Below are 113,794 nucleotides of genomic sequence, written 5' to 3'. Positions count from 1 at the left end.
GAAGGACCGCCGCTAGAGCTTGCGAAGTCCACTGAGCACCCTTTCGAGCAGTGTCACGTCTGGCTGGCCGCCGGCGCTCTCGTCGCCGCCGGGCTGATGGATGGCGACCAGTCCCGCCTCCGCCAAGTCGGCGACGAGGATCCTGGCCACGCCGAGAGGGATCGTCAGGAGGGCCGAGATCTCGGCCACCGACTTGATCTCCCGGCAGAGGTTGCAGATCCGCTGATGCTCGGGCAGCTGGCCCTGCATCTGGTGCGGCTGCGCGGTGGTGTGCACCAGCGCCTCGATGGCGAGCTGGTACCGGGGCCTGGTGCGGCCGCCCGTCATGGCGTACGGGCGCACCAGGGGGTTGTTCGACGCCCCGGCGGGCGCCGGCTCAGGGGTGCGGCGCTGCGGCTGCACGGGCTGGATGCGCGGAGCATGCGGCTGGTCGTACGGCGAAGGGCCGGGGCCCTGCGGCGCGTACGGCTGCCGGTGGTTCGGCACGGAGGGGTAGCCGTACCCGTTCGCCGAGCCGTCGCCTTGGCCCTGACCAGGGCCGTACGACCAGTTGCCCGATGACGGACCGCCTGGGGGTGTTCCCACTTTTTCCTCCTCCGACTGTGCCTGGCACCCATCGCTGTGGAGCCGCGTCCCGAAACTTTACGGCCACGGGACGCCAAAACGCACCGTCTGTCCTTTAGTTGAGAAGGCTCCCTTGGAGCTCCGCCCGCAGATCGGGGGTCAGAACCGTGCCGGCACGGTCCACCAGAAGGGCCATCTCGTACCCAATGAGACCGATGTCCGCCTCGGGGTGTGCGAGAACCGCGAGGGACGAGCCGTCGGAGATGGACATGATGAAGAGGAATCCGCGCTCCATCTCCACAACCGTCTGGTTCACGCTGCCGCCCTCGAAGATGCGCGAGGCACCGGCGGTCAGCGAGGTCAGGCCGGAGGCGACGGCCGCGAGCTGATCGGCTCGGTCGCGAGGGAACCCTTCGGACATCGCCAGAAGGAGTCCGTCGGCGGAGACCACCACCGTGTGGGACACCCCCGGGGTGTTGTCCACGAAGTTGGTGATCAACCAGTTCAGGTTCTGCGCCGCCTGGCTCATCGGGCTCACACTAACGCTCCTGGTTGTAGGTGCTGTCAGGACCACGGTGTTCATTCCTCGTGTCCTGGCCGTTCGTTTCACTGCCTGCGTTGCGGCCTCGCTCGACGCCGCGCCGCAGGTTGCTCAGCCTGCCCCGGACGTCCTCCGGAGCGCGGGAGACCTGGGGGCCTCCCTGTGGAGTGGTCTCGGCCGCGCCCTCGACCAGGTTGGCCTTGGGCACCCGGCGCGGGAGGCCCGAAGAGGTCACCCCGCCCGCCTTGGGCTTGCGCAGCGAGGAGGCCTGCTGCCAGCGGTCGTCGTTGGCCGACCGCCAGGTGTCCTCGCCGCCCGCCCCCGGTGCGGCGGCCGGCGTCTCCTGGCCCACGTGCCCCGCATCGCCCGCGCCGCTCGCGGTGGATCCGCGGCGGGGAAGACCGGCGTCGGTCAGCTCGTGGGCGGCGGAGGGGGCCGGCCCCGGACGGTCGAAGCCTACGCGGTCCGCCTCGCTCACGTCAGCGGCCTCGGCGGATTGCGACTGAGGGGCACCGGTCGGGTACTGGTCCGGATATCCGTTCTGGTATCCGTCCTGCTGCGGCCAGTCGTCCTGGTGGCGCCGCTGCTCGACGGGCGAGTAGTTCCCGGCCTCCGGCAGACCGCCGTTCGGCGCGTAGTACTGCTCGTCGTACGACGCCTGCCGCGGTTCCTGGTACGCCTGCTGCGGGTCGGCGTACGCCGACTGCTGGTCGTACGCTGCGTTCGGCGACTCCTGGTACGCGCCGTTCGGCTGCTGCTGGTAGCCGTCGGGGGACTGGTCGTAGCCCGGCTGCTGACCGTCGTAGCCCGGCTGCTGTCCGGCGAACTGGTCCTGGAAGCCGGTGGCGCCGTCGTTCCCGGCGCCGCCCCGGTCCGCGGGACCGGGCAGCTCGGGGTGCGACTGGGCCTCCAGGGCCGCGCGGCGCTCCTCGCGCATCAGGGAGCGGCCCACCGGGTCCAGCTCGCGTATGTCGTCGGGGATCTCGGCGTACCGGCTGTCGTCGAAGCCCAGCTCCGCGGCGGTCCGCATGGGCTGGCCGACCTGGCCGAAGCTCTCGCCGCCGCCCTGGAAGTTCTGCTCCGGGATGATCTGCGACACGGTGAAGTCGTCGCGCTGCTGCTGATGCTCGCCACCGCCACCGTGGGTGATGGCGTCCGGGAGCATGACCAGCGAGGTGGTGCCCGCCTGCTCCCCGGAGGGGCGCAGCTGCACGCGGATGCCGTGCCGGTCGGACAGCCGGCCGACCACGAACAGGCCCATGCGCTGCGAGATCGCGGCGTCCACGGTCGGCGGGTTGGCCAGCTTGTGGTTGATGTCCGCGAAGTCCTCGGCGGTCAGGCCGATGCCCTTGTCGTGGATCTCGACCATCACGCGGCCGTCGGGCAGCCGGGTCGCGGTGACGCGGACCTTGGTCTGCGGCGAGGAGAACGTCGTGGCGTTCTCCAGCAGCTCGGCGAGCAGGTGCACGAGGTCGGTCACGGCGCGGCCGTGGATTTCGGCCTCGGGGACACCCGACAGCTCGATGCGCTCGTACTGCTCCACCTCGGAGGAGGCGGCGCGCAGCACGTCGACCAGCGGGACCGGCTGGTCCCAGCGGCGGCCGGGTTCCTCGCCGGCGAGGACCAGGAGGTTCTCGCCGTTGCGGCGCATACGGGTGGCCAGGTGGTCCAGGCGGAAGAGGTTCTCCAGCTGGTCCGGGTCGGCCTCGTTGTTCTCCAGGTCGGTGATCAGGCTCAGCTGGCCCTCGATCAGCGACTGGTTGCGGCGCGACAGGTTGGTGAAGATCGCGTTGATGTTGCCCCGCAGCAGAGCCTGCTCGGCGGCGAGCCGGACCGCCTCGCGGTGCACCTGGTCGAAGGCGCGGGCGACCTCGCCGATCTCGTCGGTGGAGGTGATCGGGATCGGCTGCACCCGGGTGTCGACCCGGCCGGGGTCGGTGCGGGAGAGCTGGTCGACCAGCATCGGCAGGCGCTGCTCGGCGATGCCGAAGGCGGCGTTGCGCAGCCGGCGCATGGAGCGGCTCATCCCGCGGGCCACCATGCCGGCCAGGACGAACGCGGCGAGCAGTGCGATCACGACCGCGGCGCCCGTGATGTAGGCGTCCCGCTCGGCGTCGTCGGCGATCGTGGACGCCTCGGACACCGCCTTGTCGGCGAGGTCCGACTCGATCTTCTGGTACGCGTCGAACTTGAGGGTGTTGACCGCCCACCAGTTTTCCGGCGTGATGCCCTGCTGGGCCAGCTCCGCGCGATCGCTGGTGTCGGTGGACTCGAGTCCGGCCAGCTCCGAGATCATCGTCGTCGGGTTGGACGGCGGCGGAACGTAGTCCGGGTCCTTGGCCTTGGCCTCCTTGGCCATGGCCGCGCCGTCCTCCTTGAGCTTGGCCTGGGCGTCCTCGAGCTTCTGCGCGTCCGCCTCGGTGCCGCCGCCGATGTACTCCTCGATCGCGATGCGCTCCAGGTAGGCGTACGAGGAGAGCGCGACGCGCTGGCTGGCGAGGTGGCCGGGCTCCGGACCCGGCTTGACCAGCATGTGCATGCCGATGGAGCGCTCCAGGGAGAGCGCGGCCTTGGTCAGGGAGATCGCGTAGACGGTACGGCCGTAGGAGGTGATGTTGCCGGTGCCCAGGCCCAGCTCGTTGGCGAACTCCATGAGGGGGTGGGCGACGCCGGTGTAGCCCTCCTCGGTCTCCACGCCCTTGAGCTTGGAGGTGTACGCGGCCGCCCGCAGCGTCTGGAGCTTGGGTTCCTGTTCTCGGAACACCTTCAGCCGGCGCTCCAGGCCGGCCTTGCCGGGCATGCCCTGGGCCGCCGCGTCGAAGGTGTCGGCCGCCTCGTCGGTGGCCCGGCGGGCCGCGGCGACGGTGGTGTCCTTCTCCCCCTTGCCCTGCAGCAGGGGGGCCGCGGTGATGTCGCGCTCGTTGTAGAGGGCGTTGGCGTATCCGAGGGAGGCGCGCACGAGACGCGCGGTGCTCTCGGCGTCCTCGGCGTCCTGCCAGGTGTCGATCGAGCCCTTCACCTGGAAGCCGCCCATGACGAGGCCGACCAGCACGGGTATGAGCAGGATCGCGTTCAGCCGGGTGGTCACCCGCCAGTTGCGCGGCGTGAAACGGCCACCGCTCGGCGCGGGCGGCTCGGCCTGGGGTTCCGCGGCGGGGGCGGGGGCGGGCGCCGCTGTGCGCGGCGGCGGGGTGAAGTTGCCCCGGGCCGATGGCTCGGGACTGTTCTTGCTTCGCCTCACTCGACCAACAACCTCTCGGCGGTCGGCACCTGTGTCGTGCCGCTGTGTCTCAGAACCCACTCCGTCAGTCATCGAGTACGCGCTACTGCTGAGTACGTCTTAGACCATGGGGCAGTTCTGGCATTCCAGCACGGCGACCAGCGCTCTTCCAAACAGTGGAACGCGGGGGTTACACGTGATGTAAGCCCCACGTAAAACGGTCATAAAGAGCGAGGTCCGTCAAAAGACGGGGCGTTCGTGCGCGCAGCGAGACCAGTTGACCGCGTCGCGTGTCGGTACCACCCGATTCCTCTGCCGAAACGTTATGAACAGCGGAGCCGACCGTGTCAAAGGACACAGTCGGCTCCGAACCGTCTACGACAAGTGCCGTAGAACCCTGCCGACTTGGCTGCGGTGGCCGGTGGACCTACCGCAGACGGGCCATCAGCGCGTGCTCGACCAGCGTGATCAGAGCCGACTTCGCGTCGGCGCGGTGCCGGGCGTCGGTCGTGATGATCGGGGTGTCCGGACCGATCTGCAGCGCCTCGCGCACCTCGTCCGGCGAGTAGGGCTGCTGGCCGTCGAAGCCGTTGAGCGCGACGACGAACGGCAGACCGCTGTTCTCGAAGTAGTCGACGGCCGGGAAGCAGTCGGCCAGCCGGCGGGTGTCGCACAGCACGACCGCGCCGATGGCGCCGCGCACCAGGTCGTCCCACATGAACCAGAACCGGTCCTGGCCGGGCGTGCCGAACAGGTACAGGATCAGGTCCTGGTCGAGCGTGATGCGGCCGAAGTCCATGGCGACCGTCGTGGTCGTCTTGTCCCCGGCGTGCGTGAGGTCGTCGATCCCCGCGCTGGCCGAGGTCATCACGGCCTCGGTGCGCAGAGGGTTGATCTCGGAGACGGCGCCCACGAACGTGGTCTTGCCGACGCCGAAGCCGCCGGCCACCACGATCTTCGCGGAGGTGGTCGCCCGCCCTCCGTCAGAGCTTTCGAAGTCCACTGAGCACCCTTTCGAGCAGTGTCACGTCAGGCGCACCGCCGTTGTTCTCGTCTCCGCCAGGCTGGTGAATGGCGACGAGCCCCGCCTCCGCGAGGTCCGCGACCAGGATTCGCGCCACCCCGAGCGGCATCGCCAGCAGGGCCGACACCTCGGCCACCGATTTCACCTCGCGGCACAGGTGGCAGATCCGCTGGTGCTCGGGAAGGAGCCCCATGAGCGCTGCCGGGTCGGCCGTCGTACTGATCAGCGCCTCGATGGCGAGCTGGTAGCGCGGCCTGGTCCGGCCGCCGGTCATCGCGTAGGGACGGACCAGCGGCTGGTCGCCCTCGTCCTCGTACGGCTCCGCGTACGGATCATGAGAGGCGGTGGGCGGGGTCATGAATCCTCCGGGCGGGACAGCAAGTCGGTCAGTCAAGCCGTCTGACGAGGCCGGTGGGGGGATTGTGGCGGCCGGACGGTGATTTGGTAACACGGGTGGTGCCGGGGCCGATCAGTGGAGCAGACTGCCTTGTAGTTCGGCGCGCAGGTCGGGTGTGAGGACCGCACCCGCGCGGTCGACCAGGAGCGCCATCTCGTAGCCGACGAGGCCGATGTCGCACTCCGGGTGCGCGAGGACGGCCAGGGACGAGCCGTCCGAGACGGACATGAGGAAGAGGAACCCCCGCTCCATCTCCACGACCGTCTGCGCCACGTTGCCGCCCTCGAAGATCCGGGACGCCCCGGCGGTCAGTGAGGTCAGCCCCGAGGCGACGGCCGCGAGCTGGTCGGCGCGGTCGCGAGGGAAGCCCTCGGACATCGCCAGGAGGAGTCCGTCGGCGGACACGACGACGGTGTGGGACACCCCCGGGGTGTTGTCCACGAAATTCGTGATCAACCAGTTGAGGTTCTGTGCCGCCTGGCTCATCGGGCTCAACTAACGCTCCTGCTGGTGAGTGGGCCGCGGGTAGCTGCCGGTCTGGTTGGTACCGGCCTGACGGCCCTGTGCGATTCCCCGACGGAGATTGGTCAGCCGGCCGCGCACGTCGTCGGGCGCACGCGAAACCGCCGGACCGCTCTGGTGCGACTGCTGCTGAGCCGTCCCCGGGACGAGGTTGGCCCGGGGTACCCGGCGCGGAAGGCCGGAGGTGGTGACCCCGCCCGCGGCCGGCTGCCTGACGCGCTCCGCCTGCCGGACGAGATCGTCGTTCGGCGAGCTGCGCCAGGCCGAGGTGGCCGGCCGCTGGGGGGCCGCCGGGGTCTGGGGCTGGGCGGCCTGCGGCTCCGGGGACGCGGCCGGGGCGGCCTGCGGCGCCCTCGACTCGCGGTCACCGTGGAACCAGTTGGTCTCCAGCGTGTCGTACAGCGGCGTACGCCCGTCACCGGGACCGGAGGCCGGGGGCAGGGCCCAGCCGTCTCCGGGGCGCTGTGCGGGAGTTCCGTTGGTGTTCTGACCCGCGGGCTCCTGCGGAACCGGTCGCTGCGGGGCCGGCGGACGCGGGGCGCCGAAGTCGTTCCCGCCCTGCGTGCCACCCGCCTGCGGACGCTCGAACTGGCCGGTGACGGCCGGGTCCTGACGGCCCGGCAGGCCGTGCTGACCGGTCGAGCCGTTGTCGTAGCCCTGGGAGGCGGCGAACCGGTCGGCCGGGGCCTGGCCGTTCGGGGCCGGCTGACCACCGAAGACGTCCGAGCGGACGAAGGCTCCGCCGTCCTGCTGCGGGGCGGCCGGCTCGGGCCGCGCGAACTGGTCGTTCTGCGGGGCGTCCTGGCCGAACCGGGGCCGGTCGTACTGGTCCTGGCCGGGACCGGCCTGACCGTACTGGCCGGGTGCGTACTGGTCCTGCCCGTACTGGTCCTGCCCGTACTGGCTCTGCTGCCCGTACTGGTCCTCGTACTCGTTCCGCGCGTCGTACTGGTTCTGGCCGGGCTGGGCGTACTGGCCCGTGTCCTGCGACTCGTCCCGACGGGGCGCCGGGGCGTCGAAGTCGGGGCGGGCGAACTCGGCCGTGGCGGCGGGGGACTGGGGCTCGCCGAACCGGGGCACGGCCGGCATCTCGGCGGTCGAGCCCGGGCCCTGACGCTCGTCGAGGCGCGGCGTCCGGTCGGTGCGGGAGCTGTCCGGCTCGTCGTGGCCGCGCGGGGCGTCCAGCGAGGCCCGCGGCACCGGCGGCTGCGCGTTCTCGTCGCTCCAGCTGGGCACCCGCGGCTGCGGGTTGCCGCCGGGCAGCTCGGCCCGCGGACCGCCGCGCGGCGGCAGCTGCGGACGGCGGCCCTGCTCGGCGTCGCCGTTGCCGCCCCGCTTGCGCTGCGGGGGCGCGCCCGGCGCGCGGTTGCCGCCGAACATGTCCTGACCCTGCGAGGCGTTGTTCGCCGGCGCGTTGCCCTGCGGCGCGTTCATGCCCGCGGCCTGCAGACCCTGCGGAGCACCGGGCGCCTGCTGACCGGCACCGGCACCCGCGCCGGCCGGAGCCGGACGGTTCTGCTGGCCCGGGACCGCGGGGGACTGGGGCCCGCGCGCGCCACCCGGTGCCCCCGGGCGGCCGCCCGCGTCGCGCCCGGGCAGTGCGGCCCGCGGCCCCTGGCCGGCACCGAGCCGACCGCCCGGCGCACCCGCGCCGAGGGCGCCGCCGCCACTTCCACCGCCGAAGGCACCGCCGCCCGCGAGGGCACCGCCGCCCTGTCCGCCACGGCGGGCCGCGGCGACACCGGCGGCCGCCTGCGCGGCGGCCGGACCGCCGTTGCCCGCGCCGGGCTGGCCCGGCTTCGGCTGCGGCTTGCGGCCGCCCTGGGCGACGTCGACGGGCAGCATGACCAGCGCGGTCGTACCGCCGGAGTCGGAGGGGCGCAGCTGGATCCGGATGCCGTGGCGCTGCGAGAGGCGGCCGACCACGAACAGACCCATGCGGCGGGAGACGGAGACGTCCACGGTGGGCGGCGAGGCGAGCCGCTCGTTGATCGCGGCCAGGTCCTCCGGCGAGAGGCCGATACCGGTGTCGTGGATCTCGATCAGCACCCGGCCGTCGGGCAGTGCGTGACCGGTGACCTTGACCTTGGTCTGCGGCGAGGAGAACGAGGTCGCGTTCTCCAGCAGCTCGGCGAGCAGGTGCACGAGGTCGTTGACCACGCGGCCGGCGACCTCGGTGCTCGGCACGGAGGCCAGCTCGATGCGCTCGTACTGCTCCACCTCGGAGGCGGCGGCGCGGAGCACGTCGACCAGCGGCACCGGACGGGTCCAGCGGCGGCCGGGCTCCTCACCCGCGAGGACGAGGAGGTTCTCACCGTTACGGCGCATACGCGTGGCGAGGTGGTCGAGCTTGAACAGCGAGGAGAGCTGGTCCGGGTCGGCCTCGCGGGACTCCAGTTCGGAGATGAGCGAGAGCTGACGCTGGATGAGGCCCTGGGAGCGGCGCGAGAGGTTGGTGAACATCGCGTTGACGTTGCCCCGCAGCAGGGCCTGCTCGGCGGCGAGGCGGACCGCCTCGCGGTGCACGTCGTCGAAGGCCGCGGCCACTCGGCCGATCTCGTCCCGGGAGTGCACACCGACGGACTCCACCGAGGTGTCGACGTCCTGCGGGTCGGTCTCGGAGAGCTGCTTGACCAGCTCGGGCAGGCGGTCCTGGGCGACCTTGGTCGCGGTGTCCTCCAGGCGGCGAAGCGAGCGGATCATGGACCGGGCCACGACGAACGCGCCGACCAGGGAGACGCCGAGCACGAGCAGGATGAGGACACCGGAGATGATGGCCTCTTGCTCGGACTCGTTGCGCAGCTCGCGAGCCTGCTGCTCCATGTCCTCCAGCAGCTTCAGCTCGATGTTCTTCATCTGCTGGATCTTGGTGGAGCTGTCGTCCAGCCAGTCCTGGTAGGACCGGGCCTTGAGGCTGGCCAGACCGTCCTTCTTGCCGACGGCGCGGCCGGCGTACTGGTCGGACGCCTCGATCACCGGGTTGCCCTCGGAGATCGGCTTGAGCAGGTCCTCCGCGCCGTCGCCGTAGATGCTGGTGAAGCTGCGGATCTCGGAGGTCTGGCTCTGCAGCGCGGACTGGGCGTACAGCCGGTCGTTCTCGGCGAGATCGCCCTTGTCGGTGTTGTTCGCGGGGAGGGCCGCGGCGAGGACCGCGCGCTGGATGGACGCGTACTCCTTGGCCGAGGAGAAGGCCGACAGGGCGCGCGTGCGCTGGATCATGTCGGGGTTGCTGGTCGCCTCCGCCATGTCCTGCGAGAGGTCGAGCAGGTGGGTGATCAGGCGGTGGTAGGCCTCGACCGTCTGGGTCGAGTTGTCCGTCGCCGTGTACGCCGTGCTGCGGATCTTGGTCAGGTCGTTCAGGTCGCTGGCGATGCCGACGAGGCTGTCGCGGACGCCGACGAGCTTGCCGTCCTTGCTCGCCGCGTCGATCTGCTCGGACTTGTCGAGGAAGTTCTTCAGGGCCCGGTCGGTCTGCTCGCGGTCGCCCTTGACGGCGATCGCGCTGGACTTCGAGCCGTGGGCCAGCGGGCCGGCGGACTGGTCGCGCTCCTCCTGGAGCGCGGCGGCCAGCTCCGTGGCCTGCTTGGTCATCTCGGTCAGCAGCTTCATGTTCTCGAGCTGCTGGATGTCGTCCATCGACTGGTTGATGCGCAGCGCGCCCAGCGAGGTCGCCGCGACCACCGGAAGCGCCAGCAGCGACACCAGACGGGTGGAGATCCGCCAGTTGCGCAGGGCTATTCGCGGGCCGGGGCCGGTCGAGCCCTTGGCCGGCTTGGCGGGCGACTGCTGGCCGGGAGCGGACGGGCCCGCCGCCTGACCGGCGCGCTCCCCGCTGTCGCCGGGCTGGGTCTGGCCCGGGTTCTGGGCGTGCTGGGGCGAGGAGCTGACGGCCTTGGGGCCAGTCCCGCCCTGCGGCTCCGGCTCCGCCGAAGCGCTGCCATCCCTCTTGAAACGTCCCTGCACTAGCGTCGCAACCTCTGGACCAGGCGCCCCTCCGCGTGAACGGCTGGGCACGGTGTCGGCGTCAAAGGGGCGCCCTGAATACGCCCCTGTGTTGGTCGTGAGTGACCGGCGCTGGTTCCCCCTTCTCGCCGCCGCTCGGCGCTGGTGTGCGCCCCCTGTGCGCCGGCTCGATCCCGCGGCGGTCCGTGGAATTCCAGCACAGTGCAGGATCTCCAACAAGGCCCGTGGGGCAGGCCGTGAGATACGTGACAGCACGTGAGGGCCGGATCACCGGACGTAGAAGGTGATCACCCGCAAACCGGGCGTATGCCCGCGAGTCGTCTGGGCGCGGAGGGTGTCCCAGTCGACATGATCAGCAGCGGAATGATGCCTTCAGGTGTGCAATGTCGCTTTAGTCGGAGTGCTCTCGGCGTCGCAATTGACCGGTTTGACCCTTGATAAGTGAGCAAACTCACATCCGGATCATGGACTCCTCCGCGGTTCACGGGGAATCGCGTGTTTAGCCTGACGCTTTACAGAGAAGGCAAAACCGACAACCCGCGCCCTCGCAGGGGCTTTGACCGCCCCTCGGGCGCCCGGACACGACAGGGCCACGTACAACCGTGAAGACGACGATGATGTTCCACAAGATCGCCAACCCGCGGCGCACGACGCTGGCGCACCTCCAGGACGCCGACGAACTGCGGACGCCGGAGCAGCCGGAGCACGCCGTCGAGCTGCCCGCCCAGACCGCCAACCCCCGCCGCACGATCCTCATGGAGGCCCCGGTCACGGCGTCGGTCGCAGAGTAGTACGGCAGCGGGTCGCCGCGCGTTCAGCGGTGCCCCGGCCCCTGAGGCCTGCCCGGCGGTTCAGGCCCACCGCGATAGCCTGGAGCGTCAGACTTCAGCCAGCTCAGTCAAGGGGCCAAGCAACCCGTGCGCATCGCCAGGTTCTCCATCGACGGGAACGTCGCCTTCGGCGCGGTCGAGGGCGACCAGCCGGACCAGCTCGTCCTCGACATCATCAAGGGCATCCCGTTCGCGGACTACGAGCTCTCCGGCACCAAGGTGCCCCTGAGCAAGGTGCGGCTCCTGCCGCCGGTACTCCCCAGCAAGGTCGTCGCCTTCGGCCGCAACTACGCCGAGCACGCCCGCGAACTCGGCAACGAGGTGCCCGACGCGCCGTTCGCCTTCTTCAAGCCGTCCACCTCCGTGATCGGCCCCGGCGACGCCGTCCAGTACCCCTCCTTCACCGAGGAACTGCACCACGAGGCCGAACTGGCCGTCGTCATCGGCCGCATGTGCCGCGAGGTCCCGCGCGAGCGCGTCCAGGACGTGATCTTCGGCTACACCTGCGCCAACGACATCACCGCCCGCGACGTGCAGCGCCGCGAGAAGCAGTGGGCCAGGGCCAAGGGCTTCGACTCCTCCTGCCCGCTCGGCCCCTGGGTGGAGACGGACCTCGACCTCGCGGCCGCGGGCGACCTCACCGTGCAGCTCACGGTCAACGGCGCCCAGCGCCAGCTCGGCCGCACCAGCGAGATGATCCACTCCATCGAGGACCTGATCGTCAACATCTCCGAGGCGATGACGCTGCTCCCCGGTGACGTGATCCTCACGGGCACTCCGGCCGGCGTCGGCCCCCTCAACGTCGGCGACGAGGTCGCCGTCACCATCGAAGGCATCGGCACTCTCACCAACAAGGTTGTCAAGCGTGGCTAGCGCATCCGGCTCCCCCGTACGCGTCCGTTTCTGTCCGTCCCCCACCGGCAACCCCCACGTGGGCCTGGTCCGCACCGCCCTGTTCAACTGGGCCTTCGCGCGCCACCACCAGGGCACCCTGGTCTTCCGCATCGAGGACACCGACGCCGCCCGCGACTCCGAGGAGTCGTACGACCAGCTGCTCGACTCGATGCGCTGGCTGGGCTTCGACTGGGACGAGGGTCCCGAGGTCGGCGGCCCGCACGCGCCGTACCGCCAGTCGCAGCGCATGGACATCTACCAGGACGTCGCCCAGAAGCTCCTGGACGCCGGCCACGCCTACCGCTGCTACTGCTCCCAGGAGGAGCTGGACACCCGCCGCGAGGCCGCCCGCGCCGCCGGGAAGCCCTCCGGCTACGACGGCCACTGCCGCGAGCTGACCGACGCACAGGTCGAGGAGTACACGTCCCAGGGCCGCGAGCCCATCGTCCGCTTCCGGATGCCCGACGAGGCGATCACCTTCACGGACCTGGTCCGCGGCGAGATCACCTACCTGCCGGAGAACGTCCCGGACTACGGCATCGTCCGCGCCAACGGGGCGCCCCTCTACACGCTGGTCAACCCCGTCGACGACGCGCTGATGGAGATCACCCACGTCCTGCGCGGCGAGGACCTGCTCTCCTCCACCCCGCGCCAGATCGCCCTGTACAAGGCGCTGATCGAGCTGGGCGTCGCCAAGGAGATCCCCGCCTTCGGCCACCTGCCGTACGTCATGGGCGAGGGCAACAAGAAGCTCTCCAAGCGCGACCCGCAGTCGAGCCTCAACCTCTACCGCGAGCGCGGCTTCCTCCCCGAGGGCCTGCTCAACTACCTCTCCCTCCTCGGCTGGTCGCTCTCGGCCGACCAGGACATCTTCACGATCGAGGAGATGGTCGCGGCCTTCGACGTCTCCGACGTCCAGCCCAACCCGGCCCGCTTCGACCTCAAGAAGTGCGAGGCGATCAACGGCGACCACATCCGCCTGCTGGAGGTCAAGGACTTCACCGAGCGCTGCCGCCCCTGGCTGAAGGCCCCCGTCGCGCCCTGGGCGCCGGAGGACTTCGACGAGGCCAAGTGGCAGGCGATCGCGCCGCACGCGCAGACCCGCCTGAAGGTCCTCTCCGAGATCACCGACAACGTCGACTTCCTGTTCCTGCCGGAGCCGGTCTTCGACGAGGCGAGCTGGACCAAGGCCATGAAGGAGGGCTCGGACGCGCTCCTGACCACGGCCCGCGAGAAGCTGGACGCCGCCGACTGGACTGCCCCGGAGGCCCTCAAGGAGGCCGTCCTGGCCGCCGGCGAGGCCCACGGTCTCAAGCTCGGCAAGGCCCAGGCCCCCGTCCGCGTCGCCGTCACCGGCCGCACGGTCGGCCTGCCCCTCTTCGAGTCCCTGGAGGTCCTGGGCAAGGAGAAGGCGCTGGCGCGCATCGACGCGGCGCTGGCGCGACTGGCGGCGTAAACGGCAGCACGGGTGAAGGGCGGCGTCCGCACGGGCGCCGCCCTTCCCGTACCCCGACCGGTCCCCTCCGAGCGGCGCCGCCGCCCCCGGCCCCCGCAGACTGACCGCATGCGCCGCGAGGACATCGACCCACGCTTCTTCGGGGACCGGCTGGCCTACAACCGGGCCGTACTGGTCGAACAGCCCCGGCGCTGGCTCGTGGTCGCCGGTCACGAGGCCCGGGACGACGAGGGCGGCATCGCCGCCGTGGGCGACGTCCGAGGCCAGCTCCGGCTGACCTTCCGGCGCCTGGCCGAGACGCTGGACAAGGCCGGATTCGCCCTGAGCGACCTCGTCCAGATCCGGATCTTCACCGTCGACATCGAGGCGGTCACGGCCCACTACGACGCCGTACTGGACGAACTGGCCGCCGCCGACTGCCGCCCCGCCAGCCTGCTGGCCGAGGTCCGGGCGCTGTCCGACCCGCGGATGCTGGTCGAGATCGAGGGCCTGGCCGCGCAGTAGGCACCGACCCCCGGGGGCCCTCCCGGCCGTCCGCTCCCACGCGACGCCGACGCGGCCTAGGCTGGGCCCCATGCCGATCAAAGCCGTGGTCTGGGACGTCGACGACACACTCTTCGACTACACCACCGCCGACCGCGAGGGCATGCGTGCCCATCTGGTCGCCGAAGGGCTCCTCGCCGGGTACGGGTCGGCCGAGGAGGCCCTCGTGCGCTGGCGCGAGATCACCGAGCAGCAGTGGGCGCGCTTCTCGGCGGGCGAGGTGGACTTCGTCACACAGCGGCGCGACCGCACCCGGGTCTTCCTGGGCCGGCCGGAGCTGACGGACGCCGAGGCCGACGACTGGTTCCAGCGGTACGTCACGCACTACGAGGCCGCCTGGTCCCTCTTCCCGGACGTGATGCCCGTCCTGGACGCGCTCGCCGGCAGCCACCGGCACGCCGTGCTCTCCAACTCCAGCCTCACCGTCCAGGACCGCAAGCTGCGCGTCCTCGGCGTGCACGACCGCTTCGAGGCCATCCTGTGCGCCGCCGAGCTGGGCGTCTCCAAGCCGGAGGCCGGGGCCTTCCTCGCGGCCTGCGACGCCCTCGCCCTCGGTCCGGCCGAGGTCGCCTACGTCGGCGACCACCCGGAGATCGACGGACGGGGCGCCGCCGACGCCGGGCTGCTCTCGGTCTGGATCGACCGCGGAGGCGCGTACGCGACGGTCGACCCGCCGGCCGGGCCGCGCCGGATCGCCTCGCTCTCCGAACTTCCCGCGCTCCTCGGCGCCGATACCCGTTTTGGAGCCCCGTCGACCTTCGGGTAATGTTCTTCCTGCGCCGCCGGAGAGCGGGCCGAACGGCCGGGAACCGGAAGCGCAACGCTAGAACAAGAACCCCTACGGGGCTTGCGTTCCAGTGGCCTATGGTGTAATTGGCAGCACGACTGATTCTGGTTCAGTTAGTCTAGGTTCGAGTCCTGGTAGGCCAGCTCGCAGAGCTTATCTGCGCCGCGGAGCACATCCGCAAGGCCCCCGTTGTGTAGCGGCCTAGCACGCCGCCCTCTCAAGGCGGTAGCGCCGGTTCGAATCCGGTCGGGGGTACAGATCCTTCCCGCGAGGACAGCTCGGGTCGCTCCCGCTGTCTTCGATGCAGGATCGCTAGGGCCCCCGTTGTGTAGCGGCCTAGCACGCCGCCCTCTCAAGGCGGTAGCGCCGGTTCGAATCCGGTCGGGGGTACGAACTGGTCTAAACCACATTGGTCTATGGTGTAATTGGCAGCACGACTGATTCTGGTTCAGTTAGTCTAGGTTCGAGTCCTGGTAGACCAGCTCGGATCTGCGGCGGAGCAGTAATGAACGCCCGCAAGATCCACGCCCCCGTTGTGTAGCGGCCTAGCACGCCGCCCTCTCAAGGCGGTAGCGCCGGTTCGAATCCGGTCGGGGGTACTCGAAGTCCAAGGGGGCTTCCGCCGAGGCGGGAGCCCCCTTCGGCGTTCCCCCGACGCCTACTCGATGCCGTACCGCCGCGCCGACTCCTCCTCCTGCGCCAGCCGGTGCAGAGCCCGTAGCACCGGCTGGAAGAGCACCGCCGCCGCGACCGCCATCTCGACCTTCTCCGCCTCCGAGGCGTGGGTCTCCATGAAGTCGAGGTCCCGCCGGGCCACTTCCATCATCAACTCGCCGTAAGGCGCCATCAGTTCCGCGTCCCACGGATAGTCGAGGCGGCGCAGCGCGGCCACCGCCACCACCAGGGAGCGGTGCACGGGGGAGAGCGGTGCCAACTCCCGGGAGGTCTCCCAGCCCAGCAGTTCGAGGAGCCGGTTCACCTCGACGCGCGCGGCGGCCACCGCCGGGTCCGCCTCGTCCGGCTCGGCGTCCTGCGGCAGCGCCCACAGGGCCGCCCCCAGCCGGACGGTGCGGCCCAGCGAGTCGTCGTCGACGTGCCCCAGCACCTCCCGGGCCGTCGCCACCGGCACCTTCCCGACCTGGATCAGCGCCCGCACCAGCCGCAGCCGGCGCAGATGGTCCTCGTCGTACTCGGCGGTGGTCGCGTTGACCTGCCGGCCCGGCGGCAACAGCCCTTCCCGCAGGTAGTACTTGATCGTCGCGGTGGACACCCCGCTGCGCTTGCTCAGGTCGGCCAGTCGCATCCCTTGCGCCCTTCCTCGGATAGCGCCACTATCTAAGCAGTATCACTTGGACAGTGCAGCTCGCCAACAGGGGGAGGCGTCATGCCGGGCACGAACGCGACCGCGACCCGTACCACCGCCGCCGCCGAGGGGGACGTGACCGTCCTGCTCATCGGCATGCGGATCAATCACTTCTGGGCCGTGCACCACTGGCTGCCGGTCTTCCTCGCCATGCCGCGCATGCTCCGCGAACTGGCGAAGGACCCGGAACGCGGACTCCTGAACCACGTCCTGCTCACGGCCTCGCCGCGGACGTACTACGTCGTCCAGTACTGGGAGTCCAAGGAGAAGCTCTACGAGTACGCCCACTCGCCCGACATGTTCCACCACCGGGCCTGGGCGGTCATCAACCGCAAGGAGCGCAAGGGGCAGGTGCGCGGGCACGTGGGGCTGTGGCACGAGGCGTACGTCGTGCCCGAGGGGTCGTACGAGTCGATCTACGCCGACATGCCGCCCTTCGGGCTCGCGGCGGCGCACGGACAGGTGCCGCTGGAGCGACGGGGGAAGCGCGCGCGGGACCGCTTCGCGTACCGGACGCGGAAGGCGGCGGGCGCGGCGGAGGCGAGGACGGAGAAGAGCGTCGTCGCCCCGGGGAACGCCCCGGACGAGGGCTGAGAACGGCGAAGGGCCCGCCGCGGCGTTGAGGCGGGCCCGTTGCCGGTCGGAGTGTCCTGGGACGGTCAACCGTTGCGGCGCAGCGCCTCGGACAGGCGGCCCGCGGCGTCGATGATGGCCTGCGCGTGCATGCGGCCGGGGTGGCGGCTGAGGCGCTCGATGGGGCCGGAGACGGACACGGCGGCCACCACGCGGTTGGAGGGGCCGCGCACCGGCGCGGAGACGGACGCGACGCCGGGCTCCCGCTCGCCGATGGACTGCGCCCAGCCGCGGCGGCGCACACCGGACAGCGCCGTCGCCGTGAAGCGGGCGCCCTGGAGGCCGCGGTGCAGGCGCTCCGGCTCCTCCCAGGCCATCAGGATCTGGGCCGAGGAGCCGGCCTTCATGGTGAGCGTGGAGCCGACCGGGACCGTGTCCCTGAGGCCCGACAGGCGCTCGGCCGCGGCCACGCAGATGCGCATGTCGCCCTGGCGGCGGTAGAGCTGGGCGCTCTCGCCCGTCACGTCGCGCAGGTGGGTGAGGACCGGGCCCGCCGTGGCGAGCAGGCGGTCCTCGCCGGCCGCCGCGGCCAGTTCGGCCAGGCGCGGGCCGAGGATGAAGCGGCCCTGCATGTCGCGCGCCACCATACGGTGGTGTTCCAGCGCCACGGCCAGGCGGTGGGCCGTGGGTCGTGCCAGTCCGGTCGCACCGACCAACCCCGCGAGGGTGGCCGGGCCGGACTCCAGAGCGCTCAGGACGAGGGCCGCCTTGTCCAGAACGCCGACGCCGCTACTGTTGTCCATGACACGATACTCCCGTCTCACTCTGTGAAACGCAAGTTCAATTTTCCATGGAACGCGCCACCCTGGACGGCAGGAAGTCACAACGGCCCGTGACGAGAGGGCCTGGTGGCGGTTGCCCGGAAACACAGGGGTGCGGGCACCGCTTCCCCAAGATCTCTAGTTGGGTCGGCGCCTCGTCGCCGACCGAAGGGAAAGCGATGGGTAGGACACTCGCGGAGAAGGTCTGGGACGACCACGTCGTCCGGCGCGCCGAGGGCGAGCCCGACCTCCTCTTCATCGATCTGCACCTGCTGCACGAGGTGACCAGCCCGCAGGCCTTCGACGGCCTCCGCAAGAGCGGCCGCCCGGTGCGGCGGCTCGACCTGACCATCGCCACCGAGGACCACAACACCCCCACGCTCGACATCGACAAGCCCATCGCGGACCCGGTCTCCCGGGCCCAGCTGGAGACGCTGCGCAAGAACTGCGCGGACTTCGGCGTCCGGCTGCACCCGCTGGGCGACGTCGAGCAGGGCGTCGTGCACGTCGTCGGCCCGCAGCTCGGTCTGACCCAGCCCGGCACCACCGTGGTCTGCGGCGACTCGCACACCTCGACGCACGGCGCCTTCGGCGCGCTGGCGTTCGGCATCGGCACCTCCCAGGTCGAGCACGTGCTGGCCACCCAGACGCTGCCCCTGGCCCGCCCGAAGACCATGGCGATCACGGTCGACGGCGAGCTGCCCGAGGGCGTCACCGCCAAGGACCTGATCCTGGCGATCATCGCGCGGATCGGCACCGGCGGCGGCCAGGGCTACATCCTGGAGTACCGCGGCGAGGCCATCGAGAAGCTCTCGATGGAGGCCCGCATGACCATCTGCAACATGTCGATCGAGGCCGGCGCCCGCGCGGGCATGATCGCCCCCGACGAGACCACCTTCGCCTATCTCCAGGGCCGCCCGCACGCCCCCGAGGGCGCCGACTGGGACGCGGCGGTGGAGTACTGGAAGACGCTGCGTACGGACGACGACGCCGAGTTCGACGCCGAGGTGGTCATCGAGGCCGCCGAGCTGGCGCCGTTCGTCACCTGGGGCACCAACCCCGGCCAGGGCGCACCGCTTTCCGCGGCCGTCCCCGACCCGGCTTCGTACGAGGACGCCTCGGAGCGCTTCGCCGCCGAAAAGGCCCTGGAGTACATGGGCTTGGAGGCCGGGCAGCCGCTGCGCTCCATCCAGGTGGACACCGTCTTCGTGGGCTCCTGCACCAACGGCCGCATCGAGGACCTGCGCGCCGCCGCCGAGATCGTCCGGGACCGCAAAGTCGCCGACGGCGTACGCATGCTGGTCGTCCCCGGCTCCGCGCGGGTCGGTCTGCAGGCCGTCTCCGAGGGCCTGGACGTGGTCTTCAAGGAGGCCGGCGCCGAATGGCGGCACGCGGGCTGCTCGATGTGCCTGGGCATGAACCCGGACCAGCTGGCCCCGGGTGAGCGCTCCGCGTCCACCTCCAACCGCAACTTCGAGGGGCGCCAGGGCAAGGGCGGCCGCACCCACCTGGTGTCGCCGCAGGTCGCGGCCGCGACGGCGGTCCTGGGCCACCTGGCCTCCCCGGCCGACCTGTCCGCCGCCGACGTCCCCACGCCCGCTGGAGTCTGAGAGTCATGGAAGCGTTCACCAAGCACACCGGCCGGGCCGTCCCGCTGCGCCGCAGCAACGTCGACACCGACCAGATCATCCCCGCCCACTGGCTCAAGAAGGTGACCCGGGACGGGTTCGAGGACGGGCTCTTCGAGGCCTGGCGCAAGAACCCGGAGTTCGTGCTCAACCGGCCCGAGCGCGAGGGCGCCACCGTCCTGGTCGCGGGTCCCGACTTCGGCACCGGCTCCTCCCGCGAGCACGCCGTCTGGGCCCTGCAGAACTACGGCTTCAAGACCGTGGTCTCCTCCCGCTTCGCCGACATCTTCCGCGGCAACTCGCTGAAGAACGGCCTGCTCACGGTGGTCCTCGACCAGAAGACCGTGGACGCGCTGTGGGAACTGGTGGAGCGGGACCCGCAGGCCGAGATCACCGTCGACCTGGAGGCCCGCGAGGTCCGTGCCGAGGGCGTCACCGCCTCCTTCGAGCTGGACGAGAACTCCCGCTGGCGCCTGCTGAACGGGCTGGACGACATCTCGATCACCCTCCAGAACGAGGCGGACATCGCCGCGTACGAGGCGAAGCGCCCGTCGTTCAAGCCGCAGACCGTCCAGGTCTGAGCACCCGGAGCCGCCACGAGCCCCCGAGGGCTCCACAAGGTCGAGTTTCGGCCACCCAACACACCCGCCGTACCCCCGATCGGCCCGATCGGGGGTACGGCCGTTTCCGGATCCGTCCGCGGCCGCCCGTGACGGACGTGACGCACAACTTCCCACGTTAGAGGCGTGGTTGCCGGGGTACTCAAGGCCCTGAGGACTGGCTCCCGATGGTGTCAGGAAGGCCGTTCGAGGCGGCAGTTGCCCCCTGCGCAGGCGACAACTCGCCCCAGATGGCACAATCTGTGCATGGAACACGACGGCCAACTCGAGCTCTATACGGCGGTCGCGTCCCGGCTCAAGGAAGCGCACACAAGAGTGCGCGCACTGCAAGTCCCGGAGGGCGTACGGATGGCGCTGACCCGGAAGCTGCTGGTCATTACGGCCGCGGCCAAACACGATCTCGCCGGTGCGGCAAGGCGCCTGGATCGGTTCACCGACGACCTCGACGCGGGTCGAATCCCCGAAGAGGAAGGCTGAACCGGCCGGGACAGCCCGAGTCCGTTGCGGCACAAGGGTGATTAGCCCGTTTCGTGTTTGATTTGCGGTATATATCTGCCTAACGTGCGAAAAAGCTTGAACACATTCGTTCTGGCGATGTCTCCGAAGGGGAAGACGTGAACAAGGCGCAGCTCGTAGAAGCGATTGCCGACAAGCTCGGCGGCCGGCAGCAGGCCGCCGACGCTGTCGACGCGGTCCTGGACGCCCTCGTCCGTGCGGTCGTCGCGGGCGACCGGGTCTCGGTCACCGGCTTCGGTTCCTTCGAGAAGGTCGACCGCCCGGCCCGTTACGCCCGCAACCCGCAGACGGGCGAGCGGGTTCGGGTCAAGAAGACCTCCGTGCCGCGCTTCCGCGCGGGCCAGGGCTTCAAGGACCTGGTGAGCGGCTCGAAGAAGCTTCCGAAGAACGACATCGCGGTCAAGAAGGCCCCCAAGGGCAGCCTGTCCGGCCCGCCGCCCACCATCTCCAAGGCCGCGGGCAAGAAGGCCGCCGCCAAGAAGGCCACGGGCGCCGCGAAGAAGACCACGGGCGCGGCCAAGAAGACGTCGGCGGCGGCGAAGAAGACGACCGCGAAGAAGACCACCGGAGCGGCGAAGACGACGGCGAAGAAGACCACCGCCAAGAAGTCCGCGGCCAAGACCACCACGGCGGCGGCCAAGAAGACCGCCGCCAAGAAGGCTCCCGCGAAGAAGGCGACCGCCAAGAAGGCCCCGGCCAAGAAGTCGACGGCCCGCAAGACCACCGCCAAGAAGGCCACCGCCCGCAAGAAGTAGCAGGCGGCACCCGCGGCAGCGGGCGAACGGGCACAGGGCATTCACGCGCCGGGCCGGACTCCCTCTCGGAGTCCGGCCCGCGGCGTGTCCGGGACCCGTCGGACGGGCCCCCGGTCAGAACGTGTGCAGGGTCACCAGCGTGATCCGGCGCCCCGCGCCCGAGTCCCCGCCCGCACCCGTCTCCTCGGTCTCGATGCGCACCCGCTGCCCGGGGCGCAGCAGCCTGAGGCCCCCCGCGTCGAACGCCGCCGCGTCGAAGGGCACGGGCGTCCCGTCGTCGAGCAGCACCTGCCCGCTGCGGCTTTCGGGGTCGTACGTGTACGCGGTCGCCTGCATGCCGGCAGCCTACTGCCCGGCGATCAGCAACCGCGCCGCCACCGCGGCCGTACGGGGACCCACCCCGAGCGCCAGCGCGGAGCGGAGATCACCGCCGGTGTCGACGTCCTGCCGTACGGAATCCACCGCGTCGAGACGCAGTTCCACCGCGCCGGACGCCCGGTGGCGGGCCCGTGAATCCGCACCGAATGCGGGCGCCAATTCTTGGCCCGGCGCCACGGTCAGCAAGGTGGTGCCGATTCCGGCCGCGTCCGGGAGAAAGGCGCGCGGGAATTGCGTGGCCGCGGCCAGTACCCGCGCCAATTCGGCCGGTCGCAGCGCGGGAAGATCGGCGTTGAGCGCGGCCACCGGGCTTTCCGGCCGGGCCGCCCTTACCACGGCCGCCCCGTGCGCCAGCGCGGCGTTCAGGCCGCCGCCGGGCTCGTCCGCGACGACACCCGCGCCGAGCGCCGCCAGCTCCCGTCCGGCCCGCGCGTCGTCCGTGACGACTGCCACATCCGCGACCGCCGGGCAGGCCAGCGCGGCTGCCACGGTGTCCTGTGCGAACGCCAGCGCGAGCCCCGGCCGCAGCCCGTCGTCCGCGGTGTCCGACAGCCTGCTCTTGGCCCGGGCAAGGGCCTTCACGGGTACGACCAAGGTCCACTGCACGAGCGTTCCGTCCTTCTCTCGTCGCCGTCATTGTCACCTGCGAGACCTGGCGGTTCACTCTTCGGGGCGTACGGTGTTCTCGACAGACGGGCGGCCCGGGGCGACACTTGTCCGGCCCCAGGCCCTGGAGGAAAGGTGTCAGCGTGCCCCGCCGCAGAATCGGCTTCTGGTACCGCTTGGCCGCGGTGATCTGCAAACCGCCGCTGGTGGTTCTGATCAAGCGGGACTGGCGGGGAATGGAGAACATTCCGGCCGAGGGTGGATTTATCACCGCCGTGAACCACAATTCGCACGTGGACCCCTTCGCGTACGCGCACTACCAGTACAACACCGGACGCGTCCCGCGATTCCTGGCGAAGAGCGGCCTTTTCAAGAAGGGCTTCGTCGGCGCCGCGATGCGGGGCACCGGACAGATCCCCGTCTACCGCGAGAGCACGGACGCGCTGAGCGCCTTCCGGGCCGCGATCGACGCCGTGGAGCGCGGCGAGTGCGTCGCGTTCTACCCCGAGGGCACCCTCACCCGCGACCCGGACGGCTGGCCGATGACCGCCAAGACCGGTGCCGCGCGCGTCGCCCTGCAGACCAAGTGCCCGGTGATCCCGGTCGCCCAGTGGGGCTGCAACGAACTGCTGCCGCCGTACGCCAAGAAGCCCAGCGTCCTGCCGCGCAAGACCCACCAGGTGCTGGCCGGCCCGCCGGTCGACCTGTCGCGGTTCTACGACAGGGAGATGACCACGGAGGTGCTGAAGGAGGCCACCGAGGTCATCATGGCCGCCGTCACCCGCCAGCTGGAGGAGATCCGCGGCGAGAAGGCACCCGAGACCCCCTACGACCCGCGCCGCGAGCGGATCGAGCAGCGGCGCCGCACCCAGCAGGCGAAGTCGCAGGTGGCGCCCCCGCGCACCCACGGACCACAGGCAGAAGGGCAGAGCACGTGAGCAAGCCGGTCAAGGCGGCGGTCTTCGGCACCGGATCCTGGGGCACCGCCTTCGGCACGGTCCTCGCCGACGCGGGCTGCGAGGTCACCCTCTGGGGGCGCCGCGCCGCACTGGCCGACGCCGTCAACTCCACCCGCACCAACCCGGACTACCTGCCCGGCGTGGAACTCCCCGAGAACCTGCGGGCCACCACCGACGCCGCCGAGGCCGCGCGGGACGCCGACTTCACCGTCCTCGCCGTCCCCTCCCAGACGCTGCGCGCGGGCCTCGCCGACTGGACGCCCCTGCTGGCGCCCGGCACCGTCCTGGTGTCGCTCATGAAGGGCGTCGAACTCGGCTCCGCGATGCGGATGAGCGAGGTGATCGGGGACGTCGCCAAGGTGGGCGCCGAGCGCATCGCCGTGGTCACCGGACCCAACCTGGCCCGCGAGATCGCCGCCCGCATGCCGGCCGCCGCCGTCGTCGCCTGCCCCGACGAGACCGTCGCCCAGCGCCTCCAGGCCGCCTGCCACACGCCGTACTTCCGCCCCTACACCAACACCGACGTCGTCGGCTGCGAACTGGGCGGCGCCGTGAAGAACGTGATCGGTCTCGCCGTCGGCATCGCGGACGGCATGGGCCTCGGCGACAACGCCAAGGGCTCCCTCATCACCCGGGGCCTCGCCGAGACCACCCGCCTCGGAGTCGCCCTCGGGGCCGACCCGCTGACCTTCTCCGGCCTGGCCGGACTCGGCGACCTGGTGGCGACCTGCTCCTCGCCGCTGTCCCGCAACCACACCTTCGGCACCAACCTCGGCAAGGGCATGACCCTGGAGGAGACCATCGCGGTCACCAAGCAGACCGCCGAGGGCGTCAAGTCCTGCGAGTCGGTGCTGGACCTGGCCCGCAGGCACGGCGTCGACATGCCGATCACGGAGACGGTCGTCGCCATCGTGCACGAGGGCAAGTCCCCGGTGGTCGCCGTGAAGGAACTGATGTCGCGCAGCGCGAAGCCCGAACGACGCTGAGCGACCCCCCGCGCAACCCGCTGGAACCCGGGCGCCACGCGGCCCGCCGACGCTGTCTCGAGGCACCGCAGGCGGGTACTCTCAACGCGATATGAGCACCGAGAACCTCCCCCAGAACCCTGAGCAGAGCCCTCGGCGGCCTCCCCGCAAGCCGCGTGTGGCCGTCGTGTTCGGCGGTCGCAGCTCCGAACACGGGATCTCCGTGGTCACCGCCGGCGCCGTCCTCGCGGCCATCGACCGGACGCGCTACGACGTCCTGCCGATCGGCATCACCAGGGACGGCCGCTGGGCCCTCACCGCCGACGAACCGGAACGCATGGCGATCACCGAACGCCGTACGCCCGACGTCGAGGAACTGGCCGAGTCGACCGAGGGCGGAGTGCTGCTCCCCGTCGACCCCGCCAACCGCGAAGTCGTCTACAGCGAACCGGGCTCGGTGCCCAAGGCGCTCGGCGAGGTCGACGTCGTCTTCCCCGTGCTGCACGGCCCCTACGGCGAGGACGGCACCCTCCAGGGCCTGCTGGAGCTGTCCGGTGTGCCCTACGTCGGCGCGGGCGTGCTCGCCTCCGCCGTCGGCCAGGACAAGGAATACATGAAGGCGGTCTTCACCTCCTACGGGCTGAAGGTCGGCCCGTACGCGGTGATCCGGCCCCGCGAGTGGGAGCAGGACCGTTCCGGGGCCCGCAAGAAGATCGTCGACTTCGCCGGGGAGCACGGCTGGCCGCTGTTCGTGAAGCCCGCGCGCGCGGGTTCCTCGATCGGCATCACCAAGGTCGACGACCTCGCCGGCCTCGACGAGGCGATCGAGGAGGCCCGCCGCCACGACCCGAAGATCCTGGTCGAGGCCGCGCTGCGGGGCCGGGAGATCGAGTGCGGGGTGCTGGAGTTCGAGGACGGCCCCCGGGCGTCCGTCCCGGCCGAGATCCCGCCGCCCTCGGAGCACGCGTACTACGACTTCGAGGCCAAGTACATCGACTCCACCCCCGGCATCGTGCCGGCTCCCCTCACGGCCGAGGAGACCGCCGAGGTCCAGCGCCTGGCCGTCGCGGCGTTCGACGCGGCCTCCTGCGAGGGGCTGGTGCGCGCGGACTTCTTCCTCACCGAGGACGACGAGTTCGTGATCAACGAGATCAACACCATGCCCGGCTTCACGCCGATCTCCATGTACCCGCAGATGTGGCAGGCGAGCGGAGTGAGCTACCCGGAGCTGGTGGACCGGCTGGTCCAGGCGGCGCTGCGGCGGCCCACCGGACTGCGCTGACGCTTTCGGGTCGTGACCACAGAGAAGGCGACTCCCTCGGGGGTCGCCTTCTCGCAGTATGATCAGCGGGTTTCCTGTCTGGTCCGGGAACCGTCGTCCGCTTGCCGTCGTCTGCCGAGGAACAGTGCGCGGCGGCGATCAACAGGACGGGAGCGAGCGGCGGTGAGGGTGCGGGAGTTAGAGATGGACGACCGGACAGGTCAGTGTGCGGGTGATGCCGTCCACTTGCTGGACCTTGGCGACCACCATGCGACCCAGTTCGTCGACGGTGTCCGACTGGGCGCGGACGATGACGTCGTAAGGTCCTGTCACGTCCTCGGCCTGGATCACGCCGGGAAGCTTGCTGATCGTCTCGGCGACGGTCGACGCCTTGCCGACCTCGGTCTGGATCAGAATGTACGCCTGTACCACGGAACCTCCAGAGCGGCCACGAGGATCATGTGGGGAAAAGGAACGCCACGGTATCGCGTAGCCGCTCTCCGAGGGGAGACCCGCGGGCCGCGGGCCTCGCGCGTCGGGGTGCCGGGAGGACACGAGTTGACGATCACGCCGACCGTGGCGACGGTCATTTCGACCGTAACGAGGACACGGATGACGCGCGACCGGGCACGGACACGGACAGGGACGGAAGGGGAGCCAAGGCGATGAAGGGCACTGTTGGTGAGCTGGGGGAGTTCGGGCTCATCAGGGAGCTCACCTCCCGTCTCACCACCACCCCCGCGGTCCGGGTCGGACCCGGCGACGACGCCGCGGTGGTGGCCGCGCCCGACCGCAGGGTGGTGGCCAGCACCGACATCCTCGTCGAGGGGCGGCACTTCCGCCGGGACTGGTCCACCGCGTACGACGTGGGCCGCAAGGCGGCGGCGCAGAACCTGGCCGACATCGCGGCCATGGGCGCCGTGCCGACCGCGCTGCTGCTCGGCCTGGTCGTGCCCGCCGAACTGCCGGTGACCTGGCCGACCGAGCTGATGGACGGGCTGCGCGACGAGTGCCAGGTCGCGGGCGCCTCCGTGGTCGGCGGCGACGTGGTGCGCGGCGACACCATCACCGTCTCCATCACCGCCCTCGGCGACCTGCGCAACCAGGAACCCGTCACCCGGGCCGGCGCCCAGCCCGGCGACCTCGTCGCGGTGACCGGCTGGCTGGGCTGGTCCGCCGCCGGGTTCGCCGTCCTGTCCCGCGGTTTCCGCTCGCCGCGCGCCTTCGTCGAGGCCCACCGCCGCCCCGAGCCGCCCTACCACGCGGGTCCGGCCGCCGCGGGCCTGGGCGCCACCGCCATGTGCGACGTGAGCGACGGACTGATCGCCGACCTGGGGCACATCGCCGAGGCCAGCAAGGTCCGGATCGACGTGCGCTCCGGACAGATCGACATCCCGTCCCAGATGAACGACATCGGGCAGGCCGTCGGCGTCGACCCCATGCAGTGGGTGCTCACCGGGGGCGAGGACCACGCGATCGTGGCGACCTTCCCGCCGGACGTGAAGCTCCCCGCCCGCTGGAAGGTCATCGGCGAGGTCCTCAACCCCTCCGCACTGCCCCAGGTGACGGTCGACGGTGCCCCCTGGACCAGCAAGGGCGGCTGGGACCACTTCGGCGGGGACGTGGAGTCGTGACCGCGCCGACCCCACCCGTTACCCCGCCGCTGGTGCTCACCGTGGCGGGCTCCGACTCCGGCGGCGGCGCCGGGATCCAGGCCGACCTGAAGACGATGCTCGCCCTCGGCACCCACGGCATGAGCGTCCTCACCGCGGTCACCGCGCAGAACTCCCGCGGCGTGCAGGGCGCCTGGGAACTGCCCGTGGAGGCGGTGCGCGCCCAGTACCGCAGCGTCGTGGACGACATCGGCGTGCAGGCGGTCAAGACCGGGATGCTCTCCTCCGCCGAACTCGTCGAGACGGTCGCCGAATTGCTGGCCGGCACCGACGCGCCCGCCGTCGTCGACCCGGTCGGCGTCTCCAAGCACGGGGACGCGCTGCTCGCCTCCTCGGCCCTGGAGTCGGTCCGCACCAGGCTCCTGCCGGTCGCCACCGTCGCCACGCCCAACCTCGACGAGGTCGCCCAACTCACCGGTGTACGTGTCGACGACGAAACGGATCTGCGCCGGGCCGCGGCGGCCGTCCTCGCGTTCGGACCGCGCTGGGCGCTGATCAAGGGCGGCCATCTGGCCGGTGACGCCGTCGACCTGCTCACCGACGGCTCCGAGGAGCACTGGCTGCGCGCCCCCCGCCTCGACAACCGGCACACGCACGGCACGGGCTGCACCCTCGCCTCCGCCGTGGCCTGCGGGCTGGCGAAGGGGCAGTCGGTGCCGGTGGCGGTGCGGGCGGCCAAGGAGTACGTCACCGGGGCGATCACCGCCGGGTTCCCGCTCGGCGGCGGCATCGGACCCGTGGACCACGGCTGGGCGCTGGGGGAGTGAGGGCACGGCAAAAAGCCGGTCCACACGAGGTGGACCGGCTCCCTACAGCGGACCAGGCAGTGGCCGCGCGCTCAGCTGAGACGCGTCAGCGCGAGACCTTGCCGGCCTTGATGCACGAGGTGCAAGCGTTCACGCGCTTCGGCGTCCCGCTCACCACGGTACGCACACGCTGGATGTTCGGGTTCCAGCGACGGGACGTACGGCGGTGCGAGTGCGAGATGTTGTTGCCGAAGCCCGGCCCCTTGCCACAGACGTCGCAGTTGGCAGCCACGGGTCACTCCAAAGACTTCAGATGCACTTACGGTTGATCCCGGCATGCCGGGATCAAGGTCTCGGAATCGCGAACGGTCCGGGATCTGAGTGGCGGTGCCAGGGGGATGGCCCGATCGGGATCGGGCAACCGGAGCAGCATACAACGGCTGCTCCCGTACAACGAAACTACCACGGCAGCTCAGGGCCCCGTCCCGGCCCTCTTCCGGTGGGCGGCCCCCCCAAGGTCTACGCTGCCTGCCACGTCCGCAGCTCAGGGAGGCGCAGGTGGCGCAGGTGCCGCAGAGGTTCTTCGACGCTCTGGCGGTGCGTACCTGGTGCGGTCTGTCGCTGCGCGCGCTGGGCCGGGCGCGCGAGGAGATCGACGCGATCAACGTCTATCCCGTCGCCGACGGGGACACCGGCACGAACCTCTACCTGACCGTCGAGTCGGCGGCCGCGGCCGTGGAGGCCGTCTTCGCGGCACACGAGCTGGACGCGGGTGCGCGGGGCGCGAGCGAGTCGCCGGGGGGCGCGAGCTTGTCGCCGGGGGCGGCGGGCCAGGCGCCGCCCGGGGCGGGCGACGGCCCCTCGCTGGCCGACGCCGTCGGTGCCATGGCGCACGGCGCGCTGATCGGCGCGCGGGGCAACTCCGGCACGATCCTCGCGCAGCTGCTGCGCGGCATGGCCCAGGTGCTCACCGCGGGGGGCGATTCCGGGCGCGCCGAGGGTGCCGGTCTGCGTCGGGCCCTGCGGCACGCCGCCGCGTCCGCCCGGCAGGCCGTCGCCCACCCGGTCGAGGGCACCGTCCTGACCGTCGCCTCGGCCGCCGCCGACGCGGCCGACGGGGCCGAGGGCGGCTGCGCCGAGGTGGCCCGCGCCGCCTACGAGGGTGCCCGCGCGGCGCTCGCCGCCACTCCGGGCCAGCTGCCCGCCCTGGAGCGCGCCGGAGTGGTCGACGCGGGCGGCCACGGCCTGGTGACGGTCCTCGCGGCCCTGGTGGAGACGTTCACGGGCCGGGTGCCCGGCCCGGTCGCCGTGCCGCACGCGCGCGCGGAGCGTGGCGGCGAGGGGCTCGCGGACGCGCACGCCCCCGCCGGGGAGTGCGCCACGGAGACGGCGGCCGAGGAGAACGGTCCCGCCTTCGAGGTGATCTACCTCCTGGAGGCCGAGGACGCGGCCGTGGCCCGGCTGCGGCAGCGGCTCGACGCCCTCGGGGACTCGCTCGTCGTGGTCGGCGGCGACGGACTGTGGAACGTCCACGTGCACGTCGACGACGCGGGCGCCGCCGTGGAGGCCGGTGTCGAGGCCGGCCGGCCCTACCGGATCCGCATCACCCACTTCGGGCACGGCGACGCGCACACCACCAAGGCCGAACGCCCGACCCGGGAGCGTGCCCAGCGTGCCGTGGTGGCCGTCGTACCTGGGGAGGGGCTGGCGGCGCTGTACGCCGAGGCCGGTGCGACCACCCTGCTCGCGCGTCCCGGGGAGCCGCCCGCGAGCGGCGAACTGGTCCAGGCCGTCCGCCGGGCGCACGCGCGCGAGGTGGTGCTGCTGCCCAACGACGCCGAGCTGCGCCACACCGCCGCCGCGGCGGCCGAGCAGGCCCGCACCGAGGGCATCCGCGTCGCCCTCATCCCGACCCGCTCCGCGGTCCAGGGCATCGCCGCGCTCGCCGTGCACGAGCCCGAGCGGCGCTTCGACGAGGACGTGGTGGCGATGACCTCGGCGGCCGGCGCCACCCGCCACGCCGAGGTCACCGTCGCCGAACACCAGTCCTGGACCACGGCCGGCATCTGCCAGGCCGGTGACGTGCTCGGCCTCATCGACGGCGACGTGGCCGTGATCGGCGCGGACGTCTCCCAGGTCGCCGCGACCGTTCTGGACCGCATGCTGTCGGCCGGCGGCGAGCTGGTCACCCTGGTCCTCGGCGACGCGGCGCCGCGGGCCGTCGCCGACCGGCTGGAGGCCCGCGTCCGGGAGGCCTACCTCGCCGTCGACACGGTGGTCTACCGGGGCGGCCGACAGGGCGCCCTGCTGCTGGTCGGCGTGGAGTAGCCGCAGGAGTACGGGGCCGTTGCGGCGCTCCCCCCGGGCCGTTGTCAGTGGCGTGGTGTGCAATGGATCTCGTGCCCGCACTGCAAGAACCCCTGAAGAAGGTGCTCGGCCCCGCCACCGCGAAGGTGATGGCCGAGCATCTCGGCCTGCACACCGTCGGCGACCTCCTCCACCACTATCCGAGGAGATACGAGGAGCGCGGTCAGCTCACCCACCTCGCCGACCTGCCCATGGACGAGCACGTCACCGTGGTCGCCCAGGTCGCCGACGCCCGGCTGCACACCTTCGCCTCCTCGAAGGCCCCGCGCGGCAAGGGGCAGCGTCTCGAAGTGACCATCACGGACGGCAGCGGCCGCCTCCAACTGGTCTTCTTCGGCAACGGCGTGCACAAGCCCCACAAGGAACTCCTGCCGGGCACCCGCGCGATGTTCGCGGGCAAGGTCTCCGTCTTCAACCGCCGACTGCAACTGGCCCACCCGGCGTACGAGTTGCTGCGCGGCGGTGACGACGAAGGCGAGGCGGCCGAGAGCGTCGAGTCGTGGGCGGGTGCCCTCATCCCCCTCTATCCGGCCACCGCGAAGCTGGAGTCCTGGAAGCTCGCCAAGGCGATCCAGACGGTGCTGCCCAGCGCCCAGGAGGCCGTCGACCCGCTCCCCGGCTCCCTGCGCGAGGGCCGGGGCCTGGTCTCCCTGCCCGAGGCCCTGCTCAAGATCCACCGCCCGCACACCAAGGCCGACATCGAGGACGCCCGCGCCCGCCTGAAGTGGGACGAGGCCTTCGTCCTCCAGGTCGCCCTCGCCCGCCGCCGCCACGCCGAGTCCCAGCTCCCCGCCGTCCCCAGGAAGCCCGGCGCCGACGGGCTGCTCACCGCCTTCGACGACCGGCTCCCCTTCACCCTCACCGACGGCCAGCGGAAGGTCTCCCGGGAGATCTTCGACGACCTCGCCACCGACCACCCGATGCACCGGCTGCTCCAGGGCGAGGTGGGCAGCGGCAAGACCCTGGTCGCCCTGCGCGCCATGCTCGCCGTCGTCGACTCGGGCGGGCAGGCCGTGATGCTGGCGCCCACCGAGGTGCTCGCCCAGCAGCACCACCGGTCGGTCGTCGAGATGATGGGCGAGCTGGCCGAGGGCGGCATGCTGGGCGGCGCCGAGCACGCCACCAAGGTGGTGCTGCTCACCGGCTCCATGGGCGCCGCCGCCCGCCGCCACGCCCTGCTCGACCTGGCCACCGGCGAGGCGGGCATCGTCATCGGCACCCACGCGCTGATCGAGGACAAGGTGCAGTTCCACGACCTCGGCCTGGTCGTCGTGGACGAGCAGCACCGCTTCGGCGTGGAGCAGCGCGACGCCCTGCGCGGCAAGGGGAAGCAGCCCCCGCACCTGCTCGTCATGACCGCCACGCCCATCCCGCGCACGGTCGCCATGACCGTCTTCGGCGACCTGGAGACCTCCGTCCTCGACCAGCTCCCGGCCGGGCGGTCCCCGATCGCCAGCCATGTCGTCCCGGCCGCGGACAAACCCCACTTCCTCGCCCGGGCCTGGGAACGGGTCCGTGAGGAGGTCTCGAACGGCCACCAGGCCTACGTCGTCTGCCCCCGCATCGGCGACGAGGACGACGACCCCGGGAAGGGCGCCAAGCAGTCCAAGCAGCCCCCGGAGGGCGACGCCGACAAGCGCCCGCCGCTCGCCGTCCTCGATGTCGCCGAGCAGCTCGCCAGGGGCCCGCTCCAGGGACTCGGGGTGGAGGTCCTGCACGGCAGGATGCAGCCCGACGACAAGGACGCGGTCATGCGCCGCTTCGCCGCCGGGGAGACCGACGTCCTGGTCGCCACCACCGTCATCGAGGTCGGCGTGAACGTCCCCAACGCCACCGCGATGGTGATCATGGACGCCGACCGCTTCGGCGTCTCCCAGCTGCACCAGCTGCGCGGCCGGGTCGGGCGCGGCTCCGCCCCCGGCCTGTGCCTGCTGGTCAGCGAGATGCCCGAGGCGAGCGCGGCCCGCCAGCGGCTGAACGCGGTCGCGAGCACCCGCGACGGCTTCGAGCTCTCCCGGATCGACCTCGAACAGCGCCGCGAGGGCGACGTCCTCGGTCAGGCGCAGTCCGGCGCCCGCACCTCCCTGCGCGTCCTCGCCGTCATCGAGGACGAGGAGATCATCGCGGAGGCGAGGCAGGAGGCGGCGGCCGTCGTCGCCGCCGACCCGGAGCTGACCGGTCTGCCCGGGCTGCGCACGGCCCTTGAGGCACTGCTGGACGAGGAGCGGGAGCAGTACCTGGAGAAGGGCTGAGACACTGGCAACGGACACCGTCCGTCCACCCGAGCACACCGACAAGGACCCAGAAATGACCCGCGTGATCGCCGGCAAGGCCGGCGGACGTCGACTGGCCGTCCCGCCGGGAACCGGCACCCGCCCCACCTCCGACCGTGCGCGCGAGGGCCTGTTCTCCACCTGGCAGTCCCTGCTCGGGGGCCCGCTGGACGGCGAGCGCGTCCTCGACCTGTACGCGGGTTCCGGCGCCGTCGGCCTGGAGGCGCTCTCCCGCGGCGCCGGGCACGTCCTGCTCGTGGAGGCCGACGCCCGCGCCGCCCGCACGGTCCGGGCGAACGTCGACTCCCTCGGTCTGCCCGGCGCCGAGGTCCGGGCGGGCAGAGCGGAACAGATCATCCGCACCCCGGCCCCCGCCGAGCCGTACGACGTGGTCTTCCTGGACCCGCCGTACGCCGTCTCGGACGACGATCTTCGCGAGATCCTGCTCACACTCCGTACCGAGGGGTGGCTCGGGACGGAAGCGCTCGTCACCGTGGAGCGCAGCACCAGGGGCGGCGAATTCCGCTGGCCGCACGGCTTCGAAGCCATCCGGGCCCGTCGCTACGGCGAGGGAACGTTTTGGTACGGTCGCGCCGCCTCTACGTGCGAAGACGCACGATGACCGGACCGGAGAGCGAGGGAACTCAAGTGCGCCGTGCCGTCTGTCCCGGGTCGTTCGACCCGATCACCAACGGACACCTCGACATCATCGCCCGGGCCTCCAGCCTGTACGACGAGGTCTACGTCGCCGTGATGATCAACCAGGCGAAGAAGGGCCTGTTCGAGATCGAGGAGCGGATCGACCTCATCCGCCGGGTCACCGCCGAGTACGGGAACGTCCGCGTGGAGTCCTTCCACGGTCTGCTCGTCGACTTCTGCAAGCAGCGCGAGATCCCGGCCATCGTCAAGGGCCTGCGGGCGGTCAGCGACTTCGACTACGAGTTGCAGATGGCCCAGATGAACAACGGCCTCTCCGGTGTGGAGACCCTCTTCATCCCCACCAACCCCACCTACAGCTTCCTGTCGTCCTCCCTGGTCAAGGAGGTCGCGACCTGGGGCGGCGACGTCGCCCACCTGGTGCCGCCGCTGGTCCTCGAAGCCCTCACGGAGCGCCTGAGGAACCGCTGACCGCCCGGTCGCCCGCCCACCGCCGCAGCGCACGGAGACTGACAACCCGTCACCCGGTGTCCCCGGGACACCCCGGGGTCGTACAGTCGTCCCGTCCGTCTCCAACACAGCTGTAGAGAGTGGCGAGCACACGGTGGACGTGCAGAACAAGCTCGACGAGATCACCGCGATGGTCTCCGGCGCCCGCGCCATGCCCATGTCGGCCTCGTGCGTGGTCAACCGCGCCGAACTGCTCTCGATGCTGGAAGAGCTGCGCGCGGAGCTGCCCGGTTCCCTCGCCCAGGCGCAGGAACTGATCGGCGACCGCGAGCAGATGGTCGCGCAGGCCCGCCAGGAAGCCGACCGGATCATCGAGGGCGCGCACGCCGAGCGCGGCTCCCTGATCGCCGACACCGAGGTCGCCCGCCGTTCCCAGGCGGAGGCCGACCGGATCCTCGCCGAGGCCCGCCAGGAGGCCGAGGAGGTCCGCGCCGAGGCCGACGACTACGTCGACTCCAAGCTCGCCAACTTCGAGGTCGTGCTCACCAAGACCCTCGGCTCCGTCGGCCGGGGCCGCGAGAAGCTCCTCGGCACCGGACCCGGCCTCGACGAGAACGGCTACGAGGACGAGGACGCCCCCGAGCGCAGCCACGACCCGGAGACCCTGCGCCGCGACGCCGACGCCTACGTCGACACCAAGCTCGGTGCCTTCGAGGCCGTGCTGGCCAAGACCCTGGACGCGGTCGGCCGGGGCCGCCAGAAGCTGCACGGCCGGATCGCCACCGACGATCTCGGCGCCCTCGCGGACGACATGACCACCGTCCAGCACTCCAGCGACGCCGACTACCTCGCCGGCCTCGCGGGCCTCGCCGACGCCCCGGCTTCCGCCCCCGCCCCCGCCGAGCAGCAGGGGCAGCCCCAGTACGGCGAGCAGCAGCCCGTGGCGGCCCGGATGCCGGCGCAGGCCGTGCCCGAGATGCCGTCCCAGGAACCGGCGTACGGCTACGCCTCCCAGCAGCAGCCCGATCCCTACGCGGCCTACCAGCAGACCTACGACGGCGGACCGGACCCGTACGGCTACCAGCAGCAGGGCGCCGACCCGTACGCCTACCAGTACGACGGCGGGCAGCAGGCGTACGACGCACAGCAGGGCTACGCCCAGCCCCCGCAGCCGCAGCAGCCCCCGCACGCCCCGCAGGCCCATCCGCAGGCGCTCGACGAGACCAGCCTCTTCGACACCAGCATGATCAGCGCCGAGCAGCTGCGGGCGTACGAACAGGGCCGCGGGCTCTAGGAGCGAGGGGGCCTGCCGGGCCGGATTGGGCCGAGAGCGAATGGTCCAGTATCCTGGCTCTTCGGTCGCGTGTATGCCCGCGATCGCCGCTGCCCGGGAACACCGAAGGGTGGCACCCCCAACCCACGAAGACCGAAAGCAGGAATGGTTCTGAACGCGCGCCTCGACCACCGCGACCCCCTCGTGTTCGACACGCACGAGCTGGGACGGCGGCCCGGTGCGCTCCAGCGCCTGACCCGCACGGTCGACGCTCCCAAGGACTTCGGTCTCCAGGGAGTCATCGGAGTGCCGGAAGGCGCCCCGGTGGAGCTCGATCTCCGGCTCGAGTCGGTCATGGAAGGGGTGCTCGTCACAGGCACCGCCCGTGCCAGGGCCGCGGGGGAGTGCGTAAGGTGTCTGGAGCCGCTGGAGCAGCAGCTCGAAGCGGACTTCCAGGAGCTGTTCTCGTACCCTGACGCCGACGACCGTGGCCGCCCCGTGGCGGAACCGGGCGACGACGCCGAGGACGACGAGGACAGGTTCTTCGTCGAGGACGGACTGATCGGCCTCGAACCCGTGCTGCGCGACGCGGTGGTGCTCGCACTGCCGATGCAGCCGGTGTGCCAGGAAGACTGCCGGGGTCTGTGCTCCCAGTGCGGAGTGCGCCTGTCGGACGACCCGGACCACCACCACGACGCCGTCGACATCCGTTGGGCGGCATTGCAGGGACTCGCCGGTTCACTCGGAGACGGCGAGAAGGACGAGATGAGCGGCGACGGGGCAGACTCCGCGGACGCCGCCGAGAAGCAGGAGAAGTAGCCGTGGCTGTTCCGAAGCGGAAGATGTCGCGCAGCAACACGCGCCACCGCCGGTCGCAGTGGAAGGCTGCGGTCCCCACCCTGGTTGCGTGCGAGCGCTGCCACGAGCCCAAGCTGCAGCACATCGCGTGCCCGGCTTGCGGCACTTACAACAAGCGCCAGGTCCTCGAGGTCTGAGCGGCTGGTGAGAGGCACTGTGTCAGTCCCCAAGAAGGCGGAAGACGCCAAGGCGGACCCACCCGCCAAGAAGAAGGCGGACACCCAGGCCTCGTCCCACACGCTTCTGGAAGGGCGGCTCGGCTATCAGCTCGAGTCCGCCCTTCTGGTGCGTGCACTGACCCACCGTTCCTACGCGTACGAGAACGGCGGTCTGCCGACGAACGAGCGGCTGGAGTTCCTCGGGGACTCCGTGCTCGGCCTCGTCGTCACGGACACGCTGTACCGCACCCACCCCGACCTGCCCGAAGGCCAGCTGGCCAAGTTGCGGGCCGCGGTGGTCAACTCGCGTGCGCTGGCGGAGGTGGGCCGCGGGCTCGAACTCGGCTCCTTCATCCGGCTCGGCCGCGGTGAAGAGGGCACGGGCGGCCGGGACAAGGCGTCCATCCTCGCCGACACCCTCGAAGCGGTGATCGGCGCGGTCTATCTCGACCAGGGCCTCGACGCGGCCTCCGAACTGGTGCACCGCCTGTTCGACCCGCTGATCGAGAAGTCCTCCAACCTCGGTGCCGGCCTGGACTGGAAGACCAGCCTCCAGGAACTCACCGCGACCGAAGGGCTCGGCGTCCCCGAGTACCTGGTCACGGAGACCGGCCCGGACCACGAGAAGACCTTCACTGCTGCCGCCCGCGTCGGAGGCGTCTCGTACGGCACCGGCACCGGCCGCAGCAAGAAGGAGGCGGAGCAGCAGGCCGCGGAATCCGCGTGGCGGTCCATCCGGGCCGCGGCGGACGAGCGCGCCAAGGCGACGGCCGACGCCGTCGACGCGGACCCCGACGAGGCGTCCGCCTCCGCCTGACCCGTCCACCGCACGGTCCGAACGCCCGCCCCGGCAAAGGGGCGGGCGTTCGGACCGTCGCTCATCCACCGGCCCAGACCGCCGGGCCGGCCCGCCCGAGGGGAAGCCATGCCCGAGTTGCCCGAGGTAGAGGTCGTACGGCGCGGCCTGGAGCGCTGGGCTGCCCACCGAACGGTCGCCGACGTCGAGGTACTGCACCCGCGTGCGGTGCGCCGCCATGTCGCGGGTCCCGACGACTTCGCCCACCGCCTGAAGGACCACCGCATCGGCACGCCCAGCCGCCGCGGCAAGTACCTGTGGCTGCCCCTCGAGGACACCGACCAGGCCGTCCTCGCCCATCTCGGCATGAGCGGCCAGCTCCTGGTCCAGCCGCACGAGACACCCGCCGAGAAGCACCTGCGCATCCGGGTCCGCTTCGCCGACGCCCTCGGCACCGAACTCCGCTTCGTCGACCAGCGCACCTTCGGCGGCCTCTCCCTGCACGACACGTCCGCCGACGGACTGCCCGACGTCATCGCACACATCGCCCGCGACCCGCTGGACCCCCGCTTCGACGACGAGGCGTTCCACCACGCCCTGCGCCGCAAGCGCACCACGATCAAACGGGCCCTGCTCGACCAGTCCCTGATCAGCGGCGTCGGCAACATCTACGCGGACGAGGCCCTCTGGCGCGCCCGCCTCCACTACGAACGCCCCACCGCGACCCTCACCCGCCCCCGCACCACCGAACTGCTCGGCCACGTCCGGGACGTGATGAACGCCGCCCTCGCCGTCGGCGGCACCAGCTTCGACAGCCTCTACGTCAACGTCAACGGCGAGTCCGGCTACTTCGACCGCTCGCTCGACGCGTACGGCCGCGAGGGCATGCCCTGCCGCCGCTGCGCCACACCGATGCGCCGCCGGCCGTGGATGAACCGCTCCAGCTACTTCTGTCCGAAGTGCCAGCGCCCGCCCCGGGTCACGCCGTAGGCATGCGCCGCTCGTCGTACCGCTCGCGCGAGGCCAGCACCTCGTCCATCCGCCCCTCGACGCACTCGATGAGCGCGAGCAGCCGCCCGGCCACCTCGTGGCCCAGCGCCGTGAGTTCGTAGTCCACCCGGGGCGGGTTGGTCGGCTGGGCCTCGCGGTGCACCAGTCCGTCGCGCTCCAGCGCGTGCAGGGTCTGGGCCAGCATCTTCTCGCTGACGCCGTCCACCCGGCGCCGCAACTCGTTGAACCGGAAGGACCCCTCGTACAGCGCGCCGAGCGTCAGCGCGCCCCAACGCCCCGTGACGTGCTCCAGGGTGCCGCGCGAGGGACAGGCCCGGGAGAACACGTCAAACGGCAGATCCTGCTCCGCCGTGCGCTCCTGCGTGGTCGACATACCTCCAGCGTACGCGAGCACAGCGCTGCCCCGCAGTGCGCGCTGAGCGGGAGAGAGCGCGGGAGCAGTGCCCGGGGCGGTCAGTAGCCGGAGAAGTGGTGGGCCGGTTCGCTGACCTGCGGCCCCGTAATCGATCAACGATGCGACCTGCGACTTAGCTGTCGGTGGTTGTCAGCGTTGGTCGTCGTTGAGCACCCCCGCACGGCCCAGAGAGGGCCCCAGTGGCGGCTGTGCTTAGTCCACACCAACCACGATCGGCAGCGCGTTTGGTCGACCGTAGGCGAGGACGCGCGTCAGTGCCTCCTTCATTTGAGCTATGTCCCCCGCCGGCGCCTGTAGCACTGCCTCGATCACCGGATCATCGAGGAACAGGGCCTCCAAGGAATCGGGGTTGAACGTGACCCGCAGGATGCCTCCCTCTAGTTCGACCGTGCGCAGGCAGCCGTAAGCGGTGCCTTGGTCGGGCGTGACTATGCAGTATGAGTCGCAGCCGTTGCGGATGTTCTGTGCGTCGGGTTCCTCGAAGCCGCACTGGAACTCAAGCGCGAAGCCTTCTCCGTCTTCCGACTCGGCAACTCCGGCAGTCAGGGCATAGATGTCCGGCCCTGGCTCGTGCCACCTGTAGGCGATATGCGCAGTGAATCTGTAGGTCACACGCGTTTTCTATCAGTGCGTGCAGTGGCCGATGACGTGAGGTCGGTGGAGCGGCTTTGGGCTGGAGCTGCTTTGGGGCGAGTGATCTTGGCCCCGTAAGCTGATGGCGAGTCGGGCAGTCTGTGGACCTGCCCGTTAAAGCACGACGTTGGGGCCAAGATCTTAGAGGCTCGCCCCAAAGTGGCTGCCTAAAGCCGTGGAGCCGACCGCCCCAGCCACGACGTGTTCTGACCTCATGCCGCCGGCCATCCCATACCAGGGCGCGCGTCGGCGCAGCCCGCGCGGAGCGGGCCGAAGGCAGGAGCGTCGCGCGGAGCGGAGCCGGGAAGCGCGCCCGGCGGAGCGGAGCGCAGCCGGGGCTTGATGAGGTAGAGAAACCTGTAACTCGTGCCTGTGCCGGCTGGGTGCCTGCGGTCTCGGGCTATGGGCTGGTCTGCTCTGGTTGCAGGGTCTTGAGAACGGACTCAGGATCGCCGCTGTAGACGATGTGCGGTTCACCGGGCTCCGGGGCAATGAATCGCTTGCGGTAGCGGAGCAGGTCGCTTTCGGCGAAGTAGATCGAGTTCGGATCGTCCTCATGCCGGGCATTGCGCTTGCTGACGCGCGACCACAGCTCTTCGTGGCTGGCCTCCAGGTAGACAACCACTGAAATCGCGCCAGCTTCGATAGCGATCGATCGCCAGTGGGCCCGGTCTTCCGGCGTCCAGAAGCCGTGGTCGACCACCACGTCGTGACCGGCCTGGAGTTCCTCGCGGAGCTGCACGGCAGTCTCTTCGAGGATCGGCCGCTCAAGGGTCGGGAACGTCCCTCGGGGAAAGTCGACCCCGTACACCCCATGACGACGGAACATCTCCTCGTCCGGGCAGAGCCTGACGAACCCCCGTGCTGTCAGAGCACGGGCCAGAGTCGTCTTCCCTGAGCCGGGAAGTCCCACCATGAGGACACAGAACGGTTGGCGAGCGCGGTTCACTGAGTGACTTCCGATTCCGTCTGCCACGTGCGTCCAGGGCCGCCGAGGTCGACGCCGTACTCGACGACTGCGCCTTCGCTGTCGACGAACCTCGCAGTCATGACGACTGCCGGGTCCCGCGGGGCCTCCTCGGGGTCCAGCTCCAACAGCTTCGCGTCATCCGGAGTGAGCAGCCGAGCCGACGCGGTGTCGAACCGGTGCGTGATCGGACGGCCTGTTGCCTGCGCGATGAGTTGCAGGGAGGTTCCTCCGGTAAGTCGCTCGCTGCTTGTGAGCTGGGGAATCAGCTCTCCATACCGGGCGGGGATCCATGACGTGGAGTGCGCGACGATGCCGTGTCGGTCGCGGTAGACCCGGCTGCGTCGGATCACATTCGAGCCGGGCTTGAGGTCCAGTGCCTGGGCCACTTCCGCGGGCGCCGGCACCACCGAAGCCTGATGCGAGTCGGACCGTTCGCCGGTTCCCCAACTGGACCCGGTGCGGCGACCTCGGTCCTGGCGCTGAGACCCGGAGGACATAGGAGCGGGACGGTCCAAGACCTCGGTTCCGATGCCATGGATGCCCCTGACAAGGCCCTCGTTGCGCAGCTTCCGCAGAGCCTTCTCGGCAGTCGCAGTGCTGACGCTCCACTCCTGCGACACGTCGAGCGGGACTCGGGCCCGGGCCGCCGTGGATCGCGTCTTCTCTGACGAGGAGCCTGCCGCTGACGGCCCGGACACGGCCCACGAGGGCGCCTAGCCCTCTGACCTGCGATTATCTCAGTAGCCGAAGTCCTGTGTCCACCAGGGGCCGCCGGAGCCGAAGTGGACGCCGACTCCCAGGGTCTGGAAGTCGCAGTTCAGGATGTTGGCCCGGTGGTCGGGGCTGTTCATCCAGGCGTCCATCACGGCCTGGGCGTCGGCCTGGCCGCGGGCTATGTTCTCGCCGCCGAGGCCGGATATGCCCGCTGCCGACGCCCGGTCCCAGGGGGTGGCGCCGCTGGGGTCGGTGTGGTCGAAGAAGCCCTGGGTCGCCATGGCCCGGCTGAAGTCCTCGGCCAGTTCGCGCAGCGCGCTGTTCGCGGCCACGGGGCTGCAGCCGACCTTGGCCCGTTCGTCGTTGACCAGCTTGAGCACCTGTGCCTGGGCGACGGCCTCCTCGGAGACCGCGGCGGGCGCGCTGGGCTTCGCGGGCTCCTTGGTGGCCGGGCGCGAGGGAGTGGTCGGCTTCGGCTCGGCGCTGGGCGGCGTCTTCGGCTTCTTGGTCTTCGACGGTGTCCCGGCCGGGGCGGCGGGCTTCGAGGCCGGCGCCGAGGTGGAGGGGGAGGCCGAGGACGGCGAGGAGGACGGGGAGTCCTCGGCGGACGCGCCCTTCGACGGCGACTGGACGGAGGGGGCGGACGGAGCGGACGAGGGGGAGCGGTCGGTGCCGCGGCTCGTGGCCGCGTCGCCGCCCCGGCCGGTGTCGGCGCTGCCCGAGGTGCCGCCCTGCTGGGACGGGCCGTTCGTCGGGGTGTCCCGGGCCTGCACCCGGTCGCCCCCGCCGCTGTTGCCGCCGATCCGGTAGTTGTCGAGGCCGGGCACCACGCCCGTGGCCACCGCCACCGTGCCGATGGCGACCGCGGCGGAGACACCGAGCAGGCCGGTGCGGACCGGGGTGGCAGCCCTCTTGCGGCGGCGACGGCGCCCACCGCCGGGCTGGGAGCCGCCGGTGGGCGTGTATCCGTCACGGGGGAAGGCGACGGTGCGGCCGGCCTGCGGGCCCTCGCCGTCCGGGGCGTCGGCGAAGAGGTAGGCGTCGCTCTTGGCGCGTACCTCGGCGTAGGCCTCGGGGTTCAGATAGGGAGCGATGCCCATCGTGGGGGCCTCGCCCGCGTCCGGAGCGAGCGGATCGCGGCGCCGTCCCGCCGTACCGTCCGGCTGGTGGCCCTCCGCGGCGCGGCCGGCGGCGGAGCGTCGGTGGCGTCCCATGTCCTGGCCTTCCTCGTCCTCGTCCTCGCGCTGGGCGTGCCCTCGCGGTCGACTGTGCTCACGATCAACACGGAACTCACACGATCGAGTGAGTTTCAAGTGAGATTCATTGGGTCGGGACGGTACCGCATGGCGCCAGGGGGTGAAGTGTCCCGCGAGACATTGACTGGTTAGGTTGCAGTCATGAGCGAGGATGTACGGCTGGTCGCGTGGGTGCGCGGACAGGTCCAGGGCGTGGGATTCCGGTGGTTCACGCGGGCCAGGGCACTGGAACTCGGCGGGATGAGTGGTTTTGCTCTCAATCTGGGCGACGGCCGGGTGCAGGTCGTCGCGGAGGGCCCGCGCGAGCGCTGCGAAGGACTGCTCGAGTGGCTGCGCGGTGACGACACGCCCGGACGCGTGGACGGAGTCACCGAGATCTGGGACACACCCCGCGGGGGGTACGAGGGCTTCGCCATCCGCTGACGATGCTCCGTGCGAGGGTCCGCGGGCGCCGGGAGCGACGCTCCTCGCAGGGGCGGCCGGGATGAAAACGGGCAGGTGGTTGCCAAGGGCGGCCGCCCGTGGGAGGCTCCGCACGCGAAATGATCGCCACGCCCCGAGGGGCCCGCAGGAGTCGCAGCGTCGCCGTTCACCGGCCGCATGCCCCCGGGCGCCCGCCAATACGGGGCGTGATCGTGTTGACCGTCAAACTTTTTGGTGAGACGCTGAAAGCCCCGCGCACCTTAGCTGTTTGGCATGGTTGAACGGCAGTAAAAACTCCAAAGTGCCAAGCACCGCGGGTGCGATTCCCTCACGACCCACACCGCTTCGGTCGGTCACTCATTGTGGAGGACCATCCATCATGGCAAAGGCGCTTCTCGGTTACGTCGGCGGCTCCGACCCTCGACTCCTCGCCGAGATGCGACGGCTCCAGCAGCGCGTCCAGGACCTGGAATCCGAGCTCGGACGAATCCAGGCGGAGAACGACGCGCTGGCGGCTGCCGCTTCTCACGACAGGATCATGGAGAGCATGGAGAGCGTTGACGCACACCAGGCGGAGCCTGCGCTCACCTGATCACTGCATCGCTCCACCACGGCACGGCAGTGGCCGGGCCCGCCCGTACCACCGCTCAGGTGCCAGAGTCTGCAAGGGACGCTTCGGCGTCCCTTCTTTCTTTCCCGCCCCCCCGTCTCGCCGGTCCAGCCGTTTCGTACCGTCTCGGTGCCCGCCCCCGTCCGGTCCGTGCCCTCGGCCCGCCCCGTCCCTGCCCCGCGCAACCTTTCACCCTCTTCAACGTCTGATGTGCCCTGCACGTTCACCGGTGAAACCGCGTCGGTTCACCGGTTCGTGGAGTGAGACAGACCCGAAAGGTAGAGTCCGACGGCGTGCACCTGAAGGCCCTGACCCTCCGCGGGTTCAAGTCGTTCGCCTCGGCGACCACGCTCCGGTTCGAGCCCGGCATCACCTGTGTCGTCGGCCCGAACGGCTCGGGCAAGTCCAACGTCGTCGACGCGCTCAGCTGGGTCATGGGCGAACAGGGCGCCAAGTCGCTGCGCGGCGGCAAGATGGAGGACGTCATCTTCGCCGGCACCACCGGCCGCCCGCCCCTCGGCCGGGCCGAGGTGTCGCTGACCATCGACAACTCCGACGGGGCCCTGCCCATCGAGTACGCCGAGGTCACCATCACGCGGATCATGTTCCGCAACGGCGGCAGCGAGTACCAGATCAACGGCGACACCTGCCGCCTCCTCGACATCCAGGAACTCCTCTCCGACTCCGGCATCGGCCGCGAGATGCACGTCATCGTCGGCCAGGGCCAGCTCGACTCCGTCCTGCACGCCGACCCGATGGGCCGCCGCGCCTTCATCGAGGAGGCCGCCGGCGTCCTCAAGCACCGCAAGCGCAAGGAGAAGGCGCTCCGGAAACTGGACGCGATGCAGGCCAACCTCGCGCGCGTGCAGGACCTCACGGACGAGCTGCGGCGCCAGCTCAAGCCCCTCGGCCGGCAGGCCGCCGTCGCCCGCAGGGCCGCCGTCATCCAGGCCGACCTCCGGGACGCCCGGCTCCGGCTCCTCGCCGACGACCTCGTACGGATGCGCGAGGCACTCCAGGCCGAGGTCGCCGACGAGGCCGCCCTCAAGGAGCGCAGGGAGGCCGCCGAACAGGAGCTGGGCAAGGCGCTGCGCCGGGAGGCGGACCTGGAGGACGAGGTGCGCCGGCTCACCCCGCGCCTCCAGCGCGCCCAGCAGACCTGGTACGAGCTGTCCCAGCTCGCCGAACGGGTGCGCGGCACCATCTCGCTGGCCGACGCGCGGGTGAAGAGCGCCACCTCAGCGCCGCCCGAGGAACGCCGCGGCCGCGACCCGGAGGAACTGGAGCGCGAGGCCGCCCGCGTCCGCGAGCAGGAGGCGGAACTCGAAGCGGCCCTGGAGGCGGCCGAACACGCCCTGGAGGACACGGCCGCCCACCGTGCCGACCTCGAACGCGAACTGGCCATGGAGGAACGCCGCCTCAAGGACGCCGCCCGCGCCATCGCCGACCGCCGCGAGAACCTCGCCCGGCTCGGCGGCCAGGTCGGCGCCGCCCGCTCCCGTGCCGCCGCCGCCCAGGCCGAGATCGAGCGGCTGGCCCAGGCGCGGGACGAGTCCGGACAACGCGCGGCGGCGGCGCAGGAGGAGTACGAGGCGCTCCGGGCCGAGGTGGACGGGCTCGACGCCGGCGACCAGGAACTCGCCGAGCGGCACGACGCCGCCAGGCGGGCACTGACCGAGGCGGAGGCCGCGCTGAGCGCCGCGCGTGAGGCGGCCACCGCGGCGGAACGCCAGCGCGCCGCCACGCAGGCCCGGCACGAGGCACTGGCCCTGGGCCTGCGCCGCAAGGACGGCACCGGAGCGCTGCTCGCCGCCAAGGACCGCCTCACCGGACTGCTCGGCCCCGCCGCCGGACTCCTCACCGTGACGCCGGGCCACGAGGCTGCCCTGGCCACCGCCTTCGGTGCCGCCGCCGACGCCCTCGCGGTGACCTCCCCGGCGGCCGCCGCCGACGCGATCCGCCTGCTGCGCAAGCAGGACGCGGGCCGGGCCGCCCTGCTGCTCGCCGGCGCCCCCGACGACGTACCGCACGAGACGCGCGGCGACGGACCGCCGCACGCCGCCGACCTGGTGCACGGCCCCGCCGACCTGATGCCCGCCGTACGGCGGCTGCTGCGCGGGATCGTCGTGGTCGCCACCCTGGAGGACGCCGAGGACCTCGTCTACGCCCGCCCCGCGCTGACCGCCGTCACCGCCGAGGGGGACCTGCTGGGCGCCCACTTCGCGCAGGGCGGTTCCGCCGGGGCGCCCAGCCTCCTGGAGGTGCAGGCGTCCGTGGACCAGGCCGCCGCCGAGCTGGCGGAGCTGGGCGTGCGGTGCGAGGAGCTGGCGGGGGAGCAGGAAGCAGCCGCCGGGCGACGGCGGGAGTGCGCCGCGCTCGTCGAGGAGCTGGGGGAGCGGCGCCGGGCGGCCGACCGGGAGAAGTCGTCCGTCGCCCAGCAGCTGGGCCGGCTCGCGGGCCAGGCACGGGGCGCCGCCGGTGAGGCGGAACGGTCCGCCGCCGCGGCCGAGCGGGCGCAGGAGGCGCTCGACAAGGCGCTCATGGAGGTCGAGGAACTGGCGGAGCGGCTCGCCGTCGCCGAGGAGATGCCGGTCGAGGAGGAGCCCGACACCGCCGCCCGCGACCGGCTCGCCGCCGACGGTGCCAACGCCCGCCAGACCGAGATGGAGGCCCGCCTCCAGGTCCGTACGCACGAGGAGAGGGTCAAGGGACTGGCCGGACGCGCCGACTCCCTGGACCGGGCCGCCCGCGCCGAACGCGAGGCACGCGCGCGTGCCGAGCAGCGGCGGGCCAGGCTGCGGCACGAGGCGGCCGTCGCCGAGGCGGTCGCCGCCGGCGCCCGGCAGCTGCTCGCCCACGTCGAGGTCTCACTCAGCCGCGCCGACGAGGAGCGCACCCTCGCCGAGGCGGCCAAGGCCCGGCGCGAGCAGGAGCTGACCGCCGCGCGCACCGCCGGGCGCAACCTCAAGGCGGAGCTGGACAAGTTGACGGATTCAGTTCACCGGGGCGAGGTACTCGGCGCCGAGAAGCGGCTGCGCATCGAGCAGCTGGAGACCAAGGCGCTGGAGGAACTCGGTGTGGAACCGGCGGGGCTCGCGGCCGAGTACGGCCCCCATCAAGAGGTGCCGCCCTCGCCCCCCGCCGACGGCGAGGTGCTCCCGGAAGACCCGGAGCACCCGCGCAACCGCCCGCGCCCCTTCGTCCGCGCCGAGCAGGAGAAGCGGCTGAAGGCCGCCGAGCGCGCCTACCAGCAGCTCGGCAAGGTCAACCCGCTGGCGCTGGAGGAGTTCGCGGCGCTGGAGGAGCGGCACCAGTTCCTCAGCGAGCAGCTGGAGGACCTGAAGAAGACCCGCGCCGACCTGCTCCAGGTCGTCAAGGAGGTCGACGAGCGCGTCGAGCAGGTCTTCACCGAGGCCTTCCGGGACACCGCCCGGGAGTTCGAGGGCGTCTTCAGCAGGCTGTTCCCGGGCGGTGAGGGACGGCTGATCCTGACCGACCCCGACAACATGCTCACCACGGGCGTGGACGTCGAGGCCCGGCCCCCGGGCAAGAAGGTCAAGCGGCTGTCGCTGCTCTCCGGCGGGGAGCGCTCGCTGACCGCGGTGGCGATGCTGGTGTCGATCTTCAAGGCCCGGCCGAGTCCGTTCTACGTGATGGACGAGGTCGAGGCGGCGCTCGACGACACCAACCTGCAGCGGCTGATCCGGATCATGCAGGAGCTGCAGGAGGCCTCGCAGCTGATCGTCATCACGCACCAGAAGCGCACGATGGAGGTCGCCGACGCGCTCTACGGCGTGTCCATGCAGGGCGACGGTGTGTCGAAGGTCATTAGCCAGCGGTTGCGTCAGCCCTGAGCCCTCGTTCTTCAAGACTTGAACACATAACCACTTCGACTCCCCTGAAAGTCACAGCTCTCGCCCTCTTGACTTCGATACTTGAAGGCATAGTCTCTGCAACGTTGCTTTTACCTTCAGGTTCCTTCGTTGGCACCTCGAAGGGTGAACCGCCCCGGCAGCGTTGCCGGTAGCCCGAGGAGTACACGTGGCCAGCACATCGCAGGCGCCCAGTCCAGGAGCCGGGACGGCTCATCCCGATCATCTCGGGCACGTCATCTTCATCGCGGCGGCGGCCGCGATGGGCGGTTTCCTGTTCGGTTACGACAGTTCCGTGATCAACGGTGCGGTCGAGGCGATCCGGGACCGCTACGACGTCGGTTCCGCGGTGCTGGCGCAGGTCATCGCCGTGGCTCTGATCGGCTGTGCCATCGGTGCCGCGACCGCGGGCCGTATCGCGGACCGTATCGGCCGTATCCGGTGCATGCAGATCGCCGCGGTCCTGTTCACGGTGAGCGCCGTCGGCTCCGCGCTGCCCTTCGCGCTGTGGGACCTGGCCATGTGGCGGATCATCGGCGGCTTCGCGATCGGCATGGCCTCGGTGATCGGCCCCGCCTACATCGCCGAGGTGTCCCCGCCCGCCTACCGCGGCCGGCTCGGTTCCTTCCAGCAGGCCGCGATCGTCATCGGTATCGCCGTCTCCCAGCTGGTCAACTGGGGTCTGCTGAACGCCGCCGGCGGTGACCAGCGCGGCGAGCTGATGGGCCTGGAGGCCTGGCAGGTCATGCTCGGCGTCATGGTGATCCCGGCCGTCCTGTACGGCCTGCTGTCCTTCGCCATCCCCGAGTCCCCCCGCTTCCTGATCTCGGTGGGCAAGCGCGAGCGCGCCAAGAAGATCCTCGAGGAGGTCGAGGGCAAGGACGTGGACTTCGACGCCCGCGTCACCGAGATCGAGCACGCCATGCACCGCGAGGAGAAGTCCTCCTTCAAGGACCTCCTCGGCGGCAGCTTCTTCTTCAAGCCGATCGTGTGGATCGGTATCGGCCTGTCGGTCTTCCAGCAGTTCGTCGGCATCAACGTCGCGTTCTACTACTCCTCGACGCTGTGGCAGTCGGTCGGCGTCGACCCCGCCGACTCGTTCTTCTACTCGTTCACGACGTCGATCATCAACATCGTCGGCACCGTGATCGCGATGATCTTCGTGGACCGCGTCGGCCGCAAGCCGCTCGCCCTGATCGGTTCCGTCGGCATGGTGATCGGGCTGGCGCTGGAGGCCTGGGCCTTCTCCTTCGACCTGGTCGACGGGAAACTACCGGCCACCCAGGGCTGGGTCGCCCTGATCGCCGCCCACGTCTTCGTCCTCTTCTTCGCCCTGTCGTGGGGTGTGGTCGTGTGGGTCTTCCTCGGCGAGATGTTCCCCAACCGGATCCGCGCCGCCGCGCTGGGCGTGGCCGCCTCCGCGCAGTGGATCGCCAACTGGGCCATCACCGCGAGCTTCCCGTCACTGGCCGACTGGAACCTCTCCGGCACCTACGTGATCTACACGATCTTCGCCGCCCTCTCCATCCCCTTCGTCCTCAAGTTCGTGAAGGAGACCAAGGGCAAGGCCCTGGAGGAAATGGGCTGACCCGCCCGCCCCGAACCCGGGGAGGAGGGCCAAGTCCCCGCTGCCCCTCTCCCCGTACCGTCCGCCGCCCCGCCCGGTCGCATTCCGGGCGGGGCGGCGGTGTGCCGGGACCCGTTCGGCGTACGTCAGACGGTCACGGTCTCGGCCTCGGGCTGCTCGGCCCGCTCCGCGCGCGCATCCGGGACGATCAGCGCCGGCTTCGGCAGCACCGCGTACAGCAGGGCGGAGATCACGACCGTGGCCACCCAGCCCAGTCCGTACTCGCCGACGAAGTTGTCCGTGGCGAGCGGACCGGTGAACCAGTCGGACGTGGTGAACATCAGACCGGCGGCCAGGCCCACCGCCCAGGCGACGACCGCCGCGGGGGAGAAGCCGCCGCGGTACCAGTAGGCGCTGGTGCGGCCGGTGTCGGCCAGGGCCTCGCCGTCGTACTCCCGGCCGCGCAGCATGTCCGCGCCGAAGACGCCGACCCAGGCGGAGAAGGCGACCGCGAGCAGCGACAGGAACGCGATGAAGGACCCCATGAAGCTGGTCGCCACCAGCATCAGCACGCCGCCGAAGACCAGCGAGATCACGGCGTTGACCGAGACCGCCCAGTGCCGCGGGACCTTGAAGCCCAGGGTCTGCGCGGTGAACCCGGCCGAGTACATCGACATCGAGTTGATCAGCAGCATGCCGATCAGCGCGATCAGCAGGTACGGCACCGCGATCCAGGTCGGCAGGATCTCGCCCAGGAAGGAGACCGGGTCGGCGGCCGAGGCCAGATCCGGCGTGGAGACCGCCATGACCGCGCCCATCAGCACCATCGGCAGTACGACGATGCCCGCACCGCCGACCGTGACCCCGACGATCCCCTTCGAGGACGCCGTGCGCGGCAGGTACCGGGTGAAGTCGGGCGCGGACGGGATCCAGCTGACGCCGCCCGCCGCGATCAGACCCACACCCGTGATCATCGCGGCCACCGAACCGGCGGACCGGTCGAACACGGCGGACCAGTCGGTGTCGACGACCAGATAGCCGAGCACCAGCACCGAGAAGGCACCGAAGAGGTACGCCGCGTACTTGTTGCACTTCTGCACGGCGTTGATGCCCAGCCCCGAGATCGCGAACGTCGCCACCACGAAGGCGAGCAGCGTCACCATGTCCAGCACGCTGTTGGCGCGTATGCCGAAGACGATGTCCAGCACGGTGAGCAGCGCATAGGCACCGGTCACCGCGTTGATCGTCTCCCAGCCCCAGCGGGCGACCCAGATCAGCGAGCCGGGCAGCAGATTGCCCCGCTGCCCGAACACGGCACGGGACAGCGCCATCCCGGGAGCCCCGCCCCGCTTGCCGGCGATGCCGATCAGCCCGACCAGGCCGTACGACACGACCGGCGCGGCCCCCGCGACGACCAGGGCCTGCCAGAAGTTGAGCCGGTACGCCACGACGAGGCTCGCGCCCATCGTGAGCAGCAGCACGCTGATGTTGGCGCCGACCCAGGTCGGGAACAGCTCGCGGGTCCGGGCGGTGCGCTCGTGGTCGGGCACCTGCTCGATGCCGCGGGTTTCCAGGGCGCCTTCGTTCTCGGCGGTCTTGCTCATGTGGGGGGTCCGTGCCTCGATCGTGGGGAGAGGGGGCGGTCGGGACTCTACGCGCGTTGACGCGGCCTCCTCCATCGTACTTTGCTCCGACTCGCTCCTTCCAGGGGCCTTTGTCCTTTGGTGGAAACCACAAGCGACCGATAGCGGGGGGCCGTGCCGGGGGTCACGCATACTGGTCCCGTTATGGAAATCGTCATCCTTGCTGTAGTCATCGCCGTGGTCGTGATCGGCGCGCTCGGCGGGCTGGTCGTCGGCAGCCGCCGCAAGAAGCAGCTGCCCGAGCCGCCCCCCACGACGCCCGACATCACCGCCCCTCCGGCCGAGCCGCACGTCGGCGACGAGGCCGAGACGCCGCGCGACGAAACGCGCCGGACGATAGAGGAGGTCGACCTCCCGGACGGCGGCACCGCCACCGTCGAGGAGCCGCCCGTCGTCGAAGAGCTCGAGATCCCGCAGATCGAGGTTCCCGAGCCCACCGCCGGCCGACTGGTCCGGCTCCGTGCCCGCCTCTCCCGCTCGCAGAACGCCCTCGGCAAGGGCCTGCTGACCCTGCTGTCCCGGGAGCACCTCGACGACGACACCTGGGAGGAGATCGAGGACACGCTCCTCACCGCCGACGTCGGCGTGCAGCCCACCCAGGAGCTGGTCGAGCGGCTGCGCGAACGGGTGAAGGTGCTCGGCACCCGCACGCCGGAGGAGCTGCGCACCCTGCTGCGCGAGGAGCTGATCACCCTGGTCGGCCCCGACATGGACCGCGAGGTCAAGACCGAACCGGCCACGAGCAAGCCCGGCATCGTGATGGTCGTCGGTGTGAACGGCACCGGCAAGACCACCACCACGGGCAAGCTCGCCCGCGTCCTGGTGGCCGACGGCCGCAGCGTCGTGCTCGGCGCCGCCGACACCTTCCGCGCAGCCGCCGCGGACCAGCTCCAGACCTGGGGCGAGCGGGTCGGCGCCCACACCGTGCGCGGGCCCGAGGGCGGCGACCCCGCCTCCGTCGCCTTCGACGCGGTCAAGGAGGGCAAGGAGATGGGCTCGGACGTCGTGCTCATCGACACCGCCGGCCGCCTGCACACCAAGACCGGCCTCATGGACGAGCTGGGCAAGGTCAAGCGCGTCGTGGAGAAGCACGCGCCGCTGGACGAGGTGCTGCTCGTGCTCGACGCCACCACCGGCCAGAACGGTCTGATCCAGGCCCGCGTCTTCGCCGAGGTCGTGAACATCACCGGCATCGTGCTCACCAAGCTGGACGGCACGGCCAAGGGCGGCATCGTGGTCGCCGTCCAGCGCGAGCTGGGCGTGCCGGTCAAGCTGATCGGACTCGGAGAGGGCGCGGACGACCTGGCGCCGTTCGAGCCCGCGGCCTTCGTGGACGCCCTCATCGGCGAGTGACGCCCGAGCGCCGGCGTCCCGCGCCCGCACCCGGGCGAGAAGCGCCCGCCTCCCGGACCGGGAGACGGGCGCTTCGCCGTTGGCGGAGGGTTGCTGATCGGGAGACGGGCGCTTCGCCGTTGGCGGAGAACTACGCCCGGGAGCGGTGGGCCACGTAGGCCAGCGTGCCCAGGAGCAGCCGGGCCGCCGGGGGCTTCGTGGCCGAGTCGAGGGCCGGAGGGCGCAGCCAGCGCACCGGGCCCCGGCCGCCGCGGTCGGAGGGCGGGGCCGTGAGGTACGTGCCGGGGCCGAGGCCACGCAGGTCGAGGGCAGCCGGGTCGTCCCAGCCCATCCGGTACAGCAGCCGGGGCAGCTCGGCCGCGGCGCCCGGAGCGACGAAGAACTGGGCGCGGCCCTGCGGGGTCGCCGCGACCGGCCCGAGCGGGACGCCCATGCGCTCCAGCCGGGCCAGGGCCCGCAGCCCGGCGGGCTCGGCCACCTCGATCACGTCGAAGGTCCGCCCGACCGCCAGCATCACCGCGGCCCCGGGGAACCGGGACCAGGCCTCGCTCGCCTCGTCCAGGGTCGCCCCGGCGGGCACCCGGGGCGCGAAGTCCAGGGGGTGCGCGCCCGGCGCCGGGCAGTCGGGCAGGCCGCACGAGCAGGCGCCCTGGGCGGTCCGGGCGCCCGGCACCACGTCCCAGCCCCACAGTCCGCTGAACTCGGCCACCACGGTGCACTCCGAGGCGCGGCCCCGGCGACGCGCGCCGGACCGGATCTCGCGCATGCCCCGACTGCTGCCGATGCCGATCGTGAAGCCCATGCCCCCTCCAACGGGTCCGACGCAGCGGCGGTTACGCAGCGGAAGTGAAACGTGACTCTCTGCTTCCAAATCCCCAGCCCGGCGCGGTTCAGACAGCGTCCGGAAGCACTCCGGGGTGGTGCGTCCGACGGCGCACGCCCCGGCGTGCACCGTTGCACCGACTCCCGGTTGGCCTATGTCAAGTGAATCGCGTCCCGGCCACCGCGAGTTCATTCGAAGGGGTGGCGAATGGTGGCGATTCCGCAATCGCCATGGCTGGGCGAGTGATCGTAGGACTACTTTGTGTGCATGGAGCCTTGGGGCACATGCACTTGTGGGTATGCCGGAGGCAACCCGGCTTTCCGTTCGAAGGGTGCCAACCACCGGACGGAGGGCCCGGGCCACCGGCATTCTGATAGGGCTTGGCGCACTCGGCGACAGGTGGTCTCAGGGATGGGGGCGTTCCAGTGAGTGGCAACGGCGGAAGCGGTACGAGCGCGGGGAGCGCGTCGCACGCCGACAAGCGCCCGAACGAGCTGCTCACCTCCTGGTTCGCCCGCAGCGGCTGGTCCAAGGGCGAGCTGGCCCGCCAGGTCAACCGCCGGGCCCGCCAGTTGGGCGCCAACCACATCTCCACCGACACCTCACGCGTGCGCCGCTGGCTCGACGGGGAGAACCCGCGCGAGCCGATCCCGCGGATCCTGTCCGAGCTGTTCTCCGAACGCTTCGGCGTCGTCGTCTCCGTCGAGGACCTGGGCCTGCGTTCCACCCGCCCCACGCCCTCCGCGACCGGCGTCGACCTCCCCTGGACGGGCCCGCAGACCGTGGCCCTGCTCAGCGAGTTCTCGCGCAGCGACCTCATGCTGGCGCGGCGCGGCTTCCTCGGCAGCTCGCTCGCCCTCTCCGCGGGCCCGTCCCTCATCGAACCCATGCAGCGCTGGCTCGTCCCCACGCCCTCCGCCACCCCGGCGGCGGCCGGATCCGAGCCCGCGGCACCCGCCAACCGCGCGCGCGGCCGCCTGTCCAGGCCGGAGCTCGACCTGCTGGAGTCCACGGCCGTGATGTTCCGCCGCTGGGACGCCCAGTGCGGCGGCGGTCTGCGCCGCAAGGCCGTGGTCGGCCAGCTGCACGAGGTCACCGACCTGCTCCAGGAACCCCAGACGGAAACCACCCGCGCCAAGCTCTTCAAGGTCGCCGCCGAGCTGGCCGAGCTGGCCGGCTGGATGTCGTACGACGTGGGGCTCCAGCCCACCGCCCAGAAGTACTTCGTACTCGCCCTGCACGCCGCCAAGGAGGCGGGGGACCGGCCGCTCGGCTCGTACATCCTGTCCAGCATGAGCCGCCAGATGATCCACCTCGGCCGGCCCGACGACGCCCTGGAGCTGATCCACCTCGCGCAGTACGGCAGCCGGGACTGCGCCAGCCCTCGCACCCAGTCGATGCTGTACGCGATGGAGGCCCGCGCCTACGCCAACATGGGCCAGCCCGGCCGCACCAAGCGCGCGGTGCGCATGGCGGAGGACATCTTCGCCGAGGCCGACGAGTGGGACGAGCCGGACCCCGACTGGATCCGCTTCTTCTCCGAGGCCGAGCTGTACGGCGAGAACAGCCACTCCTTCCGCGACCTCGCCTACGTGGCCGGCCGCAGCCCCGCCTACGCCTCCCTCGCCGACCCCCTGATGCGCCGGGCCGTGGAGCTGTTCGCCAAGGACGAGGAGCACCAGCGCTCCTACGCGCTGAACCTGATCGGCATGGCGACCGTGCACCTGCTGCGCCGCGAACCCGAGGAGAGCACCGTCCTGGCCATGGAGGCCATGGGCATCGCCAAGAAGGTCCGCTCCGAACGCGTCAACACCCGCATCCGCAAGACCGTCGACACGGCCGTACGCGATTTCGGCGACCTCGGTGAGGTCGTCGACCTCACCGAACGGCTCGCCGTCGAGCTGCCGGAGACCGCCGAAGCGGTCTGAACCTCCACCAGCCCCGGCCGCGGCCGGCCCTCCCGAACTGCCCGACTCGGCTCCCCCATGCCAGGTCATTCGGAGGCCGCCGCGGCCGGCTTGCGTTCCGGGCCGGACGGCCCGGGCACGACGACGACCGGCCCCGGCCGTTCACCCACGCGTAACACGCACCGTGCCTTCGTCACGGCGGCGAAACAACGAGGGGCTTCCACCGAAACCGCGCTGCGTCAATGTCGTGGCGCATAACCGGCCCACCCCTCACCGCCCGCCCGCCAGGCTTCGCCCCCACGGGGCCGCACCAACGACGAGGAGACGCCGATGGCTCCAGCCATCACGCTCGCCGCAGAGACGGAGCTCTCTGCCGCCAACACGGGCTTCATGCTCATCTGCTCCGCCCTGGTGATGCTCATGACCCCGGCCCTGGCCTTCTTCTACGGAGGCATGGTCCGCGTCAAGAGCACCCTGAACATGCTGATGATGAGCTTCATCAGCCTCGGCATCGTCACCGTCCTGTGGGTGCTCTACGGCTTCTCCATGGCGTTCGGCACCGACTCCGGCAGCGTCGTCGGCTGGAACTCCGACTGGGTGGGCCTGAGCAACATCGGCCTGACCGAGCTGTGGGACGGCTACACCATCCCCGTCTTCGTCTTCCTGGTCTTCCAGCTGATGTTCGCCGTCCTCACCCCCGCCCTGATCAGCGGCGCCCTCGCGGACCGGGTGAAGTTCACGGCCTGGGCGCTGTTCATCGCCCTGTGGGCCACGATCGTCTACTTCCCGGTGGCCCACTGGGTCTGGGGCGCCGGTGGCTGGGCCTTCGAGCTGGGCGTCATCGACTTCGCCGGCGGCACGGCCGTGCACATCAACGCCGGCGCCGCCGCGCTCGGCGTGATCCTCGTCATCGGCAAGCGGGTCGGCTTCAAGAAGGACCCGATGCGCCCGCACAGCCTCCCGCTGGTCATGCTCGGCGCCGGCCTGCTCTGGTTCGGCTGGTTCGGCTTCAACGCCGGGTCGTGGCTCGGCAACGACGACGGCGTCGGCGCGCTGATGTTCGTCAACACCCAGGTCGCCACCGGCGCCGCCGTCCTCGGCTGGCTCGCCTACGAGAAGATCCGCCACGGCGCCTTCACCACCCTGGGCGCGGCCTCCGGCGCCGTCTCCGGACTGGTCGCCATCACCCCGGCCGGCGGCGCCGTCTCCCCGCTCGGCGCGATCGCCGTCGGCCTCGTCGCCGGCGTGGTGTGCGCCATGGCCGTCGGCCTGAAGTACAGGTTCGGCTACGACGACTCCCTCGACGTGGTCGGCGTCCACCTCGTCGGCGGCATCCTCGGCTCGCTGCTCATCGGCTTCTTCGCCAGCGGCAAGGGCCAGTCCGACGTCGAGGGCCTCTTCTACGGCGGCGGCCTCGACCAGTTCTGGAAGCAGTGCGCGGGCGTCTTCGGCGTCCTCGCCTACTCCCTGGTCGTCTCCGCGGTCCTCGCCTTCCTGCTGGACAAGACGATCGGCATGCGGGTGTCGGAGGACGTCGAGGTGGCCGGCATCGACCAGGCCGAGCACGCCGAGACCGCATACGACTTCAGCGGCGCCGGCGGCGGTGCCGCCCGGACGACCGCCACGCCGGCCGCCTCCACGGCCGGGTCGGCCCCGAGCAAGAAGGTGGACGCATGAAGCTCATCACCGCCGTCGTCAAGCCGCACCGGCTCGACGAGATCAAGGAGGCCCTCCAGGCCTTCGGGGTCCACGGCCTGACCGTCACCGAGGCCAGCGGCTACGGCCGCCAGCGCGGACACACCGAGGTCTACCGGGGGGCCGAGTACACCGTCGACCTGGTGCCCAAGATCCGCATCGAGGTCCTGGTCGAGGACGACGACGCCGAGCAGCTGATCGACGTCGTCGTCAAGGCGGCCCGCACCGGCAAGATCGGCGACGGCAAGGTCTGGGCGGTCCCGGTCGACACGGCCGTACGGGTCAGGACCGGCGAGCGCGGACCCGACGCGCTCTGAGCAGCTCTGGGCCAGCTCCGCAGCACGACAACGGAACGGGAGTCGCCGGGTGACGAGTACGGGCGTGACGGACGAAGCAGAGGACTCGGGACCCGGCGGCTACGCGGCGGCCCGGCTGCGCCTCCTCACCGAGGGGGCGCGGTCCGGGCCGCCGCGCCGCAGGGCGCTCGCCGAACTGACGGACGGCTGGCTGGCGGGCCTCTTCGGCGCGGCCACCGAGGAGCACACGGGGATCTCGCTCGTCGCGGTCGGCGGCTACGGGCGCGGCGAGCTGTCACCGCGCAGCGACCTGGACCTGCTCCTGCTGCACGACGGCCGGGACGACAAGGCCGTCGCCGCACTCGCCGACCGCCTCTGGTACCCGGTCTGGGACCTCGGCATCGACCTCGACCACTCCGTACGCACCCCGCAGCAGGCCCGGAAGACGGCGGGCCAGGACCTCAAGGTCCACCTCGGTCTCCTGGACGCCCGCCACCTGGCCGGAGACCTCGGCCTGACCGCCTCGCTGCGCACCGCCGTCCTCGCCGACTGGCGCAACCAGGCCCCCAAGCGCCTCCCCGAACTCCGCGACCTGTGCGCCGAGCGCGCCGAACGCCAGGGCGAGCTTCAGTTCCTGCTCGAACCCGACCTCAAGGAGGCCCGAGGCGGCCTGCGCGACGCCACCGCGCTGCGTGCCGTCGCCGCCTCCTGGCTCGCCGACGCCCCGCGCGAGGGGCTCGCCGATGCCCGGCGGCGCCTGCTCGACGTACGCGACGCCCTCCACCTGGCGACGGGCCGGGCGACCGACCGGCTGGCGCTGCAGGAACAGGACCAGGTGGCGGCCGAACTGGGTCTGCTGGACGCCGACGCGCTGCTGCGACAGGTGTACGAGGCGGCCCGCGTCATCTCCTACGCGGGCGACGTCACCTGGCGCGAGGTGGGCCGCGTGCTCCGCTCGCGGTCCGTACGGCCGCGGCTGCGCGCCATGATGAACGGAAGGAACGGCGGGAAACCGGTCGCCGAGCGCTCCCCGCTCGCCGAGGGCGTCGTGGAGCAGGACGGCGAGGCGGTGCTCGCCCGCACCGCGCGCCCCGAACGCGACCCCGTACTCCCGCTGCGTGCCGCGGCCGCCGCCGCGCAAGCCGGACTCCCGCTCTCCCGGCACGCCGTACGGCGCCTGGCGGCCACCGCGCGCCCCTTGCCCACGCCCTGGCCCGCCGAGGCGCGTGAGCAGTTGGTGACCCTGCTGGGCTCGGGCCGGCCCACGGTGCAGGTCTGGGAGGCGCTGGAGGCCGAGGGCCTGGTCACCCGGCTGCTGCCCGACTGGGAGCGGGTCCGCTGCCGCCCGCAGCGCAACGCCGTGCACCTGTGGACCGTGGACCGGCACCTGATCGAGACCGCCGTCCGCGCCGCCGGGTTCACCCGCCGGGTGCACCGCCCCGACCTGCTCCTGATCGCCGCGCTGCTGCACGACATCGGCAAGGGCTGGCCCGGCGACCACTCCGTGGCCGGCGAGACCATCGCCCGGGACGTCGCCGCCCGCATCGGCTTCGACGGCGCGGACACGGCCGTCCTGGCCACCCTCGTACGCCACCACCTCCTGCTCGTGGAGACCGCCACCCGGCGCGACCTGGACGATCCGGCCACCGTGCGCGCGGTCGCGCAGGCGGTCGGAACCGAGCACACGCTGGAGCTGCTGCACGCGCTGACCGAGGCGGACGCGCTGGCCACCGGGCCGGCCGCCTGGTCGTCCTGGCGCGGCTCCCTCGTCGCCGACCTGGTGAAACGGGTCTCCGGAGTGCTGGCCGGGGAGCCGCAGCCCGAGGCCGAGACCGCCGCGCCCACCGCCGAACAGGAGCGGCTCGCGGTCGAGGCCTTCCGCACCGGCGGTCCGGTACTCGCGCTGCGGGCCCAGACCGAGCCGCCCGCCGATTCCGCCCCGGCTCCCTCCTCTCCGTCCTCTCCGTCCTTTCTGTCCCCTCCGTCCTCTCCGTCCTCTCCCTCTTCGGCCGACGGTCCCGAGCCCCTCGGCGTGGAGCTGCTGATCGCCGTGCCCGACCAGGCGGGCGTGCTCCCCGCGGTGGCCGGGGTCCTGGCCATGCACCGGCTGACCGTCCGCACCGCCGAGCTGCGGTCCGTTCCGCTGCCGGACGGCGTCGAGGGTTCGGTCCTGCTCCTGGACTGGCGGGTCGCCGCCCAGTACGGCTCCCTGCCCCAGGCCGCCCGGCTCCGCGCCGACCTGGTCAGGGCCCTGGACGGCACCCTGGACATCGCCGCACGGCTCGCCGAACGGGACGCCGCCCACCCCCGGCGCCGGGGCGTGGAGCCGCCCCCGCCCCGCGTCACCGTCGCCCCGGCCGCGTCCCGGCTGGCCACGGTGATCGAGGTCCGCGCCCAGGACGCGCCGGGGCTGCTGTTCCGGCTCGGGCGGGCGCTGGAGGCGGCCGGGGTGCGGGTACGGAGCGCGCACGTGTCGACGCTGGGGGCGAACGCGGTGGACGCGTTCTATGTGACGCGGGGGGAGGGTACGCCGCTGCCCGGGGACGAGGCGGCGTCGGTGGCCCGGGGGCTGGAGGAGTCGCTGCGAACGTGACCGTCCGCTCTGTGCAGCGGGCAGGGACACTTTGCCTGCCGGGCCGGATACCCTGGAGGACGACCCACACCAACGCCGACGCGAGGACCTACGCCGCCGTGTTCGATACTCTCTCCGACCGCCTGTCAGCCACCTTCAAATCCCTGCGGGGCAAAGGACGGCTGACCGAGGCGGACATCGACGCCACGGCCCGCGAGATCCGCATCGCGCTCCTCGAGGCCGACGTGGCGCTGCCCGTCGTGCGGGCCTTCATCAAGAAGGTCAAGGAGCGCTCCCTGGGCGCCGAGGTCTCCAAGGCGCTGAACCCGGCCCAGCAGGTCCTCAAGATCGTCAACGAGGAGTTGGTGGGCATCCTCGGCGGCGAGACCCGCCGCCTGCGTTTCGCCAAGCAGCCGCCGACCGTCATCATGCTGGCCGGTCTCCAGGGTGCGGGTAAGACCACCCTCGCGGGCAAGCTCGGCCACTGGCTCAAGGAGCAGGGCCACTCCCCGCTGCTCGTGGCCTGTGACCTCCAGCGCCCCAACGCCGTCAACCAGCTCAGCGTCGTCGCCGAGCGCGCCGGTGTCGCGGTCTACGCCCCCGAGCCGGGCAACGGCGTGGGCGACCCGGTCAAGGTGGCCAAGGACTCCATCGAGTTCGCCAAGGCCAAGGTCCACGACCTGGTCATCGTCGACACCGCCGGCCGCCTGGGCATCGACCAGGAGCTGATGCAGCAGGCCGCGGACATCCGCGACGCCGTCAGCCCCGACGAGATCCTCTTCGTCGTCGACGCGATGATCGGTCAGGACGCGGTCAACACCGCCGAGGCCTTCCGCGACGGCGTCGGCTTCGACGGCGTGGTGCTCTCCAAGCTCGACGGCGACGCCCGCGGTGGTGCGGCCCTGTCGATCGCCTCGGTGACCGGCAAGCCGATCATGTTCGCCTCGAACGGCGAGAAGCTCGACGACTTCGACGCCTTCCACCCGGACCGGATGGCCTCCCGCATCCTCGACATGGGTGACCTGCTCACCCTGATCGAGCAGGCGGAGAAGACGTTCAGCCAGGAAGAGGCCGAGAAGATGGCCTCCAAGCTGGCGTCCAAGAAGGGCCAGGACTTCACCCTGGACGACTTCCTGGCCCAGATGGAGCAGGTCCGCAAGATGGGCTCCATCTCGAAGCTGCTCGGCATGCTGCCCGGCATGGGCCAGATGAAGGACCAGATCAACAACCTCGACGAGCGCGACGTCGACCGCACGGCCGCCATCATCAAGTCGATGACGCCGGGCGAGCGCCAGGAGCCGACGATCATCAACGGCTCGCGCCGCGCCCGTATCGCCAAGGGTTCCGGCGTCGAGGTCAGCGCCGTGAAGAACCTTGTCGAGCGGTTCTTCGAGGCCCGCAAGATGATGTCCCGCATGGCCCAGGGCGGCGGCATGCCCGGGATGCCGGGGATGCCCGGCATGGGTGGCGGCCCCGGCCGGCAGAAGAAGCAGCAGAAGAAGGCCAAGGGCAAGCAGCGCTCGGGCAACCCGATGAAGCGCAAGCAGCAGGAGCAGGAGGAGGCCGCCCGTCGCGCCGCCGCCGCGCAGAGCGGGGGCGCGCTGGGGCTGCCGCAGCAGGGCGGGCAGGACTTCGAGCTGCCGGACGAGTTCAAGAAGTTCATGGGCTGACCGCCCGTCCGGGCGCAGTGCGACGCCGGGGCGCCTCCTGTCGCAGGGGGCGCCCCGGCGTCGTACGTCCGGTACACCCGCATGCCCGCACGGCATTCCTGTCGTAGCGTCCGGATATGACCAATCCGTCCCCGCCGCGCAAGGCACCGGAGCCGCCCTGGCGGACCGAGGGCACGCCCGACGAGCCGCCCAAGCCGCCGCCCGGTGGCCGGCGGATGCGCGGCGGCTGGTGGAACCTGATCCTGGCCGCGCTGATCGTCTACCTCATCGCCAACCTCGTGCTCTCCTTCTTCAACGAGGGCGACGAGCCGACCATCTCCTACACGGAGTTCAGCAAGCAGGTCGACGAGGGCAACGTCAGCAAGATCTACGCCAAGGGCGACGCGATCCAGGGGCAGCTGAAGAAGGCCCGGGACAATCCCGAGGGCGACGGGACGTACACCAAGTTCACGACCGAGCGGCCGACCTTCGCGGACGACCAGCTCTGGGCCGACCTGACGAAGAACAGGGTCACGGTCACCGCCGAGCCCGTCGTGCAGCACCGCAGCTTCCTGGCCAACCTGCTGATCGCGCTGGCCCCGATGCTGATCCTGGTGGTGTTGTGGATCTTCATCGCCCGGCGCATGCGGGGCGCCCTGGGCGGCGGGGCGGGCGGGATGCTGGGCCGCAAGGCGCCGCCCAAGCCGGTCGAGCTGGAGGCCGGGAAACCGCGCACCACCTTCGCCGACGTCGCGGGGATCGACGAGGTGGAGGGCGAGCTGAGCGATGTCGTCGACTTCCTGAAGAACCCGGACGCCTATCGCCGCATGGGCGCCAAGATGCCCCGGGGCGTCCTGCTGACCGGCCCGCCCGGCACGGGAAAGACGCTCCTCGCGCGCGCGGTGGCCGGCGAGGCGGGTGTGCCGTTCTTCTCCGCGTCGGCGTCCGAGTTCATCGAGATGATCGTGGGCGTGGGTGCCTCCCGGGTGCGGGAGCTGTTCGCCGAGGCCCGCAAGGTGGCGCCGTCGATCATCTTCATCGACGAGATCGACACCATCGGCCGCGCCCGCGGCGGCGGCTCCGGCATGGGCGGCCACGACGAGCGCGAGCAGACCCTGAACCAGATCCTCACCGAGATGGACGGCTTCTCCGGCTCGGAGGGCGTGATCGTCATCGCGGCCACCAACCGCGCGGACATCCTGGACGCGGCCCTGACCCGGCCCGGCCGCTTCGACCGGGTGGTCAGCGTCTCGCCGCCGGACAGAGGCGGCCGGGAGGCGATCCTGGAGATCCACACCCGCGAGATTCCGCTCGCCCCGGACATCGACCTCGCCCAGGTGGCCCGTACGACGCCGGGCATGACCGGCGCCGAGCTCGCCAACCTCGCCAACGAGGCGGCGTTGCTCGCGGTGAAGCGGAAGCAGGAGCGGGTGACGCAGGCGAACCTCTCCGAGGCGCTGGAGAAGGTCCAGCTGGGGGCCGAACGCCCGCTGGTGATGCCCGAGGAGGAGCGCCGGCGCACCGCCTACCACGAGAGTGGTCACGCGCTGCTGGGTATGTTGCAGCCGGGCGCCGATCCCGTCCGCAAGATCACGATCGTGCCGCGCGGCCGGGCGCTCGGGGTGACGCTGTCGACGCCGGACGCGGACAAGTACGCGTACACGGAGGAGTACCTGCGCGGGCGGATCATCGGGGCGCTCGGCGGCATGGCGGCCGAGCACGTCGTGTACGGGATGATCACGACCGGTTCGGAGAGCGACCTCGAACAGGTCACCAACATCGCCCGCGGGATGGTCGCGCGGTGGGGCATGAGCGAGCGGGTCGGCAGGCTCTCCGCCCTGCCCGGCGACGCCCAGCAGGCGTACGGCCTCGCCGCCGCACCCCAGACGCTCGACGCGATCGACGGTGAGATGCGGCGGGTCGTGGACTCCTGCTACGAGGAGGCCGTGCGCAAGCTGCGCGACCACCGGGGACAGCTGGACGCGCTCGCCGAGTCGCTGCTGGCGAGCGAGACGCTGGACGAGGCGGACGCGTACCGCATCGCCGGGATCACCCGGCTGACGAAGGACGACCCGGAGGCGTGAACACCCTCGCGCGCTGTCTACTTCTGCGGGAACTTCCAGACGTAGGGCTCGCCGTCCTCCTCCGACCAGTGGACCTCGACGCTCGTGGCGCCCGCGGGGATCACGTAGGTCTCGCAGAAGACATGGCTCTCGCCCTGCTTCCAGCTCTCGACGTCGTACGGGTCCTCGCAGCCCGGCGCGTCCTCGGCGGCGCCGATGAGGACGCCGCCGCGCTGCCCGTCCGCGAAGACCGTGGTGCCGTCGTGCACGTCGGAGCCCTCGGTCAGGGCGGGTCCGCCCTGGTGCGTGTACTTGATGTGGGCGGTGGCCAGCACCTTGCCCTTGGCGTCCGCGGCGTCCGCCACCGCCTTCGCGGCCTCCGCCTCGGTGCCCACCTCGACCTTCTGCGCCAGGACGTCGTAGGTGACTTCGCCGGGGCCCTCCGCGACCTTGCCGCTCGCGCTCTCGCCCTGCGCCAGGTCGCCGCCCGAGGCGGGCTGGGAGGGCGACGGCGAGGCCTGGGTGGTCGCCTCGGTGGTCGCCCCGCCCTTCGCGTCGGCGCCGGAGCCGTCGTCCCCGCCCCCGCACGCGGTGAGGGCCAGGGCGAGGACGGCGACGGGCGCGGCGAGGCGCAGTGCGGTCGTGCGCAGTGCGGTCGTGCGGTGCGGCACTACAGGCTCCTGTATGCAGATGTGTCTGTTCCCCCGAACGGTGGATCAGCGTAGAGGTCCATGATCCGCCTGGGGAAACCGCAGGAGCCCTCGACCGCCTCCTTCACACCATTCACACCTGCATCGAAAGAAGCCAGGCCGAACCGGTCGTCACCGGACCCGGGCGATCAGATAACGGAAAACGTTTGGCATCCACACGGTCCCGTCCGGCCGCTGGTACGGATGCAACGCCTCCGTCAGCTCCTTGTCGACCTGATCCCGGTCGGTCGCCGCGACCGCCGCGTCGAACATCCCGGTCGACAGCAGCCCGCGCACCGCGCTGCCCGTGTCGGCGTAGCCGAACGGGCACGCCACCCGCCCCGAGCCGTCCGGCCTGAGCCCGGCCCGCTGGGCCACCTCCTCCAGGTCGTCGCGCAGGGCGGGGCGCCAGCCGCCCGTGCCGCGCGTCGGGTCGGTGAGCTTGGCCGCGACCCGCAGCACCGACGTCGTGGCGCACCGCTCGGGCGGGCCCCAGCCGGCCAGCACCACGGCCGCTCCGCGCGCCGCGAGCGGTGTCGCCCGGGCGAGCAGGTCACCGAGCGTCTCGGAGTCGCCGGCGCGGCACCCGCCGGGTTCGAAGGCGGTCACCAGGGTGAACGCGGGCGCCGTGGGGTCCGCCGCGTCCCCGGGCGTGCCCTGGACGATCCGTGGTGCGTCGCCACGCGTGCGCGTGCTCACCGTGCTGTCCGCCCCGGGGTCCCCGGACGTCCCGGACAGCAGGCGCCGACGGGCCAGGTCCAGGAGTTCCGGGGAGCGGGAGTCGACCCCGGTCACCGCCGCACCGCGCGAGGCGGCCATCAGCAGCGCGAGTCCGGAACCGCAGTTCAGACCCAGCATCCTGGTGTCGCCGCCCACGTCCAGTCGCTCGTAGACGGCCTCGTAGAGCGGTACGAGCATCCGCTCCTGTATCTCGGACCAGTCACGCGCGCGTGCACGCGGGTCCACGTGAGGCGTCGCCTGCGCGTGGGACGAGTGCTGCCGCACGAGCGTAGGTGTCATAGGAAAGTGCCCCAATCGCCGAGTGTTGCCGCCGTGCCCGATTCCGTGGCCCCCGTGCAGTGCGCTCGCACTCCCCCCGTATGCCAGGTAACTCCCGGCTCGCCGCGGCGTCCAGTGGTGGCGGGGCCCGGTTTGCCCGATCCCCGGCACCGTGGCGAGATTTCACTTCCCGGCAACACGGGCCTGGCCCCGTGGTACCCGGGGCATCCCCGTTCCGTGCCCCGGCCCGGATGGCCGGATCGCGTCGCCGGACGATGACCGTGGGTGGCCGCCGCACCGACGGCACGGTTCCGGCCAAGGTCGGCCGGGCCGACGGGCACCGGGCGGTGCCCGGACGCGCCGGGAGGCGGGGCGGTGCCGCACGCCGGTGGCGCACCCGGTAACGTCACGTCCGTCGGCGCGTCCGCTCGGACGGCATCCCTCCGGGGCGGCAGCGGCCGAAACGCCTCTTGCGCACGCGCGGGCCACTCGCCCCGGCGCGCGGACGGCGGTTACGCGCCGGTGCGTACGTCGGACTACGCACCAGCTTGGTAGGAGCTGCGAGGCTTCTCCGCAGATCAGCGCACCCGCCCTCGTCGGGACGCATCAGCGGCAACTGACTGGTACGTGCAAATTATTTGGGATGCCCCGGAATAGGAACACAGCGGCACCCCGGCTCGTTGTCATTACGTGAGCACGACACCACCTGTTCTCGCCGCAGAGCTGGCGCAGGCGTGGGCCGACATTCAGCGGCACCACACCGAGCTGCCCGATCTTGCCGCGCCCGAGTCCCTGATCGGAGAGTCGTCGTCCGCCTGCGGGCACGAGCTCTCCTTCGAGCGACTGCTTCACGAGGCAGTCCACGGCATCGCCGCCGCGCGCGGAGTACGCGACACCTCCCGCGCGGGGCGCTACCACAACCGTCGATTCCTCGCGATCGCCGAGGAGCTGGGCCTTGACCACCCCGAGGAGCCGCATCCCAGCAGCGGCTTCTCGCTGGTCACGCTCACCCCCGAGGCGAAGCGCCGGTACCGCCCGACGATCGAACGCCTCCAGCGCGCGCTGAAGGCCCACACCGTCGCCACCGCGACCGACACGGCCCGCAGCTTCCGCGGTCCGGCCGCCCGGCACGGCTCCTCCGGGGGAGGGGTGCGCGTGAAGGCGGTCTGCGACTGCGGGCGCAACGTCCGCGTCGTCCCGTCGGTGCTGGCCCAGGCGCCGATCATGTGCGGCGGCTGCGGCAAGCCGTTCCGGATCCCGGAGGTGGTCGGCGCGGGAATGAGCTGACGGTCCGGCTGCTCGTGGCAGCCGGACCGGGGCCGGGCGCCGTCGTCCGGAGGCGAGTGGCCCGCCCGACGGCGGGCCCGGAGCCCGCCGTCCGACGGGCCTGCCCGCGTGTGGCACAATGGCTAGCTGTACTCGACAGTCGCACAGGACCCCTCTCTCCTCCGGCTGACGCGTCCATCGGGCACTCGGGTACCGCAACCCCACGCGGCTCTCTCGCCGTGCCCAACCACGTCAAAACCAGGAGAACCCACTCCCGTGGCAGTCAAGATCAAGCTGAAGCGTCTGGGCAAGATCCGTTCGCCTCACTACCGCATCGTCGTCGCCGACTCCCGTACCCGCCGTGACGGCCGGGCCATCGAGGAGATCGGCAAGTACCACCCGACGTACAACCCGTCGGTGATGGAGGTCGACGCCGAGCGTGTCGCGTACTGGCTCGGTGTCGGCGCCCAGCCGACCGAGCCCGTGCTCGCCATCCTGAAGAAGACCGGCGACTGGCAGAAGTTCAAGGGCGAGCCCGCCCCGGCTCCGCTGCTGCAGCCGGCCGAGAAGGCGGCCCGCCCGTCCTTCGAGGCGATCGGTGGCGAGGACGAGGGCAAGGGTGAGGCGATCACCCAGAAGAAGAAGGCCGACAAGAAGGACGAGGCCGCCGCCGAGTCCTCCGCGTCCGAGGCCTGAGCATGCTCGAGGAGGCTCTCGAGCACCTCGTGAAGGGCATCGTCGACAACCCCGACGATGTGCAGGTCGCCTCGCGCAACCTGCGCCGCGGGCGAGTGCTCGAGGTCCGGGTCCACCCCGACGACCTCGGCAAGGTGATCGGCCGCAACGGCCGCACCGCACGCGCGCTGCGCACCGTCGTGGGCGCCATCGGCGGCCGCGGTGTCCGTGTCGACCTCGTCGACGTGGACCACGTCCGCTGACGAATCGCAGCACCGGCTCGGGCCGGGGAAGGCCACTGGGCCGTCCCCGGCCCGCAGTCGTATGAGCCCGTCGTGCGGGCTCGTCGCAGTACCGACAGGAGAGCAAGCACAGTGCAGCTGGTAGTCGCGCGCATCGGCCGCGCCCACGGAATCAAGGGCGAGGTGACCGTCGAGGTCCGCACGGACGAGCCGGAGCTGAGGCTCGGGCCCGGTGCCGTACTGGCCACCGACCCCGCCTCCACCGGGCCGCTCACCATCGAGTCCGGCCGGGTGCACAGCGGCCGGCTCCTGCTGCGCTTCGCCGGCGTCCACGACCGCACCGGCGCCGAGGCACTGCGCAACACCCTCCTGATCGCCGACGTCGACCCCGACGAGCGGCCCGAGGACGAGGACGAGTACTACGACCACCAGCTGATCGACCTCGACGTGGTCACCGAGGACGGCACCGAGGTCGGCCGTATCACCGAGATCTCCCACCTGCCCACCCAGGACCTCTTCGTGGTGGAGCGCCCCGACGGCAGCGAGGTCTACGTGCCGTTCGTCTCCGAGATCGTCACCGGGATCGACCTCGACGCGCAGCGCGCGGTCATCGACCCGCCGCCCGGCCTGATCGACGACCGGGCGGAGATCGCCTCCGCGCGGGACGCCGGGGCCGAGGACGCCGGGGACGAGGCGTAATGCGGCTCGACGTCGTCACGATCTTCCCCGAGTACCTGGAACCGCTGAACGTCTCCCTCGTCGGCAAGGCACGCGCGCGCGGACAGCTCGGCGTCCATGTGCACGACCTGCGCGACTGGACGTACGACCGCCACAACACGGTCGACGACACCCCCTACGGCGGCGGCCCCGGCATGGTCATGAAGACCGAGCCGTGGGGCGACGCCCTGGACTCCGTCCTGGCCGACGGCTACGAGACGGGGTGCGGCGAGCCCGCCCTCGTCGTGCCCACGCCCAGCGGCCGCCCGTTCACCCAGGAGCTCGCCGTCCACCTCTCCGAGCGGCCCTGGCTGATCTTCACCCCCGCCCGCTACGAGGGCATCGACCGCCGGGTCGTCGACGAGTACGCGACCCGGATGCCGGTGTACGAGGTGTCCATCGGCGACTACGTCCTGGCCGGCGGCGAGGCCGCCGTACTCGTCGTCACCGAGGCCGTGGCCCGGCTGCTGCCCGGGGTGCTGGGCAACGCCGAGTCCCACCGGGACGACTCCTTCGCTCCCGGCGCCATGGCCAACCTGCTGGAGGGCCCCGTCCACACCAAGCCGCCGCAGTGGCGCGGGCGCGGTATCCCGGACGTGCTGCTCAGCGGCCACCACGGCAAGATCGCCCGCTGGCGGCGCGACGAGGCGCTGCGCCGCACCACGGCCAACCGGCCCGACCTGATCGAACGGTGCGATCCCGCCGCCTTCGACAAGAAGGACCGCGAGATGCTCTCCATCCTGGGCTGGCAGCCCGACCCGGACGGGGAACCGTACGGCCGATTTTGGCGCAGGACGCCGGGCATGGAAGAATAGGCGGCTGTTGTGCGTCCGTCCGGAGCGCGCCCCTGCCACAGGGGGAGACGACGCCCGTCCCGACCCGCACGACCCTGATTCCGAAACACCTAGTTTCCGCCGATGACCTGTGGCATCGGCGAGGAAAGCAGACGAAATGTCTCACCTGCTCGACTCCGTCGACGCCGCGTCGCTGCGCAGCGACGTCCCGGCCTTCCGCCCCGGCGACACCGTCAACGTCCACGTGCGCGTCATCGAGGGCAACCGCTCCCGTGTGCAGCAGTTCAAGGGCGTCGTCATCCGCCGTCAGGGCGCCGGCGTGCGCGAGACCTTCACGGTCCGCAAGGTCTCCTTCTCCGTCGGCGTCGAGCGCACCTTCCCGGTGCACACCCCGATCGTGGAGAAGATCGAGCTCGTCACCCGCGGTGACGTCCGCCGCGCCAAGCTGTACTACCTGCGCGAGCTGCGCGGCAAGGCCGCGAAGATCAAGGAGAAGCGCGACAGCTGAGCGCCCTCCGGGGTCCGCGCCGGGGCCGGATAGCATCTGGCCCCGATGGACACCGAAACACAGCACACGGAGCGCGACCGCTCCTCCCGCCCTTCCGACTCCGAGCAGCCCTCGGATCCGGAGGGCCCGGAGGAACGGTCGCGTTCCGCGTTCACGGGGCGGATCGGGGACTGGCTGCCCGGCGGCCGGATCACCGTTATCCTGCTGATCCTCCTGCTGTTCCTGCTGCTGGTCAGCACCTTCGTCCTGCAGCCGTTCCAGATCCCCAGCGGATCGATGGAACGTGGATTGAGGATCGGCGACCGGGTTCTCGTAAATAAGTTGGCGTACCGTTTCGACGGTCGGCCGCGCAGGGGAGACATCGTCGTCTTCGACGGCACCGGGAGCTTCGGGCACGGCGACTACATCAAACGCGTTGTCGGTGTGGGCGGGGACCACGTGGTGTGCTGCGACGAGGAGGGGAGGGTCCGGGTGAACGGCCAGCCGGTCGACGAGTCGGCGTTCCTGTACCCCGGCGACCGCCCGTCCACGGTGCCCTTCGACGTCGTCGTCCCCGACGGCACCCTCTTCGTCCTCGGCGACCACCGGTCCGACTCCAGCGACTCCCGCGACCACCTGGGCTCCCCGGGGGGCGGGATGGTTCCGCTGGACGACGTGATAGGCCGCGCCGACTGGATCGTCTGGCCCTTCGGCCATGCCACCCGCCTCGACCGCCCCGACGCCTACGCGCGCGTACCGGACGCGGAGGCCGGCGCCGGGGCGGCGTCCGGCGCCGGAGCGGCGCCCGACCCCGGAGCGGCGCCCGACGGGGACGCCGATGGGTAGCCGGGGCAAGCCGCGGGGAGCGCCCAGCAGCCCCGCGGAGAACCTGCTGCCCACCGGGTCCAGGCGCACCGCCGCCCCGTCCGGCGGCCGCTCGCGCGCCGAGCGCCGCAAACTCCAGCGCAAGGTCAAACGGCGGCGCAGACGCGGCGCCGTCAAGGAGATCCCGCTCCTCGTCGGCGTCGCGGTCCTCATAGCGCTGGTGCTGAAGACCTTCCTCGTCCAGGCCTTCGTGATCCCGTCGGGCTCCATGGAGCAGACCATCCGGATCGGGGACCGGGTCCTGGTCGACAAGCTGACCCCCTGGTTCGGGTCCGAGCCGCAGCGCGGGGACGTCGTCGTCTTCCGGGACCCCGGCGGCTGGCTCCAGGGCGAGCAGACCACGAAGAAGGACGACCCCGTCGTCGTCAAACAGGTCAAGGAAGGCCTCGCCTTCATCGGACTGCTGCCGTCCGACGACGAGAAGGACCTCATCAAGCGGGTCGTCGGCGTGGGCGGCGACCACGTCAAGTGCTGCGACAAACAGGGCCGCGTCACCGTCAACGGCGTTCCCCTGACCGAGGACTACCTGTACCCCGGGGACCGCCCGTCCCGGACGCCGTTCGACGTCACCGTCCCCGAGGGGCGGCTGTGGGTGATGGGCGACCACCGGTCCAACTCCGCCGACTCCCGCGCCCACCAGGAGACCGACTTCGGCACCGTGTCCCAGGACGAGGTGGTGGGGCGGGCCATGGTGATCGCCTGGCCGTTCGGTCACTGGACCACCCTGGACGAGCCGAAAACGTACGCGTCCGTCTCCGACGCGGCCCCCGGTTCGACCGCCGCTCCCGAGCTGTCGCATAGGGTTGCCCCCTACGATCCGAACGCGATGATGGAACTCCCGACCCCTGCGGAACTCCCGCTCGTTATGGGAGTGGTGGGCCTGCGCCGTATCCGGGGCAGGCGGCGGCAGAGAGTGAGGAGTTGGCGTGGGGGATGTGGCGGTTGGCGCACGGTCCGGTCACGACGGCGAGGAGAACCGCGGACGCCCCGAGGAGAGGTCCGGTCCGGCCGCGGTCGGCGCCCCCGACTCCGGACACGGCTCCGGAACCGAGGACGGCAGGGTGACGAACGGACAGCGCGGGCAGGACGGACACAACGGCGGGACGGAGGACGAGGGAGTCGGCGGGACGCCACCCGCGACCCCGCCCGCGGCCAAGAAGCAGCGCTCCTTCTGGAAGGAGCTGCCGATCCTGATCGGCATCGCGCTGGTGCTCGCCCTGCTGATCAAGACGTTCCTGGTGCAGGCGTTCTCGATCCCGTCCTCCTCGATGGAGAACACCCTTCAGATCGGTGACCGGGTCCTGGTCGACAAGCTGACCCCCTGGTTCGGCTCGGAGCCCGAGCGCGGCGAGGTCGTGGTCTTCCACGACCCGGCCGACTGGCTGGCGGGCGAGCCGACACCCGACCCGAACGCGCTGCAGACGGTCCTCAGCTGGATCGGCCTGATGCCGTCCGCGGAAGAGAAGGACCTGATCAAGCGGGTCATCGGAGTCGCCGGTGACACGGTCGAGTGCAACAAGACCGGCCCGCTCAAGGTCAACGGCAAGGCGCTGAACGAGCCCTACGTCTACCCCGGCAACACGCCGTGCTCGGACGACGACCAGGGCGGGCGGTTCAAGGTCACGGTGCCCGAGGGCAAAATCTGGGTCATGGGCGACCACCGGCAGAACTCCCGGGACTCCCGCTACAACCAGTCGGACAAGAACGGCGGCATGGTCCCGGTGGACGAGGTCGTCGGCCGCGCCATCGTGGTCGCCTGGCCGATGAACCGCTGGGGCACCCTGCCGGTCCCCGACACCTTCGACCAGGACGGGCTGCAGGCCCGGTCCTCGGCCGCCGCCGCGCTGTCGGTCGCGCCCCAGGGGCTGGCCGTCGCCGGTGTGGTCCCGTTCGTGTGGTGGCGCCGTCGTCGCACCGCCCCGGCCGAGACCCGCTGAGCCCCGCGTATCCCGCCGCGTGCCCCCCCCCGCGGTTCGACCAGCCCCCTTCCGGCCTCCGGGAGGGGGCTGCCTCGTTGGCGTACCGCCGGGTAAGGTGCCGCTCCATGGGTGGCGAGAGCACGACACGTACGGTCCCGCGCGGCGGCGGAGCGAACAAGGGCCCGGTGGGCGGCCGGACCGGACAGCGGCTGTCCGGCATCGCGGTGGCCCTGGGCCTGGTGCTGTTCCTCGGCGGCTTCGCCTGGGGAGCGGTGGTCTACCGTCCCTACACCGTGCCGACCAGCTCGATGACGCCGACGATCGACGCCGGTGACCGGGTCCTGGCGCAGCGCATCGACGGCGCCGACGTCCGCCGTGGCGACGTCGTCGTGTTCAAGGACGCGACCTGGGCCAACGCCCCCATGGTCAAGCGGGTCGTTGCCGTCGGCGGGGACACCGTCTCCTGCTGTCAGCAGGGCAAGCTGAAGGTCAACGGCAAGGTGATCGACGAGCCGTACCTGCCCGCCGGCACCCCGGCCGAGATCAGCGACTTCCAGACCGTGACCGTCCCGGAGGGCCGACTGTTCCTGCTGGGCGACGAGCGGCGCAACTCCGTGGACTCCACCGCCCACCTGACCGACGCGGCCGCCGGCACCGTGTCGCGCGGCGCCGTGGACGCCCGCGTGGACGCCGTGGCCTGGCCGATGGACGGCATGCTGGAGCGGCCCACCGGCTTCCGGACGCTGGGCGACCTCTCCTCGCCGGGTCCGCTGCGGACCGTGGTCGTCCTGGTGATCGCCGGGGCCGTGCTGATCCTGGGCGGGGCGGCCTACGGCCCCCTCGCCAAACGGGCCGCGGCCTCCCGGGCCCGCAAGGGTGCGGAGCCGGCCGGTGGGCGCTGAGGTGACGCCCGCGGGACAGGACACCTACGAGGGTGGGCTGCGCCGGGTCGCCCGGGTCGTGCTGCTCGACCCCGAGGACCGCATCCTGCTGCTGCACGGCCACGAACCGGACGATCCGGCCGACGACTGGTGGTTCACCCCCGGCGGCGGTGTGGAGGGCGACGAGACCCGTGCGGAGGCCGCCCGGCGCGAACTGCTGGAGGAGACCGGCATCACGGACGTCGAACTCGGCCCGGTGCTGTGGCGACGCAGGTGCTCCTTCCCCTTCGCGGGCCGCCGCTGGGACCAGGACGAGTGGTACTACCTGGCCCGCACCGCCCGGACCGCCACCGAAGCGGTCGGCCCCGGCCTGACCGAGCTGGAGCGGCGCAGCGTCGCCGGAGCGCGCTGGTGGACGTGTGAGGAACTGACCCGGGCACGTGAGACGGTGTATCCGACCAGACTCGCCGAGCTGCTGACCACGCTGCTCGACGAAGGTCCCCCGGCCGGGCCGGTGACCCTGGACACCGAAATCGTCTAGGGCCGCCCGGGACTGGCGCACAATGGTGGGACCGCACGGCTGAAGGGGAACATGCCATGAGCGCCGAGGACCTCGAGAAGTACGAGACCGAGATGGAGCTCAAGCTCTACCGGGAGTACCGCGACGTCGTCGGTCTGTTCAAATACGTGATCGAGACCGAGCGGCGCTTCTACCTCACGAACGACTACGAGATGCAGGTGCACTCGGTGCAGGGTGAGGTGTTCTTCGAGGTCTCCATGGCTGACGCCTGGGTGTGGGACATGTACCGGCCGGCCCGGTTCGTCAAGCAGGTGCGGGTGTTGACGTTCAAGGACGTGAACATCGAGGAGCTGAACAAGAGCGACCTGGAGCTTCCCGGCGGGTGACGGAGTTTTCCACAACCGGTGAGTAGTTCACCGTGAGTGACGGGGTCTGCCCGTCTGCGTGATCGTTGGCGCCGGAGGTGGTGCCGACATGAACGCACGAGGTGCGATGGGCAGGTACGGCGAGACACTCGCCGCCCGCCGGCTGACCGGAGCCGGCATGACCGTCCTGGAGCGCAACTGGCGCTGTGGCAGGACCGGCGAGATCGACATCGTGGCCCGGGACGGGGACGTCCTGGTCGTCTGCGAGGTCAAGACGCGCCGGGGCGGCGCCTTCGAGCACCCGATGGCCGCCGTGACCCCGGACAAGGCGGAGCGGCTGCGGCGGCTCGCCGAGCGCTGGATCCAGACCCACGGAGGAGCCCCGCCCGGCGGTGTCCGGATCGACCTGGTCGGCGTGCTCCTCCCGCAGCGCGGCGCCCCGGTGGTCGAGCACGCCAGGGGGGTGGCGTGATGGGGTTCGCACGTACGTGCTCGGTGGCGCTCGTCGGCGTCGAGGGCGTGGTGGTCGAGGTCCAGGCCGACCTGGAGCCGGGCGTGGCCGCCTTCACGCTGGTGGGACTGCCGGACAAGAGCCTCACGGAGAGCCGGGACCGGGTGCGGGCGGCCGTGGTGAACTCGGGTGCTCAGTGGCCCCAGAAGAAGCTGACGGTCGGTCTCAGCCCGGCCTCGGTGCCCAAGAGCGGCAGCGGCTTCGACCTCGCCGTCGCCGCGAGCGTCCTGGGCGCGGCGGAGCGGATCGACCCGCGGGTCCTGGCCGACATCGTGATGATCGGAGAGCTGGGGCTCGACGGCCGGGTGCGGCCGGTGCGCGGCATCCTGCCGGCGGTCCTGGCCGCAGCCGAGGCCGGCTACGAACAGGTGGTCGTGCCGGAATGCGCCGCGCCCGAGGCGTCCCTCGTCCCCGGCGTGTCGGTGCTCGGAGTGCGCAGCCTGCGCCAGCTGATCGCCGTCCTCGCCGACGAACCCGTGCCGGAGGAGGAACAGGACCTCCAGGGCCGCCCCGACCCGCTCATGGCCGGTCTGCGCATGCCCGGAACCGGCGCGGCCACCGGAATGCACGGCATGGGAGCGGCACAGCACGACCACGGGCACGACCTCGCCGACGTCGTCGGCCAGGAGTCGGCGCGCACGGCGGTGGAGGTAGCCGCGGCCGGTCGCCACCACCTGTTCCTGGAAGGCCCGCCCGGCGCCGGCAAGACCATGCTCGCCGAACGGCTGCCCGCCATCCTGCCCCGGCTCTGCCGGGCGGAGTCCCTCGAAGTCACCGCCGTGCACTCGGTGGCGGGGCTGCTGCCACCGGGCAAGCCCCTGATCGACGTGGCCCCCTACTGCGCTCCCCACCACTCCGCCACGATGCAGGCCCTCGTCGGCGGCGGCCCCGGCATCGCGCGGCCCGGAGCGGTGTCGCTGGCGCACCGGGGCGTCCTGTTCCTGGACGAGACCCCGGAGTTCAGCAGCCACGCGCTCGACGCGCTGCGCCAACCGCTGGAGGCCGGGCACGTCGTCATCGCGCGCAGTGCGGGCGTGGTGCGCTTCCCCGCGCGGTTCCTGATGGTGCTCGCCGCCAATCCCTGCCCCTGCGGGCGGTTCTCGCGGACCGACGAGCTGTGCGAATGCCCGTCCTCGGCGATCCGCCGCTACCAGGCCAGGCTGTCCGGACCGCTGCTCGACCGGGTCGACCTGCGGGTCGAGGTGGAGCGGGTCACCCGCAGCCAGCTGGCCGGTGACGGTCCACGGGGCGACTCCACCCGGGCCGTCGCCGACCGGGTGCGGGCGGCCCGGGACCGGGCGGCCGCGCGCCTCGCGGGGACCCCGTGGCGGTCGAACAGCGAGGTGCCCGGCCGGGAGCTGCGTACCCGCTGGCGCGCCGCAGCCGGTGCGCTGGACGAGGCGGAGCGCAGTCTGGAACGTGGTGTGCTCACCGCGCGCGGACTCGACCGGGTCCTGCGCGTCGCCTGGACCGTCGCGGACCTCGTCGGCCACGACCGCCCCGACGCACGGGACGTCGCCCTGGCACTGCAACTGCGCACCGGGGTGCCGCGGGGCGTCCCGATGGCCCTGGGAGCACTGGCATGAGCGCGAACACCAGGCCACCGGAGGGCGCCGCTCCGAGCGGTGACACCGGGCCGGGGACGAGCGGGACTCTCTTCCCCGAGGCCGCCGTGTCCTTCGGCGGCCGAAGCCCGGCCGAGGGCGGGGCGATGACGCCTCCCGGCGCCGGGGACGGCCCGGACGGCGGAGAAGCGAGATGGGCCGGCCCGGGGCCCGGGGACGGGGGCGATGCCGTGACCGGTGCCGGGGTCGCCGCCCGGGGCCGTTCCGCCGCCGGGACCTGCGGCACGGGTGGGGGCGGCGCCGGGAGCGGCGCGAGGGGTGGGGGACCGGAGGACCGAGAGCTGCTCGGGAGGGTCTTCCTCGCCCGGGTGTTCGAGCCCGGTGACGAGGCGGGCGGGCGGTGGGTGCGGGAACGCGGTGCCCCGGAGGTGGTGCGGCGCCTGCGCGAGGGCGGGCGGGCGCTGCCGGGGGTGAGCGAGAAGCGGTGGGCCGGGCTGTGCGCTCGGGCGGGCCGCGCCGACCCCGGGCGTGACCTGGCCGTCGCCCGGTCCGCGGGGGCGCGGTTCGTGGTCCCCGGGACCGCGGAGTGGCCGGGGCAGCTCGACGACCTCGGTGACGCCCGGCCGCTCGGGCTGTGGGTGCGGGGCGGGCCCAGTCTGCGCATGTGGGCGCTCAGGTCGGTCGCCGTCGTCGGCGCCCGCGCCTGCACCGAGTACGGCGCCCACATGGCCGCCACCCTTGCCGCCGGCCTGGCCGAGCGCGGCTGGGTCGTGGTGTCGGGCGGCGCCTACGGGATCGACGGCGCCGCCCACCGTGGGGCCCTCGGCGCCGGCGGCGCCACCGCGGCCGTCCTCGCCTGCGGGGTCGACCGTCCCTACCCTCCCGGGCACACCGCGCTGATCACCAGGATCGCCGAACAGGGCCTGGTCGTAGGCGAGCTGCCACCGGGCGACCACCCGACGCCCAGCAGATTCATCCTGCGCAACCGGGTCATCGCCGCGCTCACCAGGGGCACCGTGGTCGTCGAAGCCGCCCACCGCAGCGGTTCGCTGGTCACGGCCCGGGCGGCCCGGCGGCTGGGCCGGCACGTGATGGGTGTCCCGGGGCCGGCGACCAGTGCCCTCTCCGCGGGGGTGCACGAGATGCTGCGCGGCGACGCGGTGCTGGTCGGCGACGCCGCCGAGGTGGTCGAGCTGGTCGGCGCCATGGGAGAGCTGCCGCCGGAGCGGCGCGGGCCCGTCCTCCCCACCGATCTGCTGGAGTCCCGGACCCGCCAGGTGCTGGCCGGGCTCCCCGGGCGGGGTACGGCGACGGCGGGGGAGGTGGCGTTGCGCGCCCAGACCACCCAGGACGACGCGGTCGCGAGGCTGTACGAGCTTCGAGCACTCGGTTACGTCGAACGACACGGCGACGGCTGGAAGTTGACACGCCAGGCGATGATCTCGGTTCGCGGTGACCGCAGCCCGTGCTGACGCACCGTGTTCGGCCGTCCGGGGGAACCCCGACGCCCGTGGGATTTCTGGCAGTTGAGGTATTCGAGTGATCACCCAGAGCGATCATCGTCCCCCCTGTAGAGCGTTCGGCGGAACGTATCTGCGTAGGGTGCCCACCCCCTCCTTCGCACACCGCGACAGTCCAGTCACGCTACGCTCACGATGACCCCCACGCAGACGGCCGACAGCACGCGACAACCAGAAAGCAGACCGGCGGCCTCAGGCAGATCCACATCACGGCAGAACGGCACTAGGCGACGAATGCCCCAGCACACCTCCGGGTCCGACCGGGCGGCGATCCCCCCAGCCGCCCGCGACGGTGGCAGCGTGCGACCGCCCGCCCCCTCGACGCTCGACGAGCTGTGGCGGTCGTACAAGACGACCGGCGACGAGCGGCTGCGGGAACAGCTGATCCTGCACTACTCGCCCCTCGTGAAGTACGTGGCGGGCCGGGTCAGCGTGGGACTGCCGCCCAATGTCGAGCAGGCCGACTTCGTCTCCTCCGGGGTGTTCGGCCTGATCGACGCCATCGAGAAGTTCGACGTCGACCGGGAGATCAAGTTCGAGACGTACGCGATCACCCGGATCCGGGGCGCGATGATCGACGAACTGCGGGCGCTGGACTGGATCCCGCGGTCGGTGCGGCAGAAGGCGCGCAACGTGGAGCGCGCGTACGCGACGCTGGAGGCACGCCTGCGCCGCACTCCCTCGGAGAGCGAGGTCGCCGTGGAGATGGGGATCGCGGTGGAGGACCTCCACGCGGTCTTCAGCCAGTTGTCGCTGGCCAACGTCGTGGCCCTGGAGGAACTGCTGCACGCGGGCGGCGAGGGCGGCGGCCGGCTCAGCCTGATGGACACCCTGGAGGACACCGCCGCCGACAACCCGGTGGAAGTCGCCGAGGACCGTGAGCTGCGGCGGCTCCTGGCCCGGGCGATCAACACGCTGCCGGAGCGCGAGAAGACCGTCGTCACGCTGTACTACTACGAGGGCCTCACGCTCGCAGAGATCGGGAACGTGCTGGGTGTGACCGAGAGCAGGGTCAGCCAGATCCACACCAAGTCGGTGTTGCAACTGCGCGCCAAGCTTGCGGGTTTCGGGCGCTGACCTGGGCTTACGGCACGGGACCGGCCCCGCCTGCGGCCCGGTCGGACCACGGGCGGCCGGCTGAGTGACTCCCGTCCGGGGTGCCGCGTCCGTAAAGTGGTGACGTGCCAAGGATTCGAGCGGCCTCTGTGGCCGAGCACCGGTCGATGCAGCGTGCCGCCCTGCTGGACGCGGCACGCTCCCTGCTGTCCGACGGCGGAACGGAGGCGCTGACCTTCCCCGCCCTCGCCGAACGGACGGGCCTCGCCAGGTCCTCCGTCTACGAGTACTTCCGGTCGCGGGCGGCGGTGGTCGAGGAGCTGTGCGCCGTCGACTTCCCCGTCTGGGCCGCCGAGGTCGAGGCCGCGATGGAGCGCGAGACGGCCCCCGACGCCAAGGTCGAGGCGTATGTGCGCACCCAGCTCGACCTGGTCGGGGACCGGCGGCACCGGGCCGTCGTGGCCATCTCCGCGAGCGAGCTGGACGCCGGCGCGCGCGAGAAGATCAGGGCCGCGCACGGCGGGCTGATCGCGATGATCGTCGAGGCGCTGGGCGAGATGGGGCACGGCCAGCCGCGGCTGGCGGCGATGCTCCTCCAGGGCGTCGTGGACGCGGCCGTACGGCGGATCGAACTGGGCGCGGCGGAGGAGCCCGGGGCGATCACGGAGGCGGCGGTCTCCATGGCGTTGCGCGGCGTACGGGGCTGATCCCCCCGCGGCCGGGCACCGGCACCCCCGCCACCGGCAGCAGCCGCGACGGGCCCGCGTCCAGCAGCCACGGCGGGAGCAGGGACAGCGGGTTCAGATAGACCTCGCCCCGCAGCAGACCCCAGTGCAGACAGGCCGTGCAGTGCGCACCGGTCGGCTGCACCGTGCCGAGCGGCTCCCCGGCCGCGACCTCGTCACCCTTCCGCACGGCCGCATCGACGGGGGCGAACGTCGTCCGCAGGGGTGGTTCGCCCGTCCCCGTCAGCTCCACCGAGACCACGCCCCGCCCACCGACCGGCCCCGCGAAGGACACCCGACCCGCGGCCACCGCGCGTACCGGCGCCCCGCCGCCCGCGGCGAGGTCCACGCCGCGGTGCCCCGGACCGTACGGGTTCGCCGGGGGGTCCCAGCCCCGCAGGACCGCCGGCCGTGTGCCGACCGGCCAGTGCCGGGCCACGGGCGGCACCGCCGGGTCCACCCGGCCCATCGGGCCCACCGCGTAGGGCAGGGCCCACCCCGCCGCCGCCGGGGGCGGCGGCCCCGCGGCCCGGCCGGCCTGCGCGGTCGGGACCGCCAGGACGGCCGACAGCACCACCACTCGGGCACGCGCCCTCACCCATCGCCTCGTTCGCATACGGGCACGGTCCCGCACCAGGACCGGCCGCCGCCCGGCCCTGTGGACCGCGCCCCGGTTGTGGACAGCCGCGTCACCCGGTACCCCGCGGGTCCCGTACACTTCTGGTGGCGATCCGGGTCACCGGGTCGACTTCGCACGCCCCGACACGAGGCCCCACCAGGTTCGTGTCAGCGCCCCTCGGTCCCTAGTGGCAGGCGCATCCGGGCGTCAGGCGCGGGAGCCGTCCGGCTCGCGCGGCACAACCGAGAAAACCAAGGAGATACGGCCATGGCCGTCGTCACGATGCGGGAGCTGCTGGAAAGCGGCGTCCACTTCGGTCACCAGACCCGCCGTTGGAACCCGAAGATGAAGCGCTTCATCTTCACGGAGCGCAACGGCATCTACATCATCGACCTGCTCCAGTCGCTGTCGTACATCGACCGCGCCTACGAGTTCGTCAAGGAGACCGTCGCCCACGGCGGCACGGTCATGTTCGTCGGCACGAAGAAGCAGGCGCAGGAGGCCATCGCCGAGCAGGCCACCCGCGTCGGCATGCCCTACGTCAACCAGCGCTGGCTGGGCGGCATGCTCACCAACTTCTCGACCGTCTACAAGCGCCTGCAGCGCCTGAAGGAGCTCGAGCAGATCGACTTCGAGGACGTGGCCGCCTCCGGCCTCACCAAGAAGGAGCTGCTGGTCCTCTCCCGCGAGAAGGCCAAGCTGGAGAAGACCCTCGGCGGTATCCGCGAGATGTCCAAGGTGCCCAGCGCCGTCTGGATCGTGGACACCAAGAAGGAGCACATCGCGGTCGGCGAGGCCCGGAAGCTCAACATCCCGGTCGTCGCCATCCTCGACACCAACTGCGACCCCGACGAGGTCGACTACAAGATCCCGGGCAACGACGACGCGATCCGCTCCGTCACCCTGCTCACCCGCGTGATCGCCGACGCCGTCGCCGAGGGTCTCATCGCCCGCTCCGGTGCCGCCGGTGGCGCCAAGGGCGACAAGGCCGCCGGTGAGCCGCTCGCCGCCTGGGAGCGCGACCTGCTCGAGGGCGAGAAGGCCGAGAAGAAGGACGACGCCGAGGCCGCCGAGAAGCCCGCCGAGGCTCCCGCTGCCGAGGCCCCCGCCGCTGAGGCCGCCGAGGCCCCCGCTGCCGAGGCCGCTCCTGCCGAGGAGCCCGCCGCCGAAGCCCCGGCCGCGGACGCCGAGCAGGCCTGACCCCTCACCACCTTCGGGTGCCGGACGGCGGGGGCCGCACAGCCCCCGCCGTCCGGCCCGTAGATCTTCAGACTTCGAGAGAGATTCCGGAATCATGGCGAACTACACCGCCGCCGACGTCAAGAAGCTCCGCGAGCTCACCGGCGCCGGCATGATGGACTGCAAGAAGGCGCTGGACGAGGCCGAGGGCAACGTCGAGAAGGCCGTCGAGGCGCTCCGCATCAAGGGTCAGAAGGGCGTCGCCAAGCGCGAGGGCCGCTCTGCCGAGAACGGCGCCGTCGTCTCGATCATCGCCGACGACAACACCTCGGGTGTCCTCGTCGAGCTGAAGTGCGAGACGGACTTCGTCGCCAAGGGCGAGAAGTTCCAGAACGTCGCCACGGCCATCGCCGAGCACGTCGCCAAGGCCGCCCCGGCCGACCTCGAGGCCCTGCTGGCCTCCGAGATCGAGCCCGGCAAGACCGTTCAGGCGTACGTGGACGAGGCCAACGCCAACCTCGGCGAGAAGATCGTCCTGGACCGCTTCGCGCAGTTCTCCGGCGGCTTCGTGACCGCGTACATGCACCGCACGATGCCCGACCTGCCCCCGCAGATCGGTGTCCTCGTCGAGCTGGACAAGCCCAACGCCGAGATCGCCAAGGGCGTCGCCCAGCACATTGCCGCCTTCGCGCCGAAGTACCTCTCCAAGGAGGACGTCCCGGCCGAGGTCGTCGAGTCCGAGCGCCGCGTCGCCGAGGAGACCACCCGCGCCGAGGGCAAGCCCGAGGCCGCCCTGCCGAAGATCGTCGAGGGTCGCCTCAACGGCTTCTTCAAGGACGCCACCCTGCTCGGCCAGCCCTACGCCCTGGACAACAAGAAGTCCGTCCAGAAGGTGCTGGAAGAGGCCGGTGTCAGCCTGAAGCGCTTCTCGCGCATCAAGGTCGGCATCTGAGTCCGTACCGCGACGGACGCGCGACCCCGGTAGGGTCGACGCAAGTCGTCGGCGCCGTACGCGCATGCCGTGGCGCACGCGCGCGCGGCGGCGGACGACAGCAGATCTGACGAGGAGGCCATTGCCGCGTACGGGATGCGAAACACGCCCCCACCGGCAGTGGCCTTCTTCGTGTGTGTGACCCACGTAGAAGAGGCGAGACTCCATGAGCAGCACCAAGGCCGAGAAGAGTGACGACGGCAAAGTAAGCGGCCGCTTCATGCTGAAGCTGTCCGGAGAGGCGTTCTCCGGCGGTGGGGGCCTGGGCGTCGACCCCGACGTGGTGCACGCCATCGCCCGCGAGATCGCGGCCGTCGTCCGGGACGGCGCGCAGATCGCGATCGTCATCGGCGGCGGCAACTTCTTCCGCGGCGCCGAGCTTCAGGTGCGCGGCATGGACCGCGCCCGCTCCGACTACATGGGCATGCTCGGCACCGTGATGAACTGCCTGGCCCTCCAGGACTTCCTGGAGAAGGAGGGCGTCGACTGCCGCGTGCAGACCGCCATCACCATGGGCCAGGTCGCCGAGCCCTACATCCCGCTGCGCGCCGTGCGCCACCTGGAGAAGGGCCGTGTGGTCATCTTCGGCGCCGGTATGGGCATGCCCTACTTCTCCACCGACACCACCGCCGCCCAGCGCGCCCTCGAGATCGACGCCGAGGCGCTGCTCATGGGCAAGAACGGGGTGGACGGGGTCTACGACTCCGACCCCAAGACCAACCCGGACGCCGTGAAGTTCGACGCGCTCGGCTACGGCGAGGTCATCACCCGCGACCTGAAGGTCGCCGACGCCACGGCTGTCACGCTCTGCCGCGACAACAGCCTTCCGATCGTGGTCTTCGAGCTGTTGAAGGAGGGCAATATCGCCCGCGCCGTCAAGGGTGAGAAGATCGGCACGCTTGTGGGTGACCAGGGCAGCCGGGACTGACCGGAGAACACCCCCCGTCCGCGGACGCCACCTGTCCGGGGGACGGACGGGACGGGGCCGGACCGGGGGATGGACAATGTTCCGCCGGTCGGGAACCGTGCAGGAAGAACGCGACGCAGCCGGCCGCCGCCCGTAGGGAACCGCAGCCGGGCCTACTCAAGACACGCAGGAGCAAGTGGTGATCGAAGAGACCCTCCTCGAGGCCGAGGAGAAGATGGAGAAGGCCGTCGTGGTCGCCAAGGAGGACTTCGCCGCGATCCGCACCGGCCGTGCGCACCCGGCGATGTTCAACAAGATCGTGGCCGAGTACTACGGCGCACCGACGCCGATCAACCAGCTGGCCTCGTTCTCCGTGCCCGAGCCGCGCATGGCCGTGGTGACCCCCTTCGACAAGACGGCCCTGCGCAACATCGAGCAGGCGATCCGCGACTCCGACCTGGGCGTCAACCCGAGCAACGACGGCAACATCATCCGCGTGACGTTCCCCGAACTCACCGAGGAGCGCCGCCGCGAGTACATCAAGGTCGCCAAGGCCAAGGGCGAGGACGCCAAGGTCTCGATCCGCTCCGTGCGCCGCAAGGCCAAGGACTCCATCGACAAGATGGTCAAGGACGGCGAGGTCGGCGAGGACGAGGGCCGCCGTGCGGAGAAGGAGCTCGACGACACCACCGCCAAGTACGTCGCACAGGTGGACGAGCTCCTGAAGCACAAGGAAGCGGAGCTGCTCGAGGTCTGATGAACGACTCTTCCTGGGGAGCGCCGCCACAAGCCGGGTACTGGGGGCCGTCCGACCAGGGACCCGTCCAGGGCGCCGGTCCGGCGGGTCCCGCGTACGATGCGCACTACGCGCAGCAGACTCGCCCCATGCCCATCGTGCCCGACGTACCCGAACACGGCGGAGACCAGGACGACGACCAGGGGACCGCTCGGCTGAGCGGTCCCTTGTTCCGGGACGAGCCGTTTCACGACCAGCCCCCTCGCGACGAGCCGTACCGCGATCAGAACCCGTCGGCGCAGCCGTATGCGGCGGTGCCGCAGAATCCGGAGCCCATGCCCGACGCCCCGCAGCCGGCGCAGTCCCAGCCGCCGCCGCAGAAGAAGAGCGCGGGGCGTGACCTGGGCGCCGCGATAGGGGTGGGCGTCGGACTCGGCGTGGTGATCATCGCGTCGCTGTTCGTCGTCAAGGCCGTCTTCGTCGGTGTGATCGCGGTCGCCGTCGTGGTGGGCCTGTGGGAGCTGACCAAGCGGCTGGAGGAGCGCAAGGGCATCAAGGCGCCCCTCGTACCGCTCGCGATCGGCGGCGCGGCGATGGTGGTCGCCGGCTACGCGCGCGGCGCCGAGGGGGCGTGGGTCGCCATGGCCCTCACCGCGCTCGCGGTCCTGGTCTGGCGGATGACGGAGCCGCCGGAGGGGTACCTCAAGGACGTCACGGCAGGGCTCTTCGCCGCGTTCTACGTGCCGTTCCTGGCCACCTTCGTCGCCATGATGCTGGCGGCGGACGACGGCGCCTGGCGCGTCCTGGTCTTCCTGATACTGACGGTCGTCAGCGACACCGGGGCCTACGCCGTCGGCTGGCGCTTCGGCAGGAAGAAGCTCGCCCCGCGCATCAGCCCCGGCAAGACCCGCGAGGGCCTGCTGGGAGCCATCGCGTTCGCGATGGTGGCGGGTGCGCTGTGCATGCAGTTCCTGATCGACGACGGTGCCTGGTGGCAGGGCCTGCTGCTCGGCCTCGTGGTCGCCGTCAGCGCCACCCTGGGCGACCTCGGCGAGTCCATGATCAAGCGAGACCTCGGCATCAAGGACATGGGCACCCTCCTGCCGGGCCACGGCGGCATCATGGACCGCCTCGACTCCCTCCTCCCGACGGCACCGGTGGTGTGGCTGCTGCTGGTGATCTTCGTGGGGTCGTGATCCGGTCGGCGATCCTCGCGGGGTCGGTCCGACCTGCTGGTTCTTGAAAGAGGGACCCGTTGCCCACCGGGCGGCGGGTCCCTCTTCGCATGTGCTCCGAGGTCCGCGCGACGCTCCCGCTGGGTCACCTGCGCTTGCGTCGGGAGCGCGACTTCTTCTGCTTCTGGGGAGCGAGCAGTCGCTGAGCTGCGAACGGCTTCCCCACCGCGATCAGTGCCTTGGCGAGGCTGTGGGTGGCGTCCACGGTGTCCGGGTGGTCGTCGCCGAGGGTGCGGCGTAGGCGGTTGCGCACGTCATCGAGGAGCTGAGCCGCTGCCGCGTATTGACGCAGGCTGTGCAGGGTGACGGCGAGGTTGTGGGCGGATTGGAGGGTGTGGGGGTGGTCGTCGCCGAGGGTGCGGCGTTGGCGGGTGAGGGTGTCTTCGATGATGCGGCGGGCTTCGGTGTGCTCGCCGAGGTCGTGCAGGGTGACGGCGAGGTTGTGGGCGGACTGGAGGGTGTCCGGGTGGTCGTCGCCGAGGATGCGGCGCAGGCGGGCGAGGGTTTCCTGGTCCATGCGGACGGATTCGGTGTGCTCGCCGAGGCTGTGCAGGGAGGCGGCGATGCTGTGGGCGGATTGGAGGGTGTCGAGGTGGTCGTCGCCGAGGGTGCGGCGTTGGCGGGTGAGGGTGTCTTCGAGGATCCGGCGGGATTCGGTGTGCTCGCCGAGGTGGTGCAGGGAGGCGGCGAGGTTGTGGGCGGACTGGAGGGTGTGGGGGTGGTCGTCGCCGAGGGTGCGGCGTCGGCGGGTGAGGGTGTCCTCGATGATGCGGTGGGACTCGGTGTGCTCGCCAAGGTTGTCCAGGACGTTCGCGAGGTCGTTGGCGGACTGGAGGGTGTGGGGGTGGTCGTCGCCGAGGGTGCGGCGCCTGCGGGTGAGGGTGTCTTCGATGATGCGACGGGCTTCCGCGTGCTCGCCGAGGTCGGCCGTGGCGTGGCCGAGGAACTGGGCGCTGGTGAGGGTGTCGGGGTGGTCCTCTCCCAGGTCGGTGGCCCACGCCGCGTGGGCCGTCGCGGTGAGGTCGCGGGCGGTGCGCGTCTGGCCGCTTCTGATCAGGTAGTGGGCGGCGTCGAGGAGAGTCGGTCGCAGTTCGGGTTGCTCGGTGGGAGCGAGGTGCTGCGCCGTGAGGTGGGGGGTGAGAGCCGCCCAGCCGGGCCAGTTGCCCGGGCTTTGCGGGTCGCCGGGGTTGGCGGCGGACAGGAGGGCGGTGGCGTCCTTGCGGATGGCCGCGGATTGGTCCGGGAGGGACTGGTCACGCAGGACGGCCTGGGTGAGGCGGTGGATCTGGAAGCTCTCGGGCTCGGTGCGGGCGAGGCCGTAACGGCTGAGGGGACTCAGCGCCTCGTGGAGCCACATCGGGTCGTCGGAGTCGCCGGGGATCGTGGTCAACCGGGGGCGAACGCTCTCCAGCCAGGCGTTCCGGATGGGCTCGGGGCCGAGCAGGGCGACCAGGCGGAGCAGCGCGATCGCATCGGGGTGTTCGTCCGTGAGCCGGTCGACGGCGATGGTGACGGTGGCCGCCACCGGTGCGGGGTATCCGGGAGCGCCGCCCCTTTCCAGGATCCGGGTCGTGTTGGTGGCGAGGAGCTGGTGGTAGAGGCCCAGGCTCACGCCGCCGTTGGCGATGACGCCGGCGGCCTGGGCGAGGGCGAGCGGGAGGTCGCCGAGGTCCGCCGCGAGGGTGTCGGCCTGCTCGTCGTCCATGCCGCCGACCCGGCCCTGCAGATAGGTGAGGGAGTCGGTGCGGGTGAAGACGTTCAGGGGTGTGGCGCGGGCGGTGCCGGCCCAGTTCGGGTTGCGTGAGGTGATCAGGGTGTGGCCGGGGCCTTGGGCGAGCCAGGGCTCGACCTGGGCGGGGTCTTCGGCGTTGTCGAGGATGAGCAGCCAGCGGTCGAGGGTGTCGAGGTGGGAGAGCAGCGCGCGGGCGTTGGCCTCGGCGCCGGCGTCGGGCTTGGCGAGCCCCAGGCGGTGGGCGAGTTCGGTGTAGTGGACGGGGATCTCGTCGGGTTGTTCGGCGTCGATCCACCACACCACGTCGTACTGGTCGGCGAAGCGGTGGGCGTATTCCAGGGCGAGCTGGGTCTTGCCGACCCCGCCCATACCGTGCAGGGCCTGGGGTACGGCCTTGCTCTCCTGCATGAGGCTTTCCCGCAGGCGGGCGATCTCCGTCTCGCGGCCGGCGAAGTCGGGGTTGCGCCGTCGCACGCTCCACACCCGGGGCTGCTCGGCGCTCCCGGGCAGGCGTGGCCTGTTCCGGCCCGCTGCGGGGACGGGGGCCGCGGCCGGGAGGGCGCCCGCTGCCGGGACGGTGCCGGGAAAGGGCGGGGGAACGGAGGGACGGCTGCCGCTGTTGACCGCCTCGCGCAGGGCGGTCAGGGCCGCGGATTCATCCAGACCGTGCAGGTTCTTGCGCAGCTTGGCGGCCAGAACGCGGGGAAGGTCACTGGTGGTGAGGGGTTCCAGAGCGAGGGGGATGAGGCGGTCGCGGTGGGCGACGGCGGCGGTCCACTCCTCGGTGGTCCAGCGTTCGTCCTCGAAGTAGGACGTGGAGAACAGGGCGATCACCGCGTCGGCGCGTTCGAGCGCCTCGTCCATGCGCTGGACCAGGTTGTCCCCCGTGCGCCAGTCCCAGACGTCCAGGATGACCCGGTGGCCGGCCTGCTCCAGGTGCCAGCCGACCCACTCGGCCCAGGCCCGGTCGGTGCCCGCGTAGCTGATGAAGAACTGCTGGGCGTGATCGGTCACCCTTGCCCCCGTCCCTAGGTGCCATGCGGAGCCATGATTCCGCGTATGACCTGGGGCGGGTAGCGAAAGGGCGAAATCGCCGCCCCGACCGGAAACCGCCGCCCCGACCGGAAACCGCCGCCCCGACCGGAAACCGCCGCCCCGACCGGAAACCGCCGCCCCGACCGGAAACCGCCGCCCCGACCGGAAACCGGCGCCCCGCAGGGGCACCCGAGTCGATCTGCGACACTGGGAACGTCATGCCTAAGCCCGGAGAACTCACATTCGTCGCGCCGCGCGGAGTCAAGAAGCCGCCGCGGCACCTTGCCGACCTCACGCCTGCCGAGCGCAAGGAGGCTGTCGCCGCGATCGGTGAGAAGCCGTTCCGTGCGAAGCAGCTCTCGCAGCACTACTTCGCGCGGTACGCGCACGCCCCCGAGCAGTGGACCGACATCCCCGCCGGTTCGCGCGAGGGGCTGCGGGAAGCGTTGCTGCCCGAGCTGATGACGGTCGTGCGCCACCTGTCGACCGACCAGGGGACCACGCGCAAGACGCTGTGGAAGCTGTTCGACGGGACGCTCGTCGAGTCGGTGCTCATGCGCTACCCGGACCGGGTGACCATGTGCATCAGCTCCCAGGCGGGCTGCGGGATGAACTGCCCGTTCTGCGCCACCGGCCAGGCCGGCCTGGACCGCAACCTGTCGACCGCCGAGATCGTGCACCAGATCGTGGACGGCATGCGGGCGCTCAGGGACGGCGAGGTCCCGGGAGGCCCCGCGCGGCTCAGCAACATCGTGTTCATGGGCATGGGCGAGCCCCTCGCCAACTACAACCGGGTCGTGGGCGCCATCCGCCGACTCACCGACCCCGAGCCCGACGGGCTGGGGCTCTCCCAGCGGGGCATCACCGTCTCCACGGTCGGTCTCGTCCCCGCGATCCACCGCTTCACCGGCGAGGGCTTCAAGTGTCGCCTCGCCATCTCGCTGCACGCCCCCGACGACGAGCTGCGCGACACCCTCGTCCCCGTCAACACGCGGTGGAAGGTGCGCGAGGTGCTGGACGCCGGGTTCGAGTACGCGGCGAAGTCCGGGCGCCGGCTGTCCATCGAGTACGCCCTGATCCGCGACATCAACGACCAGGCCTGGCGCGGCGACCGGCTCGGGCGGCTGCTCAGGGGCAGGCCCGTGCACGTCAACCTGATCCCGCTCAACCCGACGCCCGGCTCCAAGTGGACCGCGTCCCGGCCCGAGGACGAGAAGGCGTTCGTGGAGGCGATCGCGGCGCACGGTGTGCCGGTGACGATCCGGGACACCCGTGGGCAGGAGATCGACGGGGCGTGTGGTCAGCTCGCCGCGAGCGAGCGGTAACCTGACCGGCGGAAGTACATCAGCACAGTCACATCTTCATATTCCGACAGGGGAGCGCCACAGCGCTGAGAGTGCGGCACCGGCCGCAGACCCTCCGAACCTGGCCCAGGTCATTCTGGGTAGGGAGATCGGTCACCACTCGAGCTGTTGCGCCCTGCCCGGGACCCTCGCCAGGGGTTCCGGGCGGGGCCGCGTCTTCTCCTGGTCACCCAGGAGGAATTCAGTGAGCATCACCAAGAGGGGCATCACCAAGAGGGGCACCACCAGGAAGGGCATCACCACGAAGGCCGGTGTCCTGGCCGTCGGGCTCGGCATGGTCGGCACGCTGGCCGCCTGCGGGTCGTCCGACGACGGCGGCGACGGCAGCGGCTCCGGCGGCTCCAGGACCGTGACGCTGGTCAGCCACGATTCGTGGGCCGTGTCGAAGGACGTGATCGCCGCCTTCGAGAAGAACTCCGGCTACAAGGTCAAGGTCCTGGAGGACGGCGACGCCGGACAGGCCGTCAACAAGGCCATCCTCACCAAGGACAACCCGCAGGGCGACGTCTTCTTCGGCGTCGACAACACCCTGCTCTCCCGTGCCCTCGACAACGGGCTGTTCCAGTCGTACGAGGCGAAGGGCTCCGACCTCGTCCTGCCCGAGTACCGGGCCGACCGGGAAAAGCACCGGGTCACGCCCGTCGACACCGGCGACATCTGCGTCAACTACGACAAGGCGTACTTCCGCGAGCACGGGCTGACCCCGCCCAGGACCCTCGACGACCTGGTCAAGCCCGAGTACAAGGACCTGCTCGTCACCGAGAACGCGGGCAGCTCCTCGCCCGGCCTCGGCTTCCTGCTCGGCACCGCCGCCAAGTACGGCGACGAGGGCTGGGAGGGCTACTGGAAGAAGCTCAAGTCGAACGGCGTCAAGGTCGTCGACAGCTGGGAGCAGGCGTACAACGAGGAGTTCTCCGGCTCGGCCGGCGGCAAGAAGGCCAAGGGCGACCGTCCGCTCGTCGTGTCCTACGCCTCCTCCCCGCCCGTCGAGGTCGTCTACGCCGATCCGCAGCCGGACACCGCCCCCACGGGCGTCGCCGACGGCACCTGCTTCCGGCAGGTCGAGTACGCGGGCCTGCTCAGCAACGCGAAGAACCCCGAGGGCGGCAAGGCGCTCCTCGACTTCCTGCTGAGCAAGTCCTTCCAGGAGGACATGCCGCTGAACATGTTCGTCTACCCGGTGCGGGAGGGCGCGCAGGTCCCCGAGGTGTTCTCGAAGTTCGGGCCGCGGGCGAAGGACCCGCAGACCCTCGACCCGGCGAAGATCGCCGACAACCGCGACCAGTGGGTCAAGTCGTGGACCTCGCTCGTACTGAAGTGACTCGAGCAGGCAAGCGGGCGCGGGCCGTGCGCGGGAGCGCGGCCCGGCTCGGCCTCATGGCCGTGCCCGTCGCGTTCTTCGCGGTGTTCTTCGCCTACCCCGTCGCCGCCATCGTCGCCCGTGGACTGAAGACCGACGGGGTGTGGCAGCTCGGCCGGATCGGGGACGTGCTCGCACAGTCCGACGTGCGGCACGTGCTGTGGTTCACCACCTGGCAGGCGCTGGCGTCGACCGGGCTCACGCTGCTCGTCGCGCTGCCCGGCGCGTACGTCTTCGCCCGCTTCGACTTCCCCGGCAAACAGGTCCTGCGGGCCGTGGTGACCGTGCCGTTCGTGCTGCCGACGGTCGTCGTCGGTACGGCGTTCCTGGCGCTGGTGGGGCGCGGCGGGCTGTTCGACGAGCTGTGGGGTCTGCGCCTGGACACCACGGTGTGGGCGATCCTGCTCGCGCACGTCTTCTTCAACTACGCCGTCGTCGTCCGCACCGTCGGCGGTCTGTGGGCGCAGCTCGACCCGCGGCAGGAGGAGGCCGCCCGGATGCTCGGCGCCTCGCGGCTGAGGGCCTGGCGGCAGGTCACACTGCCCGCGCTGGCGCCCGCCGTGGCCGCCGCCGCGCTGATGGTCTTCCTGTTCACCTTCACCTCCTTCGGCGTCGTCCAGATCCTCGGCGGGCCCACCTTCTCCACCCTGGAGGTGGAGATCTACCGCCAGACCTCGCAGGTCTTCGACCTGTCCACGGCCGCCGTCCTGACGCTGATCCAGTTCGCGGCGGTCGTCGCCGTCCTCGCCGTGCACGCCTGGACCGTGCGGCGGCGGGAGACGGCTCTGCGGCTCGTGGACGCGGCCACGACCGTGCGCCGGCCGCGTGGAGCCGGACAGTGGGCGCTGCTCGCCGGCGTCCTGGGCGTCATCGCCGTCCTGCTGGTGCTGCCGCTGGCGGTACTGGTCCAGCGGTCGCTGGGGGCGTCCGGCTTCGGCTACTACCGGGCGCTGACCCGCGAGGACGGCGGCGCCTTCCTCGTCCCGCCGATCGAGGCGATCGGCAACTCCCTCCAGTACGTCGTCGCCGCCACCGCCATCGCCGTGGTGATCGGCGCGCTGGCCGCGACCGCGCTCACCCGGCGCGACGCGGGCCGTTTCGTGCGCGGGTTCGACGCGCTGCTGATGCTGCCGCTCGGGGTGTCGGCCGTGACGGTCGGGTTCGGGTTCCTGATCGCGCTGGACGAACCGCCGCTGGACCTCAGGTCCTCCTGGATCCTGGTGCCGCTCGCCCAGGCGCTGGTGGGCGTCCCCTTCGTCGTACGGACCATGCTGCCGGTGCTGCGGGCGGTGGACGGACGGCTGCGGGAGGCGGCCGCGGTGCTGGGCGCCTCGCCGTGGCGGGTCTGGCGCGAGGTGGACCTGCCGATGGTGCGGCGGGCGCTGCTGGTGGCGGCCGGGTTCGCCTTCGCGGTGTCGCTGGGGGAGTTCGGCGCCACCGTCTTCATCGCACGGCCCGACAACCCGACGCTGCCGGTCGCCGTGGCGCGCCTGCTGGGCCGGCCCGGGGACATGAACTACGGCCAGGCGATGGCCCTTTCGACGATTCTGATGCTGGTGTGCGCCGTGGCCCTGGTGGTGCTGGAGCGGCTGCGGACCGACCGGAGCGGGGAGTTCTAGACATGCCGCCCAGCCTGTTGAGCCTGGAAGGCGCGACCGTCCGCTTCGGCGGGCGGGCCGTACTCGACGACGTCGGCCTGGGGGTCGCCGAGCACGAGGTGGTGTGCGTGCTCGGGCCCAGCGGCAGCGGCAAGTCGACGCTGCTGCGGGCCGTCGCCGGGCTCCAGCCGCTGGACGCCGGGCGGGTGACGCTGGACGGCCGGGACCAGTCCGGGGTGCCCGCACACAGGCGCGAGGTCGGGCTGATGTTCCAGGACCACCAGCTGTTCCCGCAGCGGGACGTGGCCGGGAACATCGCCTTCGGGCCGCGGATGCGCGGCGCGTCCCGGGCCGAGCAGCAGGCCCGGGTGGCGGAGTTGCTGCAACTGGTCGGACTGCCGGGCGCCGCCCGCCGGTCCGTCGCCGCGCTCTCCGGCGGGGAGCAGCAGCGGGTGGCCCTGGCCCGCGCGCTCGCGCCCCGGCCACGGCTGCTGATGCTGGACGAGCCGCTCGGCCAGCTGGACCGTTCACTGCGGGAGCGCCTCGTGGTCGAACTGCGCGAGCTGTTCGGGCGGCTGGGCACCACGGTGCTCGCGGTGACGCACGACCAGGGCGAGGCGTTCGCGCTCGCCGACCGGGTCGTGGTGATGCGGGACGGGCGGATCGCCCAGTCGGGAACGCCCCTGGAGGTGTGGCAGCGGCCGGCGGACGCGTTCGTGGCCCGCTTCCTCGGCTTCGAGAACGTGGCCGAGGCGTCCGTCGCCGGACAGGCCGCGGACACCCCGTGGGGCAAGGTGCCGGTCCCCGAGGACGCCCCGCAGGGCACGCGTACGGTGCTCGTGCGGCCGGCCGGCGTCCGGGTCGTCCCCGCCGACGAGGGCCTGCGCTGCACGGTCACGGCCCGCACCTTCCGCGGCACGCACGTCGCCGTGCACCTCCAGCCCGAGGACGCGCCCCGTCTTGAGGCGGCCTGCGCGCTGCGGGCGGCGCCGGAGGTCGGGGCCGCGGTCGGCGTGGAGTTCGACGCGGCGGACGTCGTCGTGCTCGGTGGATCAGGCGTTCCGGAGTGATCGTTGCGCTCGTAGGGTGACGGCATGACACTCCTCGCACACGACCGGTACTGCGAAGAAATCGTTCACCAGGTGGGCAGGCTCCGGGCCGTGGTCACCTCCGGTGCGGAGCTGACCGCCACCGTGCCGACCTGCCCGGACTGGACCCTGGAGGATCTGGTGCGGCACGTGGGCCGGGCCCTGCGCTGGACGGGGCTGATCGTCGGTACCCGCGCCGAGCAGGACGTGCCGGTGGACCGGGCGCCCGGGGCCGGGGGGCCCGCGGCGAGCGGGGACGCGGCGGCGCTGGACGCGTGGCTGGCGGAGTCCGGCGAGGTCGTCGTCGGCGCGCTGCGGGAGGCCGGTCCGGACGCGCGCGCGTGGTCGTGGGCCGGAGTCGGCACGGCGGGGTTCTGGGCGCGGCGGATGACCCACGAACTCGTCGTCCACGGCGCCGACGCGGCACTCGCGGCGGGCCTGCCCCACCGGGCGGTCGCGCCCGAGGTGGCGGCCGACGCGATCGACGAGTGGCTGGACATCGTGCGGTTCGTGCAGCGGGCCCTGCCCGGCGCCGCGGCGAACGAACTGCGGGCCCCCGGCAGCAGCCTCCACCTGCACGCGACCGACACCGCAGCCGAGCTGAACGCCGAGTGGATCGTCGAGCTGCCCGACGACGGCATCACCTGGCGCCGCGGGCACGAGAAGGCCACGGTGGCGTTGCGCGGCCCGCTCACGGACGTGCTGCTGGCCTTCTACGGCCGGCTGTCGCCGGACGCCCCGGGACTCGAGGTGCTCGGCGACCGCAAGCTGCTCGAACTCTGGCTGGAGAAGGCGACGTTCGGCTGACACGACGGTGGCCCGCCCCGGAACGGGACGGGCCACCGCCGTGAACGGGTCGGCGCGGGCGTCAGCTGTTGCTGTTCGCTCCGCGACGGCGCAGGCCGAAGAAGACGGCGCCGCCACCGACGACGACCAGCGCCGCCGCGATACCGGCGATCATGCCGGTGTTGGAGTTGGCACCGGTCTCGGCGAGGTTGGAGTCACCGGCCGCCGGGGACGGGGCGTTGTCGTTCGGCACGGCCGCCGGGGCGGTGCTCTCCGACTGCGACGGCGCGGGGGCCGACGTGGACGGCTCGGGCGCCGGGGACTCCGTCTCGTCGGACGGGGTCGACGAGCTCTCCGACGGGGTCGGAGTCGGGGTGTCCTCGGTCTTGCACGCCGTCGACGGGGTGGTGACGTCCGGCTGGATGTCCTCGTCGACGTACCTGTCGGCCTTCACGTGGACGCGGTACGTCGTGTTCGGCTGCCAGTCCACGGGGAAGGAGACGGTGGTGCCGTCCTTGGAGCCCTTGACCGTCTGCTGGCCGACCTGCTTGTCGCCGTCCTTGAGGTAGACGGTGACGGTGGCCGGGATGCCGGCCGGGTCCACGTCGGTGACGGTGATGACACCGTTGTCGCCGTCGCACTTGGCTTCGGCGGAGAACTCGCTGATGTTGCAGGCGAGGGCGTTGCCTGAGGCGCTGAGCGCCAGGGCCGCGGAGGCGGCGACGACGCCGAGGGCGCGGACGCCGCGGCGCGATGCCGTGCGGCTGATTATGGACAGGACTGCCACGTTTGTCCTTTACGGGAGCGCGGATGCGGGGGGTGAAGAGGGTGCCGACGCTCGATGACGCGGCATCAGCACACCCATGAGCCTCACTGGTCTATAAGCGGGGCGTAAGAAGTGTCAACGCATATGCCTGCCGGGGGCGTTGACTTTGCCGTCTTATTAACCGCCGACGCGTTTCAGTGCCTCGGGAGCCTCGTCGATCCGGTCAACAAGGGCGATTCGGGACTCCATCGTCCGCCCCTTCGCGAGCGACCGCAGCAGCGGCCACGCCGGCAGGGTCTCGGTCCAGTGCCGGCGGTCCACGAGCACCATGGGAGTGGGCTCGCCGCGCGACTCGTAGTAGTTCGGCGTCGCGTTGTCGAAGATCTCCTGCAAGGTGCCGGCCGCACCCGGCAGGAACACCACGCCCGCCGTGGAGCGGGCCAGCAGGCCGTCCTCGCGGGTGGCGTTGGCGAAGTACTTCGCGATGTGCGCGGCGAAGGCGTTGGGCGGCTCGTGGCCGTAGAACCAGGTCGGGATGCCGATCGAGGCGCCGCCGCCGGGCCAGCGCTCGCGCACCTCGAACGCGGACCGGGCCCAGTCGGCGATCGACGGCGCGAACGACGGCACCTTGGCGAGCAGCATCAGGGCCTCGTCCAGCATCCGGTCGTCGAACGGGGCGGCGTACGCACCGAGGTTCGCCGCCTCCATCGCGCCCGGACCGCCGCCCGTGGCCACCGTGAGCCCGGCGCGGGTCAGCTCACGGCCCAGCCGGGCGGCGCCCGCGTACTCCGTCGTGCCGCGGGCCATGGCGTGGCCGCCCATGACGCCCACCACCCGGCTGCCGACGACGAGTTCGTCCAGCGCGTCCGAGACGGCGTCGTCATGGATCGCGCGCAGCATGGAGGCGAAGACGTCGCCGTCGGCCCTGGTCTGCTGGAACCAGTCGTAGGCCAGGGCGTCCGGCGTCGCCTCGTAGCCCTCGCCGAGGCGGGCGTAGAGCTCGTCGGGGGAGTAGACCCGCCCCCGGTAGGGGTCGAAGGGGAGGCCCGGTATCGGCGGGAAGACCAGGGCTCCGGCGGCGCGCACCCCGGCGGCGGCGCCGGGCTCCATCGGGCAGCCGAGGAAGACGGCGCCCGTGGGGTCGGCGGCCAGCAGGGCGTCCGTGCGGTCCGTCAGGTCGACGGCCTGGACGCGGTGATGGGCGAGGGAGCCGGGCGACGAGACGACGCGGTCGAACTCGTCGAGGCTCTCGATCTCCCGGTCGTGGGAGGCGTGGTGGGACTGGAACTGGGACAGGGACGGCGACCCGTGCGGTGATCGGGCCCTGCGCTGGGCGGGTGTCTGATCGGGTGTCTGATCCACCCGCCCATGCTAGGCACGCGTCCGGATCAGCCCTGGACCGCCGCCGGGTCCATCCAGACGACCTCGAAGGTGTGGCCGTCGACGTCGTCGAAGGCCCGGCCGTACATGAAGCCGTGGTCCTGGGTCTCGCCGGAGACCGAGCCGCCGGCCGCGACCGCCTTCTCCACCAGCTCGTCGACCTTCTCGCGGCTCTCGGCGCTCAGCGCGATCAGCACCTCGCTGGTCTTCGCCGAGTCCGCGATCTCCTTCTTGGTGAACTCGCGGTACTTCTGGGGCGTGTGCACCATCACGACGATGGTGTCGCTCACCGGGAACGAGGCGGTGCTGTCGTCGCTGAACTGCGCGTTGAGCTCCCATCCCAGTCCGGCGAAGAACTTCTTCGCGGCGTCGAGGTCGTTGGTGGCCAGGTTCACGAAGATCATCTGCTGGTACATGGGGCCTCTCCCGGTTCGTATGCCGTGCCGTTCGAAGAGACAGACGCGCGGCGGCCCCGGAACTCATCGCCGTCGCGCGGACTTTCTCGAAAAAGTTTCCGCCGGTCAGTGGTCCAGCGGCAGCGCCGCCAGCACCGCGACGATCAGGACCAGCGGACCGAACAGGACGAGCAGGGCGGCGGCGCGTACCGCGGCGGCGGCGCGCAGGGTCGCCGGGGGCGCGCCGAGTCGCAGCAGGGCGTCCGTGGTGTCGGCCCTGGCGTCCCTGGCCTCTACGGCCGCGGTGAGCAGGGTGGCCACCGTGCAGCCGGCCACCAGGAGGGCGCCCAGGGTAGTGAGCGGGCCGAAGGCCGGGCCGTCCCCGTCGTACACCGTCGTGGCCACGTAGGCCGCGGCGGCGACGGCGGCCACGACGCCGAGGGGGCGGCCGACACGCTGCGCCTCCTCCATGAGGACGCGGCCGGCCAGAAGGCGCAGGGCACCGGGCCGGGCCGCCTGGAGCAGACGGCCGCACAGGTGGGTGAGGCCGGGGCCGGCCAGGGCGAGACCCAGGGCGGTGAGGGCCCAGCCGATCAGGACGCCGGCGGAGGGGGCGGTGCCGGGGGCGGGGGCGCCGGCCGCGTTGCCGGTGTAGGTCTCGACGGTGAGGCCCGCGGTGAGCACGGCGATGCCCCAGGGGAGGGCGGTGGTGTTGTGGGGGCGGGGGGTTGGCTCGGGGTGTGCGGCGGGGGTGGCGTCCGGTGTTTGCGAGGTGGCGTCCGCCGGGGCTGGGGCCGGGGCCGGGGGAGCGGCGTCCAGCGTCTGTGTGGTGCCGTCCGTCGGGGCCGGGGGGTGGGGGTCACTCGCCTGCCTCAGCAGGGCGCCGCCTGCGCCCACCCGTGCCGCCCCAGCGGCACGACTGCCCGCAGGACCAGCGGCAGCACGACTGCCCGCAGTCACCGCGAGGCGGGCGCCGAAGCGGCCGTAGGCGCCGAAGGTTTCGCGGGCCTTGCCCCAGCCGTACGCGCCGAAGCGGCCGTAGCCGCGGGGTGCGGCGGCCGCGGCGGGCCGGGGATCGCGGGGCCGCAGGGTGTGGGCCACGGACGCCGAGGCGAGGGCCGGTACGAGGACCAGCAGGGTCAGGACGGCGGGGGCGGGGAGGGACTGGCCGACGGCCAGGGCGTCGGCCGCCACGCGGTCGGAGGGCGGGCGGCCGGTCAGGCTGCCGCGCAGGTACAGGAAGGCGAGCAGGGCCGCCACCGAACCGAGCGCGGCGGACAGGGCCGTGGTCGTCGCCGAGACGGCCATCAGCCGGCCCGGCCCCAGGCCGATCGCCGACAGCCCCGAGCGGGGCCGGGTGCCGGGATCGGTGCGGGCCACGGCGACCGCCAGGTACACCGCGGCGGCCAGCGGCGCCGCGCACCAGGCCAGGCGGAGGGCGGAGGCGCCGGGCGCGTCGGGGTGGCTCAGCGCGTGGCCGAGGGCGCACAGCAGCAGGAAGCCCGTGCCCGCCGAGGCCAGCGCGACCAGCAGGCGGCGCAGGTGGACGGCGAGGTGGGCGGTGCGGGTCAGGCGGAGAGCGAGCACGCCGCCCGGCCTTCCGTTCCGGGAGTCCCGGTGGCACCCGTGGCCACCGTGGTCTCGGCGAGCGGCGGCAGGTGCACGGTCCGCACCCGCCGTCCGTCCAGGAGCGCCACCGCGCGGTCCGCCAGGGCGGCGGTCTGCGCGTCGTGCGTGGCGAGCAGGACGGTGATGCCGTGCGAGCGGGCCGCCGTGGTGAGCGTCCGCAGGACGTGGGCGCGGTCGGCGCGGTGCAGGGGGGCCGTCGGTTCGTCGGCGAAGAGCACCGCCGGGGTGACGGCGAGGGCGCGGGCGATGCAGACGCGCTGCCGCTCGGCCTGCTGGAGTTCGTGCGGGCGCCTGCGCGCCTTGCCGCCGACGTCGAGGCGGTCCAGCCACTCCAGGGCGGCGGTCTTGGCCCGGCGCCGGCCGGTGCCGCGCAGCATGAGGGGGAGCGCGGCGTTCTCCCAGGCGTTCAGCTCCGGGACGAGTGCCGGGGCGGGGTCGATCCAGCCGAAGCGGTCGCGGCGCAGCCGTTCGCGGCCGAGGGGGCCCATGGTGTGCACCGGCACGCTGTTGAACCACACCTCGCCGTCCTGCGGTTTGACCAGTCCGGACAGGCACCGCAGCAGGGTGGTCTTGCCGCTGCCGCGCGGGCCGCTCACGGCGAGGATCTCGCCCTCGCGCACGCCGAGCGACACTCCTTGCAGCGCGGGGGAGCCGTCGTGGTGCTGGAAGTGCAGGGCGCGGGCCCAGAGCACGTCGTTGTCCGGCGGGGCCTCCATGGGCGTACACCTCGGTTCTGATCCGTATTTCCCCGGTCGTGTCGTCCCCCTTCCGGGGGAACGAAGACGGGGCCGATCGGTCACTGGGCACCGTAAGGAGTCACCGTGGAGGAAGCCGGACAGCACGCGGCCCCGGGCCGCCGTTCTCACTCGAACGGACCGCACCGGGGCCGGTGATGATCGTCTCAGCGGATGATCGGGACGATCAGAGCTTCGTCCACGCCTCCGTCAGCGTGGCGCGCAGGATCTGCTCGATCTCGTCGAAGGTCTCCTGGTTGGAGATCAGCGGCGGGGCGAGCTGGATGACCGGGTCGCCGCGGTCGTCGGCACGGCAGTACAGGCCGTTCTCGAAGAGCTTCTTGGAGAGGAAGCCGTACAGGACGCGCTCGGTCTCCTCCTCGTCGAAGGACTCCTTGGTGGCCTTGTCCTTCACCAGCTCGATGCCGTAGAAGAAGCCGTTGCCGCGGACGTCGCCGACGATCGGCAGGTCGTGCAGCTTCTCCAGGGTGGCGCGGAAGGCGCCCTCGTTGTCCAGCACGTGCTGGTTGAGGCCCTCGCGCTCGAAGAGGTCGAGGTTGGCGATGCCGACCGCGGCGGAGACCGGGTGGCCGCCGAAGGTGTAGCCGTGCAGGAAGGTGTTGTCGCCCTTGTAGAAGGGCTCGGCCAGGCGGTCGGAGATGACGCAGGCGCCGATCGGGGAGTAGCCCGAGGTCATGCCCTTGGCGCAGGTGATCATGTCCGGGACGTAGCCGAACTTGTCGCAGGCGAAGGTGGTGCCCAGGCGGCCGAAGGCGCAGATGACCTCGTCCGAGACGAGCAGTACGTCGTACTGGTCGCAGATCTCGCGCACCCGCTGGAAGTAGCCGGGCGGGGGCGGGAAGCAGCCGCCCGCGTTCTGCACCGGCTCCAGGAAGACCGCCGCGACGGTCTCCGGGCCCTCGAACAGGATCTGCTGCTCGATCTGGTCGGCGGCCCAGCGGCCGTAGGCCTCGGGGTCGTCGCCGTGGATCGGGGCGCGGTAGATGTTGGTGTTCGGCACCTTGTGCGCGCCGGGGACCAGCGGCTCGAAGGGAGCCTTCAGGGCGGGCAGGCCGGTGATGGACAGGGCGCCCTGCGGGGTGCCGTGGTAGGCCACCGCGCGGGAGATCACCTTGTACTTGGTGGGCTTGCCGGTCAGCTTGAAGTACTGCTTGGCGAGCTTCCAGGCGGTCTCCACCGCCTCGCCGCCGCCGGTGGTGAAGAAGACCTTGTTGAGGTCGCCGGGGGCCTCGTTGGCCAGCCGCTCGGCCAGCTCGACGGCCTTGGGGTGGGCGTAGGACCACACCGGGAAGAAGGCGAGCTCCTGCGCCTGCTTCGAGGCGGTCTCCGCGAGCTCCTGGCGGCCGTGTCCGGCCTGGACCACGAACAGGCCGGCGAGACCGTCGAGGTAGCGCCTGCCCTTGTCGTCGTAGATGTGGGTGCCCTCACCGCGGACGATGGTGGGGACGGGGGCGTTCTCGTACGACGACATGCGGGTGAAGTGCATCCACAGGTGGTCGTAGGCGGTCCGGCTGAGGTCCTTGGGGCTGTCGGTGCTCACGATTATCGGGTTCCCCACATATAGGTCTGCTTCTTGAGCTTCATGTAGACGAAGCTCTCGGTGGAGCGCACGCCGGGCACGGCCCGGATGCGTCGGTTGATGACCTCCAGGAGGTGGTCGTCGTCCTCGCAGACGACCTCCACCATCAGGTCGAAGGAGCCCGCGGTCATCACCACGTACTCGCACTCGGACATGGCCGACAGCGCCTCGGCCACCGACTCCACGTCGCCCTCGACGTTGACGCCGACCATCGCCTGGCGCCGGAAGCCCACCGTGAGCGGGTCCGTGACGGCGACGATCTGCATCACGCCCTGGTCGAGCAGCTTCTGGACGCGCTGGCGCACGGCCGCCTCCGACAGGCCCACGGCCTTGCCGATGGCGGCGTACGGCCGGCGGCCGTCCTCCTGGAGCTGCTCGATGATGGCGAGGGAGACGGCGTCCAACTGAGGACCGCCGTTCCTGGACTCGCGGGAGTCCTTCTGGTCTGCGCTTCGACTGGCCACGGCTTCACTGTGCACGACGTATCGACAGTTTCGCAAGGCCGGATCGATGAAATTCGTTGTCTAAGTCGCTTCAATCTGCGGATATCGCAACGCTGAGGGGAGCGGGGGTGTTGAAAACGTCGGCACTCCGTCTAGGGTGGGTGTCTCAGTCAATGGACACCCGAACTTGGAGGGCCGGCAGTGAGCACCGAGCTGCGTCGTCTGCGCAACTACATCGACGGTGAGTTCCGGGACGCCGCCGACGGACGGACCACGGAAGTGGTCAACCCCGCCACGGGCGAGGCGTACGCGACCGCCCCCCTGTCCGGGCAGGCGGACGTCGACGCCGCGATGGCGGCCGCCGCGGCGGCCTTCCCGGCGTGGCGGGACCTGGTCCCGGCCGAGCGGCAGAAGGCCCTGCTGAAGATCGCGGACGCGTTCGAGGAGCGGGCCGAGGAGCTGATCGCGGCCGAGGTGGAGAACACGGGCAAGCCGATCGGGCTGACCCGCTCCGAGGAGATCCCGCCGATGGTCGACCAGATCCGCTTCTTCGCGGGCGCGGCGCGGATGCTGGAGGGCCGCGGCGCCGGCGAGTACATGGAGGGGCTGACCTCCTTCGTGCGCCGCGAGCCCATCGGTGTCTGCGCGCAGGTCGCGCCGTGGAACTACCCGATGATGATGGCCGTGTGGAAGTTCGCCCCGGCCCTCGCCGCGGGCAACACGGTCGTCCTCAAGCCCTCGGACACCACCCCGGCCTCCACGGCCCTGATGGCCGACATCATCGGCTCGATCGTCCCCAAGGGCGTCTTCAACGTCGTGTGCGGCGACCGCGACACCGGCCGCCTGATGGTCGAGCACGAGACCCCGGCGATGGCCTCCATCACCGGCTCCGTGCGGGCCGGGATGTCGGTCGCCGAGTCGGCCTCGAAGGATCTCAAGCGGGTCCACCTGGAGCTGGGCGGCAAGGCGCCGGTCGTGGTCTTCGAGGACACCGACATCCCCAAGGCCGTCGAGGGCATCTCGGAGGCGGGCTACTTCAACGCCGGACAGGACTGCACGGCGGCCACCCGCGTGCTGGTCCACGAGTCGGTCCACGACGAGTTCGTGAGCGCGCTCGCCAAGGCCGCGTCCGAGATCAAGACCGGGCAGCCGGACGACGAGGACGTGATGTACGGCCCGCTCAACAACCCGAACCAGCTCAAGCAGGTCTCCGGGTTCATCGAGCGGCTGCCCGCGCACGCCAAGGTCGAGGCGGGCGGCCACCGGGTCGGCGACAAGGGCTACTTCTACGCCCCGACCGTCGTCTCCGGCCTCAAGCAGGACGACGAGATCATCCAGCAGGAGGTCTTCGGCCCGGTCATCACCGTCCAGGCCTTCCGCGACGAGGACCAGGCCGTCGAGTGGGCCAACGGCGTCGAGTACGCGCTGGCCTCCTCGGTGTGGACCAAGGACCACGGCCGTGCGATGCGGATGTCCAAGAAGCTCGACTTCGGCTGCGTGTGGATCAACACGCACATCCCGCTGGTCGCCGAGATGCCGCACGGCGGCTTCAAGAAGTCCGGCTACGGCAAGGACCTGTCGGGCTACGGCTTCGAGGACTACACGCGGATCAAGCACGTGATGACGTCGCTGGACATGTGACCCCACGCGGTGCGCGCGGCCCCGGACGGACCTCCCGGTCTCCGTCCGAGGCCGCGGCGCGTGTGCAGCGGGGGGTGAACTCCCCGCGCTCGACAGGGTGTCGGGCCTGGCCGGACCCGCTCGACGCAGCGTCGATTGTCCCGGTCGGTGGCGCGACGGGATCCTCGTGCCATGCCCCTGCTCCCGAAGACGCCCTCGCCGTCCCGCCGTACGCTGCTGCGCGGCCTGGGCGGTTCCGCCGCGCTCGGCGCGCTCGGCACCCTGGCCGGCTGCGGTGTCCCCGCCGCGTACGTCGCCCCGGGCGACCGGGCCGCGACCGACCGGTCCGCCACCGAACGGCGGCTGACCTGGGCCAACTGGCCGCTCTACATCGACACCGACGACAGGCACCCGAGCCGGCGGCCCACGCTGGAGGCCTTCGAGAAGGAGACGGGCCTCTCCGTCGACTACATCGAGGAGATCAACGACAACGACGAGTTCTTCGGCAAGATCAGCCCGTCCCTGATGAACCACCAGCCCACCGACCGCGACCTGATCGTCATCAGCGACTGGATGTGCGGGCGGTTCGTACGGCTGGGCTGGGTGCAGGAGATGGACCGCTCCCGCCAGCCGAACGTCACCAAGTACCTGGACCCGCTGCTGCGTTCGCCCGCCTTCGACCCCGGCCGGAAGTTCACCGTGCCCTGGCAGTCCGGCATCACCGGCATCGCCTACAACCGGCGCCGGCTCGGCCGGGAGATCCGGCACGTGTCCGACCTCTGGGCGGCCGACCTCAAGGGCCGCGTGACGCTCCTGTCGGGGATGGACGAGGCCTTCGCGCTGCTGATGCAGGGCAACGGCGTGGACATCACCGACTGGAAGACGGACGACTTCCACCGGATCTGCGACCAGGTGGAGAAGCAGGTCGCCAAGGGGCAGATCCGCCGCTTCACCGGCAACGACTACATCAAGGACCTCTCCAGCGGCGACGTCCTCGCCTGCCAGGCCTACTCGGGCGACGTGATCCAGCTCCAGGCGGACGACCCGGACATCGAGTTCGTCGTCCCGGAGGAGGGCGCCGAACTGTGGGCGGAGTCCCTGATGATCCCCGACCTGGCCCGGCACAAGGCCAACGCCGAGCGGCTGATCGACCACTACTACCGGCCCGAGATCGCCGCCGAGCTGGCCGCCTGGGTCAACTACGTCTGCCCGGTCCCCGCCGCCCGGGACGTCCTCGCCTCCTCCGACGACGAGGAGACCGCGGCCCTGGCCGAGGACCCGCTGATCTTCCCGGACGCCGCGATGCGCGAACGGCTCGCGATCGCACGGGACATCTCGGCGGGGGAGCGGACGGAGTTCGCGAAGCGGTGGAACGGGATCGTGGGGGTGTAGCAGACTGATCATGTGAAGAATTCATCGGGTGATGAGGCGGTCGGGGGCGCGGTCACGCTGGGACTGCTGGCGGCCTGGGCGCTGCACGACCTCGAGGAGCTGGCGACCGTGCCCGGCTGGTGGCGGCGCAACCTCCCCGCCCTGCGCGAGCGGTACCCGGGCGTGCCGGAGGCCGTGTGGCGGCGGGCCGGGTCGGTCGACGGGCGGGAGTTCGCGGTGGCGGTCGGCGCGATGGCCGCGGTCGTGGCCTCCGCGTCCGTCGCCGGACGGCTGACCGGGGGCCGCTCGGCCACCTACCAGACCGCTCTCCACGCCTTCGGCCTGCACGGCCTGGTCCACCTCGCGCAGGCGGGGCTGGTGCGCGGCTACACGCCCGGGGTGGCGACCTCGCCGCTGATCGTGGTCCCGTTCACCCTCTGGGCCCGCCACCGGCTGCGCCGCGCCGGTGTGCTGCGCGCCACCCGCCCGCGCGACCTCGCCGTGGGGCTCGGATTCGCGGGGGCGGCAACGGTCGGCGCGCACGCGGTGGCGCGGCGGCTGACGAAGGCCTGACGGCGCACGGGGACGGCTACTGCAGCGCGGCCGCGGCGATCGCGTCGGCGACCGGCTTCGGCCCCGCGCTCTTGGCGTCCGTGGAGTTGACCGAATAGACCAGCGTGCGGCTCAGGTCGCGAGTGCCGGCGACGACGGCGCTGTAGCCGTAGCGGGAGCCCGACTTGCCCCAGAAGACCTGGCCGCCTACCTCCCGGCACTCCAGGCCGGCGCTGCGGTCCGCGCCCGGGACGCCCGCCGGAGTCGTGAACATCTCCTCCAGCTCGGGCTGCGGCACGATCTTCCCCCGGAACAGCTTCGTGAGCAGTCTCTCCAGGTCGGCGGTGGTGGAGATCATGTCGCCAGCCGCCCAGCGGTCCGCCTGGTTCCACTCGGTCACGTCGACCAGCCGCGTTGTGCCGTCCGGCCGCTCCACCGCCTGGTAGCCCCGGTTGTGCGGGCCCCGGATGCGGGGATCGGTGCCCGGGAAGTACGTGTGGTGCATGCCGGCCGGGCGCAGGACCAGACGCGTGGCCTCGGAGGCGTACGAGCGTCCCGTGACCTTCTCGATCAGCAGGCCGAGGATCGTGTAGTTGATGTTCAGGTACTGCTGTCGCGTCCCCGGGACGAAGTCCTCCGGTCCCTTGGCGATCGCCGACGCCGCGACCTGCTGCGGGGTCAGGGTCTCGTACCGGTGCGAGTACAGCTCCGCGAAGTCGTCGCCGAGCCCGTCGCCCGGCTTGATGCCGCTGGTGTGGTTCAGCAGGTGGCGCACGCTGACCGGCTGCTCGAAGTCAGGCGTGAACAGGTCGGGGAGGTAGCCCTGGACGGGCGCGTCCAGGTCGATCTCGTCCTGCGCGGCGAGGCGCAGGACGGTGGCCGCCGTGACGACCTTCGTGATCGAACCGGCGCGGAAGCGGGCATCGGGGTGTGCCGGCCGGCCACTGGCCAGATCGCGCACCCCCGCGCTGCCGTGCCAGTCGCCGCCGGGGGTGCCGACCCGCACGAGGGCGGCGGTGGCGTACTGGTTCGGCAGTCCCGCGACGGCGGCGCGCAGCGCTTCCTCATCCGGCCCCCGCTGATCGGCGGAGCGGGAAGCCGGGGCGGGCGGCGCGGCGAAGGCGGGGGCCGCCAGCGGGCCGGCGGCCAGGGCGAGGACGACCGAGGCGGCGAGAACTGCATGGCTACGGGCACGCATCGACTGCTCCAGGTGAAGGGGTTGCGGCGGAAGGACCGTGATCATCCTTGTGCGCCGCGTCCCCATGGCGGATCGTCGGTGAGGAGGGTGTCCGCCCCTGGACCGGACTCGGGGAACATCCCCATGAAGAGCGGGAGTTGTGAGGGTCGTCCCTTACGGGACCGGAACGGCCGCGTTGGCGTCGCGCAGCGCGCACAGTACGTCGATGCGGTTGGTGGTGATCGAGTCGACGCCCGCGGCGCGCAGCCGGCGCATGGTGCGGCGGGTGTCGGGGGTCCAGACGGAGAGCAGGAAGCCGTCGCGGTGGACGCGCTCGGCCAGGGCCCGGTCCACCAGTCCGAAGCGGTAGTTGAGCCACCGGGGCCGGACCGCAGCGAGCAGTCCGGCCCGGGGCGGGGCCGCCGTGGTCCAGGTCATGGCGATCTCGGCGGCGGGGTCGGCGGCCCGCACGGCGAGCATGGTGGCGGCGCCCGCCGTGTAGTACACCCGGTCCCGCGCGCCGCACTCGCGGACCACGTCGACGATGCGCCGCACGGCCCGCTCGCCCGGACCGCCCGGCAGGTCCAGCATCAGCCGGGCGCCGTCGGTCGCGGCCAGCGCCTCGGCGAGCGTCGGCACGCCGCCCGCCGTCAGCCCGCGCACCTCCTCGGCCGACAGGGAGCGCAACGGACGGTCGTGCTGCCACAACCGCTTCAGCGTCTCGTCGTGCAGCAGCACCGGCACCCCGTCCCGGGTGAGGCGTACGTCGGTCTCGACCGCGTCCGCGCCGCGCTCCAGGGCGGAGCGCAGCGAGTCGAGCGTGTTCTCGCGGTGCCGGTAGGGGTCGCCGCGGTGGGCGACGGCGGTCAGGGCGCGCGGGGTGTCCATGGTGGGGGGCAACTCTCAGGAGGCGAGCCAGGCGGCGGTGTACGTGTCGATCTCGTCGGCGATGCGGGCCTTGCCCGGCGCGTCGAGGAAGGAGGCCTCGACCCCGTTCTTCGCGAGGTCGGCGAGGCCGCGCTCGTCGAGGCCGAGGAGGCGGGCGGCGACGGCGTACTCGTTGTTGAGGTCGGTGCCGAACATCGGCGGGTCGTCGGAGTTGATCGTCACCGGGACGCCGGCGCGCACGAACTCCTTGATCGGGTGCTCGTCCAGGGTGCGCACCGCGCGGGTGGCGATGTTCGAGGTCGGGCACACCTCCAGCGGGATGCGGCGCTCGGCGAGGTGGGCGAGGAGCTTCGGGTCCTGGGCGGAGCTGGTGCCGTGCCCGATGCGTTCGGCGCGCAGGTCGATGAGGGCGTCCCACACGGTCTGCGGGCCGGTCGTCTCGCCGGCGTGCGGCACCGAGTGCAGTCCCGCGGCGATCGCGCGGTCGAAGTACGGCTTGAACTGCGGGCGGGCCACCCCGATCTCGGGTCCGCCGAGCCCGAAGGAGACCAGGCCCTCCGGGCGCAGCCGGTCGTCGGTGGCGAGCCGGGCCGTCTCCTCGGCGGACTCCAGGCCGGCCTCGCCCGGGATGTCGAAGCACCAGCGCAGCACGGTCCCGAACTCCGCCTCGGCCGCCTTGCGGGCGTCCTCGATCGCGTCCATGAAGGCGCCCTCGTCGATGCCGCGCCGGGTGGAGGAGAACGGCGTGATGGTCAGCTCGGCGTACCGCACCTGCTGCCGGGCCATGTCCCGGGCCACCTCGTAGGTCAGCAGCCGGACGTCCTCCGGGGTGCGGATCAGGTCGACCACGGACAGGTACACGTCGATGAAGTGCGCGAAGTCCGTGAACGTGAAGTAGTCGACCAGGGCCTCGGGGTCGGTGGGGACCTTGGAGTCGGCGTGGCGCGCGGCCAGTTCGGAGACGATGCGCGGGGAGGCGGAGCCGACGTGGTGGACGTGCAGTTCGGCCTTCGGCAGTCCGGCGATGAAGGCGTGCAGGTCGCGCGGGACGTCGGGGTCGACGAGGTGCTCGGTCAAGGGTTCCTCCCCAAGGCGGCGCCCGCGGGCCGCGCGGGGCGGCGGTGGGGCACGGGTGATCGGCTGATCGGTCGTTCGGGGATCATCGTAGGCCGGTCTCACGCCCGGCGGCCCGGGACCGTAGCATGGCGGGCACGAACGACCCGGGGGGACAGGACATGACGGACGCGATACGGCCGGAGGGGGAGCCCTCCGGTGGGCACGACCCCTGGGCGCCCCCGGAGAGCGGGCCGTCCCTGGACAAGGGCCCCGCTGCCGATGCCGGGCAGCCGCAGCAGCCGCCCCGGCAGTCCCAGCCGCCCGCCTCGGACGCGCCGCCCCCCTGGCAGCCGCCGCCGGGCGTGCACGACCAGGCCACCGTCACGTCGATGCCCGGCGCCGGGTTCACCGGCCCCGAGTCCGCGGTGCCGCCTCCGCCCCTCGCGCCCGGTGGCGCCGGTGTCCCGGGCGGCTACGGCTACCCCGGCTACGGCCAGGGCTACGGCTGGCCGGGCATGCGGACGCCCCCGCAGAACGGGCTCGGCACCGCGTCGATGGTGCTGGGCATCCTCGCCTGCGCGCTGTTCTGCCTGTACGGCGTGGTCTCTCTGGTGCTGGGCGTCCTCGCCGTGGTCTTCGGCATCAAGGGCCGCCGGAAGGCGGAGAGCGGCCTGGCCGACAACCACGGGCAGGCGCAGGCCGGGTTCGTCATGGGCATCGTCGGCATCGTGCTCGGGGTCGCCGTGATCGTCCTGATCGCCATCGGGATCACCGCGGCGATCAACGAGGACTCGGACGGCTACGACCCCTACTACGGCTCCGCGCGCCCCGTGCCCGTCGCCGTGACGGCGGAAAGCTGAGTTCCTCCCCGCAGGGTGGCCTCTACGATGTCAAGCTCCAACGAGGGGAGAGCAGTTCATGTCGTACTCCAATCCCGGACCCGGGGACTACGGGCCGCCGCCGCAGCCGGGGCAGCCGCCCGCGGGGGGTTACGCGTACCCGCAGTCCGCGCCCGGGTACGGCTATCCCAACCAGGGGGCCGCGTACCAGGCCGCCCCGCCGGTGGGCTACCCGCAGGGGCCCGGCTACGGCATGCCGATGCAGCCGAGCAACGGCATGGGGACCACGGGACTGGTGCTGGGCATCATCGGCGTGGTGTGCAGCCTGACCTTCTTCCTCTGGTTCTTCGGCGTGATCCTGGGCATCCTCGGGATCATCTTCGGCGCGATCGGCCGGGGCAAGGCCACCCGGGGCGAGGCCACCAACAAGGGCTCCGCGACCGCCGGTCTCGTGCTCGGCATCACGGCCACCGTGATCCTGCCGCTGCTCGGCTTCCTCGCCTTCGCGAGCCTGATGAGCGTCGCCTGAGCCAGGCGAAGGCGGGGGCGGCGGGGGCGGGTGCGGGTGCGGGTGCGGCCCGAGCTCGCCGCCCCCCTCACTCGCCCGCGCGCAGCCGCTCCCTGGCCGCCATCAGCGCGAAGCCCAGCAGATTCGGCCCCCGCCAGCGCTCCGGGTCCACCGCCGCCTCGTCGTCCGCGGCAAGCCCGATGCCCCACACCCGGTCCACGGGGCTCGCCTCCACGAGCACTCTCTCGCCCGTGGCCAGCAGGAACACCCGCAGCGCCGGGTCCGAGGCGAACTTGTGGACGCTGCCCTCCACCACGATCCGGAAGCGCTCCCGCTCCCACACCGCCTCGTCGAAACCGCGCACGAGCCGGCCCGCCTTCTTCGCCCCGGCGGGATGAGCGGCCGCCAGCACCCGCCGCTCGGCCTCCGGGTCCCCGAAGAGCCGGGCCTTGCCGGCCATCATCCAGTGCTCGGCAGTCGCGTACTCCACCCCCGCCACCGTGAACGGCGACGGCCACCACTGGCTCAGACAGCTCGGCCCGAGTCTGCCGTCCGGCAGCGGCCGGTGCCCCCAGAAGCACAGGTACTTGATCCGCTCGCCCGCCCGGACCCGTGCGACCAGCGCCTCCCGGCCGTCCGCGCCCCCCACCGCCCCCGCGCTGTCCCGCGCCTCCGGGCTCCGCTCCGCCCCCGTGATCTTCTCCATGCACGCGAGTGTGGCACGCGCCACTGACACTCCGTCCGGCCTTTTCCGTGGTGACTCGACACCTGGTCGACAGATTCCGTCGCGTAACCAAATGGCAACAACGGAATCACTTGTTGGAGGCCTAGTGCTCTGTCAGGATCGGCACTCACATCGAGCCTGAGCCACGCCGGCCCCCGCCACGGGGAGACCGAGGAGAGCCGACATGCACAACCCGGGCAACGCCACCCCGGACCGATTCCCGGCCCAGGACCGCTTCGCGGACGGGGCCCAGTACATCGCGGGCCGCCTCACGAAGGGCACCTCGGGACGGACCCACACCGTCGTCGACCCGGCCACCGGCGAGGACGTCCTGACCTACGACCTCGCCGGACCCGACGACGTGGACGCGGCCGTCGCCGCCGCACGGGCGGCGTTCCCCGGCTGGGCCGGTGCCACCCCCGGCGAGCGCTCCGACGCCCTGCACCGGTTCGCCGCCGTCCTCGCCGAGCGCGCCGAGGACTTCGCCCGCGCGGAGTCCTTGCAGTGCGGCAAGCCGCTGAAGCTGACCCGCGAGTTCGACGTGCCGGGCACGGTGGACAACGCCGCCTTCTTCGCCGGAGCCGCCCGGCACCTCCAGGGGCAGTCGGCGGGGGAGTACTCCGGCGACCACACCTCGTACGTCCGCCGCGAGCCCATCGGCGTGGTCGGGTCGATCGCGCCGTGGAACTACCCGCTCCAGATGGCCGCCTGGAAGATCCTCCCGGCGATCGCCGCGGGCAACACCATCGTGCTCAAGCCCGCCGAGATCACCCCGCTCACCTCCCTGATGTTCGCCCAGGCAGCGACCGAGGCCGGTATCCCGGACGGCGTGATCAACGTCGTCAGCGGCACCGGACGGGAGGCCGGCGAGCACCTCGTCGCGCATCCCGACGTCGCCATGACCTCCTTCACCGGCTCCACCGCCGTCGGCAAGCGCGTCGCCGAGGTCGCCACCGCCACCGTCAAGCGCCTCCACCTGGAACTCGGCGGCAAGGCCCCCTTCCTCGTCTTCGACGACGCCGATCTCGACGCCGCCGTCCACGGCGCGGTCGCGGGCTCGCTCATCAACACCGGCCAGGACTGCACGGCCGCCACGCGCGCGTACGTGCAGCGGCCCCTGTACGAGGCGTTCGTCGAGAAGACCGCCGCCCTCATGGACACCGTCCGCGTCGGCGACCCCTTCGCTCCCGGCACCGACCTCGGCCCGCTGGTCAGCCACGTCCAGCGGGACCGCGTCGCCGCCTTCGTCGACCGGGCCCGCTCCTACGCGCGCGTGGTGACCGGCGGCGAGGTACCGCAGGGCGACCTGAAGGACGGCGCCTACTACCGGCCCACCCTCGTGGCGGACGCCGCGCAGGACAGCGAGGTCGTCCAGTCGGAGATCTTCGGCCCGGTCCTGGTCGTGCTGCCCTTCGACACCGACGACGAGGGCATCCGGCTGGCCAACGACACGCCGTACGGGCTCGCCGCCTCCGCCTGGAGCCGGGACGTGTACCGCGCGAACCGCGCCACCCGTGAGATCAAGGCGGGCTGCGTGTGGATCAACGACCACATTCCGATCATCAGCGAGATGCCGCACGGCGGATACAAGGCGTCCGGGTTCGGCAAGGACATGTCCGCCTACTCCTTCGAGGAGTACACGCAGGTCAAGCACGTCATGTTCGACAACACCGCGGTGGCGGCCAAGGACTGGCACCGCACCGTCTTCGGGGACCGGTAGGACCGACAGCCATCACGCCAGGCCGCCGACCACGGCCGACCCACCCGAAAGGGCAACCACGCGCATGGAGCAGTACGAGCCAGACCGCCTGTCCCCGGCCCAAGTGGCCGCCATGCGGCGCAGTCTCAGGAGCGGCAGGGCCGCCCTCACCCGCCGGTCGCTGCTGCGCGCCTCCACGGGCGGCGCGCTCGCCGTCGGCGGCCTCGGCCTGCTGAGCGGCTGCGGCATCCCGGCGGCCGGCAAGACCGAGGGCGGCGTCTCCGCCGAGGACCACTCCAAGGAGGAGAAGCAGGTCCGCTTCTCCAACTGGACCGAGTACATGGACGTCGACGAGAGCGGCCGCCGGCACCCCACGCTGGAGGCGTTCACCAAGCGCACCGGCGTCAAGGTCACGTACACCGAGGACATCAACGACAACAGCGAGTTCTTCGGCAAGATCCAGCCGCAGCTCGCTGCGGGCCAGGAGACCGGCCGCGACATCATCGTCCTCACCGACTGGCTGGCCGCCCGCCTGATCCGCCTCGGCTGGGTCCAGAAACTGGACCCGGCCAACCTGCCGCACGCCTTCACCAACCTGTCGCCCCAGTTCCGCAACCCCGACTGGGACCCGGGCCGGGCCTACTCCTACCCCTGGCAGGGCATCTCGACCGTCATCGCCTACAACAAGAAGGCGCTGGACGGCATCGAGGTCGGGACGGTCTCCGACCTGCTCGACAACCCGAAGCTCAAGGGCCGGGTCGGCTTCCTCACCGAGATGCGCGACACCATGGGCATGACGCTGCTGGACATGGGCAAGGACCCGGCCCGCTTCACCGACGACGACTACGACGCGGGGATCGCCCGGCTCCAGAAGGGCGTCGACCGGGGTCAGATACGCCGCTTCACCGGCAACGACTACACGTCCGACCTCAGCAAGGGCGACTTCGCGGCCTGTCTGGCCTGGGCCGGTGACGTCGTCCAGCTCAAGGCCGACAACCCCGACATCGACTTCGTCATCCCGGACAGCGGCTACGTCACGTCCAGCGACAACATGCTGATCCCCAACAAGGCACGGCACAAGACCAACGCCGAACGGCTCATCGACTACTACTACGAGCCGGGCCCGGCCGCGGAACTCGCCGCCTACATCAACTTCGTCTGCCCCGTCGACGGCGTGAAGGACGACCTGGCGAAGATCGACGAGGACGCGGCGAACAACCCGCTGATCATTCCCGACCAGGCCATGCAGGCCAAGTCGCACTCCTTCCGCTCCCTGAGCTCGAAGGAAGAGACGGCATACGAAGAGAAGTTCGCGAAGCTCACCGGGGCGTGACGACGATGACGACGAATCCGACGAAGAACCAGACGGCCGCGAAGGACGGCGGCGGCGACGTCCGCCTCGCCGGCATCAGCAAGACCTACGGCTCCTTCACCGCCGTGCACCCGCTCGACCTGACCGTGCCCCAGGGCTCCTTCTTCGCCCTGCTCGGCGCCTCCGGCTGCGGCAAGACCACCACCCTGCGCATGATCGCCGGACTGGAGGAGCCGAGCGGCGGCACCGTCCACCTCGGCGACCAGGATGTGACCGCGCTGCCGCCCTACAAACGGCCGGTCAACACGGTCTTCCAGTCCTACGCCCTCTTCCCGCACCTGGACATCTACGAGAACGTCGCCTTCGGCCTGCGCCGGCGCGGCATCAAGAGCGTGAAGAAGCAGGTCGGCGAGATGCTCGACCTGGTGCAGCTCGGTGAGCAGGCGCGCAAGAAGCCGCACCAGCTCTCCGGCGGCCAGCAGCAGCGCGTAGCCGTCGCCCGCGCCCTGATCAACCACCCCAAGGTGCTGCTCCTCGACGAACCCCTCGGCGCCCTCGACCTCAAGCTGCGCCGCCAGATGCAACTGGAGCTCAAGCGCATCCAGACCGAGGTCGGCATCACCTTCGTGCACGTCACCCACGACCAGGAGGAGGCCATGACGATGGCCGACCAGGTCGCCGTGATGAACGCGGGCCGCGTCGAGCAACTGGGCGCCCCCGCCGACCTGTACGAGAACCCGAGGACCACGTTCGTCGCCAACTTCCTCGGCACCTCCAACCTCATCGAGGCCGAGGTCGACACCCGCAGCGGCGACGACGTCGTCGTGAAGGCGGCCGGTGACAAGCTCGTCCTGCCCGGCGCCAGGTGCTCCGCCCCGGCGAAAACGGGCGGCAAGGTCCTGGTCGGGGTCCGCCCCGAGAAGATCAGCCTCACCCACGCGGACGACGCGGGCTCCATCCCCGAGGGCCGCAACCGGATCACCGGCAGGATCGGCAGCACCAGTTTCATCGGCGTCTCCACCCAGTACGTGGTCGACTGCGCCGCCTGCCCCGAGTTCGAGGTCTACGCCCAGAACATCGACCGCGACCCCCGCCTCACGCCCGGCGCCGAGGTCGTCCTGCACTGGAACCCGGCGCACACCTTCGGGCTCGACGCCGACCAGTCCGTGCTTGCAGGGACGATGGGCGACGCGGGTGTCGCCGAGGGCGAGGCCGCCTGATGTCCACCCTCACCGAGGCGCCACCGCCCCTCTCCCCGCCCGCGCCGGAGCAGAAGCCCCCGCGCAGGCGCGGCCGGTGGACGCCGTACTGGCTGCTGCTGCCCGGCATCCTCTGGCTGGTCGTCTTCTTCGCGGCGCCGATGGTCTACCAGGCCTCCACCTCCGTGCAGACGGGCTCGCTGGAGGAGGGCTACAAGGTCACCTGGCACTTCGCCACCTACTGGGACGCGCTGACCGAGTACTGGCCGCAGTTCCTGCGCTCGGTCGCCTACGCCGCCTCCGCGACCGTGCTGTGCCTGCTGCTCGGCTACCCGCTCGCGTACCTCATCGCCTTCCGCGCGGGCCGCTGGCGCAATCTGATCATGATCCTGGTGATCGCGCCGTTCTTCACCAGCTTCCTGATCCGCACCCTGGCCTGGAAGACGATCCTCGCCGACGGCGGCCCGGTGGTCGGCGCCCTGAACACGCTGCACGTCCTCGACGTGACCGGCTGGCTCGGCTGGACCTCCGGCGACCGCGTGCTGGCCACCCCGCTCGCGGTGGTCTGCGGTCTGACGTACAACTTCCTGCCCTTCATGATCCTGCCGCTCTACACCTCCCTGGAGCGCATCGACGGCCGGCTGCACGAGGCGGCGGGCGACCTGTACGCCAAGCCCTCCACGGTCTTCCGCAAGGTCACCTTCCCGCTGTCGATGCCGGGTGTCGTCTCCGGCACGCTGCTGACCTTCATCCCGGCCACCGGCGACTACGTCAACGCCTCCCTGCTGGGCTCGGCCGACACCGGAATGATCGGAAACGTGATCCAGTCGCAGTTCCTGCGGGTGCTGGACTATCCGACGGCGGCGGCGCTCTCGTTCATTCTGATGGCGGCGATCCTCGCCATGGTCACCTTCTACATCCGCAAGTCGGGGACGGAGGATCTGGTTTAGATGGCCTTCGTCAACTGGTTCAAGCGCCATGTGGTCGTCATCGCCGGGCTGCTGACGCTCGCCTATCTCCTGCTGCCCAATGTCGTCGTCACGGTGTTCTCGTTCAACAAACCGAACGGGCGCTTCAACTACGAATGGCAGCAGTTCTCCACGGACGCCTGGAAGGACCCGTGCGGGGTCGCCGGGCTGTGCGGTTCCCTCTCGCTCAGCCTCCAGATCGCCCTCTGGGCGACGCTGGGCGCCACCGCGCTCGGCACCGCCATCGCCTTCGCGCTGGTCCGCTACCGCTTCCGCGCGCGGGGCGCGATCAACTCGCTGATCTTCCTGCCGATGGCGATGCCCGAGGTCGTGATGGCCGCCTCGCTGCTCACCCTGTTCCTCAACATGGGTGCTCAGCTGGGCTTCTGGACGATCCTGATCGCCCACATCATGTTCTGCCTCAGCTTCGTCGTGACGGCCGTCAAGGCGCGCGTGATGTCGATGGACCCGCGCCTGGAACAGGCGGCGCAGGACCTGTACGCCGGTCCGTTCCAGACCTTCGTGCGGGTCACGCTGCCCATCGCCGCACCCGGCATCGCGGCCGGCGCGCTGCTCGCC

The 113,794-nt window shown here is 71.5% G+C and carries 106 protein-coding genes, 5 tRNA genes, 2 pseudogenes and 1 riboswitch (2 of these 114 running past the window's edge); of the genes and pseudogenes, 77 read left to right on the top strand and 36 right to left on the bottom strand.

Annotated features, from left to right (window positions below):
* The 8 genes from R2E43_RS10860 to R2E43_RS10825 all read right to left on the bottom strand — a co-directional run.
* Positions 1-32 carry the start of a GTP-binding protein gene (locus tag R2E43_RS10860; protein ID WP_009314218.1) on the bottom strand. The gene continues 550 nt to the left of window position 1, outside the view, so only the first 32 of its 582 coding nucleotides appear in the window; it begins with the start codon at positions 30-32; the stop codon falls past the left edge of the window.
* Positions 13-585, bottom strand: coding sequence for a DUF742 domain-containing protein (locus tag R2E43_RS10855; RefSeq protein WP_003973458.1), 573 nt, complete (start codon positions 583-585; stop codon positions 13-15). The genes R2E43_RS10860 and R2E43_RS10855 overlap by 20 nt, the downstream gene beginning before the upstream one ends.
* A gap of 94 nt (positions 586-679) precedes the next feature.
* Complete coding sequence (locus R2E43_RS10850; RefSeq protein WP_004983065.1) at positions 680-1,093, bottom strand: roadblock/LC7 domain-containing protein; 414 nt, start codon at positions 1,091-1,093, stop codon at positions 680-682.
* 10 nt (positions 1,094-1,103) lie between these two features.
* On the bottom strand, positions 1,104-4,346 hold the full coding sequence (locus tag R2E43_RS10845; protein ID WP_332056146.1) for a nitrate- and nitrite sensing domain-containing protein: 3,243 nt from the start codon (positions 4,344-4,346) through the stop codon (positions 1,104-1,106).
* 406 nt (positions 4,347-4,752) lie between these two features.
* Positions 4,753-5,328, bottom strand: coding sequence for a GTP-binding protein (locus R2E43_RS10840; protein ID WP_003973455.1), 576 nt, complete (start codon positions 5,326-5,328; stop codon positions 4,753-4,755).
* Positions 5,309-5,707, bottom strand: a complete 399-nt coding sequence (locus tag R2E43_RS10835; RefSeq protein ID WP_003973454.1) for a DUF742 domain-containing protein — start codon at positions 5,705-5,707, stop codon at positions 5,309-5,311. The genes R2E43_RS10840 and R2E43_RS10835 overlap by 20 nt, the downstream gene beginning before the upstream one ends.
* A 111-nt stretch (positions 5,708-5,818) precedes the next feature.
* Entirely contained in the window at positions 5,819-6,232 is a 414-nt protein-coding gene (locus R2E43_RS10830) for a roadblock/LC7 domain-containing protein (protein ID WP_003973453.1), read from the bottom strand.
* 9 nt (positions 6,233-6,241) lie between these two features.
* Entirely contained in the window at positions 6,242-10,231 is a 3,990-nt protein-coding gene (locus R2E43_RS10825; RefSeq protein WP_011030302.1) for a sensor histidine kinase, read from the bottom strand.
* Between the two features lie 602 nt (positions 10,232-10,833).
* Between R2E43_RS10825 and R2E43_RS10820 the strand changes: the two genes are divergently transcribed.
* The 10 genes from R2E43_RS10820 (at position 10,834) to R2E43_RS10775 (ending at position 15,340) form a co-directional block, all read left to right on the top strand.
* Positions 10,834-11,022: a hypothetical protein gene (locus R2E43_RS10820; RefSeq protein ID WP_016327338.1), complete on the top strand. Its 189-nt coding sequence runs from the start codon at positions 10,834-10,836 to the stop codon at positions 11,020-11,022.
* Positions 11,023-11,148: 126 nt separating this feature from the next.
* Positions 11,149-11,934 (top strand): fumarylacetoacetate hydrolase family protein, encoded by a 786-nt coding sequence (locus tag R2E43_RS10815; protein ID WP_003973449.1) that lies wholly within the window; start codon positions 11,149-11,151, stop codon positions 11,932-11,934.
* Positions 11,927-13,411: a glutamate--tRNA ligase gene (gltX, locus tag R2E43_RS10810; RefSeq protein WP_326649139.1), complete on the top strand. Its 1,485-nt coding sequence runs from the start codon at positions 11,927-11,929 to the stop codon at positions 13,409-13,411. The genes R2E43_RS10815 and gltX overlap by 8 nt, the downstream gene beginning before the upstream one ends.
* Before the next feature lie 108 nt (positions 13,412-13,519).
* Entirely contained in the window at positions 13,520-13,915 is a 396-nt protein-coding gene (locus tag R2E43_RS10805) for a RidA family protein (RefSeq protein WP_030870131.1), read from the top strand.
* Between the two features lie 70 nt (positions 13,916-13,985).
* A complete protein-coding gene (locus R2E43_RS10800; RefSeq protein ID WP_011030303.1) occupies positions 13,986-14,720 on the top strand; it encodes an HAD family hydrolase in 735 nt (244 codons plus the stop codon).
* A 92-nt stretch (positions 14,721-14,812) separates the two neighbouring features.
* Positions 14,813-14,884, top strand: a tRNA-Gln gene (locus tag R2E43_RS10795).
* 39 nt (positions 14,885-14,923) lie between these two features.
* Positions 14,924-14,996 (top strand) — tRNA-Glu (locus R2E43_RS10790).
* Between the two features lie 62 nt (positions 14,997-15,058).
* Positions 15,059-15,131 (top strand) — tRNA-Glu (locus R2E43_RS10785).
* Between the two features lie 20 nt (positions 15,132-15,151).
* Positions 15,152-15,223, top strand: a tRNA-Gln gene (locus tag R2E43_RS10780).
* Between the two features lie 44 nt (positions 15,224-15,267).
* Positions 15,268-15,340: transfer RNA gene (locus tag R2E43_RS10775), tRNA-Glu, on the top strand.
* A 59-nt stretch (positions 15,341-15,399) separates the two neighbouring features.
* On the opposite strand, the gene R2E43_RS10770 is transcribed toward R2E43_RS10775, so the two are convergent.
* Positions 15,400-16,044, bottom strand: a complete 645-nt coding sequence (locus R2E43_RS10770; protein WP_136209322.1) for a MerR family transcriptional regulator — start codon at positions 16,042-16,044, stop codon at positions 15,400-15,402.
* Between the two features lie 81 nt (positions 16,045-16,125).
* On the opposite strand from R2E43_RS10770, the gene R2E43_RS10765 reads away from it, so the two are divergent.
* On the top strand, positions 16,126-16,698 hold the full coding sequence (locus tag R2E43_RS10765; RefSeq protein WP_210984988.1) for a DUF4188 domain-containing protein: 573 nt from the start codon (positions 16,126-16,128) through the stop codon (positions 16,696-16,698).
* Positions 16,699-16,763: 65 nt separating this feature from the next.
* Here R2E43_RS10765 and ndgR read toward each other — a convergent pair whose 3' ends face one another.
* On the bottom strand, positions 16,764-17,480 hold the full coding sequence (gene ndgR / locus R2E43_RS10760) for an IclR family transcriptional regulator NdgR (RefSeq protein ID WP_003973443.1): 717 nt from the start codon (positions 17,478-17,480) through the stop codon (positions 16,764-16,766).
* Positions 17,481-17,677: 197 nt separating this feature from the next.
* Here ndgR and leuC point away from each other — a divergent pair, with 197 nt between their 5' ends.
* The 4 genes from leuC (at position 17,678) to R2E43_RS10740 (ending at position 21,017) form a co-directional block, all read left to right on the top strand.
* Complete coding sequence (leuC, locus tag R2E43_RS10755) at positions 17,678-19,108, top strand: 3-isopropylmalate dehydratase large subunit (RefSeq protein WP_003973442.1); 1,431 nt, start codon at positions 17,678-17,680, stop codon at positions 19,106-19,108.
* Positions 19,109-19,113: 5 nt separating this feature from the next.
* The gene (leuD, locus tag R2E43_RS10750) at positions 19,114-19,707 is read left to right on the top strand and encodes a 3-isopropylmalate dehydratase small subunit (RefSeq protein ID WP_189285108.1); all 594 of its coding nucleotides are present in this window, start codon (positions 19,114-19,116) and stop codon (positions 19,705-19,707) included.
* Positions 19,708-19,992: 285 nt separating this feature from the next.
* Complete coding sequence (locus R2E43_RS10745; RefSeq protein WP_003973440.1) at positions 19,993-20,223, top strand: SCO5555 family protein; 231 nt, start codon at positions 19,993-19,995, stop codon at positions 20,221-20,223.
* Between the two features lie 137 nt (positions 20,224-20,360).
* The gene (locus R2E43_RS10740; protein WP_003973439.1) at positions 20,361-21,017 is read left to right on the top strand and encodes an HU family DNA-binding protein; all 657 of its coding nucleotides are present in this window, start codon (positions 20,361-20,363) and stop codon (positions 21,015-21,017) included.
* Between the two features lie 114 nt (positions 21,018-21,131).
* Here the strand turns inward: R2E43_RS10740 and R2E43_RS10735 are convergent, their stop codons facing one another.
* Entirely contained in the window at positions 21,132-21,353 is a 222-nt protein-coding gene (locus tag R2E43_RS10735; RefSeq protein WP_003973438.1) for a hypothetical protein, read from the bottom strand.
* A gap of 9 nt (positions 21,354-21,362) precedes the next feature.
* Positions 21,363-22,001, bottom strand: a complete 639-nt coding sequence (cofC, locus tag R2E43_RS10730) for a 2-phospho-L-lactate guanylyltransferase (protein ID WP_003973437.1) — start codon at positions 21,999-22,001, stop codon at positions 21,363-21,365.
* Between the two features lie 143 nt (positions 22,002-22,144).
* Between cofC and R2E43_RS10725 the strand changes: the two genes are divergently transcribed.
* From R2E43_RS10725 to R2E43_RS10715, 3 genes are all read left to right on the top strand, one after another.
* Positions 22,145-22,939: a lysophospholipid acyltransferase family protein gene (locus tag R2E43_RS10725; protein ID WP_003973436.1), complete on the top strand. Its 795-nt coding sequence runs from the start codon at positions 22,145-22,147 to the stop codon at positions 22,937-22,939.
* Complete coding sequence (locus tag R2E43_RS10720; protein ID WP_003973435.1) at positions 22,936-23,946, top strand: NAD(P)H-dependent glycerol-3-phosphate dehydrogenase; 1,011 nt, start codon at positions 22,936-22,938, stop codon at positions 23,944-23,946. Before R2E43_RS10725 ends, R2E43_RS10720 begins: the two co-directional genes overlap by 4 nt.
* Before the next feature lie 91 nt (positions 23,947-24,037).
* Positions 24,038-25,207, top strand: a complete 1,170-nt coding sequence (locus R2E43_RS10715; protein WP_003973434.1) for a D-alanine--D-alanine ligase family protein — start codon at positions 24,038-24,040, stop codon at positions 25,205-25,207.
* A gap of 177 nt (positions 25,208-25,384) precedes the next feature.
* On the opposite strand, the gene R2E43_RS10710 is transcribed toward R2E43_RS10715, so the two are convergent.
* Positions 25,385-25,618, bottom strand: a complete 234-nt coding sequence (locus R2E43_RS10710) for an Lrp/AsnC family transcriptional regulator (RefSeq protein ID WP_003973433.1) — start codon at positions 25,616-25,618, stop codon at positions 25,385-25,387.
* A 233-nt stretch (positions 25,619-25,851) separates the two neighbouring features.
* Here R2E43_RS10710 and R2E43_RS10705 point away from each other — a divergent pair, with 233 nt between their 5' ends.
* Both R2E43_RS10705 and thiD read left to right on the top strand, forming a co-directional pair.
* The gene (locus tag R2E43_RS10705) at positions 25,852-26,820 is read left to right on the top strand and encodes a thiamine-phosphate kinase (RefSeq protein WP_003973432.1); all 969 of its coding nucleotides are present in this window, start codon (positions 25,852-25,854) and stop codon (positions 26,818-26,820) included.
* The gene (gene thiD, locus R2E43_RS10700) at positions 26,817-27,626 is read left to right on the top strand and encodes a bifunctional hydroxymethylpyrimidine kinase/phosphomethylpyrimidine kinase (protein WP_003973431.1); all 810 of its coding nucleotides are present in this window, start codon (positions 26,817-26,819) and stop codon (positions 27,624-27,626) included. The genes R2E43_RS10705 and thiD overlap by 4 nt, the downstream gene beginning before the upstream one ends.
* 85 nt (positions 27,627-27,711) lie before the next feature.
* Here the strand turns inward: thiD and rpmB are convergent, their stop codons facing one another.
* Positions 27,712-27,897 (bottom strand): 50S ribosomal protein L28, encoded by a 186-nt coding sequence (rpmB, locus tag R2E43_RS10695; protein WP_003973430.1) that lies wholly within the window; start codon positions 27,895-27,897, stop codon positions 27,712-27,714.
* Between the two features lie 266 nt (positions 27,898-28,163).
* Here rpmB and R2E43_RS10690 point away from each other — a divergent pair, with 266 nt between their 5' ends.
* From R2E43_RS10690 to mutM, 9 genes are all read left to right on the top strand, one after another.
* Positions 28,164-29,933, top strand: coding sequence for a DAK2 domain-containing protein (locus R2E43_RS10690; protein ID WP_030870148.1), 1,770 nt, complete (start codon positions 28,164-28,166; stop codon positions 29,931-29,933).
* A 62-nt stretch (positions 29,934-29,995) separates the two neighbouring features.
* Positions 29,996-32,224, top strand: a complete 2,229-nt coding sequence (gene recG / locus R2E43_RS10685; RefSeq protein ID WP_030870151.1) for an ATP-dependent DNA helicase RecG — start codon at positions 29,996-29,998, stop codon at positions 32,222-32,224.
* Between the two features lie 55 nt (positions 32,225-32,279).
* Positions 32,280-32,867 (top strand): 16S rRNA (guanine(966)-N(2))-methyltransferase RsmD, encoded by a 588-nt coding sequence (gene rsmD / locus R2E43_RS10680; protein WP_011030310.1) that lies wholly within the window; start codon positions 32,280-32,282, stop codon positions 32,865-32,867.
* A 26-nt stretch (positions 32,868-32,893) separates the two neighbouring features.
* The gene (gene coaD, locus R2E43_RS10675) at positions 32,894-33,373 is read left to right on the top strand and encodes a pantetheine-phosphate adenylyltransferase (RefSeq protein WP_003973426.1); all 480 of its coding nucleotides are present in this window, start codon (positions 32,894-32,896) and stop codon (positions 33,371-33,373) included.
* Between the two features lie 133 nt (positions 33,374-33,506).
* On the top strand, positions 33,507-34,646 hold the full coding sequence (locus tag R2E43_RS10670) for a hypothetical protein (RefSeq protein ID WP_003973425.1): 1,140 nt from the start codon (positions 33,507-33,509) through the stop codon (positions 34,644-34,646).
* A 144-nt stretch (positions 34,647-34,790) separates the two neighbouring features.
* A complete protein-coding gene (locus tag R2E43_RS10665; protein WP_003973424.1) occupies positions 34,791-35,444 on the top strand; it encodes a YceD family protein in 654 nt (217 codons plus the stop codon).
* A 2-nt stretch (positions 35,445-35,446) separates the two neighbouring features.
* On the top strand, positions 35,447-35,620 hold the full coding sequence (gene rpmF / locus R2E43_RS10660; protein ID WP_006139588.1) for a 50S ribosomal protein L32: 174 nt from the start codon (positions 35,447-35,449) through the stop codon (positions 35,618-35,620).
* Between the two features lie 7 nt (positions 35,621-35,627).
* The gene (rnc, locus tag R2E43_RS10655; protein ID WP_003973423.1) at positions 35,628-36,458 is read left to right on the top strand and encodes a ribonuclease III; all 831 of its coding nucleotides are present in this window, start codon (positions 35,628-35,630) and stop codon (positions 36,456-36,458) included.
* A 108-nt stretch (positions 36,459-36,566) separates the two neighbouring features.
* Positions 36,567-37,427 (top strand): bifunctional DNA-formamidopyrimidine glycosylase/DNA-(apurinic or apyrimidinic site) lyase, encoded by an 861-nt coding sequence (gene mutM, locus R2E43_RS10650; protein WP_106518818.1) that lies wholly within the window; start codon positions 36,567-36,569, stop codon positions 37,425-37,427.
* Here mutM and R2E43_RS10645 read toward each other — a convergent pair.
* The 5 genes and pseudogenes from R2E43_RS10645 to R2E43_RS10625 form a co-directional block, all read right to left on the bottom strand.
* Positions 37,417-37,821 (bottom strand): winged helix-turn-helix transcriptional regulator, encoded by a 405-nt coding sequence (locus R2E43_RS10645; protein WP_003973421.1) that lies wholly within the window; start codon positions 37,819-37,821, stop codon positions 37,417-37,419. The genes mutM and R2E43_RS10645 overlap by 11 nt on opposite strands.
* A gap of 234 nt (positions 37,822-38,055) precedes the next feature.
* Positions 38,056-38,475, bottom strand: coding sequence for an Imm10 family immunity protein (locus R2E43_RS10640; RefSeq protein WP_332056145.1), 420 nt, complete (start codon positions 38,473-38,475; stop codon positions 38,056-38,058).
* 421 nt (positions 38,476-38,896) lie between these two features.
* Positions 38,897-39,445: an AAA family ATPase gene (locus R2E43_RS10635; protein WP_332056144.1), complete on the bottom strand. Its 549-nt coding sequence runs from the start codon at positions 39,443-39,445 to the stop codon at positions 38,897-38,899.
* Positions 39,442-40,080 (bottom strand): annotated as a pseudogene (locus R2E43_RS10630) (GntR family transcriptional regulator); the annotation flags it as partial. The gene R2E43_RS10635 and the pseudogene R2E43_RS10630, both read right to left, overlap by 4 nt.
* A gap of 123 nt (positions 40,081-40,203) precedes the next feature.
* Positions 40,204-41,394, bottom strand: a complete 1,191-nt coding sequence (locus tag R2E43_RS10625; protein WP_106518817.1) for a CAP domain-containing protein — start codon at positions 41,392-41,394, stop codon at positions 40,204-40,206.
* 183 nt (positions 41,395-41,577) lie between these two features.
* Here R2E43_RS10625 and R2E43_RS10620 point away from each other — a divergent pair, with 183 nt between their 5' ends.
* The 4 genes from R2E43_RS10620 to R2E43_RS10605 all read left to right on the top strand — a co-directional run bounded on the left by R2E43_RS10620 (position 41,578) and on the right by R2E43_RS10605 (position 47,929).
* Complete coding sequence (locus tag R2E43_RS10620; RefSeq protein ID WP_003973419.1) at positions 41,578-41,859, top strand: acylphosphatase; 282 nt, start codon at positions 41,578-41,580, stop codon at positions 41,857-41,859.
* 379 nt (positions 41,860-42,238) lie between these two features.
* The gene (locus R2E43_RS10615; protein WP_003973418.1) at positions 42,239-42,451 is read left to right on the top strand and encodes a hypothetical protein; all 213 of its coding nucleotides are present in this window, start codon (positions 42,239-42,241) and stop codon (positions 42,449-42,451) included.
* 311 nt (positions 42,452-42,762) lie between these two features.
* Positions 42,763-46,323 carry a chromosome segregation protein SMC gene (gene smc / locus R2E43_RS10610; RefSeq protein WP_332056143.1) on the top strand — a complete coding sequence of 1,187 codons (3,561 nt, stop codon included), beginning with the start codon at positions 42,763-42,765 and terminating at the stop codon, positions 46,321-46,323.
* Positions 46,324-46,510: 187 nt separating this feature from the next.
* Positions 46,511-47,929 (top strand): sugar porter family MFS transporter, encoded by a 1,419-nt coding sequence (locus R2E43_RS10605; protein WP_003971990.1) that lies wholly within the window; start codon positions 46,511-46,513, stop codon positions 47,927-47,929.
* Positions 47,930-48,054: 125 nt separating this feature from the next.
* Here R2E43_RS10605 and R2E43_RS10600 read toward each other — a convergent pair whose 3' ends face one another.
* A complete protein-coding gene (locus tag R2E43_RS10600) occupies positions 48,055-49,512 on the bottom strand; it encodes a cytosine permease (RefSeq protein ID WP_003973415.1) in 1,458 nt (485 codons plus the stop codon).
* A gap of 183 nt (positions 49,513-49,695) precedes the next feature.
* Between R2E43_RS10600 and ftsY the strand changes: the two genes are divergently transcribed.
* Positions 49,696-50,904 carry a signal recognition particle-docking protein FtsY gene (gene ftsY, locus R2E43_RS10595; RefSeq protein ID WP_016327350.1) on the top strand — a complete coding sequence of 403 codons (1,209 nt, stop codon included), beginning with the start codon at positions 49,696-49,698 and terminating at the stop codon, positions 50,902-50,904.
* A 130-nt stretch (positions 50,905-51,034) separates the two neighbouring features.
* Here the strand turns inward: ftsY and R2E43_RS10590 are convergent, their stop codons facing one another.
* Positions 51,035-51,706, bottom strand: a complete 672-nt coding sequence (locus R2E43_RS10590; RefSeq protein WP_003973412.1) for a bifunctional DNA primase/polymerase — start codon at positions 51,704-51,706, stop codon at positions 51,035-51,037.
* Positions 51,707-52,152: 446 nt separating this feature from the next.
* Between R2E43_RS10590 and nsdA the strand changes: the two genes are divergently transcribed.
* From nsdA to ftsH, 6 genes are all read left to right on the top strand, one after another.
* Positions 52,153-53,655, top strand: a complete 1,503-nt coding sequence (gene nsdA, locus R2E43_RS10585) for a transcriptional repressor NsdA (protein ID WP_011030318.1) — start codon at positions 52,153-52,155, stop codon at positions 53,653-53,655.
* 309 nt (positions 53,656-53,964) lie between these two features.
* Complete coding sequence (locus R2E43_RS10580; RefSeq protein WP_265700857.1) at positions 53,965-55,311, top strand: ammonium transporter; 1,347 nt, start codon at positions 53,965-53,967, stop codon at positions 55,309-55,311.
* On the top strand, positions 55,308-55,646 hold the full coding sequence (locus R2E43_RS10575) for a P-II family nitrogen regulator (RefSeq protein WP_003973409.1): 339 nt from the start codon (positions 55,308-55,310) through the stop codon (positions 55,644-55,646). Before R2E43_RS10580 ends, R2E43_RS10575 begins: the two co-directional genes overlap by 4 nt.
* Before the next feature lie 49 nt (positions 55,647-55,695).
* The gene (locus R2E43_RS10570; RefSeq protein WP_332056142.1) at positions 55,696-58,218 is read left to right on the top strand and encodes a [protein-PII] uridylyltransferase; all 2,523 of its coding nucleotides are present in this window, start codon (positions 55,696-55,698) and stop codon (positions 58,216-58,218) included.
* 98 nt (positions 58,219-58,316) lie between these two features.
* Positions 58,317-59,867, top strand: a complete 1,551-nt coding sequence (gene ffh / locus R2E43_RS10565; RefSeq protein WP_016327355.1) for a signal recognition particle protein — start codon at positions 58,317-58,319, stop codon at positions 59,865-59,867.
* A gap of 116 nt (positions 59,868-59,983) precedes the next feature.
* A complete protein-coding gene (gene ftsH / locus R2E43_RS10560) occupies positions 59,984-61,930 on the top strand; it encodes an ATP-dependent zinc metalloprotease FtsH (protein WP_030872636.1) in 1,947 nt (648 codons plus the stop codon).
* Between the two features lie 17 nt (positions 61,931-61,947).
* On the opposite strand, the gene R2E43_RS10555 is transcribed toward ftsH, so the two are convergent.
* Together R2E43_RS10555 and R2E43_RS10550 are read right to left on the bottom strand one after the other, a co-directional pair.
* Complete coding sequence (locus R2E43_RS10555) at positions 61,948-62,580, bottom strand: hypothetical protein (RefSeq protein ID WP_246550943.1); 633 nt, start codon at positions 62,578-62,580, stop codon at positions 61,948-61,950.
* Between the two features lie 150 nt (positions 62,581-62,730).
* Entirely contained in the window at positions 62,731-63,618 is an 888-nt protein-coding gene (locus tag R2E43_RS10550) for a class I SAM-dependent methyltransferase (RefSeq protein WP_003973404.1), read from the bottom strand.
* A 669-nt stretch (positions 63,619-64,287) separates the two neighbouring features.
* Between R2E43_RS10550 and R2E43_RS10545 the strand changes: the two genes are divergently transcribed.
* The 17 genes and pseudogenes from R2E43_RS10545 to R2E43_RS10465 all read left to right on the top strand — a co-directional run bounded on the left by R2E43_RS10545 (position 64,288) and on the right by R2E43_RS10465 (position 77,707).
* Positions 64,288-64,884, top strand: a complete 597-nt coding sequence (locus R2E43_RS10545; protein ID WP_003973403.1) for a hypothetical protein — start codon at positions 64,288-64,290, stop codon at positions 64,882-64,884.
* Positions 64,885-65,139: 255 nt separating this feature from the next.
* On the top strand, positions 65,140-65,559 hold the full coding sequence (rpsP, locus tag R2E43_RS10540; protein WP_007444852.1) for a 30S ribosomal protein S16: 420 nt from the start codon (positions 65,140-65,142) through the stop codon (positions 65,557-65,559).
* Between the two features lie 2 nt (positions 65,560-65,561).
* A complete protein-coding gene (locus R2E43_RS10535) occupies positions 65,562-65,801 on the top strand; it encodes an RNA-binding protein (protein ID WP_003973401.1) in 240 nt (79 codons plus the stop codon).
* A 111-nt stretch (positions 65,802-65,912) separates the two neighbouring features.
* Positions 65,913-66,479 (top strand): ribosome maturation factor RimM, encoded by a 567-nt coding sequence (gene rimM / locus R2E43_RS10530; protein WP_003973400.1) that lies wholly within the window; start codon positions 65,913-65,915, stop codon positions 66,477-66,479.
* Positions 66,479-67,312 carry a tRNA (guanosine(37)-N1)-methyltransferase TrmD gene (gene trmD / locus R2E43_RS10525; protein ID WP_003973399.1) on the top strand — a complete coding sequence of 278 codons (834 nt, stop codon included), beginning with the start codon at positions 66,479-66,481 and terminating at the stop codon, positions 67,310-67,312. Before rimM ends, trmD begins: the two co-directional genes overlap by 1 nt.
* A gap of 136 nt (positions 67,313-67,448) precedes the next feature.
* Positions 67,449-67,799 (top strand): 50S ribosomal protein L19, encoded by a 351-nt coding sequence (gene rplS / locus R2E43_RS10520; protein ID WP_003973398.1) that lies wholly within the window; start codon positions 67,449-67,451, stop codon positions 67,797-67,799.
* Between the two features lie 45 nt (positions 67,800-67,844).
* Positions 67,845-68,624, top strand: coding sequence for a signal peptidase I (gene lepB, locus R2E43_RS10515; protein WP_332056141.1), 780 nt, complete (start codon positions 67,845-67,847; stop codon positions 68,622-68,624).
* Positions 68,617-69,699 (top strand): annotated as a pseudogene (gene lepB, locus R2E43_RS10510) (signal peptidase I); the annotation flags it as partial. The gene lepB (R2E43_RS10515) and the pseudogene lepB (R2E43_RS10510), both read left to right, overlap by 8 nt.
* A complete protein-coding gene (gene lepB, locus R2E43_RS10505; RefSeq protein ID WP_030872628.1) occupies positions 69,590-70,600 on the top strand; it encodes a signal peptidase I in 1,011 nt (336 codons plus the stop codon). The pseudogene lepB (R2E43_RS10510) and the gene lepB (R2E43_RS10505), both read left to right, overlap by 110 nt.
* A gap of 107 nt (positions 70,601-70,707) precedes the next feature.
* Positions 70,708-71,484, top strand: a complete 777-nt coding sequence (lepB, locus tag R2E43_RS10500) for a signal peptidase I (RefSeq protein ID WP_106517499.1) — start codon at positions 70,708-70,710, stop codon at positions 71,482-71,484.
* Positions 71,474-72,004, top strand: coding sequence for an NUDIX hydrolase (locus R2E43_RS10495; RefSeq protein WP_016327363.1), 531 nt, complete (start codon positions 71,474-71,476; stop codon positions 72,002-72,004). Before lepB (R2E43_RS10500) ends, R2E43_RS10495 begins: the two co-directional genes overlap by 11 nt.
* A gap of 56 nt (positions 72,005-72,060) precedes the next feature.
* Positions 72,061-72,369 (top strand): DUF2469 domain-containing protein, encoded by a 309-nt coding sequence (locus R2E43_RS10490; RefSeq protein WP_003965949.1) that lies wholly within the window; start codon positions 72,061-72,063, stop codon positions 72,367-72,369.
* Between the two features lie 88 nt (positions 72,370-72,457).
* Positions 72,458-72,820 carry a YraN family protein gene (locus tag R2E43_RS10485; RefSeq protein ID WP_030872622.1) on the top strand — a complete coding sequence of 121 codons (363 nt, stop codon included), beginning with the start codon at positions 72,458-72,460 and terminating at the stop codon, positions 72,818-72,820.
* Positions 72,820-74,445: a YifB family Mg chelatase-like AAA ATPase gene (locus tag R2E43_RS10480; RefSeq protein WP_011030329.1), complete on the top strand. Its 1,626-nt coding sequence runs from the start codon at positions 72,820-72,822 to the stop codon at positions 74,443-74,445. Before R2E43_RS10485 ends, R2E43_RS10480 begins: the two co-directional genes overlap by 1 nt.
* A 209-nt stretch (positions 74,446-74,654) precedes the next feature.
* Positions 74,655-75,896, top strand: coding sequence for a DNA-processing protein DprA (dprA, locus tag R2E43_RS10475; RefSeq protein ID WP_106517498.1), 1,242 nt, complete (start codon positions 74,655-74,657; stop codon positions 75,894-75,896).
* A gap of 282 nt (positions 75,897-76,178) precedes the next feature.
* On the top strand, positions 76,179-77,021 hold the full coding sequence (gene whiG / locus R2E43_RS10470) for an RNA polymerase sigma factor WhiG (protein ID WP_003973389.1): 843 nt from the start codon (positions 76,179-76,181) through the stop codon (positions 77,019-77,021).
* 128 nt (positions 77,022-77,149) lie between these two features.
* Positions 77,150-77,707 carry a TetR/AcrR family transcriptional regulator gene (locus R2E43_RS10465; RefSeq protein WP_003973388.1) on the top strand — a complete coding sequence of 186 codons (558 nt, stop codon included), beginning with the start codon at positions 77,150-77,152 and terminating at the stop codon, positions 77,705-77,707.
* Here R2E43_RS10465 and R2E43_RS10460 read toward each other — a convergent pair.
* Positions 77,661-78,341, bottom strand: a complete 681-nt coding sequence (locus tag R2E43_RS10460) for a murein hydrolase activator EnvC family protein (protein WP_319216472.1) — start codon at positions 78,339-78,341, stop codon at positions 77,661-77,663. The genes R2E43_RS10465 and R2E43_RS10460 overlap by 47 nt on opposite strands.
* A 270-nt stretch (positions 78,342-78,611) precedes the next feature.
* Here R2E43_RS10460 and rpsB point away from each other — a divergent pair, with 270 nt between their 5' ends.
* The 5 genes from rpsB (at position 78,612) to R2E43_RS10435 (ending at position 83,353) form a co-directional block, all read left to right on the top strand.
* Complete coding sequence (gene rpsB / locus R2E43_RS10455) at positions 78,612-79,544, top strand: 30S ribosomal protein S2 (RefSeq protein WP_011030348.1); 933 nt, start codon at positions 78,612-78,614, stop codon at positions 79,542-79,544.
* A 94-nt stretch (positions 79,545-79,638) separates the two neighbouring features.
* The gene (tsf, locus tag R2E43_RS10450) at positions 79,639-80,475 is read left to right on the top strand and encodes a translation elongation factor Ts (protein WP_003973385.1); all 837 of its coding nucleotides are present in this window, start codon (positions 79,639-79,641) and stop codon (positions 80,473-80,475) included.
* Between the two features lie 205 nt (positions 80,476-80,680).
* Complete coding sequence (gene pyrH, locus R2E43_RS10445) at positions 80,681-81,442, top strand: UMP kinase (protein ID WP_003973384.1); 762 nt, start codon at positions 80,681-80,683, stop codon at positions 81,440-81,442.
* A 178-nt stretch (positions 81,443-81,620) separates the two neighbouring features.
* Positions 81,621-82,178: a ribosome recycling factor gene (gene frr, locus R2E43_RS10440; protein WP_003973383.1), complete on the top strand. Its 558-nt coding sequence runs from the start codon at positions 81,621-81,623 to the stop codon at positions 82,176-82,178.
* A complete protein-coding gene (locus tag R2E43_RS10435) occupies positions 82,178-83,353 on the top strand; it encodes a phosphatidate cytidylyltransferase (RefSeq protein ID WP_003973382.1) in 1,176 nt (391 codons plus the stop codon). The genes frr and R2E43_RS10435 overlap by 1 nt, the downstream gene beginning before the upstream one ends.
* A gap of 124 nt (positions 83,354-83,477) precedes the next feature.
* On the opposite strand, the gene fxsT is transcribed toward R2E43_RS10435, so the two are convergent.
* Complete coding sequence (fxsT, locus tag R2E43_RS10430) at positions 83,478-86,138, bottom strand: FxSxx-COOH system tetratricopeptide repeat protein (RefSeq protein ID WP_332056140.1); 2,661 nt, start codon at positions 86,136-86,138, stop codon at positions 83,478-83,480.
* A 239-nt stretch (positions 86,139-86,377) separates the two neighbouring features.
* Here fxsT and rlmN point away from each other — a divergent pair, with 239 nt between their 5' ends.
* The 5 genes from rlmN (at position 86,378) to R2E43_RS10405 (ending at position 92,376) form a co-directional block, all read left to right on the top strand.
* Entirely contained in the window at positions 86,378-87,484 is a 1,107-nt protein-coding gene (gene rlmN / locus R2E43_RS10425) for a 23S rRNA (adenine(2503)-C(2))-methyltransferase RlmN (RefSeq protein ID WP_003973380.1), read from the top strand.
* Positions 87,485-87,522: 38 nt separating this feature from the next.
* A riboswitch (TPP riboswitch) is annotated at positions 87,523-87,628 on the top strand.
* Positions 87,629-87,797: 169 nt separating this feature from the next.
* Entirely contained in the window at positions 87,798-88,844 is a 1,047-nt protein-coding gene (locus R2E43_RS10420; protein ID WP_161270556.1) for a thiamine ABC transporter substrate-binding protein, read from the top strand.
* Positions 88,820-90,502, top strand: coding sequence for an ABC transporter permease (locus R2E43_RS10415; RefSeq protein WP_332056139.1), 1,683 nt, complete (start codon positions 88,820-88,822; stop codon positions 90,500-90,502). The genes R2E43_RS10420 and R2E43_RS10415 overlap by 25 nt, the downstream gene beginning before the upstream one ends.
* Positions 90,503-90,504: 2 nt before the next feature.
* On the top strand, positions 90,505-91,551 hold the full coding sequence (locus tag R2E43_RS10410; RefSeq protein WP_093457079.1) for an ABC transporter ATP-binding protein: 1,047 nt from the start codon (positions 90,505-90,507) through the stop codon (positions 91,549-91,551).
* Between the two features lie 24 nt (positions 91,552-91,575).
* A complete protein-coding gene (locus tag R2E43_RS10405) occupies positions 91,576-92,376 on the top strand; it encodes a maleylpyruvate isomerase family mycothiol-dependent enzyme (RefSeq protein ID WP_011030363.1) in 801 nt (266 codons plus the stop codon).
* Between the two features lie 61 nt (positions 92,377-92,437).
* Here R2E43_RS10405 and R2E43_RS10400 read toward each other — a convergent pair whose 3' ends face one another.
* The 7 genes from R2E43_RS10400 to R2E43_RS10370 form a co-directional block, all read right to left on the bottom strand.
* Entirely contained in the window at positions 92,438-93,142 is a 705-nt protein-coding gene (locus tag R2E43_RS10400; protein WP_016327371.1) for an LAETG motif-containing sortase-dependent surface protein, read from the bottom strand.
* A 156-nt stretch (positions 93,143-93,298) separates the two neighbouring features.
* Positions 93,299-94,483, bottom strand: coding sequence for an LOG family protein (locus R2E43_RS10395; protein ID WP_106517492.1), 1,185 nt, complete (start codon positions 94,481-94,483; stop codon positions 93,299-93,301).
* A 26-nt stretch (positions 94,484-94,509) separates the two neighbouring features.
* On the bottom strand, positions 94,510-94,917 hold the full coding sequence (locus tag R2E43_RS10390; RefSeq protein WP_003973373.1) for a VOC family protein: 408 nt from the start codon (positions 94,915-94,917) through the stop codon (positions 94,510-94,512).
* Positions 94,918-95,022: 105 nt separating this feature from the next.
* On the bottom strand, positions 95,023-96,483 hold the full coding sequence (locus R2E43_RS10385; protein WP_319129503.1) for a hypothetical protein: 1,461 nt from the start codon (positions 96,481-96,483) through the stop codon (positions 95,023-95,025).
* Positions 96,465-97,241, bottom strand: coding sequence for an ABC transporter ATP-binding protein (locus R2E43_RS10380; protein WP_003973371.1), 777 nt, complete (start codon positions 97,239-97,241; stop codon positions 96,465-96,467). The genes R2E43_RS10385 and R2E43_RS10380 overlap by 19 nt, the downstream gene beginning before the upstream one ends.
* Before the next feature lie 205 nt (positions 97,242-97,446).
* Entirely contained in the window at positions 97,447-98,820 is a 1,374-nt protein-coding gene (locus R2E43_RS10375; protein ID WP_003973370.1) for an aspartate aminotransferase family protein, read from the bottom strand.
* A gap of 2 nt (positions 98,821-98,822) precedes the next feature.
* Positions 98,823-99,338 carry an Lrp/AsnC family transcriptional regulator gene (locus R2E43_RS10370; RefSeq protein ID WP_003973369.1) on the bottom strand — a complete coding sequence of 172 codons (516 nt, stop codon included), beginning with the start codon at positions 99,336-99,338 and terminating at the stop codon, positions 98,823-98,825.
* Between the two features lie 165 nt (positions 99,339-99,503).
* Between R2E43_RS10370 and R2E43_RS10365 the strand changes: the two genes are divergently transcribed.
* From R2E43_RS10365 to R2E43_RS10355, 3 genes are all read left to right on the top strand, one after another.
* The gene (locus tag R2E43_RS10365; protein WP_003973368.1) at positions 99,504-100,943 is read left to right on the top strand and encodes a gamma-aminobutyraldehyde dehydrogenase; all 1,440 of its coding nucleotides are present in this window, start codon (positions 99,504-99,506) and stop codon (positions 100,941-100,943) included.
* A gap of 171 nt (positions 100,944-101,114) precedes the next feature.
* On the top strand, positions 101,115-102,314 hold the full coding sequence (locus tag R2E43_RS10360) for a polyamine ABC transporter substrate-binding protein (protein WP_332056138.1): 1,200 nt from the start codon (positions 101,115-101,117) through the stop codon (positions 102,312-102,314).
* A 12-nt stretch (positions 102,315-102,326) separates the two neighbouring features.
* Entirely contained in the window at positions 102,327-102,866 is a 540-nt protein-coding gene (locus R2E43_RS10355; RefSeq protein WP_319123485.1) for an HXXEE domain-containing protein, read from the top strand.
* Between the two features lie 16 nt (positions 102,867-102,882).
* Here the strand turns inward: R2E43_RS10355 and R2E43_RS10350 are convergent, their stop codons facing one another.
* The 3 genes from R2E43_RS10350 to R2E43_RS10340 form a co-directional block, all read right to left on the bottom strand.
* Positions 102,883-104,043 carry a serine hydrolase domain-containing protein gene (locus R2E43_RS10350; protein WP_332056137.1) on the bottom strand — a complete coding sequence of 387 codons (1,161 nt, stop codon included), beginning with the start codon at positions 104,041-104,043 and terminating at the stop codon, positions 102,883-102,885.
* A 153-nt stretch (positions 104,044-104,196) separates the two neighbouring features.
* Complete coding sequence (locus tag R2E43_RS10345; RefSeq protein WP_003973364.1) at positions 104,197-104,910, bottom strand: glycerophosphodiester phosphodiesterase; 714 nt, start codon at positions 104,908-104,910, stop codon at positions 104,197-104,199.
* A 15-nt stretch (positions 104,911-104,925) separates the two neighbouring features.
* Positions 104,926-106,089 (bottom strand): adenosine deaminase, encoded by a 1,164-nt coding sequence (locus R2E43_RS10340; RefSeq protein WP_003973363.1) that lies wholly within the window; start codon positions 106,087-106,089, stop codon positions 104,926-104,928.
* Positions 106,090-106,145: 56 nt separating this feature from the next.
* On the opposite strand from R2E43_RS10340, the gene R2E43_RS10335 reads away from it, so the two are divergent.
* The gene (locus tag R2E43_RS10335; RefSeq protein ID WP_003973362.1) at positions 106,146-106,826 is read left to right on the top strand and encodes a DUF4190 domain-containing protein; all 681 of its coding nucleotides are present in this window, start codon (positions 106,146-106,148) and stop codon (positions 106,824-106,826) included.
* Between the two features lie 58 nt (positions 106,827-106,884).
* Entirely contained in the window at positions 106,885-107,334 is a 450-nt protein-coding gene (locus R2E43_RS10330) for a DUF4190 domain-containing protein (protein ID WP_003973361.1), read from the top strand.
* Positions 107,335-107,401: 67 nt separating this feature from the next.
* Here R2E43_RS10330 and R2E43_RS10325 read toward each other — a convergent pair whose 3' ends face one another.
* Positions 107,402-108,043 carry an NADAR family protein gene (locus R2E43_RS10325; protein WP_011030373.1) on the bottom strand — a complete coding sequence of 214 codons (642 nt, stop codon included), beginning with the start codon at positions 108,041-108,043 and terminating at the stop codon, positions 107,402-107,404.
* Positions 108,044-108,221: 178 nt separating this feature from the next.
* Here R2E43_RS10325 and R2E43_RS10320 point away from each other — a divergent pair, with 178 nt between their 5' ends.
* From R2E43_RS10320 to R2E43_RS10300, 5 genes are all read left to right on the top strand, one after another.
* Entirely contained in the window at positions 108,222-109,757 is a 1,536-nt protein-coding gene (locus R2E43_RS10320) for a gamma-aminobutyraldehyde dehydrogenase (protein ID WP_011030374.1), read from the top strand.
* Positions 109,758-109,821: 64 nt separating this feature from the next.
* Positions 109,822-111,069, top strand: coding sequence for a polyamine ABC transporter substrate-binding protein (locus tag R2E43_RS10315; RefSeq protein WP_003973358.1), 1,248 nt, complete (start codon positions 109,822-109,824; stop codon positions 111,067-111,069).
* A 5-nt stretch (positions 111,070-111,074) separates the two neighbouring features.
* Positions 111,075-112,268, top strand: coding sequence for an ABC transporter ATP-binding protein (locus R2E43_RS10310; protein ID WP_003973357.1), 1,194 nt, complete (start codon positions 111,075-111,077; stop codon positions 112,266-112,268).
* On the top strand, positions 112,268-113,197 hold the full coding sequence (locus tag R2E43_RS10305; RefSeq protein WP_011030376.1) for an ABC transporter permease: 930 nt from the start codon (positions 112,268-112,270) through the stop codon (positions 113,195-113,197). The genes R2E43_RS10310 and R2E43_RS10305 overlap by 1 nt, the downstream gene beginning before the upstream one ends.
* Positions 113,198-113,794, top strand: partial view of an ABC transporter permease gene (locus R2E43_RS10300; RefSeq protein ID WP_003973355.1) — the 5' portion only. The gene runs 204 nt beyond the window's last position; the window shows 597 of its 801 coding nt (coding positions 1-597); its start codon is at positions 113,198-113,200; its stop codon lies beyond the right edge, outside the window. It begins immediately after the preceding gene.

The sequence above is a fragment of the Streptomyces violaceoruber genome (genome assembly GCF_033406955.1).
Taxonomy (GTDB): Bacteria; Actinomycetota; Actinomycetes; order Streptomycetales; family Streptomycetaceae; genus Streptomyces; species Streptomyces violaceoruber.
The sequence above is the reverse complement of the archived record's forward strand: the minus strand, read 5'-3'. Positions and strand labels throughout refer to the sequence as shown.

What these genes read in the sequence shown, in the direction of transcription:
- R2E43_RS10850 (WP_004983065.1), bottom strand. Translation starts at nt 1,093, where the DNA reads ATGAGCCAGGCGGCGCAGAACCTGAACTGGTTGATCACCAACTTCGTG.
- R2E43_RS10835 (WP_003973454.1), bottom strand. Translation starts at nt 5,707, where the DNA reads ATGACCCCGCCCACCGCCTCTCATGATCCGTACGCGGAGCCGTACGAG.
- R2E43_RS10830 (WP_003973453.1), bottom strand. Translation starts at nt 6,232, where the DNA reads ATGAGCCAGGCGGCACAGAACCTCAACTGGTTGATCACGAATTTCGTG.
- R2E43_RS10805 (WP_030870131.1), top strand. Translation starts at nt 13,520, where the DNA reads ATGCGCCGCGAGGACATCGACCCACGCTTCTTCGGGGACCGGCTGGCC.
- R2E43_RS10800 (WP_011030303.1), top strand. Translation starts at nt 13,986, where the DNA reads ATGCCGATCAAAGCCGTGGTCTGGGACGTCGACGACACACTCTTCGAC.
- R2E43_RS10770 (WP_136209322.1), bottom strand. Translation starts at nt 16,044, where the DNA reads ATGCGACTGGCCGACCTGAGCAAGCGCAGCGGGGTGTCCACCGCGACG.
- R2E43_RS10765 (WP_210984988.1), top strand. Translation starts at nt 16,126, where the DNA reads ATGCCGGGCACGAACGCGACCGCGACCCGTACCACCGCCGCCGCCGAG.
- ndgR (WP_003973443.1), bottom strand. Translation starts at nt 17,480, where the DNA reads ATGGACAACAGTAGCGGCGTCGGCGTTCTGGACAAGGCGGCCCTCGTC.
- leuC (WP_003973442.1), top strand. Translation starts at nt 17,678, where the DNA reads ATGGGTAGGACACTCGCGGAGAAGGTCTGGGACGACCACGTCGTCCGG.
- leuD (WP_189285108.1), top strand. Translation starts at nt 19,114, where the DNA reads ATGGAAGCGTTCACCAAGCACACCGGCCGGGCCGTCCCGCTGCGCCGC.
- R2E43_RS10745 (WP_003973440.1), top strand. Translation starts at nt 19,993, where the DNA reads ATGGAACACGACGGCCAACTCGAGCTCTATACGGCGGTCGCGTCCCGG.
- R2E43_RS10735 (WP_003973438.1), bottom strand. Translation starts at nt 21,353, where the DNA reads ATGCAGGCGACCGCGTACACGTACGACCCCGAAAGCCGCAGCGGGCAG.
- R2E43_RS10715 (WP_003973434.1), top strand. Translation starts at nt 24,038, where the DNA reads ATGAGCACCGAGAACCTCCCCCAGAACCCTGAGCAGAGCCCTCGGCGG.
- R2E43_RS10705 (WP_003973432.1), top strand. Translation starts at nt 25,852, where the DNA reads ATGAAGGGCACTGTTGGTGAGCTGGGGGAGTTCGGGCTCATCAGGGAG.
- recG (WP_030870151.1), top strand. Translation starts at nt 29,996, where the DNA reads ATGGATCTCGTGCCCGCACTGCAAGAACCCCTGAAGAAGGTGCTCGGC.
- rsmD (WP_011030310.1), top strand. Translation starts at nt 32,280, where the DNA reads ATGACCCGCGTGATCGCCGGCAAGGCCGGCGGACGTCGACTGGCCGTC.
- R2E43_RS10665 (WP_003973424.1), top strand. Translation starts at nt 34,791, where the DNA reads ATGGTTCTGAACGCGCGCCTCGACCACCGCGACCCCCTCGTGTTCGAC.
- mutM (WP_106518818.1), top strand. Translation starts at nt 36,567, where the DNA reads ATGCCCGAGTTGCCCGAGGTAGAGGTCGTACGGCGCGGCCTGGAGCGC.
- R2E43_RS10645 (WP_003973421.1), bottom strand. Translation starts at nt 37,821, where the DNA reads ATGTCGACCACGCAGGAGCGCACGGCGGAGCAGGATCTGCCGTTTGAC.
- R2E43_RS10625 (WP_106518817.1), bottom strand. Translation starts at nt 41,394, where the DNA reads ATGGGACGCCACCGACGCTCCGCCGCCGGCCGCGCCGCGGAGGGCCAC.
- R2E43_RS10620 (WP_003973419.1), top strand. Translation starts at nt 41,578, where the DNA reads ATGAGCGAGGATGTACGGCTGGTCGCGTGGGTGCGCGGACAGGTCCAG.
- R2E43_RS10615 (WP_003973418.1), top strand. Translation starts at nt 42,239, where the DNA reads ATGGCAAAGGCGCTTCTCGGTTACGTCGGCGGCTCCGACCCTCGACTC.
- R2E43_RS10600 (WP_003973415.1), bottom strand. Translation starts at nt 49,512, where the DNA reads ATGAGCAAGACCGCCGAGAACGAAGGCGCCCTGGAAACCCGCGGCATC.
- ftsY (WP_016327350.1), top strand. Translation starts at nt 49,696, where the DNA reads ATGGAAATCGTCATCCTTGCTGTAGTCATCGCCGTGGTCGTGATCGGC.
- R2E43_RS10590 (WP_003973412.1), bottom strand. Translation starts at nt 51,706, where the DNA reads ATGGGCTTCACGATCGGCATCGGCAGCAGTCGGGGCATGCGCGAGATC.
- R2E43_RS10580 (WP_265700857.1), top strand. Translation starts at nt 53,965, where the DNA reads ATGGCTCCAGCCATCACGCTCGCCGCAGAGACGGAGCTCTCTGCCGCC.
- R2E43_RS10575 (WP_003973409.1), top strand. Translation starts at nt 55,308, where the DNA reads ATGAAGCTCATCACCGCCGTCGTCAAGCCGCACCGGCTCGACGAGATC.
- ftsH (WP_030872636.1), top strand. Translation starts at nt 59,984, where the DNA reads ATGACCAATCCGTCCCCGCCGCGCAAGGCACCGGAGCCGCCCTGGCGG.
- R2E43_RS10550 (WP_003973404.1), bottom strand. Translation starts at nt 63,618, where the DNA reads ATGACACCTACGCTCGTGCGGCAGCACTCGTCCCACGCGCAGGCGACG.
- R2E43_RS10535 (WP_003973401.1), top strand. Translation starts at nt 65,562, where the DNA reads ATGCTCGAGGAGGCTCTCGAGCACCTCGTGAAGGGCATCGTCGACAAC.
- trmD (WP_003973399.1), top strand. Translation starts at nt 66,479, where the DNA reads ATGCGGCTCGACGTCGTCACGATCTTCCCCGAGTACCTGGAACCGCTG.
- rplS (WP_003973398.1), top strand. Translation starts at nt 67,449, where the DNA reads ATGTCTCACCTGCTCGACTCCGTCGACGCCGCGTCGCTGCGCAGCGAC.
- lepB (WP_332056141.1), top strand. Translation starts at nt 67,845, where the DNA reads ATGGACACCGAAACACAGCACACGGAGCGCGACCGCTCCTCCCGCCCT.
- lepB (WP_106517499.1), top strand. Translation starts at nt 70,708, where the DNA reads ATGGGTGGCGAGAGCACGACACGTACGGTCCCGCGCGGCGGCGGAGCG.
- R2E43_RS10490 (WP_003965949.1), top strand. Translation starts at nt 72,061, where the DNA reads ATGAGCGCCGAGGACCTCGAGAAGTACGAGACCGAGATGGAGCTCAAG.
- R2E43_RS10485 (WP_030872622.1), top strand. Translation starts at nt 72,458, where the DNA reads ATGAACGCACGAGGTGCGATGGGCAGGTACGGCGAGACACTCGCCGCC.
- R2E43_RS10480 (WP_011030329.1), top strand. Translation starts at nt 72,820, where the DNA reads ATGGGGTTCGCACGTACGTGCTCGGTGGCGCTCGTCGGCGTCGAGGGC.
- whiG (WP_003973389.1), top strand. Translation starts at nt 76,179, where the DNA reads ATGCCCCAGCACACCTCCGGGTCCGACCGGGCGGCGATCCCCCCAGCC.
- R2E43_RS10460 (WP_319216472.1), bottom strand. Translation starts at nt 78,341, where the DNA reads ATGCGAACGAGGCGATGGGTGAGGGCGCGTGCCCGAGTGGTGGTGCTG.
- rpsB (WP_011030348.1), top strand. Translation starts at nt 78,612, where the DNA reads ATGGCCGTCGTCACGATGCGGGAGCTGCTGGAAAGCGGCGTCCACTTC.
- tsf (WP_003973385.1), top strand. Translation starts at nt 79,639, where the DNA reads ATGGCGAACTACACCGCCGCCGACGTCAAGAAGCTCCGCGAGCTCACC.
- pyrH (WP_003973384.1), top strand. Translation starts at nt 80,681, where the DNA reads ATGAGCAGCACCAAGGCCGAGAAGAGTGACGACGGCAAAGTAAGCGGC.
- R2E43_RS10435 (WP_003973382.1), top strand. Translation starts at nt 82,178, where the DNA reads ATGAACGACTCTTCCTGGGGAGCGCCGCCACAAGCCGGGTACTGGGGG.
- rlmN (WP_003973380.1), top strand. Translation starts at nt 86,378, where the DNA reads ATGCCTAAGCCCGGAGAACTCACATTCGTCGCGCCGCGCGGAGTCAAG.
- R2E43_RS10420 (WP_161270556.1), top strand. Translation starts at nt 87,798, where the DNA reads ATGGTCGGCACGCTGGCCGCCTGCGGGTCGTCCGACGACGGCGGCGAC.
- R2E43_RS10410 (WP_093457079.1), top strand. Translation starts at nt 90,505, where the DNA reads ATGCCGCCCAGCCTGTTGAGCCTGGAAGGCGCGACCGTCCGCTTCGGC.
- R2E43_RS10405 (WP_011030363.1), top strand. Translation starts at nt 91,576, where the DNA reads ATGACACTCCTCGCACACGACCGGTACTGCGAAGAAATCGTTCACCAG.
- R2E43_RS10390 (WP_003973373.1), bottom strand. Translation starts at nt 94,917, where the DNA reads ATGTACCAGCAGATGATCTTCGTGAACCTGGCCACCAACGACCTCGAC.
- R2E43_RS10380 (WP_003973371.1), bottom strand. Translation starts at nt 97,241, where the DNA reads ATGGAGGCCCCGCCGGACAACGACGTGCTCTGGGCCCGCGCCCTGCAC.
- R2E43_RS10360 (WP_332056138.1), top strand. Translation starts at nt 101,115, where the DNA reads ATGCCCCTGCTCCCGAAGACGCCCTCGCCGTCCCGCCGTACGCTGCTG.
- R2E43_RS10350 (WP_332056137.1), bottom strand. Translation starts at nt 104,043, where the DNA reads ATGCGTGCCCGTAGCCATGCAGTTCTCGCCGCCTCGGTCGTCCTCGCC.
- R2E43_RS10345 (WP_003973364.1), bottom strand. Translation starts at nt 104,910, where the DNA reads ATGGACACCCCGCGCGCCCTGACCGCCGTCGCCCACCGCGGCGACCCC.
- R2E43_RS10335 (WP_003973362.1), top strand. Translation starts at nt 106,146, where the DNA reads ATGACGGACGCGATACGGCCGGAGGGGGAGCCCTCCGGTGGGCACGAC.
- R2E43_RS10330 (WP_003973361.1), top strand. Translation starts at nt 106,885, where the DNA reads ATGTCGTACTCCAATCCCGGACCCGGGGACTACGGGCCGCCGCCGCAG.
- R2E43_RS10320 (WP_011030374.1), top strand. Translation starts at nt 108,222, where the DNA reads ATGCACAACCCGGGCAACGCCACCCCGGACCGATTCCCGGCCCAGGAC.
- R2E43_RS10315 (WP_003973358.1), top strand. Translation starts at nt 109,822, where the DNA reads ATGGAGCAGTACGAGCCAGACCGCCTGTCCCCGGCCCAAGTGGCCGCC.
- R2E43_RS10310 (WP_003973357.1), top strand. Translation starts at nt 111,075, where the DNA reads ATGACGACGAATCCGACGAAGAACCAGACGGCCGCGAAGGACGGCGGC.
- R2E43_RS10305 (WP_011030376.1), top strand. Translation starts at nt 112,268, where the DNA reads ATGTCCACCCTCACCGAGGCGCCACCGCCCCTCTCCCCGCCCGCGCCG.